The 115,343-nt window shown below is 44.9% G+C and carries 97 protein-coding genes (2 of these 97 running past the window's edge); 54 read left to right on the top strand and 43 right to left on the bottom strand.

The window, feature by feature from the left end:
* From tssB to ABMY42_RS18850, 14 genes are all read left to right on the top strand, one after another.
* Positions 1-159, top strand: the 3' portion of a protein-coding gene (gene tssB, locus ABMY42_RS18915; protein ID WP_005443648.1) for a type VI secretion system contractile sheath small subunit. It extends 345 nt beyond the left edge of the window; the window shows 159 of its 504 coding nt (coding positions 346-504); its start codon lies beyond the left edge, outside the window; it ends in the stop codon at positions 157-159.
* A complete protein-coding gene (gene tssC / locus ABMY42_RS18910) occupies positions 159-1,637 on the top strand; it encodes a type VI secretion system contractile sheath large subunit (RefSeq protein ID WP_038899054.1) in 1,479 nt (492 codons plus the stop codon). Before tssB ends, tssC begins: the two co-directional genes overlap by 1 nt.
* A gap of 231 nt (positions 1,638-1,868) precedes the next feature.
* A complete protein-coding gene (locus ABMY42_RS18905) occupies positions 1,869-3,263 on the top strand; it encodes a type VI secretion system contractile sheath large subunit (protein ID WP_349266639.1) in 1,395 nt (464 codons plus the stop codon).
* Complete coding sequence (gene tssE / locus ABMY42_RS18900) at positions 3,263-3,685, top strand: type VI secretion system baseplate subunit TssE (protein ID WP_005451929.1); 423 nt, start codon at positions 3,263-3,265, stop codon at positions 3,683-3,685. Before ABMY42_RS18905 ends, tssE begins: the two co-directional genes overlap by 1 nt.
* Positions 3,678-5,429: a type VI secretion system baseplate subunit TssF gene (gene tssF / locus ABMY42_RS18895; protein WP_349266638.1), complete on the top strand. Its 1,752-nt coding sequence runs from the start codon at positions 3,678-3,680 to the stop codon at positions 5,427-5,429. Before tssE ends, tssF begins: the two co-directional genes overlap by 8 nt.
* A gap of 12 nt (positions 5,430-5,441) precedes the next feature.
* Complete coding sequence (locus ABMY42_RS18890; RefSeq protein ID WP_173652497.1) at positions 5,442-6,380, top strand: type VI secretion system baseplate subunit TssG; 939 nt, start codon at positions 5,442-5,444, stop codon at positions 6,378-6,380.
* Between the two features lie 57 nt (positions 6,381-6,437).
* Positions 6,438-9,044, top strand: a complete 2,607-nt coding sequence (gene tssH, locus ABMY42_RS18885) for a type VI secretion system ATPase TssH (protein WP_349266637.1) — start codon at positions 6,438-6,440, stop codon at positions 9,042-9,044.
* Between the two features lie 12 nt (positions 9,045-9,056).
* Complete coding sequence (locus ABMY42_RS18880; protein WP_041060152.1) at positions 9,057-9,860, top strand: ABC transporter substrate-binding protein; 804 nt, start codon at positions 9,057-9,059, stop codon at positions 9,858-9,860.
* Positions 9,861-9,863: 3 nt separating this feature from the next.
* Complete coding sequence (locus tag ABMY42_RS18875) at positions 9,864-10,802, top strand: type VI secretion system-associated FHA domain protein (RefSeq protein WP_349266636.1); 939 nt, start codon at positions 9,864-9,866, stop codon at positions 10,800-10,802.
* Positions 10,802-11,284: a type VI secretion system lipoprotein TssJ gene (gene tssJ / locus ABMY42_RS18870; RefSeq protein WP_349266635.1), complete on the top strand. Its 483-nt coding sequence runs from the start codon at positions 10,802-10,804 to the stop codon at positions 11,282-11,284. The genes ABMY42_RS18875 and tssJ overlap by 1 nt, the downstream gene beginning before the upstream one ends.
* Before the next feature lie 26 nt (positions 11,285-11,310).
* Entirely contained in the window at positions 11,311-12,642 is a 1,332-nt protein-coding gene (tssK, locus tag ABMY42_RS18865; RefSeq protein WP_349266634.1) for a type VI secretion system baseplate subunit TssK, read from the top strand.
* 6 nt (positions 12,643-12,648) lie between these two features.
* Complete coding sequence (icmH, locus tag ABMY42_RS18860; RefSeq protein ID WP_281187666.1) at positions 12,649-13,902, top strand: type IVB secretion system protein IcmH/DotU; 1,254 nt, start codon at positions 12,649-12,651, stop codon at positions 13,900-13,902.
* Positions 13,899-17,288, top strand: a complete 3,390-nt coding sequence (gene tssM, locus ABMY42_RS18855) for a type VI secretion system membrane subunit TssM (RefSeq protein ID WP_069687093.1) — start codon at positions 13,899-13,901, stop codon at positions 17,286-17,288. Before icmH ends, tssM begins: the two co-directional genes overlap by 4 nt.
* Before the next feature lie 2 nt (positions 17,289-17,290).
* Positions 17,291-18,007 carry a protein kinase gene (locus tag ABMY42_RS18850; RefSeq protein ID WP_069687092.1) on the top strand — a complete coding sequence of 239 codons (717 nt, stop codon included), beginning with the start codon at positions 17,291-17,293 and terminating at the stop codon, positions 18,005-18,007.
* Positions 18,008-18,033: 26 nt separating this feature from the next.
* On the opposite strand, the gene ABMY42_RS18845 is transcribed toward ABMY42_RS18850, so the two are convergent.
* Entirely contained in the window at positions 18,034-21,180 is a 3,147-nt protein-coding gene (locus ABMY42_RS18845) for an HD domain-containing phosphohydrolase (RefSeq protein WP_069687091.1), read from the bottom strand.
* Between the two features lie 281 nt (positions 21,181-21,461).
* On the opposite strand from ABMY42_RS18845, the gene ABMY42_RS18840 reads away from it, so the two are divergent.
* Positions 21,462-21,947 carry a prepilin-type N-terminal cleavage/methylation domain-containing protein gene (locus ABMY42_RS18840; protein WP_009696964.1) on the top strand — a complete coding sequence of 162 codons (486 nt, stop codon included), beginning with the start codon at positions 21,462-21,464 and terminating at the stop codon, positions 21,945-21,947.
* 92 nt (positions 21,948-22,039) lie between these two features.
* Complete coding sequence (locus ABMY42_RS18835; protein WP_005451904.1) at positions 22,040-22,489, top strand: GNAT family N-acetyltransferase; 450 nt, start codon at positions 22,040-22,042, stop codon at positions 22,487-22,489.
* Between the two features lie 158 nt (positions 22,490-22,647).
* Here the strand turns inward: ABMY42_RS18835 and ABMY42_RS18830 are convergent, their stop codons facing one another.
* Positions 22,648-23,046 (bottom strand): GFA family protein, encoded by a 399-nt coding sequence (locus ABMY42_RS18830; RefSeq protein ID WP_005451902.1) that lies wholly within the window; start codon positions 23,044-23,046, stop codon positions 22,648-22,650.
* A gap of 284 nt (positions 23,047-23,330) precedes the next feature.
* On the opposite strand from ABMY42_RS18830, the gene ABMY42_RS18825 reads away from it, so the two are divergent.
* From ABMY42_RS18825 to ABMY42_RS18810, 4 genes are all read left to right on the top strand, one after another.
* A complete protein-coding gene (locus ABMY42_RS18825; protein ID WP_079325604.1) occupies positions 23,331-24,305 on the top strand; it encodes a tripartite tricarboxylate transporter substrate binding protein in 975 nt (324 codons plus the stop codon).
* A 230-nt stretch (positions 24,306-24,535) separates the two neighbouring features.
* Positions 24,536-25,030, top strand: coding sequence for a tripartite tricarboxylate transporter TctB family protein (locus tag ABMY42_RS18820; protein ID WP_005451900.1), 495 nt, complete (start codon positions 24,536-24,538; stop codon positions 25,028-25,030).
* Positions 25,031-25,050: 20 nt separating this feature from the next.
* Entirely contained in the window at positions 25,051-26,577 is a 1,527-nt protein-coding gene (locus ABMY42_RS18815; RefSeq protein ID WP_005451899.1) for a tripartite tricarboxylate transporter permease, read from the top strand.
* Between the two features lie 153 nt (positions 26,578-26,730).
* Positions 26,731-27,501, top strand: a complete 771-nt coding sequence (locus ABMY42_RS18810) for a sulfite exporter TauE/SafE family protein (RefSeq protein ID WP_349266633.1) — start codon at positions 26,731-26,733, stop codon at positions 27,499-27,501.
* 98 nt (positions 27,502-27,599) lie between these two features.
* On the opposite strand, the gene ABMY42_RS18805 is transcribed toward ABMY42_RS18810, so the two are convergent.
* The 5 genes from ABMY42_RS18805 to ABMY42_RS18785 all read right to left on the bottom strand — a co-directional run bounded on the left by ABMY42_RS18805 (position 27,600) and on the right by ABMY42_RS18785 (position 34,224).
* Complete coding sequence (locus tag ABMY42_RS18805) at positions 27,600-28,571, bottom strand: TAXI family TRAP transporter solute-binding subunit (protein WP_005451897.1); 972 nt, start codon at positions 28,569-28,571, stop codon at positions 27,600-27,602.
* A gap of 211 nt (positions 28,572-28,782) precedes the next feature.
* Entirely contained in the window at positions 28,783-31,830 is a 3,048-nt protein-coding gene (locus tag ABMY42_RS18800) for an efflux RND transporter permease subunit (RefSeq protein ID WP_349266632.1), read from the bottom strand.
* Positions 31,827-32,597: an efflux RND transporter periplasmic adaptor subunit gene (locus ABMY42_RS18795; protein WP_049536135.1), complete on the bottom strand. Its 771-nt coding sequence runs from the start codon at positions 32,595-32,597 to the stop codon at positions 31,827-31,829. Before ABMY42_RS18795 ends, ABMY42_RS18800 begins: the two co-directional genes overlap by 4 nt.
* Positions 32,598-33,022: 425 nt before the next feature.
* Positions 33,023-33,589, bottom strand: coding sequence for a hypothetical protein (locus tag ABMY42_RS18790; protein ID WP_005451891.1), 567 nt, complete (start codon positions 33,587-33,589; stop codon positions 33,023-33,025).
* Positions 33,589-34,224: a LysE family translocator gene (locus ABMY42_RS18785; RefSeq protein WP_349266631.1), complete on the bottom strand. Its 636-nt coding sequence runs from the start codon at positions 34,222-34,224 to the stop codon at positions 33,589-33,591. Before ABMY42_RS18785 ends, ABMY42_RS18790 begins: the two co-directional genes overlap by 1 nt.
* 403 nt (positions 34,225-34,627) lie before the next feature.
* Here ABMY42_RS18785 and ABMY42_RS18780 point away from each other — a divergent pair, with 403 nt between their 5' ends.
* The 8 genes from ABMY42_RS18780 to ABMY42_RS18745 all read left to right on the top strand — a co-directional run bounded on the left by ABMY42_RS18780 (position 34,628) and on the right by ABMY42_RS18745 (position 43,003).
* Positions 34,628-35,131: a hypothetical protein gene (locus ABMY42_RS18780; protein ID WP_349266630.1), complete on the top strand. Its 504-nt coding sequence runs from the start codon at positions 34,628-34,630 to the stop codon at positions 35,129-35,131.
* Between the two features lie 88 nt (positions 35,132-35,219).
* Positions 35,220-35,714, top strand: coding sequence for a hypothetical protein (locus ABMY42_RS18775; protein ID WP_005451888.1), 495 nt, complete (start codon positions 35,220-35,222; stop codon positions 35,712-35,714).
* A 76-nt stretch (positions 35,715-35,790) separates the two neighbouring features.
* Positions 35,791-36,495 carry a molecular chaperone gene (locus tag ABMY42_RS18770; protein ID WP_349266629.1) on the top strand — a complete coding sequence of 235 codons (705 nt, stop codon included), beginning with the start codon at positions 35,791-35,793 and terminating at the stop codon, positions 36,493-36,495.
* 1 nt (position 36,496) lies between these two features.
* Complete coding sequence (locus tag ABMY42_RS18765; RefSeq protein WP_009696975.1) at positions 36,497-37,183, top strand: fimbria/pilus periplasmic chaperone; 687 nt, start codon at positions 36,497-36,499, stop codon at positions 37,181-37,183.
* Entirely contained in the window at positions 37,167-39,650 is a 2,484-nt protein-coding gene (locus tag ABMY42_RS18760) for a fimbria/pilus outer membrane usher protein (RefSeq protein ID WP_349266628.1), read from the top strand. Before ABMY42_RS18765 ends, ABMY42_RS18760 begins: the two co-directional genes overlap by 17 nt.
* Positions 39,640-40,512: a hypothetical protein gene (locus tag ABMY42_RS18755; protein WP_272759422.1), complete on the top strand. Its 873-nt coding sequence runs from the start codon at positions 39,640-39,642 to the stop codon at positions 40,510-40,512. The genes ABMY42_RS18760 and ABMY42_RS18755 overlap by 11 nt, the downstream gene beginning before the upstream one ends.
* Positions 40,513-40,619: 107 nt before the next feature.
* Positions 40,620-41,288, top strand: a complete 669-nt coding sequence (locus ABMY42_RS18750; protein ID WP_017188108.1) for a response regulator transcription factor — start codon at positions 40,620-40,622, stop codon at positions 41,286-41,288.
* 236 nt (positions 41,289-41,524) lie between these two features.
* Positions 41,525-43,003 (top strand): carboxypeptidase M32, encoded by a 1,479-nt coding sequence (locus ABMY42_RS18745; RefSeq protein WP_349266627.1) that lies wholly within the window; start codon positions 41,525-41,527, stop codon positions 43,001-43,003.
* A gap of 130 nt (positions 43,004-43,133) precedes the next feature.
* Here the strand turns inward: ABMY42_RS18745 and ABMY42_RS18740 are convergent, their stop codons facing one another.
* Complete coding sequence (locus ABMY42_RS18740; RefSeq protein ID WP_005451880.1) at positions 43,134-43,436, bottom strand: DUF3861 domain-containing protein; 303 nt, start codon at positions 43,434-43,436, stop codon at positions 43,134-43,136.
* A gap of 203 nt (positions 43,437-43,639) precedes the next feature.
* Here ABMY42_RS18740 and ABMY42_RS18735 point away from each other — a divergent pair, with 203 nt between their 5' ends.
* A complete protein-coding gene (locus ABMY42_RS18735) occupies positions 43,640-44,077 on the top strand; it encodes a MarR family transcriptional regulator (protein ID WP_017188109.1) in 438 nt (145 codons plus the stop codon).
* A gap of 91 nt (positions 44,078-44,168) precedes the next feature.
* On the opposite strand, the gene ABMY42_RS18730 is transcribed toward ABMY42_RS18735, so the two are convergent.
* The 4 genes from ABMY42_RS18730 to ABMY42_RS18715 form a co-directional block, all read right to left on the bottom strand.
* A complete protein-coding gene (locus ABMY42_RS18730) occupies positions 44,169-44,741 on the bottom strand; it encodes a hypothetical protein (RefSeq protein WP_349266626.1) in 573 nt (190 codons plus the stop codon).
* Between the two features lie 49 nt (positions 44,742-44,790).
* Positions 44,791-45,321: an RNA 2',3'-cyclic phosphodiesterase gene (gene thpR, locus ABMY42_RS18725; protein WP_349266645.1), complete on the bottom strand. Its 531-nt coding sequence runs from the start codon at positions 45,319-45,321 to the stop codon at positions 44,791-44,793.
* A 104-nt stretch (positions 45,322-45,425) separates the two neighbouring features.
* Positions 45,426-46,373 carry an LpxL/LpxP family Kdo(2)-lipid IV(A) lauroyl/palmitoleoyl acyltransferase gene (locus ABMY42_RS18720; RefSeq protein WP_009696982.1) on the bottom strand — a complete coding sequence of 316 codons (948 nt, stop codon included), beginning with the start codon at positions 46,371-46,373 and terminating at the stop codon, positions 45,426-45,428.
* Positions 46,374-46,615: 242 nt separating this feature from the next.
* Positions 46,616-47,554 (bottom strand): LysR substrate-binding domain-containing protein, encoded by a 939-nt coding sequence (locus ABMY42_RS18715; RefSeq protein WP_349266625.1) that lies wholly within the window; start codon positions 47,552-47,554, stop codon positions 46,616-46,618.
* Positions 47,555-48,020: 466 nt separating this feature from the next.
* On the opposite strand from ABMY42_RS18715, the gene ABMY42_RS18710 reads away from it, so the two are divergent.
* Positions 48,021-48,650: a LysE family translocator gene (locus ABMY42_RS18710; protein ID WP_349266624.1), complete on the top strand. Its 630-nt coding sequence runs from the start codon at positions 48,021-48,023 to the stop codon at positions 48,648-48,650.
* Positions 48,651-48,797: 147 nt separating this feature from the next.
* Here the strand turns inward: ABMY42_RS18710 and ABMY42_RS18705 are convergent, their stop codons facing one another.
* Positions 48,798-48,950, bottom strand: a complete 153-nt coding sequence (locus ABMY42_RS18705; RefSeq protein WP_171904784.1) for a hypothetical protein — start codon at positions 48,948-48,950, stop codon at positions 48,798-48,800.
* Positions 48,951-49,264: 314 nt separating this feature from the next.
* Here ABMY42_RS18705 and ABMY42_RS18700 point away from each other — a divergent pair, with 314 nt between their 5' ends.
* Positions 49,265-50,692, top strand: a complete 1,428-nt coding sequence (locus tag ABMY42_RS18700) for an APC family permease (protein WP_349266623.1) — start codon at positions 49,265-49,267, stop codon at positions 50,690-50,692.
* 94 nt (positions 50,693-50,786) lie between these two features.
* On the opposite strand, the gene ABMY42_RS18695 is transcribed toward ABMY42_RS18700, so the two are convergent.
* The 3 genes from ABMY42_RS18695 to ABMY42_RS18685 all read right to left on the bottom strand — a co-directional run bounded on the left by ABMY42_RS18695 (position 50,787) and on the right by ABMY42_RS18685 (position 52,661).
* The gene (locus ABMY42_RS18695; protein WP_009701012.1) at positions 50,787-51,140 is read right to left on the bottom strand and encodes an SMR family transporter; all 354 of its coding nucleotides are present in this window, start codon (positions 51,138-51,140) and stop codon (positions 50,787-50,789) included.
* Between the two features lie 132 nt (positions 51,141-51,272).
* Positions 51,273-51,953: a hypothetical protein gene (locus ABMY42_RS18690; protein WP_281187660.1), complete on the bottom strand. Its 681-nt coding sequence runs from the start codon at positions 51,951-51,953 to the stop codon at positions 51,273-51,275.
* 306 nt (positions 51,954-52,259) lie between these two features.
* Positions 52,260-52,661 carry a hypothetical protein gene (locus tag ABMY42_RS18685; protein WP_009698050.1) on the bottom strand — a complete coding sequence of 134 codons (402 nt, stop codon included), beginning with the start codon at positions 52,659-52,661 and terminating at the stop codon, positions 52,260-52,262.
* Positions 52,662-53,238: 577 nt separating this feature from the next.
* On the opposite strand from ABMY42_RS18685, the gene metA reads away from it, so the two are divergent.
* From metA to ABMY42_RS18665, 4 genes are all read left to right on the top strand, one after another.
* Positions 53,239-54,180, top strand: coding sequence for a homoserine O-succinyltransferase (gene metA / locus ABMY42_RS18680; protein ID WP_005451864.1), 942 nt, complete (start codon positions 53,239-53,241; stop codon positions 54,178-54,180).
* Between the two features lie 148 nt (positions 54,181-54,328).
* Positions 54,329-55,057 carry a type IV pilus biogenesis/stability protein PilW gene (pilW, locus tag ABMY42_RS18675; RefSeq protein ID WP_009698053.1) on the top strand — a complete coding sequence of 243 codons (729 nt, stop codon included), beginning with the start codon at positions 54,329-54,331 and terminating at the stop codon, positions 55,055-55,057.
* 305 nt (positions 55,058-55,362) lie between these two features.
* On the top strand, positions 55,363-56,940 hold the full coding sequence (locus ABMY42_RS18670; RefSeq protein WP_349266622.1) for a S41 family peptidase: 1,578 nt from the start codon (positions 55,363-55,365) through the stop codon (positions 56,938-56,940).
* The gene (locus ABMY42_RS18665) at positions 56,924-57,331 is read left to right on the top strand and encodes a hypothetical protein (protein WP_009698055.1); all 408 of its coding nucleotides are present in this window, start codon (positions 56,924-56,926) and stop codon (positions 57,329-57,331) included. The genes ABMY42_RS18670 and ABMY42_RS18665 overlap by 17 nt, the downstream gene beginning before the upstream one ends.
* A 90-nt stretch (positions 57,332-57,421) precedes the next feature.
* Here the strand turns inward: ABMY42_RS18665 and ABMY42_RS18660 are convergent, their stop codons facing one another.
* The 3 genes from ABMY42_RS18660 to hrpA all read right to left on the bottom strand — a co-directional run bounded on the left by ABMY42_RS18660 (position 57,422) and on the right by hrpA (position 62,858).
* A complete protein-coding gene (locus tag ABMY42_RS18660; RefSeq protein ID WP_349266621.1) occupies positions 57,422-57,937 on the bottom strand; it encodes an outer membrane beta-barrel protein in 516 nt (171 codons plus the stop codon).
* A 211-nt stretch (positions 57,938-58,148) separates the two neighbouring features.
* Positions 58,149-58,628 (bottom strand): outer membrane beta-barrel protein, encoded by a 480-nt coding sequence (locus tag ABMY42_RS18655; protein WP_005451857.1) that lies wholly within the window; start codon positions 58,626-58,628, stop codon positions 58,149-58,151.
* A gap of 213 nt (positions 58,629-58,841) precedes the next feature.
* A complete protein-coding gene (gene hrpA / locus ABMY42_RS18650) occupies positions 58,842-62,858 on the bottom strand; it encodes an ATP-dependent RNA helicase HrpA (protein ID WP_349266620.1) in 4,017 nt (1,338 codons plus the stop codon).
* Positions 62,859-63,054: 196 nt separating this feature from the next.
* On the opposite strand from hrpA, the gene ABMY42_RS18645 reads away from it, so the two are divergent.
* Positions 63,055-63,639, top strand: a complete 585-nt coding sequence (locus ABMY42_RS18645; RefSeq protein ID WP_038872312.1) for an FMN-dependent NADH-azoreductase — start codon at positions 63,055-63,057, stop codon at positions 63,637-63,639.
* Positions 63,640-63,694: 55 nt separating this feature from the next.
* Here ABMY42_RS18645 and ABMY42_RS18640 read toward each other — a convergent pair whose 3' ends face one another.
* From ABMY42_RS18640 to ABMY42_RS18615, 6 genes are all read right to left on the bottom strand, one after another.
* Positions 63,695-64,192, bottom strand: coding sequence for a 4Fe-4S binding protein (locus ABMY42_RS18640; RefSeq protein ID WP_038889418.1), 498 nt, complete (start codon positions 64,190-64,192; stop codon positions 63,695-63,697).
* Complete coding sequence (locus ABMY42_RS18635) at positions 64,179-64,790, bottom strand: molecular chaperone TorD family protein (RefSeq protein ID WP_349266619.1); 612 nt, start codon at positions 64,788-64,790, stop codon at positions 64,179-64,181. The genes ABMY42_RS18640 and ABMY42_RS18635 overlap by 14 nt, the downstream gene beginning before the upstream one ends.
* 130 nt (positions 64,791-64,920) lie before the next feature.
* Positions 64,921-65,772, bottom strand: coding sequence for a DmsC/YnfH family molybdoenzyme membrane anchor subunit (locus tag ABMY42_RS18630; RefSeq protein ID WP_009703242.1), 852 nt, complete (start codon positions 65,770-65,772; stop codon positions 64,921-64,923).
* On the bottom strand, positions 65,772-66,401 hold the full coding sequence (locus ABMY42_RS18625) for a DMSO/selenate family reductase complex B subunit (protein ID WP_005433785.1): 630 nt from the start codon (positions 66,399-66,401) through the stop codon (positions 65,772-65,774). Before ABMY42_RS18625 ends, ABMY42_RS18630 begins: the two co-directional genes overlap by 1 nt.
* A complete protein-coding gene (locus tag ABMY42_RS18620; protein WP_349266618.1) occupies positions 66,401-68,848 on the bottom strand; it encodes a DmsA/YnfE/YnfF family dimethyl sulfoxide reductase in 2,448 nt (815 codons plus the stop codon). The genes ABMY42_RS18625 and ABMY42_RS18620 overlap by 1 nt, the downstream gene beginning before the upstream one ends.
* Positions 68,849-69,370: 522 nt before the next feature.
* The gene (locus ABMY42_RS18615; protein WP_005451842.1) at positions 69,371-70,684 is read right to left on the bottom strand and encodes a MipA/OmpV family protein; all 1,314 of its coding nucleotides are present in this window, start codon (positions 70,682-70,684) and stop codon (positions 69,371-69,373) included.
* 290 nt (positions 70,685-70,974) lie between these two features.
* Here ABMY42_RS18615 and ABMY42_RS18610 point away from each other — a divergent pair, with 290 nt between their 5' ends.
* From ABMY42_RS18610 to ABMY42_RS18600, 3 genes are all read left to right on the top strand, one after another.
* Entirely contained in the window at positions 70,975-71,325 is a 351-nt protein-coding gene (locus ABMY42_RS18610) for a hypothetical protein (RefSeq protein ID WP_005451841.1), read from the top strand.
* A 22-nt stretch (positions 71,326-71,347) separates the two neighbouring features.
* Positions 71,348-73,288, top strand: coding sequence for an alkaline phosphatase D family protein (locus ABMY42_RS18605; protein ID WP_349266617.1), 1,941 nt, complete (start codon positions 71,348-71,350; stop codon positions 73,286-73,288).
* Positions 73,289-73,431: 143 nt separating this feature from the next.
* A complete protein-coding gene (locus ABMY42_RS18600) occupies positions 73,432-73,872 on the top strand; it encodes a TerB family tellurite resistance protein (RefSeq protein ID WP_005451837.1) in 441 nt (146 codons plus the stop codon).
* 203 nt (positions 73,873-74,075) lie between these two features.
* Here the strand turns inward: ABMY42_RS18600 and ABMY42_RS18595 are convergent, their stop codons facing one another.
* Positions 74,076-74,606, bottom strand: a complete 531-nt coding sequence (locus ABMY42_RS18595; protein ID WP_005451835.1) for a 3'-5' exonuclease — start codon at positions 74,604-74,606, stop codon at positions 74,076-74,078.
* A gap of 82 nt (positions 74,607-74,688) precedes the next feature.
* Positions 74,689-76,230 (bottom strand): sensor domain-containing diguanylate cyclase, encoded by a 1,542-nt coding sequence (locus tag ABMY42_RS18590; RefSeq protein WP_239923779.1) that lies wholly within the window; start codon positions 76,228-76,230, stop codon positions 74,689-74,691.
* Between the two features lie 287 nt (positions 76,231-76,517).
* On the opposite strand from ABMY42_RS18590, the gene ABMY42_RS18585 reads away from it, so the two are divergent.
* Genes ABMY42_RS18585 through ABMY42_RS18575 form a run of 3 tightly spaced genes read left to right on the top strand, consistent with a single transcriptional unit; the run spans position 76,518 to position 81,995 of the window.
* Positions 76,518-77,150, top strand: coding sequence for a DUF2760 domain-containing protein (locus ABMY42_RS18585; protein ID WP_005434042.1), 633 nt, complete (start codon positions 76,518-76,520; stop codon positions 77,148-77,150).
* Positions 77,150-79,114, top strand: a complete 1,965-nt coding sequence (locus ABMY42_RS18580) for an Hsp70 family protein (protein WP_349266616.1) — start codon at positions 77,150-77,152, stop codon at positions 79,112-79,114. Before ABMY42_RS18585 ends, ABMY42_RS18580 begins: the two co-directional genes overlap by 1 nt.
* Before the next feature lie 55 nt (positions 79,115-79,169).
* Positions 79,170-81,995 (top strand): Hsp70 family protein, encoded by a 2,826-nt coding sequence (locus ABMY42_RS18575; protein WP_349266615.1) that lies wholly within the window; start codon positions 79,170-79,172, stop codon positions 81,993-81,995.
* 85 nt (positions 81,996-82,080) lie between these two features.
* Here the strand turns inward: ABMY42_RS18575 and ABMY42_RS18570 are convergent, their stop codons facing one another.
* Positions 82,081-82,275, bottom strand: coding sequence for a hypothetical protein (locus tag ABMY42_RS18570; protein ID WP_005377692.1), 195 nt, complete (start codon positions 82,273-82,275; stop codon positions 82,081-82,083).
* Positions 82,276-82,361: 86 nt separating this feature from the next.
* Here ABMY42_RS18570 and ABMY42_RS18565 point away from each other — a divergent pair, with 86 nt between their 5' ends.
* Entirely contained in the window at positions 82,362-83,048 is a 687-nt protein-coding gene (locus ABMY42_RS18565; protein WP_069687052.1) for a DNA-3-methyladenine glycosylase I, read from the top strand.
* Positions 83,049-83,132: 84 nt separating this feature from the next.
* Here the strand turns inward: ABMY42_RS18565 and ABMY42_RS18560 are convergent, their stop codons facing one another.
* Positions 83,133-84,110, bottom strand: coding sequence for a Gfo/Idh/MocA family oxidoreductase (locus ABMY42_RS18560; RefSeq protein WP_349266614.1), 978 nt, complete (start codon positions 84,108-84,110; stop codon positions 83,133-83,135).
* A gap of 11 nt (positions 84,111-84,121) precedes the next feature.
* A complete protein-coding gene (locus ABMY42_RS18555; protein ID WP_009698079.1) occupies positions 84,122-84,409 on the bottom strand; it encodes an antibiotic biosynthesis monooxygenase in 288 nt (95 codons plus the stop codon).
* A gap of 103 nt (positions 84,410-84,512) precedes the next feature.
* Here ABMY42_RS18555 and ABMY42_RS18550 point away from each other — a divergent pair, with 103 nt between their 5' ends.
* The 7 genes from ABMY42_RS18550 (at position 84,513) to ABMY42_RS18520 (ending at position 95,024) form a co-directional block, all read left to right on the top strand.
* Positions 84,513-85,391: a LysR family transcriptional regulator gene (locus ABMY42_RS18550; RefSeq protein ID WP_029789841.1), complete on the top strand. Its 879-nt coding sequence runs from the start codon at positions 84,513-84,515 to the stop codon at positions 85,389-85,391.
* Positions 85,392-85,817: 426 nt separating this feature from the next.
* Positions 85,818-87,161, top strand: a complete 1,344-nt coding sequence (locus ABMY42_RS18545) for a sodium/glutamate symporter (protein WP_069687051.1) — start codon at positions 85,818-85,820, stop codon at positions 87,159-87,161.
* Positions 87,162-87,390: 229 nt separating this feature from the next.
* Positions 87,391-87,882, top strand: coding sequence for a prepilin-type N-terminal cleavage/methylation domain-containing protein (locus ABMY42_RS18540; RefSeq protein ID WP_050938297.1), 492 nt, complete (start codon positions 87,391-87,393; stop codon positions 87,880-87,882).
* A 271-nt stretch (positions 87,883-88,153) separates the two neighbouring features.
* Entirely contained in the window at positions 88,154-89,896 is a 1,743-nt protein-coding gene (locus ABMY42_RS18535) for an ABC transporter transmembrane domain-containing protein (RefSeq protein WP_053049170.1), read from the top strand.
* Positions 89,896-91,674: an ABC transporter transmembrane domain-containing protein gene (locus ABMY42_RS18530; protein WP_349266613.1), complete on the top strand. Its 1,779-nt coding sequence runs from the start codon at positions 89,896-89,898 to the stop codon at positions 91,672-91,674. Before ABMY42_RS18535 ends, ABMY42_RS18530 begins: the two co-directional genes overlap by 1 nt.
* A gap of 577 nt (positions 91,675-92,251) precedes the next feature.
* Positions 92,252-93,979, top strand: coding sequence for a DUF3466 family protein (locus ABMY42_RS18525; RefSeq protein ID WP_349266612.1), 1,728 nt, complete (start codon positions 92,252-92,254; stop codon positions 93,977-93,979).
* Between the two features lie 496 nt (positions 93,980-94,475).
* Positions 94,476-95,024 (top strand): hypothetical protein, encoded by a 549-nt coding sequence (locus ABMY42_RS18520; protein WP_005442115.1) that lies wholly within the window; start codon positions 94,476-94,478, stop codon positions 95,022-95,024.
* 44 nt (positions 95,025-95,068) lie between these two features.
* Here the strand turns inward: ABMY42_RS18520 and ABMY42_RS18515 are convergent, their stop codons facing one another.
* The 8 genes from ABMY42_RS18515 to ABMY42_RS18480 all read right to left on the bottom strand — a co-directional run bounded on the left by ABMY42_RS18515 (position 95,069) and on the right by ABMY42_RS18480 (position 105,792).
* The gene (locus ABMY42_RS18515; protein WP_050925845.1) at positions 95,069-97,291 is read right to left on the bottom strand and encodes a TonB-dependent siderophore receptor; all 2,223 of its coding nucleotides are present in this window, start codon (positions 97,289-97,291) and stop codon (positions 95,069-95,071) included.
* Positions 97,292-97,507: 216 nt separating this feature from the next.
* Positions 97,508-99,484, bottom strand: a complete 1,977-nt coding sequence (gene fhuB / locus ABMY42_RS18510; RefSeq protein WP_349266611.1) for a Fe(3+)-hydroxamate ABC transporter permease FhuB — start codon at positions 99,482-99,484, stop codon at positions 97,508-97,510.
* Entirely contained in the window at positions 99,484-100,368 is an 885-nt protein-coding gene (locus ABMY42_RS18505; protein ID WP_017819471.1) for an ABC transporter substrate-binding protein, read from the bottom strand. Before ABMY42_RS18505 ends, fhuB begins: the two co-directional genes overlap by 1 nt.
* A 12-nt stretch (positions 100,369-100,380) precedes the next feature.
* On the bottom strand, positions 100,381-101,145 hold the full coding sequence (locus ABMY42_RS18500) for an ABC transporter ATP-binding protein (RefSeq protein ID WP_005444434.1): 765 nt from the start codon (positions 101,143-101,145) through the stop codon (positions 100,381-100,383).
* Between the two features lie 374 nt (positions 101,146-101,519).
* Positions 101,520-101,735: a hypothetical protein gene (locus ABMY42_RS18495; protein WP_005433984.1), complete on the bottom strand. Its 216-nt coding sequence runs from the start codon at positions 101,733-101,735 to the stop codon at positions 101,520-101,522.
* A 100-nt stretch (positions 101,736-101,835) separates the two neighbouring features.
* On the bottom strand, positions 101,836-102,960 hold the full coding sequence (locus ABMY42_RS18490; RefSeq protein ID WP_017819472.1) for an HD domain-containing phosphohydrolase: 1,125 nt from the start codon (positions 102,958-102,960) through the stop codon (positions 101,836-101,838).
* Positions 102,961-103,218: 258 nt separating this feature from the next.
* A complete protein-coding gene (locus ABMY42_RS18485; protein ID WP_050907613.1) occupies positions 103,219-104,424 on the bottom strand; it encodes an aromatic amino acid transport family protein in 1,206 nt (401 codons plus the stop codon).
* A 174-nt stretch (positions 104,425-104,598) separates the two neighbouring features.
* Entirely contained in the window at positions 104,599-105,792 is a 1,194-nt protein-coding gene (locus tag ABMY42_RS18480; RefSeq protein ID WP_274882709.1) for an iron-containing alcohol dehydrogenase, read from the bottom strand.
* 162 nt (positions 105,793-105,954) lie between these two features.
* Here ABMY42_RS18480 and ABMY42_RS18475 point away from each other — a divergent pair, with 162 nt between their 5' ends.
* Positions 105,955-106,452 (top strand): hypothetical protein, encoded by a 498-nt coding sequence (locus ABMY42_RS18475; RefSeq protein WP_050933851.1) that lies wholly within the window; start codon positions 105,955-105,957, stop codon positions 106,450-106,452.
* A 65-nt stretch (positions 106,453-106,517) separates the two neighbouring features.
* Entirely contained in the window at positions 106,518-107,888 is a 1,371-nt protein-coding gene (locus ABMY42_RS18470; RefSeq protein ID WP_059678610.1) for a GGDEF domain-containing protein, read from the top strand.
* Positions 107,889-107,925: 37 nt separating this feature from the next.
* On the opposite strand, the gene ABMY42_RS18465 is transcribed toward ABMY42_RS18470, so the two are convergent.
* Positions 107,926-108,558 carry an SDR family NAD(P)-dependent oxidoreductase gene (locus ABMY42_RS18465; RefSeq protein ID WP_005444445.1) on the bottom strand — a complete coding sequence of 211 codons (633 nt, stop codon included), beginning with the start codon at positions 108,556-108,558 and terminating at the stop codon, positions 107,926-107,928.
* 292 nt (positions 108,559-108,850) lie between these two features.
* Here ABMY42_RS18465 and ABMY42_RS18460 point away from each other — a divergent pair, with 292 nt between their 5' ends.
* Positions 108,851-110,110: an HD domain-containing phosphohydrolase gene (locus ABMY42_RS18460; RefSeq protein WP_349266610.1), complete on the top strand. Its 1,260-nt coding sequence runs from the start codon at positions 108,851-108,853 to the stop codon at positions 110,108-110,110.
* A gap of 93 nt (positions 110,111-110,203) precedes the next feature.
* On the opposite strand, the gene ABMY42_RS18455 is transcribed toward ABMY42_RS18460, so the two are convergent.
* Both ABMY42_RS18455 and ABMY42_RS18450 read right to left on the bottom strand, forming a co-directional pair.
* Positions 110,204-110,806, bottom strand: a complete 603-nt coding sequence (locus ABMY42_RS18455; protein WP_009698095.1) for a 2OG-Fe(II) oxygenase — start codon at positions 110,804-110,806, stop codon at positions 110,204-110,206.
* Positions 110,807-110,974: 168 nt separating this feature from the next.
* Positions 110,975-111,742 (bottom strand): TerC family protein, encoded by a 768-nt coding sequence (locus tag ABMY42_RS18450; RefSeq protein ID WP_349266609.1) that lies wholly within the window; start codon positions 111,740-111,742, stop codon positions 110,975-110,977.
* 604 nt (positions 111,743-112,346) lie between these two features.
* On the opposite strand from ABMY42_RS18450, the gene ABMY42_RS18445 reads away from it, so the two are divergent.
* Entirely contained in the window at positions 112,347-113,303 is a 957-nt protein-coding gene (locus ABMY42_RS18445) for a LysR family transcriptional regulator (protein ID WP_045488354.1), read from the top strand.
* A gap of 16 nt (positions 113,304-113,319) precedes the next feature.
* On the opposite strand, the gene ABMY42_RS18440 is transcribed toward ABMY42_RS18445, so the two are convergent.
* Positions 113,320-114,201 (bottom strand): YjjW family glycine radical enzyme activase, encoded by an 882-nt coding sequence (locus ABMY42_RS18440; protein ID WP_281187646.1) that lies wholly within the window; start codon positions 114,199-114,201, stop codon positions 113,320-113,322.
* Between the two features lie 21 nt (positions 114,202-114,222).
* A protein-coding gene (locus ABMY42_RS18435) for a YjjI family glycine radical enzyme (RefSeq protein ID WP_069687039.1) crosses the window boundary here: on the bottom strand, positions 114,223-115,343 show its 3' portion. The gene runs 424 nt beyond the window's last position; only the last 1,121 of its 1,545 coding nucleotides appear in the window; the start codon falls outside the window, past its right edge; the stop codon is at positions 114,223-114,225.

The raw sequence follows: 115,343 nt of genomic DNA, 5'->3' as shown, positions 1-115,343 counted from the left end.
AAGAAGCTTGTTGAGACTCGTAACCAACTCAAAGTACTGCTTTCAAAAGCGGACCGTTCTCGTGATCTAGAGAAACTACTCAAGGAAGTGCTGCAAAGCGCAGACACTATCAACGCCCTTTCCGATGAGCTAGGCATCCAGAAAGAAGGAGCAGAATAATGACGACGGAAGTTGAAAACCAACCACAAGCAGAAGCGGCTGAAGCTTCGCTGAGCTTTCTGGATCGTGCAATCGAAGCGACCACACAAACGCCAGCGGACACAACAAAAGAACTGTTCTCAGTATTAGCAGAGCAAGCGCTAAGCGGTACAGTTACATGGGACAAGAACGTCACCAAAACGATTGAAAACGCCATCGTAGAGATCGACAAAAAGCTTTCTAAACAGCTATCGAAAGTCATGCAAGAAAATGACTTCCAAAAGCTAGAAGGTTCATGGCGTGGTCTGCAAAAACTGGTTAAAGAGAGCGACTTAGGACGCTCACTAAAAATCAAAATGGTCGACTACACCAAAGAAGAGCTGCTTGATCAGTTTGAAGATGCACCAGCCATCGACCGTAGCCCACTGTTTAACGCGGTATACCAAGGCGAATACGGCACAGCAGGAGGTGAACCGTATGGCACCTTCATCGGTGACTACGAGTTCAGCGCAAAAGATGAAGACGTCGCTCTACTCCGCTACATGGGCGAAGTAGCCGCTGCATGTCACGCTCCGTTCGTTGCCGCAGCAAACGCGGAAATGTTTGAGTTCAATGACTTCACTACCTTCGAAGAAGGCAAACCTGTCGCGGCTGGTTTTGATTCTCCGGCTTATGCTGCATGGAACTCGTTCCGTGAGAGTGACGACGCGCGCTACGTAACGCTAACACTACCTCGCACACTGGCTCGCCTTCCTTACGGAGAGAAAGGTCTTGGCACCAAACTGTTTAGCTACGAAGAGTTAAACACTGACCAAGATGGCAACCCGAATCCGTCAAGCAATGATGAGCTGGTTTGGTCAAATGCGGCTTACGAGTTGGGTCTGAAAATGACGCAAGCGTTCACCGCGTACGGTTGGTGTACAGCAATTCGCGGTCTGGATAACGGTGGTAAAGTGGAAAACTTACCAAACCTAACTTACAAGACCGAAGCTGGCGACTTGGTTCAGCAATGTCCAACAGAAGTGAACCTAACCGACGAACGCGAGAAAGAGTTAAGTGACCTAGGCTTCTTGCCACTGGTTCACTACAAGAACTCAAACTATGGCGTGTTCATCGGTGGTCAAACGACACAGCAACCGAAGACGTACACAGACCCAGATGCAACAGCAAACGCAGCGATTTCAGCGCGTCTTCCTTACATCATGGCAAGTGGTCGCATCGCTCACTACTTGAAAGTCATGGGTCGCGACAAGCTAGGTTCGAACCTAGAAGCGCCAGACATTCAACGTGAACTTCAACTTTGGATCGATCAATACACCAACGCAGGTGCAATTGGTAACGATCAACGAGCGAAAACGCCATTGGCAGAGTCTCGCATTGAAGTGGTTGAACAACCGGGTAAACCGGGCGCGTATTCAGCCGTTGCTCACCTAAGACCTTGGCTACAACTTGAAGAACTGACTACGTCGGTTCGCATGGTAGCGAAGATCCCAGGTTAATACCGATCACAGTAAGTAAGTGGTCAGAGTTAGCGCAGGAATAACGCTTGAGAACAAGGCTAAAATTTTCGGTAAGTAGTTATTCTACAGCCAAAATTTTAAACGAAGTTATCGAGCGTTATAACCAGCTAGAATGACCAGTTATTTACTACGATTGGTATACGCACGATAAAGCTTGGTCGAAGTAGGATGCTTCGACCAAGCCAATTCGATTTAGGTCACAAGGATAGTATGAGTAAGATTTATCACTCAGGTTGGCAGACCCAATTTACACAGCTAGACGATAAAGACAGCGACTTTTTACAAGAGGCGCTCTCTTTACTGTCTCAAGTGTCTCGCTCCGCGCTAGACCATCCCGATGCGCTTATTACTCATATTTCGCGCCTAATTGCAGAGATTGACAATAAGCTCTCGAAACAGATGGATACATTACTGCATCATCCAGAATTTGAGGCACTGCAAACCAATTGGCTAGGGCTTCAAGGCTTAGCCACCCTACCCGTAAACTACCAACGCACTCAACTCAAGCTACTCAATATGAGTTGGGAAGAAGTGTCTTCCGACGTCAATCAAGCCTACAGCACCAAAACGTCCGAGTTATACAACAAGATCGGCAACCAAGAGTTAAACACCTTGGGCGGACATCCATTCGGTTGCTTGTTATTCACACAGCCAGTAGCAGCAGATATGAATTTCGAATCTGACTACGATGATCTGTTCACCGTCGAACTGTTAAGCCGCTTGGGAGAAGCCACGTTATGCCCAATGCTATTTGCTCCTAATCGCGATTTCTTTGTCGAATCTGGTGCTGATTGGCTGTCTGATATCAACCGAATCGAAAAGATCCTTGCCAGCCCTGATTACCAATCGTGGCAGTCTTTACGCAGTAAGTCCTCTGCGCGTTTTGTCGGTTTAGTGATGCCAGAAATGTGTATGCGTACACGTTATCAAAACGCCAAAGTGGGATTCATCTACAATGAGAAACAAAACGGACTTTGGGGCAATGCGGGCTTTGCGTTTGTGTCCACCATTATGCGAGAACATCAACGTGTGAGTTGGTTTGGCTTCTTGAAATCTCGCTGGAACGACAACAACCAAGGTGCCGTGGTCAATCAAAGCCAAAGCGATAGCCATTTTCTGATTCAACCACAAACCAAAGTGACCTTGTTTGGGCAACTGTCGACCTTCTACAGTCGCAGCGGTTTTATCCCTCTTACTAAGAGTCCTTTGAGCGACAAGTTCTACTTCAATGGTAACAATTCGATTTGGCACAACAGCGAGTCTGATAACGAGAAAGTCCTCACTCAAATCCAAACCTCTTTGATGTCTTGCCGCATTGCGCATTATCTCAAAGTACAAGTACGCGAAATGATTGGCAGCTTCAAAACAGCGGCTGAGTGTGAGTTGTTCCTCTCTCAGTGGATTGAAAAATTCTCTAGTAACGTCGCGTACGCCAACGAAGAAACCCTATCAAAATACCCATTGAGTTTTGCAAAGATCAGCGTGTGCGACTCTGATCATCATCCGGGCAATTTCGTCTGTACTTTGCGCATCGTACCGCAGTATCAATACGACCATTTCAGCGGCGAAGTGGTGCTGACAACAGAATTGGATGAGGTGGCGTAATGAGTTTTTGGCGTACCTTTGTGCAAACTGCCCCTACGACTCGTCGAGATGATATCGAGGACATCAAATATCACCTGACTCGTCTGTTCGATTCGGAAGCGTCACTGATGAGCATTGATGATCGGTTAACCGAAGTGCAGCGCTCTAACTACCGTTTTGGCATCGAGGATGTGCACCTGTTGAGTGCCAGTCTCGACCACCAGCAATTAGCCCTCAAACTAGAAAACTACATTCGACATTTCGAGCCTCGTCTTAGCCAAGTCATGGTTGAACTTGTTGAACGTAAAGCGGGAGAAAACACCATCGCGTTCAATATTGTCGCCAAAGCCAAAACGGCACAGGGCGAAAAAGAGCTGATTTTTGATTCCAAGATTTCATTGAGCGACATGACTACTGATATGAAGGAGGATTTGTATGAGTGATCCTCTACTGCGTTATTACGAGCAGGAGCTGACTTTTGTTCGCCGTGCTCTCGGTCAATTTGGTTCTGAACATCCAGAACACGCACAACGCCTAAACATCCATCAGGGACAAATCGAAGACCCAAGTTTGGCTCGCTTATTGGATGGCGTGGCACTATTGAATGCCAACGTCGAAAAACGTCTATCTGAGCAAATCCCTGAAGTTGTCGAAGGACTGCTTGGCGTACTCTACCCAAGTTACATTCAAACGGTACCGAGTGTGGCATATCTAGAAATGAGCACAGACGCGCCTTCCACCGACAGCACGACGCTTCCCAAAGGCACACGCTTTTCTTCCGAATCGCAAGGCAAAACATGTTTGTTCACCACTACGGATGAACTCAAAACGACACCATTTGCACTGATTGACACCAAGGCAAGCAGCGCGCCCTTTGACTTCAATCGCCCACAAGGCAGTGAACAAACTACCGCCGTTATTCAGCTCACTCTGTCTACTGGCGATGATGATGTGCACTTCAGTCAATTAGCGTTAGAAGATCTCGACTTCTTCGTTCAAGGTTTCGAGAACAATGCGGATTCATTGGTCGAACTGTTGCTTAGTGAAGCGCGTGCAATATCGATTTCCGACATCAATGGTGAGAATCACGCTGTCTTGGCTGCCAATCAGCTCAAGAGCCGAATTAGCGATAAGCAGTTTCAGTTTCTGCCACAAAAAGGCAATCAATTTTCTGGCTACCATTTGATGAATGAGTTTTTCTTCTTCAAAGAGAAACGTCAGTTCTTCCGTCTTAAAGGCTTTGGTGAAGCCTGTCAGCAACATGATTGTTCAACGGTGGTGTTAAACCTGTTTATGCACTCTTTGCCGATGGAGTTTATCCGTCTATTCGACAACCAAGTGTTTAAGCTCAATGTCGTGCCTGCGGTGAACCTCTTCGAGCAAACGGGCGAACCAACCAGCTATGACCAACGCAGCCTCACCATTCCCGTTAATGCCGATGCGCATACCGATAATAAAATTCAAGTAGTCGACATTTTGGATGTGTTTGAGATTACGTCGAGCGGTCAAAAACTGCTGACGCCACTGTTTAAAGACAGTTACCAAAGCGACCCACATTGTGATTACTGGCAAAGCCGAAAAGATTCCACAGGTGAACTGCGATTGGCGATCAGCCTAAACGCCAACCAAGAGCTCGAATTCAACAAACTCTATGGCACTCGCCTTCTTTGTACTAATGGCAAACAAGCATGCACCATCAACGGTGAGATGACATGTTTACAGCCGATCGATTTGCCCGGTGATTTTCATTCGCTCTACCCACCTTCAGCTCCGATAGAACGTGAATCTGACGCCAATATGCACTGGCAGTTTATCGGACTACTGAACAGTAATTTCTCGTCTTTGCTGCACTCTGAAGATCCGACTCAGCAGCTTAAGCAAATGCTGCAATTGTGTAGCCGCAATCAGTTAGTAAGCGATGAAATTCAGATGATTCAGTCAGTAAAAGTGCGCTCACAAGTTTCATCGATGCGTATTCTTGGCAAGAACGTCTTCTCTCCGGGCACAGAGATTGAAATCACTCTCGATACGTCTGGCAACTATCTGACTTTCACCGATGTGTTGAATCGCTTCTTCCAACAGTTCTGTAGTTTTGATCGCTACATTCAGCTCACAATTCGTCTTTATGGCAAAGATGGCATTGCGAGGCGTTATCCAAAAATCCACGGGAGCCAACGCTCGATGTAGCGTGGAAGATAGATGATGTCGATGTCACTGATTAACGATTTAAAGGCGAATCCACATGAGTATGACTTTGCTCAAGCAATGCGATTGCTGATGCAAATGGCAAATCAGTCTGGGCACAAGCTGAAGTTAGAGCTCAAAGCGGAAGCCATGCCTCATGGTGATGCCGACGATATTCAATACTTTTCATTCAGTGACCACAGCGCCAAAGTTCGCATTGCGCAGCAAGCACTATCTGGCGCACAAGGGGTTATCCCCAACTACATCTATGAAGAATTGTTGTTTGCATTGCATAACGATGATCACGCACTCAAGGACTTTTTAGACGTATTCAATCAGCGCCATTTTGAACTTGCCGCGCAGCTAGAACTCGCACCTCACCTCTTGGTGCAGAAAGAGTTGGCAAAAGACAAAACCGATTTACTCAAACAACTGGCGAACCTGAAACACGAACACGGCGCGCTGTTCCAGTATTCGCTGTTGTTCGCTCAAGGGCATCGTAACTTAGAAACGTTAGAGCAAATCCTTAACGACTACTTCCCTTACCAAATCGATGTGTCGACTAAGAGCCATGAACGTCGCCAGTTACCAGCGAGTTCTCTTACCCGTTTGGGACAGAAAGACGACTATAACAGCGGGATCGGGCAAGGTTTCCTCATTGGCAAAACGTGCATGACTTACAACCAACATCTGGTAGTGAGTATCCAACCAGCCAATCGCAAAGAACTACATCAAATTCATAGAGATACTCAGTTGGCGAACCACATGCGTCAGCTCATTCAACATTATTTACGAGACGCCACGCCGATTTCTATTTATCTCAACGTTAAGCGTGCGTATCTCGAAAAACCAAGGCTGTCTGCTCAACCAGATCAAGCCGCGAAATTGGGTGAAGTGGACTGCCTCGCCCCAGAACGTAAACCTACAGAGCGGATTCGGATTCTTCTGAAATAGCTAGGTAGACACCGCGACGACAAAGAAGGTTATCGCGCTAAAGACAAGGATAAGGTTATGACACAAGTAACGCTGACAAATTTAGTCGCCAAGTTATCGCCAGAATTAAAACGCGCATTGGAAGCTTCTGCGGGTGCAGCTATGAACCAAGGCGTTGCTGCCATTGAGCCAGAACATTGGTTGCTCACGCTATTAAATCAGCAAGACACGCATTTAAAAACGCTGATTGAAAGTCAGAAGATCAACCAAGATCAACTTGCTAGTGAACTGGCAAATCGCATCGAGCGCTTACCAAAAGTACAAGACAGCCAGCCAACGCTCAGCCATGCACTGACTGAACTTCTCAAAGACGCTTGGATGATTGCCTCCGTTAACTATGGGCATGGTGAAATCATCAGCCTGCATCTCGTTCAAGCACTGTTGCAGCAGAACGTCATGGGCGTATCGAGCAACAATCTCGAATCATTACAGAACGTGTCGACCGAGTCCCTGCAAGGTTTAATCAACAAAACGCCGGTGAAGCGAGCAACGCAACAAAGCACAGGTGAAGCAAGTTCAGCCGCAAACACAGCAAGCGCGAACGACGCATTAAGCAAGTACACCATCAACCTGACTCAACAAGCGATCGAAGGCAATATCGATCCGATTTCTGGACGTAATTCTGAAGTAAGAAAAGCCATCGACATTCTTTGTCGTAAACGCCAGAACAACCCTATTTTCGTTGGTGAGCCGGGCGTGGGTAAAACCGCTGTCGTTGAAGGCTTAGCGCTGAGAATCGCAGCAGATGAAGTACCAAGTGCGTTGCAAGGCGTTCAACTCCATTCACTTGATTTAGGTTTGTTACAAGCAGGTGCCAGCGTAAAAGGCGAATTTGAAAATCGCCTGAAAGACGTCATCAATGAAGTAAAAAACAGCGATGTGCCAATCATTGTATTTATTGACGAAGCACATACGCTGATCGGCGCTGGTGGCGCAGCAGGACAAAATGATGCTGCCAACTTATTGAAACCCGCTCTTGCACGTGGCGAGTTCAAAACTATTGCCGCAACAACATGGGCAGAGTACAAAAAGTACTTCGAGAAAGATCCTGCCCTGACTCGCCGTTTCCAAGTCGTCACGGTAGAAGAGCCAAATGCAGAAGATGCCAAACAGATGCTGCGAGGCATTGCGGCTTCATTGCAAAAGCACCACGGCGCGTTTATTACAGAATCCGCGATCGATGCCGCGGTTAACCTATCTATTCGCTACTTACCCTCTCGCCAATTGCCAGATAAAGCGATCAGCCTACTCGACACAGCTAGTGCGCGTATTGCTTTAACCCAAGGTGCAAAACCAGAAGTGATTGAAGCGTTGGAGCAAACCATTCGTTATCAACAAAACGAACAGTCTGCTTTAGAGAAAGAATTTGATTTGTTCGGCACAGGCGCAGAAGAGATCGCCGAATTGAAGCAAGAAATAACCACCAATCAATCTCAATTAGCTGACTACCAAACGCGTTGGGAGCAAGAGATTACATTGGTTGATGAGATTAAAGCGCTTCAACAAAGCATCACAGAAAGCGAAACACCAGACGAAGCTCAGCAAGCCCAATTGAATGCCCTTCTCGACCAATTACATGAGCTTCAAGGTGAAGAGCCATTAGTTAATGCGATGGTGGATGATGCGACCATTACTCAAGTCATTTCCGGTTGGACAGGCATTCCCGTCGGCAACATGATGAGTGACGAAATCGCTCGCCTATTGTCACTAGAATCAGAGCTGGACAAACGCGTTATCGGTCAAAACGTGGCGAAGCAAGAACTGGCAAAAGCGATTCGAATCTCGCGTGCTGGCTTAACCGACAATCGCAAGCCAATCGGTGTGTTCTTGATGTGTGGTCCAAGTGGTGTCGGTAAAACGGAAACCGCCATGGCGCTCGCTGAACAGCTTTACGGAGGCAGCAACGATCTCACGGTTATCAACATGACCGAGTTTAAAGAAGAACACAAAATCTCAATGTTACTTGGCTCGCCTGCCGGTTATGTTGGTTTTGGTGAAGGTGGCGTGTTAACCGAGGCGATTCGCCGCAATCCCTACTCTGTCTTGCTTTTGGATGAGATGGAAAAAGCGCATCCGGGCGTTCATGACCTCTTCTATCAAATCTTCGATAAAGGACACATCAAAGACAGCGAAGGTCGCACGGTGGATTTCAAAAACACCTTAATCATCATGACTTCTAACGCCGCAGACCAAGCGATTTGCGATGTGTGTGATGAAAACGCCGAACGCATCAGCAACGATGAACTGCTCGAAGCAATTCGTCCCGATCTACAACGTTACTTTAAGCCTGCGTTCTTAGGGCGTACTACCATCGTGCCTTATTACCCACTCAACGATGATGAGCTCGCGAAGATCACCGAAATCGCGCTAAACCGCATTCGCAAAAAACTGGCAGAACAGTATCAAGCGAGCTTTACGTGGGATGCAGGTTTTGTGGATTTGGTTGTCAGCAAAAACACCGACCCTACGACAGGTGGTCGCGCGGTTGAGCAAATCATTAACCGCTCTTTGATGCCGAAGCTCGCAGAAGAATGCATCGCGCGCCTAAGTACACAACAACCAATTAGCCAAGTGACGGTCACCGCAGCATCGACGCCACAGGGCTTTGAACTGGATATTCAGTAGTAACGAATCATGATGTTTAGAAGCGTACATTCACCCCATCTTGTCACCACCTCGATTCTTGTTCAAGAGGCGGCGGTCAGCTGTGGGGTGAGCTTTTTCCGCAAAATAACCAAGCTGGTTTCATCGCTGTTTATTTTGCTTGGTGCCCTTTTCTCGTTTGAAGCTTGGGCACAAGTTTGGATTGGTCCCGACCGATTGCTGCTTGCGACCCACAAATGGGCACCGTACCAAACTCACCAGAATCAAAACATGGATGGGTTTGCGCTCAATCGCGTCAAATGCGCGCTGGGCGAAATGGGACAACCTTACCAACTGACCATGACGGAATGGTCTGACGCACAACTCCACGTGCACAGTGGTCAACAACACGGCTTTTTCGTCTCGCCGAAAACCAGAGAGCACGACAGCTACGCAACGTTGTCTGCTCCTATTACCGAGCAAAAGTTGCGTTGGTATTTTGGTCCCGGTGTAGAGCCTAAGCTTGATGATTTGTCAAAGTTGAACCTTAAGTTCTCGGCAGAATTTGGCTCAAGCACATGGTTTTGGCTGAAACGTAATGGATACAACGTCGTTAAGCAGCCACGAGATGCTAAGGTTTTACTAAGGCTTTTAAAACAAAGAGAAATTGACGTCGCACTGGAAGATGAACGAGTGTTCCACACGGAAATAAGCCAAGCCTCTCTTCCAAGCGATTACTTCTATTCTCAAGTATTCGAAACCAAGCCAATGGGCGTGTATTTCTCTAACCGCTTTTTGGACAAATATTCTGGTTTCTTAACCGCTTTCAACACAGCGTTGGCTAAATGCGAGGGATAACAAGTGGCGATCAGCATACATTTGATTTCTGTACCCTCTGAAGAGGTGGTGACTTCAAGAGTCATCTATCTGCCCGAGTCTGGCGGGCAGTTTGGGCGTTCTGCTTCTTGTGAAGTGGCATTGCCCGATCAATCAAAACGCATCTCGCGTATCCACGGACAAATTCGTCTCACTGACACAGGTTATTTGGTGAAGAGTACCGGCAAGAACCCGGCTCGCCTCAACGATAAAGCCATGGTGAGAGATAAAGATTACCCACTCAACGATGGCGACATTTTAAAGATCGAAAGCTATTCAATGTTGGTATCAACACTCACGTCGAGCAAAGCGCCTGTCGAAGAGCAATCCGATGACCTCTTTGCGACCAAGTTCGACCTGCAACTGGAAGACAATGTCGATTTTCTCGATGAAGGAGATATCGTCGAACCCGTGAAATCGGAAGTTCATTACTCTCACCAAAATGTAATGAGCGATGACCCCTTCTCCTCCGACCCGTTTGAAGACATCGACGATGACGAACTGGCGGATCACTTTGAAGTGGATGAGGTGTCGAAACAGCAGCAAGCAATGGAGCGTTCTACGGAGATTGAGTATCTTCCGGGAGACCACCTTCCAACGTCAGAGCTGGAAGCCTCCATCGAAAAGCTGATTACGAATACCGAGAAGAATCAGCAATACCTTCGCAACCCACCGCTTGCACATGATGCTTTGTTTGATGCGTTGGACAAAACACTCGAACAGTTCCTCAATGAATTCGCGCCAAACCAACTAGAGAATCAATTTAGCGAATTTGTGTCTGGCGGACTGTTCAGTAGCAAAGACAAGAAGTATTGGAAAATCTACCGCAAACACTTCCAACATCGACAAGACAACGGTGATTTTCGTCGTCAATTTAAAGCGATGTTTATGGAAAACATGCAAAAGCAAAGCGAGGAAAGCTGATGAAGATTTGGCTAAGTTTACTCGCTTTCGCTTTGGTGGGATGTTCATCCGACCCAACACCGGTTGTCACGCAATATCAATTGGCGGTAAGCGCCGAGAAAACGATTAACCCCAGTGTTAACAACAGTACCAATCCCGTGGTAGTGCGCTTGTATCAACTGACTGATGCCCAGCAGTTTAAACAATTGCCATTTATCGATTTGTACAACGATGATGTGAGCCTATTAGGCGCCAACTTGGTGTCGAAGCAAGTGCTGCCTGTGGTAATGCCAGACAGCAACAGCAAACAAACCTTAGACATCAACAAGACCACTCAATACATCGGCGTATTGGTGGAATTTGCCGAATATGATGCAAGCACGGCGATGGTAGTGACAACCACGCCTCAGGAAGAAGAACAATATATCCAGTTAAAGATCAGCGGTAACAAAGCAGCATTGCAAACCGTGACACCAGATTCGCCTTGGTGGGATGTCTTTTAACTCGATTCAGTAGATAGGGAAATCTCGTGGACGCATATAAAAAAGTCGTTTGGCAAGAAGGCATGTTCATTGCCCCGCAACACTTTCAACAACAAGACAGATACACACAAAACTACGTCAGACAAAACGTCGAAACGCTTGCTGGTTATGCCCCTTACTATGGTGTGACCGACTTGATGATCAACCATGATCTTCTCAAAATTGGCAAGCTTTCCGTCTCTTCTAGCGCAGGGTTGTTCCCAGATGGCACGCATTTCGAACTGAAACGCGAAGTTGCCAGAGATGTGCCGCACGGTACGATTGAGAAAATGGCTTACTTAGCGCTGCCTGTCTCTCTGCAAGGCAATAATGATTATGCGAATGATGAATCGGAGCAAAGCCGCTATCTCACACGCACTATCAATGTATTTGATACTTCAACCTCTGAAAATGCCAGCGTTGAGGTGGACGTCGCGCAACTCAATATAGCGATAAAACTCGAAGGCGAAGACACTTCGGGCTTTACCCTGATTCCTTTCGCCAAAGTGTTGGAATGCAGCGAAACGGGCGAAGTGATGCTAGACCGTTCTTTTATTCCTGCGTGTTTGCACTACGGTGCATCACAGTTATTGGTTGAACGTTTGAAAGAGATTCATGCCCTCACCTCCAATCGCGCCACCAGCTTGCTCAAACGTATTCAAGCTGGACAAGGACAAAAGAGCCCACAGTCGATGATGCAGGATTACCTATGGCTGCAAACACTCAACACTTGGCTTCCGTGGTTTGATTTATCTTTGTCGAACCCAAAGTTTCAAACCCATCAGCTTTATTTGGAGCTACGCAAGTTTGAAGCGCAAGTCATGGCATCTACACCCGCAATTCCAGAGCCGTGTCAGCCGTTAGATTTCCATCGTCTGTATGATTGCTTTAATCCGCTTTTTTCGAATCTGCGCAATATGCTCACGCTGGTTCAACAAGACTCGGTGATTGAGTTTGTCTTCGATACTTCATTGTTTGAACGACGACGCTTGCTGCGCACGTTGGTGAAAGATGGTCACAACCTGTCCGATCGCCGATTCGTTCTAAGTGTCCGTTCCAATATCAGCAGCACCGAGCTTAACGAATTGTTCCCTGCAGCAGCGAAACTCAGCAGCAATAACAAGATTGTCGAGATCGTGCGTAATGCCCTTTCTGGCGTGCAACTGACGCCGCTTCCTGTTGCACCAAGCGAACTAAAGCCGATGCAAGGCACAGCGTATTTTGAAGTGGATACATCAGACCGCAATTGGTTAGAAATGATTGAAAACCGCGATGCACTTGCGCTGCACGTCGATACACGTGTTGGCGACCTAGAAGTGATGCTGTACGCACTGAGGTAGTAAGTTATGAACTATTTGGATGAAGACACCTTAGTTTGGGACAGCAGCGAAAACGACTTCGTAAGTAAAGACACCGACATGCCAGACGTAAAGTGGCATTCGGTCAACGCTGCGCAAGCCAACATAGGGTTCTTACATCATTTCGATAAAGCCGAGAATCAGCTGATCAACATCAGTTCTGAGTTACTGGCTGTCACGCTCAAGATCAACACCTTGCCGGAGCCCGAAGACATCACCACGCTCAGGCATCAACTGGTGGCTTCTATTAATGAGATCAAAACCAAAGGCGCAGAGCTGACCTACCCAGTCGCCGTGATCGACAAGCTCTGTTTCCTGTATGCCGTGGTTTTGGATGAGTTGATTGTCTACACCGATTGGGGTGAAAAACGCGGATGGGAGAACAAAACCTTACTCAGTGAACTGTTTGGTATGCGCAACGGTGGTGAGCTTTTCTTTACTGTGGCAGAGAAAGCAGCGCGCCAACCGCACAAGCTGATCGACTTATTAGAAGTGGTTTATCTGTTTCTCAATATCGGGTTTAAAGGTCAGTACCGCGAAACGGGCAGCGAACAGCTAAAGAGTTTTACCTACCGCTTAGAGCAGATTTTAAGTCAGTACCGACAAGCCGGTGGAATCTATTGTCATACTAAGGTTTCGGTGCCTAAAACACGTAAACCAACGCGCAAGAAACGTTACCTTGTCACCACGTTATTTTTCCTAACTATCATTGGGTTGAGCGTTGCTCTGACCTATTTCTGGTACAACAAAACCAAACCACAGCGGGCACGAGATTTTGTCCAGCTTGGTGAGTACAGCCAACGCTATATTGAATCTGGTCGTGCAGAAGACATCGTTTATGTCAGCACTGACGACGATTTAAAAGGCAATAAAGTCGCGGTAAATACCACTCAACCACCTCGTCCAGTGCCGAGCCAACCAAAAGCCGTGACGCCACAAGCGATAACTTCGGCGCCAGAAACGACGAGCAATCCAACGACGCCCCCTGCAGCGGACACTCATTGGTTGGTGCAACTTGCGACCTTCTCTAACCTTAAAAACGCCGAGAAGTTTATCGCCCAACTGCCGACATCCAACTATCAACCTGTCGCGGATAATATCAATTCATACGTTCGCGTCATTGTTCGATGTGACAACTCAGAACAAGCGAAAACCATCAATAACTGGTATCGAGAGAATGCCAACGTCAACGGCTTAGTGGTGCATAACAAAAACAAACAAAGCGAGGTTGAGTCACGATGACGCAAGACAACCCAAACACACCAACAAGAAAAAAGGCAATCATTTGGAGCCTTGTTACCCTTCTGCTTCTGGCAATCTTAGGCGGCTTACTGACTTGGTTTGTTGCGTATCCTGATTTCTTATGGGCAGGCGTCATCACGACGACCATTGTGGCGCTGCTCTCTGCTGGGCTGTGCTTTTGGTTAATCAACCGCAAGGTGAAAAAGAGTCTTGAGCAAGACCAAGAACGTGCACTAATCATCAAACGTTCCAAGTTACTCGCCTTCCACTTCAAGAAAATGCTCGGCGTACAAAAACGTAAAAAGCGCTTAACCAGCCGTTACGATCAGCCGATTTACCTGTTACTCAGTGATAACCCAGGCAAAGACAAAAGCATCATCACGCAGATGGGTTACGAAGCTTATAAGGTGGATGATTTTGGCAACGACATTGAGTTTCCAATTCTATTTTGGCTTAGTGAACACTCAATTCTCATTTCCGTCAGCATGGGCGACGATCAACAACCGCTTTACTTAAAAACACTGTGCCAGTGCCTCAATAAATTGCGTCCGAGACAAGCGATTAACGGCTTGTTGCTCACCACAGAAATTGAACAGTTAGTAGGTAATAGTGAAACCCTTTCACAAAAAGCCGACCAATTGAAATCGCAAATCAAAGCATTCAATCGTTCATTTGGTTTGAACTTACCTGTCTACAATGTCCTAACCAACATGGGTCAAGTGAGCGATTTCTGTCAGTTCTTTTCTGCGTTTGATGAAGCGAGACGCAATGAAGTGTTCGGCGCCACCAGCCCAGTGCAAAAACATGGTGGCATTGATGCCGATTGGTTCAATGACGAATACGACCATCTCATCGGTCAGTTGATTTCGAACATGAGTAACGCGTTGGGAGCACAGCTTAACCAAGATTTCCGCAATGCCATTTGTGGTGCTCCTTACCAATTTGGTCTGCTCAAACAGAATTTGTGGCACTTCTTACAGCGTTTACATCGAGGTGACCAATACACAGATGGGCTCAACTTCCGCGGCTTCTACTTTACCCACAGTGGCAGTGATTTCGCACAGCATGATTTACTGGCGAACGTGGTCAATCAATCCCTCGGCAATGAGCAATATCAGCAACACCAACAAATGCCCGTTCAACAAACCTTGTTTGCTCAGCATTTGATGTCTCATGTTGTGTTAAATGAAAACACTTTAGTTGGGGTTAACCGCCACAAAGAGAATTGGTTGTGGTTCAGCCAAACCGCCTACACCCTAGTTTGGCTCGGTTTATTGATTGGTACACTGACGATTCTCAAGCTCGACTTCGATTATCAAACCAATCGTGAAGCCAAAGCCGATGGCATGTTAGAACGTTACAAAGAAGCGATCGCAGCACAGCCATACAGCAAAGAAGATTTGGTGGGCAACATTCCAAACTTGTACACCATGCATCGCATTTACGCGCTGTATCAAGACCCTGAACCTTGGTATACATTGCCATTCCTACCGAATGCGACCATCAAACCAGAAGTTGAAGCGGCTTATACCAAAGAGCTACAACAAGTTTTGCTCCCTTCTATGGCACACACCATTGAGAATGACCTTTATGTGTATGTGAACTTGGAAGATCAAGCCAGAACGCTCGAATTGTTGAATGACTATCGACTGTTGTTTGATAAAAATCGTACCAACATTGAAGAGCTCAAAAGCTACTTCCTAGCAAACTTGGAGCACCAAGGCGAAGCGGACAAAACCAACGTTGCTCAGCTTAAAGTGCTGCTCGACGATGTGTTTAACCAGCACTTAGTGGCGACAACTGCCAATCAAGAGCTTGAGGGGTTGGCGAAGCAAGTCATCAATCAATCCAATATCGAGACGCTACTCTACCAACACATTTTGAACGATCATGCGTACGAGAAACGCATCGACGTGCGTAAAGAACTTGGCTCCAACTTCAGCCAAATATACCAATTCAAACCTGGTTACGTGGGTTACTTCGTGCCTTACTTGTACACACCGACTGGCTTTAACGAGCTGGATCTTTCGGTGGAATCTCCTCTTCTTATCGAAGCGTTATCCGCTTATGAAGGCATCGCAGGACAAGCCCCAAGTGCACTAGAAATGCACCGAATCAGCCACGACTTGAAGCGCATGTATCAGAACGATTACATCAATTACTGGCGAGATTTTATTAACAGCATCGAGGTGAAAACTATTTCCGGTTCTGAGCAATTGAATGCCAGCTTGAACGTGCTCAACAATGCCTCAAACAATCCAATGTCTAAGCTGTTTACCACCATCAGCAACTACACTTCGGTTCTTCTACCTGAGCCAAAAGATGCGAAGAAGAAAACCGATGAGGAGATTGCCGATGCTGCGCAAGACAACGAGAAGAAAGAGTCCGCTCGACAAATCACGCTGACGTTTAATGATTTCCACAAACAAGTGACGCCAGACGATCAGGGTAAGAAACCAATAGATTCCGTTCTGGAAGGTTTTGCGAACACGGCCAAATGGCTCGATCAGTTTTACAAATCCAACACGCCAGACAAAGTGGCTTACGAAACGTTATCTGCAGGTTTAAAAGCGCAAAATCCGGTCGCACAGTTGGCGTCATTGACCGATTCCCAGCCACCACTATCCGGTGAAGTGATTGACTACGTGACAGTGCAAACCAATGAGTTGGTGATGAACTTAGCTCACCAATATCTTAATAGTATGTGGAACAGCGAAGTCTACCAGCCTTATGAAAACACCATCGCGGCTTTCTACCCATTTAAGAAAAGTGCCAACAGCGATGCTAGCACCGCGGATGTTGCTGCCTTCTTTAAAACTGATGGCACATTGGACACCTTCTATCAAACGATGTTGAAAGGCTTCTCGACAGAGCAACGTGCGCCGTTTATGTCCGGCTTACTGCCAAATACCGGCTTTGCGTTAGATCCTGCGATTTGGCTGATGTTTGATAAAGCCAAAGACATTCGCTCTGCCCTGTTTTTAGCTGACCCGAAAAACGTCGCGATTCAATTCCAGATGAAACCAACAGAGATGAGCTCGGCACTGACTGAGTTTTCCATTCGGGCTGAAAAACCGATTTTCACCTATCAACACGGTCCGATGCTGTGGACACAACAAAGCTGGAAAGGTGATTCTGTCGCGCAAGATGCACTTACAGTGCGTCTACAAAAACAAGCAACGCCGATTGCCAATGAGCAATTTAAAGGCAGTTGGGCATGGTTCCGCTTGATTGAGCCGCGCGTCACTTCAACTTCTTCGCAAAGTACTCAACTTGAGTTTGATTACAATGGCGACAAGGTTCGCTTAACGATTAAAACTCAAGGTCAGAACAATCCGTTCGTGCCAAATTTCTTTGCGGGCTTTGTGTTACCTGCGAGCATTTAGTGATGAATACGTTCGCCAATCAAACCCTGTTTAGAGCCTGTGGCGTTACTTATGTAGCGCCTTTGAGCGAAAACGTGTTTCAGTGCGAGCACAAGCTTTATGGCACTGTGGTCATCAAAGTAGCGCGCAGCTTGGCTGAGAAACGGGCTTTGATGGCGGAAGCGGACTTTCTATCCAAATACGCGTCGGATTACTGGGCGAACTTTCATGGTTACGGCTCGCAAAACCACGCCGACTGGTTAATGAGCCAATACCTGGAAGGTAAAACACTTAACGCAATAGAACCTGATTTATTACCTCAAGATTTAATATCCAAGCTTGAGTTCGCTTTGCTAAACCTGCACAAAACGGGTTATCTGCATGGCGATATCAAGCCACATAACGTCATCGTGACGCCAAAGAACCAAGTTCGGCTTATCGACTTTGGCAGTGTGATTCGAGTTGATGCTAAATACCGAGAGCATTCACATACAACCGTTAGCCGAGCCTATAGTTCGACACGCCCTTCTCTTCGTATCGGCCAGGCAAGCAAGAACGATGATTTCTATGCCTTGGCAATGACCATACTCAGCTGTCGAGATCAACATCCCTTTGCAGGTCTCTCGTTACAAGAAGCGGCAGAACTGCTACCTCCTCCTAATAACGTTGAGCTACCAACGCGCTACCAAGTTCTGATACAAAAAGAGTGGCAACGAATGCGCCACTCTCTGAAGTTGTAGGGTTTAAACGCTCTAAGCTCTCTGGCTTACGCGTCTGATGATTTCGACTTCAGATACTTCTCAATATCCACCTCATCAACCTGTTCGGCTGGCATAAACTTGTTGGCATAGTCACGGTAAACCCCGCTTTCTAAGAACAATAAGAACAAGTCCATATCCAAATGCTCATCAAGTGCCATCTTGTACATGATGTCGACCGCAACACTCACTGGCTTGGCTTTCTTGTAAGGTCGATCACCTGCGGTTAGCGCCTCAAAGATATCCGCAATCACCAAGATGCGTTCTGGGGTTGATAAATCTTCTGCACTCAACCGACGCGGATAGCCTGTGCCTTTCAAGGTCTCATGGTGAGTCGAAGCGTAACGCGGCACGTTACTTAACTCCGGAGGGAATGGCAGTGCCCCCAGCATTTTGATGCCACTGATCATGTGCTCGTTAATTTTGAAGCGGTCTTCTGGTGTTAACGTCCCGCGGGAAATGGTCAGGTTGTACACTTCACCCAAGTTGTATTGATGCTCTGGTACTTGCACTTTAATGCCATATTCAGGATCAAATTCTAACGGGCGAACACGTTCAATAATATGGTCAGGCTTATCCGCTAAAAGGTTTTCAACCACGGGTAGCGTCACGTCGGATTTTGGCTTAATCATTTCTTCAAACGGAGAAAGACCAAGATGATCATCATAGTGACGCAACCAAGTTTGTTTGGCGATTTGTTTAATGCGCTCAATCTTATCGTCGCTCATAAACTCGCCACCCACGTTGGCGTTGGCAACAAACCGGAAGTCTTCGTCCAACTGAGCAACTCGTTGGTCGAACTTGGCTTGCGCCTCTTCTTTTGAAAGCTCACCAGTAGATATCGACTTCCACATTTCCACTTCAGCGTCTCGCCTTAGTACTTCGAAACGAGTGCGAATTTCATTGATGCGGTTATAGTTGGCTTCTAACTTAGTGCCTTTATCAACGATATGTTCTGGCGTGGTGATCTTGCCACAGTCATGTAACCAAGCCGCGATACGGAATTCACGTCGTTCATCGTCATTGTTGAACTTAAAGTCTTTGAACTTACCGGTGTCGCACTTCTCTACAGCCTCTGCCAACATCAAGCCAATTTCCGGAACACGATTACAGTGCCCCGCAGTATAAGGAGACTTATCATCGATCGCTTGCGCGATAAGGCGAATAAAGGCTTCAACAAACTCTTCTTGCTGTTGCTCGTGATGCTGAATCTCTTGCGTCATTTCGGTAACTGAGTCAGACAAGTCAGAAACTTCTTTGATACGCGTTTCTACCGGAGCTAATTGGTCAAATTCACGATTTTTGATTTTGATGGTTTCTTTTCGAAGCGCCAGAATCGGATGCACAATAGGTGATCCAACCTTCCATGCTAATGGAAACAAGATAACCATCACGATAGAGGTAAACGCAATAGCCTTGGATAATCGACTGGTGACAGCATCAGTAACGACTTGCTCGGAAACTAACACCGCAAAGTAGTCACTTGTTCCACGAGTAGATTGCAACTTAGTGATATAGAGAAATCGATGCTCTCCCTCAATGGTCACTTTGTTCATCGTGTCGTGTTTGTCTTTTTGGGTTGCTAGCTCATAGACTTCTGGATAAGGCGCAAAACTGCCTCGCCATTGATGGGGTTTAAACCACTTCTCTTCCAACGCGGATTGTTGTTCTGGTGTAATACTGTCGATTGCCTGATTGACAACTTGCATCAATCCACTGTTTTCATCTTGCATGAACACAGAAAATTCCAGAGGTGATTCCGTCAATTTTGTCACATGGATATTGGTAATTTTCACTAGTCGCTTCATCTCGACCATGGTTAGGTAACTGTCTACAAGGTATTCAATATCCCCCATGTGCAGCGCTCGTTTTGCTAAATCGAGATTAGGTTGTTCAACAATATTGAGTGTCGGATAACGTTCGAGTAACCACTCCTTCATTCCAAAGCCAGCGACGACGCCCACTTTTTGGTTCGTGAGTTCAGTTAGAGAAACGGGCATCGGAATATCGATTTTGGCTGCGATAGCCAGTTGTCCGTAAAATATCGGATGGCTCTTGAGACCAAATTCAGAGGGAGCACCAAGCACTGGCTGAAGTATATCTATTTCGGCATTGCGATACTTCTTCACCAATTCTGCAGAACTGAAGCCATTTACGAACTCCACTGCCATGCCCGTTTTCTCAGCGATGAGTTTTAAAACATCGATAGCATAGCCACCAGGCTCACCACTCTCGGTATAATCGTATGGTCCCCAATCATTCTGGTTGGACACAACAAACTCTTTATCATTCAATAATGCTTGCTGTTCTTTTGTTAAAGTTAACGGTGGCGATGTCGGAATTTCAACCTCTTGAAATACGTTGATGCTTGAAGCGATCACTTCACCTCGATTGTTAAAAATGAACGACTCTACGCCATCATCTTTTTTCATTCCGAGTTCAGTCGCTGTGATTTTCTCACTCAGAGACGAGAGCACGGTATCGACACCGATCACTGCGCCTTTATTACTGCGAACAGAATAGGATTGACCGGTGATTTTTAAATGCTGAAATAAGTAGGGATCGGTCTTGTAGACACTGTTTTTTGAGGCATTGTCGAACCAAGGTCTCCGAGATGGATAGAAGTTACTACTTTGTTTTGTAGTACGAACCAGCTCAAGCGACTCTGAATAAAATAAGGAATATCTTGTTCGCTCTTCGCCTTCTCCTACAATTTTGATAACCGCCCAACGTTCATCAGGTGCCGCTCCTATTTTTCCTCTAACAATTGAAGAAGATTCCAAGTTAACTACTTGAAAGAAGAACTCTTCCTGATTCGCAAAGTAAATACTGTAAAAGACAGGGTTATCAATCAAGGTTTGGGTAAATACGTGCTGAATTTCATCTTCACTAAATTGTGTATCACTGTAATCAGCTACACTCCGCAGTATCCCCGCACTACTTGTTGCACTCGCATCAATTTGATGGATATGGTTACTGACGTCTTTAGCCGTCATGGTTAAGCGCGTCAAAATATGTTCCTCTGACATCTGCTTACCAAAGTAGTATTGCATACCAACCCCGAGTAACGCAGTCACTGCAGTAGCAAATATGAAGAGACTTCCGACGGTGAACTTAATCGAAAACTTACGAGGAGAACCTGATTTAGTTTTCATGCGATAACGCCCTCCAATGGCATTGACGACAAGAAAATTCGCTACCTATGTTGGCAACTTGAGGCATATTAATATCAAGTCTAGTACATATTTTTCATAGACTTGCACAAGGAGCGACCAAAAGGTTATTAATCGGCAAGTACCACTATCGCAACCACAGTCTCAGTTCTTTCATAGGTTTCGACTGTTGAAATAATCGGTCATCTCAAATTTATCCTAAGCACCTAGCTCGCTAACATTACGCTTCTTTTGTATGCCCCCTCTATCTGTAAGAAATATCTATGAAGCAAAAAGGATTCTCCTTAACCGAAGTGACTGTAGCGCTTATTCTCTTAGCCATAATAAGTTTGTTTTCAGCACCACAAATCATGCAGAAGCAACGTCAAGATCGACTCAACAGCTTGGAATCTTTTATCGACAAATTTCATGACATCAACCAGGAGATGATGACACACGCTAAGAGTCAAGGTGTCGCAGAAATGCCGTTAGCAAAACTGTCAGAACTGAACATTTATGTCAGATTGGGAACGCTAGCGTTGGATGATTTCAATGTAGAGAAAGCGATGGGCGTGCAAGGGTTGAACCTTGCCAATATCGGACCGACCGAGAAACCGTCATTACTTATTTACTTAGGCAAGGAAAAGTCACCTGAACAGATAAAAGAGTCAGGTTGTTTCCTCAGTATCAGCCGCCCATCTCACGGCGCTACGAGTCTAACTGCAACTACGAATAAGTTAACCATCACAAAGTTTTACGACTATTGCTAGAGCTCCATTTTAGAGAGATTAGATTACTACGAAATCTTATTCTTCAATCGGCGTATGCTAGCTAATGTCTTATATACCCTTAAGGTTTTATTATGATCGTCGTGAAAAAAGCAGGTGTCTCTGATGTCAAAAAGGTCTCTCCTCTTTACCTAAAATATCTTGAGTTTTATCAAGTCGATGTTTCAGGTAAAGACCCAGAGTCTTTTATCAAAGCTCGTATTGAGAATGAAGAATCAGTCGTGTACTACGCAACGGATGAAAGTGGGCGGACGCTCGGTTTTGCGCAGCTTTATCCACTCTTCTGTTCGCTAGAAATGCGTAAGATTTGGCTTCTGTACGATTTGTATGTGGATTCATCACAGAGAAAACGAGGGATTGGTGAACGCTTATTGGAACAAGCGGACCAACTGGCAAAAGAGACCGACTCTGCCTTTGTTATGTTAAGCACTGGTATTGATAATAAAACCGCACAATCCGTGTATGAGAAACACGGTTACGTACGAGATGTCGAGTTTTATAACTATGTTCACATGCTTAAGTAATCAAACGAGCACATGAGCAAAGAGCGAAAAGCCGAGTTAATACTCGGCTTTTAATGATCAACTTACACCACTTTGTACTTGCTGATAGACAATCAAAAATAAACCTGCAAATACCGCTACTGTCAGTAAAACCTTTAACCAGAGAAACTTCATTTTATCTACTCTTCTGGCGCGTATTGGTCAAAAACTTCTTGAGCTGTCATTTTCTTGCTGTGTGGTTGCAGATCATAGTATGCGGGCTTCTCATCAGTGAAGATCTCTAAGCTTAATTTGAAATCTGGCTCATTAAATAATCCCGCAGAAAGAATATATTCATCTGTTGCCAACAAGTGGTAATAGATATTCGTGCCGCATTCACCACAAAAACCTCGTACTGCCCATTGGGATGATTGATAGCGTTTAGGCTCAGCACCGTTAAATGTCACACCGGGACCACAATGCACCGCATGCAGAGGCCCACTTGACCACTTTCGACACATATCGCAATGACAAAAGCTCACTTCATTGTGTTGAGGTGCGGTCACTTCAATAGCGCCACATAAACATGTTCCTTTCATCTCTATTCCTCCCTATTCAACCTCCATCATTATGGCGGTTTTAGACACTCCATTGATGTGACCAACCTAGTCTTTCACCACATTCTTTGATGAGTATATTTGCGTGAACTTTATGAACAAAACGTCGTTTATGCTCAATATTCTCTTTATCTACGCATTAGAGACATCACGTTAACACCTTATTAACCTTTAACTCATCACTAGCGAGTCACCCTACCTTGCTAGGAGAACAAATAATAAGACTCTTCAAAACAAGAGAGTCACCAACATAAGGAACGTGAAACATGTTAAAGGTACTCAAACCAACGCTCGCCGCATCCATCATTGCAGCCTCATTTTCTTTCCACACTTTTGCTGCTGATGTTGAAAAAATCCACTTTCTAATCCCTGGTGGTGCTGGTGGTGGCTGGGATATGACGGCTCGTGGTACAGGTGATGTACTGGTTAAATCCGACATCGTTGAAAATGTCTCTTTCCAAAACCTCTCTGGTGGCGGTGGTGGTAAAGCCATTGCACACCTTATCGAAACCGCTGAGCGCCAACCTGATACGTTGATGGTGAACTCAACCCCAATCGTTGTTCGTTCACTGACGGGTATCTTCCCGCAATCTTTCCGAGATCTCACACCAGTAGCCGCAACGATTGCTGATTACGGCGCTATCGTGACCTCCGCGGATTCGAAGTACAACACATGGGAAGATGTGGTCAAAGATTTCGAATCTAACCCACGTAAAGTAAAAATCGCCGGCGGTTCTGCTCGTGGCTCGATGGATCACCTTGTCGTCGCAGCTGCATTTAAAGGCGAAGGTTTTGACGCGCGTAAAGTTCGCTACATCGCGTATGACGCTGGCGGCAAAGCAATGGCAGCGCTTCTGTCTGGCGAAACACAATTGCTTTCAACCGGTCTTGGCGAAGTATTAGAGATGTCGAAATCTGGTCAGGTAAAAGTACTGGCGATTACGGCACCAAAACGTCTAGACGCTGCACCAAACATCCCTACCCTGAAAGAATACGGCAATGAGACTGTGTTCGCGAACTGGCGTGGTTTCTTTGCCGCTCCTGGCACGAGCCAAGCCAAACTCGATGAATGGAACGCGGCTCTGACCAAGATGTACAAAACGGACGAATGGCAAGTTGTTCGTGACCGCAATGGTTGGATTGACAACTACAAAGCGGATAAAGAGTTCTTCGCGTTCCTAGAAGAGCAAGAGCAGCAAATGGGCGATCTAATGCGCGAATTAGGTTTCCTTAAAAAGTAATAACTCCCATCCGAGTTTGTGGGGTTAGCTATCCCTAGCCCCGCTGTATTTGCACTCTAATTTCACCGTATATGGGCATTGTCGATATTCGACAAGTAAAAACTCCTTTGTTTATTGATTGGTAAACACTAAGTAACTCGACTAGCAGCGATGCGCTTAATTGTTAATGACTTGGTCCTTCTTCATTAACGCCCATATACGGTCTTTTCCTGTTGTTCTAGGAGTTGGATATGTCTCATTCAACCAATATTTTTACCAAAGAGAACTTGCTGTGCCGCGATCGTGTTGGCGCGATGATCTTTTTGTTGTTTTGCCTATGCTATGGCTACCAAACTACGCAAATCCCTCTCTTTCCCGGGGATGAATACGAACCCTTCACGGCTCGCACTTTACCGACCATTCTGACCTACGTCGGGATTGGTTTAGCGCTAATGCTATTGGTCACTGGTCAGCCCGATAAACAAAGCGGCGCTGTGATGTCATTCAACTGGAAATTGCTTATCGCCTTTTTAGTTTTGATGGCGCTTTATGGTCTGGGTTTGACTTACATCGGCTTTGTATTAGCGACAGGATTCTTCCTGCTTGCGGGCTTTTACCTTCTTGGCGAACGACGTAAATCGGTGTTGTTTGGAGCCTCATTCCCGTTCGTTATCGCGTTTTACTTGTTGCTCACTCAAGGTCTGGATATCTACCTTGAGCCTGGTCTGATTTTCACCATCTGGTAGTCAAAAGAAAGGACTGAATTATGTTAGATGGAATTCTACAAGGTTTATCCACCGCCGTGATGCCAATGAACATCATGATGGTGATTGTTGGCTGTTTTGTTGGTACGTTTATCGGCATGCTACCGGGGCTTGGTCCTATTTCTGCCATCGCTCTGATGATTCCTATCACCTATGGTTTGGATCCATCTTCGGGTCTGATTCTGATGGCAGGTGTTTACTATGGTGCGGTATTTGGTGGTTCAACTTCCTCTATTCTTATCAACGCACCGGGTTGTTCTTCAACCGTAGTTACCGCGTTTGATGGCTACCCAATGGCGCAGAAAGGACAAGCAGGTAAAGCACTTGCACTGGCGGCTTACTCTTCTTTCACTGGTGGCACGCTTTCAGCAATAATGCTGCTTGTGGCGGCACCAGCATTGGCTAACGTCTCATTAAGCTTCCAATCTTCTGACTACTTTGCGCTAATGCTTCTTGGCTTATCCGCAGTGGCTGCGTTCGCTGGCAAAGGACAAGTAATAAAAGCATGGATGATGACCATTCTAGGCTTGATGTTGTCTACAGTCGGCATTGATAAAGGCGTCGGTGTCGAACGCTTCACCTTTGGTCTAACGGATTTGATGGATGGCTTTAGCTTCCTATTGTTGGCGATGGCGACCTTTGCGCTTGGTGAAACTTTGATGGGTATTTTGAAGCCTTCTGAAGATACGCGTGATGAGGAACAAGATAAGCTGAGCAACATTGGCTCGATGAAAGTCACCAAGGAAGAAATCAAAGAAGTAGCGCCTGTTTCTATTCGCTCTTCAATCCTTGGCTTCTTTACAGGTGTTCTTCCGGGCGCAGGTGCAACCATCGCCGCCTTCTTAAGTTACGGCATGGAACGTAACCTTGCTCCAAAGGATAAAAAAGAGCAGTTTGGTAAAGGCAGCATCCGAGGTTTGGTCGCTCCGGAGTCAGCGAACAACGCGGCATCAAGTGGTTCTTTCGTTCCTCTTTTGACTCTTGGTATTCCGGGCTCTGGTACAACCGCAATCATGCTAGGAGCATTAATCGCTTACGGTATTCAACCAGGTCCTCGTCTGTTTGTTGAGCATCCAGATGTGTTCTGGTCGGTAATTATCTCTATGTACTTCGGCAACATTGTGTTGGTTATTCTTAACCTACCGCTGATCCCATACATCTCAAAGCTGTTGGCAGTCCCAAGAACCGTGTTGTTGCCAATGATTCTGTTCTTCTCTATCACCGGTGTGTATCTGGTTTCCTTCAACACCATGGACGTGTTTGTGATGTTACTTGTGGCAATGGCTGCCATTGCACTAAGGCTGGCAAACTTCCCTCTCGCACCGCTGTTGCTTGGCTTTATCCTTGGTGGATTAATGGAAGAGAACCTACGCCGTGCATTGATGATTTCCGACGGTGAACTGAGCTTCTTATGGGAACGCCCAATCACACTGACATTTACAGTACTCGCGGTATTGGTACTTGGCAGTCCACTGTTTGTAAAACTCTTTCAAAAGCTTAAAGCACAGCCAGTGAAAGTTGAGCAATAAGCATTCTATCTCTCCCTCAGATAGACCTTTGAAACCAAGCCACCCTCTGCGGTGGCTTTTTTCTTGGACTAATCGCTACTTTATTTCTTTGGGTGAGTTGCGTAGTGTTAACCGTTCAGAAACAAAAATTATAAGAACAAAAAAGGACTTTTTATGCTGCTGGAATTTGCTCTCTTGTTTGCTGCGGGCGTCGTTGGTGGGATCATGAACTCCGTCGCCGGTGGTGGTAGCTTCATTACCTTCCCTGCATTAATGGCGGTTGGCGTGCCTCCCATCATGGCGAACGCGACGAATACTTATGCTTCTTGCGCAGGTTACATCAGTGGTGTAATCGGTTTTCGCGAAGAAATCATGAAGAACAAGCAAGAACTCGCTTTCACTATCTCTTTCAGTTTGATTGGTGGCGCAGTCGGTGCTTACCTTCTGCTAAATACGCCAGAATCTGTTTTTCTTGAAGCGATTCCATGGCTACTTTTATTCGCAACCGTGCTCTTTTTAACTGGCTCACGCATGACCGCATTGATTAAATCTCTGACCAAAGAGACCAAACACGCTGGCATTTTAGGCGTAATAGCTTTGAGCCTGCTTTTAGTTGGAGTTTCTGCTTACGGTGGTTTCTTTAACGCGGGACTAGGCGTGATCGTGTTGAGTTATTTAGTGGTTGCAGGACACCAAGACATCAACTTAATGAACGGGCTTAAGCTGCTGGTTTCAACCTGTGTTTCCCTGATTGCCATCGTGATTTTTGTTGCTAACGGTTCAATCGATTGGACCAAGGGCAGCGTTGTGATGGTTGGTACGTTAGTGGGCGGCTACTTGGCAGCACGTGTATCTCGCCAGTTGAATCCCAGTCACGTAAAAGGCTTCGTTGCCCTCTCTTCTATCGCGATTACCATTTACTTCTTCTTAGATGTCTATGCCTAACTCAATACCACGATATAACCAAAGCCAAGCGCTCATTGCTCACAAACAAAAACGCCATCGCAAACTACGATGGCGTTTTTATTAGTTCTAAGTGGAAATTACTTAATCAAACCCACTTCTTTGTAGTACTTCTCAGCACCTGGATGAAGCGGCGCAGATAGACCATCTTTCACCATTTCTTCTTTCTTCAAGTTGGCGAATGCTGGGTGTAGACGGCGGAAATCATCAAAGTTTTCGAATACCGCTTTCACTACGTTGTAAACTACTTCGTCTGGCACGGCCGTTGAAGAAACAAACGTCGCACCTACACCAAAGGTTTGTACATCACTTTCTGAACCGCGGTACATGCCACCCGGTACGTTTGCGATACGGTAGAAGCTGTTATCAGAAACCAACTTCTCAACTTGTGGACCGGCTACCGTTACGATATTGCTGTCACACGAGGTAGTTGCTTCTTTAATCGCACCACTTGGGTGACCGACTGTGTAAACCATCGCGTCGATCTTGTTATCACACAGTGCTTTTGACTGTTCTGATGCTTTTAGCTCAGATACCAGCTTGAAATCATCATTCGTCCAACCGTACTCTTTCATTAGCACTTCCATGGTACCGCGCTGACCAGAACCTGGGTTACCAATGTTCACTCGTTTGCCTTTTAGGTCATCAAACGTGTTGATGTTAGCGTCTTTACGAGCCACAACGGTGAACGGTTCTGGGTGTACAGAGAACACCGCACGAAGCTCTTTGAATGGTCCTTTATCTTCAAACTTGCTCGTACCGTTATAAGCATGGTATTGCCAGTCCGACTGCGCGATACCTAAATCCAACTCACCTGCGCGAATGGTATTGATGTTGTAGATAGAACCACCGGTACTTTCTACTGAACAACGGATGCCATGATCAGCACGTGATTTGTTGACCAAACGACAAATTGCACCACCCGTCGGGTAGTACACGCCAGTTACACCGCCCGTACCAATGGTTACGAACGTATCTTTAGCAGAAACTGAAAAACTTGTACTTAGTGCAGCCAGAGAAGCCGCGACAGCAATTTGCTTGAGCTTTAACATTGAACGTCCTTATTTTTCCTTTGTTTATGGCTTGGTAAGTATAGCAATCGTTAACAAATTGATAACGTTTAAGATCACATCCTGAGAATTATCACCACGCAGCAAAAGGCATTGATCGGTAAGCAATTATGAACCGTGTTCGACTTTAGTTTTAGCCCAACCAAAAAGCCCGCAGAATTTAACTGCGGGCTGTCCGGTATTTCAATAGTACTTAGTCAGTCGCTAGGGTTCTCTCCTCGCTGTTGTCATTGACTGCGGATGCACTTTCATTCCCTTTCCTGTGTGTCCATAGGTAAATGGATGGGATCACGGTAAGCGTGACGATCATTGAGATCACGCAGCCCCAACCAACCACCAGCGCCATCGGCGACATGTAGTTATCGTAGCCACCCAAGCCGTACGCAAGCGGGATAAGACCTGCAACGGTTGTGATTGTGGTTAAGGTGATTGGTCTTACTCGGCTTTGCGTTCCACGAATTACAAACTCCAGCAAGTTGGTATCGTTACATTCCGCTTCGTGTTCTTTGAAGTGCCAAATCAGCACCAAGCTGTTGTTCACCATAATACCAATCAAGGCAATCATCCCGATGATGGAGAAAAAGCTCAGCACCTGATTATGTAAGAACAGAATAAACAGCGCACCAGCGATGCCAAAAGGAATCACCGTCAACACAATTAAGGTTTCGCGCATTCGGTCAAAAAGAAGAATCAGAAGCAACGCAATGCCAATAAACGCCACACTAATCGCGATGACAAAGCCTTGCTGCGCTTCTTGTGTTTCTAAGATCTGCCCTGTCGCAATAATAGAGGCACCGCCGTATTCTTTATTGGCAAAGGCTTCTTGAACCGCAGCAAAAACGGCAACCGGATCAGTCACGGTCGAATCGACACCTGACGAGACACGAATCACTCGCTCTCCATTAAAGTGTTTGATTTGTGCTTCTGCATCGGCATTTCTCCATCGAACCAGCTCACTTAATGGCACCAGCTTGTTATTGCTGGCGCGAACCAAAATGTTATCCAGTTCTTTTAAGGATTTGTCGTCTTCTTCTAAAGCGACTCGGAAGTACACTTCTTCTTCACCATTAAAGATCCGCGTCACGCGTTGACCGTCAATCGCAAACTTAATGATATCCCCGACTTTGGTGGCACTGATGCCGTAGTACTTGAGCCAGTGATGTTGCAGCTCAGCTTGAATCTGTGGTGCTGGTGCATTTAAATCACGTCGTACTCGGCTCGTCCCTTCCAATGATTCAATGTACGCCGTCAAATCATTAGCAAGCTTTTCTCGCCCTTCATCCGTACCACCAACGACACGCAAGTCCACTGGACGTCCTACCGGAGGACCGCCGCCATCAATATCGAACTCAATTTGAGCCAACCCTGTAATTTGCGTTGCTTTCTCTTCCCACTCTTCGACGATTTGCTCTGCGGTTCTTGTTCGGCTGTTTGGTGGTGTTAATGAAATCACCCAATAGCTATTTGGTGAGCTCACTTCGCCGTACCAATAATTCACCTCTTCAGTGCTTTTGATCAGCGCTTCGAGTTGTTGTGTTTCTTTCCAGACGTCATCCAAATCTAACTCTGGATTCGATTCAGCACTGATTTCTATCAAATACGCGCCGTCTGTTGGGAAGAACAAGAAGCTCAAACTCTTATATGAAATCGCTCCTAAAGTCAGAATCACTACGGTAATACATGGCAGCGCTACTTTGCTGTTTCGAATGACAAGTTCAATTAAACGATTCAGTGCGCTTAAATCTAAAAATGGCTTTTTCTTTACCTGACTCTTCTTACTCAAAATGCCTTTTAAATGGGCAGGAATAAAAAACAGCGCGTCGATAAACGAAAAGCACAACGCAATAATGACCGTAAGCGGAATTACATAAACCAATTTACCGCTGTTTCCCGGTAAGAAGAGCAAAGGTATGAAGGCAATCATGGTCGATAAAATGCTTGCTAGGACCGCTGGGAATACACTCTTCACACCTTGCGAGACCGCCTTATCAATTGGATAACCTTCTTCAACTAGTGCCACGATTTTATCGCTCACCACCACGGCATCATCGACAATAATTCCGACAATCAAAATTAAGGCGGACATAGTGAACACATCCAGAATCTGCCCGAAAGGAGGCAGCAAAGCCAGCGTGCCGAAGATACACACGGGAATAGAAACCGCGACCCAAAATGCAATGCGTCTATCAAGAAAAAGCGCCAACGTAATCAGCACCAAGCCAAGTCCAACCAAGCCGTTGTCTTGCACGATGCGCGCTTTCTCTTGGATGTCTTCGGACAAGTCTGAGCCGATAGCGATAGTGTATTTGTCACCGAGCAGTTTTTGCTGATTTGCAATCAGAGCTTTCACCGCGTTAGAAGTGCTAATAACGTCCGCGCTTTCATTAGTTCTTAAGTCAAAAAGAATACTCTTATTACCGTTGATTGAGCCATAAACCTCGCCTTTTTCAAACCCATCCTCAATGAGACCTGCAACGTCTTTAAGTTGAATATTCGGGCTGAATGAGATGAACATTTCACGCAGCTCTTCAATGCTATCCAGCTCGGCAGAGGTCATCAGTTCTGGGTTGTTCTTTAACGTTTCCAGACGACCACCACTGATCAGCGTATTACGCTCTGCAATCAATGCCGCCACTTGATCCAACGTTAAGCCATAACGTCTCAAAGAAATCGGTTCGAGTTGGATTAAGAACTCTGGCGCACGCAAATCGACGGTGTAAACTTCACCAATCCCCTCAACACGCCGCAAAGCCAACTCTAGGTCTTTGGCTTTATCTCGCAGTGTTTTATAATCAACATCACCAGAGATGCCGACCACCATGAAATCCAAGCTGTACGATTTTTTGATCGACAGCGTTGGCGCTTCGGTCACACCAGCGGGTAAATCCGTTACCCTTGCCAGTGCATCTCGAATGTCTTGGTAAACGGCATTCGGATCAGAGACATTGCTATCCAACACCACACTGATGTTTGACACGCCCGTTTCCGACGTAGAGGTGAACTCTTTCAATCCAGAAATAGACAGCAATTCTTTCTCAATTTTACTGGTGATGTTACTTTCAATATCTTTCGCACTGGCACCAGGATAAACCGTGACGATATCGCCTTTTCCTAAGTCAAATCGAGGCTTCTCAGCAAGGGGAAGATTGTAGGCAGTAAGGGCACCAATGCTGATGATCAAAATGGTCAGGATTTTAGACGCAAACTTTCGGTGAGAGAGCAAATCTAAGAAGAAATTCACATAGCCTCCTGATCATTGAAATACACGTACGATTCCATGCCCGGATTAAGCTTGCCGTTAGCGTTTTCTACCGTCACTTCAACAAGGAAGCCCGGCTCACTGTTTTGGAAAGCAGGAGAAAGTAAAGTGATGGTGCCGTCCAACGTCTGCTCAACAGAAGGCACTTCGACCTTAACCTTCTCGCCTTTGCTGAACTTATTGAAATCAATCTCTAACAGGTGAAAACGTACTTTCAATCGTTCCATATCTGCAATGGTAAAGAGCGCATCACCCACCGAAACAAACTGCCCTAACTCAACAGAGCGATTAGTAATCACCCCATCAAAAGGTGCATCCGGAGAGGCCTTATCCAGCGTTCGAGCAGCGATTTTGTAGTGTGTATTACTTACGTTGAATTGAGCTCGACCAATGTTGGTTACACGAATTTGGTTGTCCACGTCACTTGCCGATACGCCGTTGCTGGTCAGCAGGGATTGATAACGCTTTAATTGCTTTTCTTGAATATCTAACTCGGCACGACTCACCTCTAACTCGTTACGGGCTAAGTCCAAACTCAATGCATAGTCTTCTGAGGACAGAGACAATAGCTCCTGCCCTTGAGTTACAGAGTCACCGTTATCATAACGATAAGAATCCACCACGCCGACGACTTCACTTTTTACCACAACACTTTTTTCAGGAATCAGTTGACCAACAACGTAATCGCTCGCTGCATGAGCAGCGCTTGATAAAAGAAATAAAGGAATTAGTACGGATCTTTTTTTCATTTAGTTATCTCATTTCCGATGAACCAAATGACTTGTGTAACCGTTCCTCCGACAAGTCACCACTGACAGGAACACACAAGCCTTTAGTGTTTACTAAGGCATTAACCAGAAGTACAGCAAACGATTAACGCTCTTATTTATTGATGCTTGATATATAAATTATCAGTGGAGGTGTGGAAAAAAAGTGAGTCCTGAATGAAGCGTTTAACTACTTAAATCGAGGGAGTCCTTTCTGATTTGTTAGTACTTCGCTCAATCAAAACCGTTGCAGGTCTATCGAGAGAAACTAGCCATGATTTGATATACCCCTATAACCTCGCGATGCTTGGCTATAAAAAAGAGACAAGCCGATCGACTTGTCTCTTTCTCATTTCATCATATTGTATTTATACCCAGGTCACTCCTAGATACTTAGGTATAGCGCATCAATCTCTGAGCCATTGATGATCTTCACCACCATCTTTCTTATTGAAAAATGCAGAGTGCTGCTGTTTGAACTGATCTGCTTTTATCTCTGAAATCGGCCACAATGTAAAATCTTCACGAATAAAGCTATCGTCAATACCAAACTCAAGCGTTCTTAGCTTATTGCCGATAAATCGATAGATGTACGTTTCACCGGTCTTCTCGCACACCATTGGTACATGCGACATCGGCTGACCATTGACTGAAACTGACACCCATTTACTACTCTTTGGCTCACAAGACGCTTGATTTACTACATCAATTTCGAACTTGTTGTCTAAGGTCGTACCGACAAAGACGACGGTGGAATCTTGCAAATAGACGCGCCTTAATAAAAGCTGTTTAGTATCTTGAGTACGTGTGGTTTGAATACCATTAGAAAATGGTTCGAAGTAAGACCAATGCCAGTTCCATTGCATGCCTTTTTCAACAAAGTGAAGTTGAGGTATGGTTTTCCAAGCCACAATACCAGCAAGCGCCGCAATAAAAGCGATCAGGATAATTAGAATTCGAACAAGTGAGTGCATTAGACTGGTTTTTCTACAAGTAATTTAACACCAAGTGCAACCAGTATCGCTCCAGTTGCCCCTTCCATCCATTTCATAAAACTTGCATTTTTTAACAAGCTTTTCGCGGAATTTAATGCACCAGCCAGACCACATTGCCAAACCATCGCAATCATAAAGTGAATAGACGCCATGAGCATAGATTGCATTAATGGAGAACCTTCTGGGTTAACAAACTGAGGTAAAAACGCCAAATAGAACACTGCCGTTTTTGGATTAAGCACATTAGATAAGAAGCCTTCACGGAAAGAGCGTTTACCGCTATACGCTTGGTGGGTCTGTTCAGAGACAGCAATGCCGCCATTCGATTTCATTAACGCTCTCAAACTACTTAATCCAAGCCAGATCAAATAAGCAGCACCCACCATTTTCACCATTTGAAATAGTTCAGCGGATTGAGCTAAAACAGCAGAGATGCCTACAGCAGAGAAAAATGCATGAACAAACAGACCGAAACAAATACCTAAACTTGTCGTACAACCATCTTTAAGACCTGCACGACTGGTGTTACGAATCACCAAAGCTGTGTCCAATCCCGGTGTAAGCGTCAAAATAGTGATGGCAATGAGGAATGCCTCAAAATTCAAAATATCCATATTCTTGTAGTGAGTGATTGTGCATTACCCATCAATACCGTCAATCCACGCAATTCGCAAGCAACTTTTGTGATCAACATCGTTGAAAATCACATAACGTACAAAGCCATACGCATAAAAGCACTTAATAAGCATACACACAAATGATTTTAAGATGCAGGGCTCAAAACGTTGTCATTGATTCGAGGTCAAGGAAAACAACGTAGCGTCTACAAACCAAGTCATTCTCGCTAAACAAAGCATCTCGAGGTTACTTGAGCATAAGGTCTTTCTTATATAAAGAGAGTTACTACTATTTCTACAACTTTTATAAAAACGATCAACCTCCTTTACTACTCTTCTATTTCCATCAGGAATTATAGTTTATTTCAACAACACAAAATAAACGAAAGTTGGTGTGCAAATGGGATATATGCTTCTTTTTCATTGCTGCCTGATGATCGCAATTTGGTTATTTATATTTGCGCCACTATTTATTAACGCAAATACCTTAACGATGAACCTTGTTGGCAAATTAGAAGACCGATGTGAGATAAATTTCACGTCAGGTCAGAAAATCGACTTGTCAGACAGCAATATAAAAACACTACCATTGGACATATATTGCAACCAACCACTCGGCGTAAGCGTATATTCAAAAAATGGCGGACTAAAATTGGATAAAAGAGATGATATTCCACCATTCGAGTATTTATTTGAAATCAACATTAACAAAGCAAATATTCATGAAGAAGTAAAAAGCATTGATTTGCTCTCTGAAAAACGCTTTGACAGTTCAGGTGTTATTCCTTTCTCGGCACTAGGAGAAATTAGAATAACACTAGAAGACCGCTTGCTATACGCAGGCTATTACGAAGACGTGATTGAAATTGATGTATTCCCCTCAATTAACAGCGTCATCAACTAGGAGTTCTGTATTCGATACAGAGAAAGGCTAGCTCGGTGGGATTTGGGCTAAACATGTATGTTATCTCTCAAGTTAAAGGAATCTTTTTATGAAAAAACTTACGATTTGTGCAGCGGCTGTTACAGCAATTTTCGGTTCGCAAGTTCACGCAGGTCCGGGTGATGTTCAATTAGTGGGTTATGTTTCTCCAGTATGTGAAGTATCAGGGCTTGCTACTCAATTGCTCGACTTTGGTGATGTAACACAAGAACAAACTGTTTCTATCGATCTGGATATGAAATGTAACGATGTCGATGGTGCAACCGTTTCTTTGACCAGTTCTGAAGGTGGTCTTGAATCGGATGATGACGAAGATTTCGCGCTAACTTATACCGCAACTTTTGCGCCTACAGGTCTTCCATCATTTGATCTAAATGCACCTGGTGGTCCGGGTTTAAACGATGTCTCTAGTGAGCTGTCATACCCAGGTTCTTCGGGTCTAGCATCTGGTGTTGATGCGACATTGACTGTACAAACAACAGAAGTGGCAACATGGGCGGGTGGCTACTCAGATACGCTAACCGTTAACGTGACTTCTAACTAAGTTCCCCTCCGGGAGGCTAAGCGTATAGCCTCCCTTTCTACACAGCCATACCAAGCTGACATTGATGGAGCTCAACATGACTCGATGGATTATCCTAGTCGCAACATTTTTATTTTGTTCTTACGCTAACGCATACAAGGTTGAACCTATGGTTGCTGAGATTGAACCCATAGGCAATCGAGCCCAAATGTCGATGCGTATCGACAATACATCCCGAGTACCCCTAACTGTTGAGCTCTATCCTTTTTCAATGACCATGGATGAGCAAGGTGTAGAAACAACAAAACCCGCAGACGATGAATTGCTCGTTATTCCAGTAACCGCAATCATAGAGCCAGGTCGCTCTCAATCGGTCATGATTCGTTATTTGGGTGATCCTTCAATCTCTGAATCAAAAGCATACCGTGTCTCCATTAAGCAGGTTGAAGTAGCCCGTGGCGAAGAACAAAGCGCTAAGATGGGGTTATTACTTCAATTCAATACACTAATTAATGTTAAGCCCAAAAATACATCGGCAAACTTAGATATAAAAAGTGTCAAACAAAAAGGAAGCAAATGGATTGTTGAAGTAGAGAATAATGGTAATAGTTATGGCAGGCTAACGAATACTAATTGGCATTTAACGGATGGCAGTAATTCTAAATACCTGAAAGGATTAGATATCAGTAAGTTAATCGCAGGCACACTTATACTTCCTCATTCAACACGATTTTTTGAAATGAAACCACTGAAAGGGTTTGACGTGTCAGATTTGTCGATAGAAATAGAACAGGATAAATAACATGTTCTATCAATCTATAACATGTCTAATCTTGTTATTATTTAGTGGTTTTTGTAATGCAATCATTATTTCACCGACTGTATTTGAATTGAACACAGATAGAAATACAACATCACAGATCATAGTGACAAATAATTCAACAGAAAAAATGCCGCTAGAAGTAAGTATTCATCAGCTAGTATTTAAGAAAAATGGTCAATATGAAACCAAAGCATTAAATAGCGACGCACTTTTGGTTTTTCCACCAGCAGCAATGTTAGCACCGAACTCAAAGCAAGTATTTCGTATTCAATGGCTTGATCCTTCTGTACAAAAAACATCCTCTAGCTACTTTATACGCTTTACGCAAGCTCATTTAACGGGTGCTAATGGACAAAGTAGAGCTTTGCCTGTGCAGCAGAGCGGAGTCAAAATTAAAGTGCATTATAACGCACTGCTTCATGTGTACTCCAACAACCAACAACCTGACGTCACCTTGGAAGTGTCTGATGCCGGACAATTGGTTATTCGTAATACTGGCGAACGCTTTACCTACTCTCGACTATTGTATTTTGAGCCGTTAACAGCGACAGAAAATTACTCACTCCAACAACAAGTCGGTGACCAATTTTTGCCACCATTTTCTACCTTCACCCTGCGTTCACGGAAAGCAATCCCAGTAGGAAAATATCATGGAAGAGAGCAATGAGCGTCGGAGCAGTGCTGTTTGGCTCCTATTCATTTTATTAACGATTTTATGTATCGCTCAAATCAACATCAGTTGGGCACGCGAGGTTGTGCTTAATCCAACAGGTCGAGATATCGAGCTATCCTCTCTTTTAAAAATCAGTGACAGCGTCTTGGGTCAGGCACAAGTCACCATTACCGCTGATGACGAGATTCGCTTACCGAAAGACAGTACCATCGCCCTACTTTCGTCATCTGTCGCCGAGTCAGCCTTAGAAAAATTACGAGACGCCCATTCAGAGACCTTATCTCAAGAAGACTTTCGACGTGCCGGGCTTGGGCTTACCTTTGATTTATCCACCCTAGAATGCATCATTTCAGTTCCTAACGAATTGAGCGTCACGCGACAAATATCGTTAGCTGAAGACAATGAACATTTTAATTATTCTGAACCCAGCTTTTTCAGTGGTTATGTTAATGTCACCGCATCGGCGAATGAAACTCAGACCATAGCAGAGCAAAATGACCGACAAAGTATTTACAGTACAAGATTTGAATCGGGCTTAAACGCAGGTTCTGCAAACCTTGAATACGAAGCCACCTTTGAAAAAGGATCGTCTCAAGACTCAGATTATTACCGCCAAGGCACGCGCTTAAACTATGATTTTCCTTCACAAGGAACGCGCCTTGTATTGGGTGATATGTTTAACTCTGGCAAGAGCTTTCAAGATGGTACCGACATCCTCGGAATCGGCATCACACGTGACTTTACTTTAATTCCTACTCGAAACGTGCGCCCTAAAGCCAATCAGTCTTTTACATTGCAACGCACCTCGAATGTCGACGTTGTTATCGATGGCATTGTCGTTCAGAGGCTGACACTGGGCGCAGGCAGCTATAACTTGAGTGATATCCCTCTCGCACAAGGTACTAACGATGTCGAATTGGTGATCACCGACTCTTCTGGGCAAACCGAAAGAATTCAATTTTCTGTCGCAACGGGGTATGACCTTCTTAACAGCGGAGAGTTTGAGTACAGTTTAATGGCGGGCGTGCCGTCAGAGGTCAATAACAACGAGCTCGATTATCAAACCGATCAAAAATTGATACATGGTTATCTTGATGTTGGCGTATTGCCATGGCTTACGCTAGGCGTAAACGGTCAAAAACGTGAAGACCTGTACCAATATGGTGGGACGGCTTTAATTGCAAGCTCACTAGGTGTCACCGAATTGTCCGCCTCTCAAAGCCATCACCCCACTCTCGATTCTGGGCAAGCATTCCGCGTCGCTTTCGATGCAGAATTTGATGATGACAACCCTTGGCAACCACAATTAAGTGTTTTCTATGAATACCAATCGGAAAACTTCGCGGGCGTAGAAAGCTACGACACTATCGACTCTCCTCTCAACCAAACCACTCACTATGCCTCGGCGTTTGGTGCGTTTTATATTAATGACGATTTACGTGCAGCCATGACGGTCAATTACCGCTCTGGCACTGAAGATACTGCGAATTATTGGTCAGTTAGCCCTAGCCTGTCCGGTTCGTTCTTCTCGACACCTGCGACATGGAGCGCAAGGGTCAACTATCAGAACAACGACGTCGGTTCAGATGAATGGAATACGTCTCTCACGTTAAGCTGGCCATTAAGCGATTCCACACGATTAGTCAGCCGCTACAACAGTGAGGTCGATCAAGCAGCACTAGACCTCACTTATCAAAATAATGTAGGTAATACTGGGGGCATGTCAGGCTATGCTTCTGTTGTTACCAGCCGAGACAGCGACGCTGACATTGACCTTGGCGTTAACTATTCTGCCAACCGCTTTCAAGTTATCGCTGACCACGCTACGCGTATGGAGAGTTTGAACGAAGATATAAGAAACCACAGTACGCGTGTAGAAGTCAGTAGTGCGATTGCCTTTGCTGGTTCCTCAATCACAGTTGGACGCCCAGTCCGTGAAGCGTTTGCAGTGGTGTCTAAGCACCCAAGCTTGGAAGAAAACAATGTTGATATCGATCCAACTCTAGATGGTGAAAACGCCCGCGTATATAGCCATAGCGCATCCAATGTATTGATACCGGACTTGGTTGCATACAACCCTCAATTGATCAGTTATGACGTAGAGAACCTACCGCCCGGTTACGATTTAGGTGACGGGGCATTTTGGCTGAATCCTGGCTACAAACGCGGTTACCAACTCAAGATTGGCTCAGATTCTGTGTTAACTGTAATGGGAACATTACTCGATCGAGATACTGGCAGCCCTATCCCTCTCATTGCTGGCGTGGCGACTTATTTGGGTAGCGAAACCCAACAGCCCATCGAATTCTTTACTAATCGAAATGGCTTGTTTGCAATCTCCGGCTTACGCCCCGGTCAATACCAACTCACACTCGACACAAAAGAAAAACAGACTGTGGTGATCACTTTAGATGAACGCAGCAATGTTTTAATCAGATTAGGAGAGCTTTATGTGGATTAAACCTTTTATCACTCTAATATTGCTTGCTCCCCCAGCATTAGCGGGTTCTCTTTGCTCAATGAGTAACTTAAGTGTCGAACCTGCTTCTACGCAGGCACGCTATGATGTGTTTGCCTCTGGTGCATACACACTCATTTCGACATATCGACTGCGCGCCAATATTGAAGGCGAACAATGCCAAATTCCGGTCAAGTTAGAGATTGATGATGGTGACTCTTTTTTAAAAGGAGAAGCCAATGCCCAGTTAATTTTCGAATGGCAAGGCGGGAACGGTTACCAAAAAGGTAATCAATGGCATGTCGTCTTAACAGAGAATAACGCTGATATCACCTTTCAAATACGTTATCCGGCTCAACAATGGCTCGCCTCAGGTATTTATCAAGGCAAGCTCGAAGCGACAGTATTAACCGAACAACTGCTCAATAACGAATATGTTTTACCGGCTGTGACAAATATCGCAGTCACTGTTTTGCCAATGGCCAAAATACAGTTTTATGGTTTGACTCAACAGCATTACGAATTGGATATGGGGATACTCCAATCCAATAAAGTAGTTACATCCGCGCCCAAACTTTGGATTCAAAGTAACGCCGGATATAACTTGGTTTTTGAATCAACAAACCGAGGTGCGCTCCGACACAAATCTGCGGACACCCAATGGGACATTAGCTACGATATGTATCTGGATTCTAAGCAAATTAACCTAGATCAGGCGAATGCTAGAGTCAGCGAAAATACGCCATCTAAGGGACACGCCAAAAACATGAAATTTATCATCGGCGATACGCTAAATAAACCGGGAGGTACCTACAACGATGTGCTCCAGATCTCAATTGAACCTAAGCTTTCGCAACAACCTTAGGCAGTCGCAAAGTTGAAACAGAGAAAAGTGGCGAGCACTATACCCCTAGACTAAGGTGATTACATTATCAATATTATTAGTACAAAACTATTATATAGGGGCTAGTTATGAATATGGGGACGCGTAGGAATGAATTAGAATCTAACATCCTTCTTATTGGTGAAAACTGTATTCAAAACCAGTTTATTCGCCGAGAGTTGGAAAAGAACCCCCAAAACAAACTTACCCGTAAAAGCATCCATTGCTTAGACGACGAAATTAACTTGTCCAGCTACAACGTTGTTCTGATTTCTAACTATTTATTGGAAGAAAGACCACTGTCTGACTACATCTCACTCAAAACAAAAAACACCGACTTAGTGGTTTATGACGTACCGAAAACGGGCTCTGATCTTCGGCTTTTTTCTTGTCTCAATCTCAAAGGCGTACTTTATGAAGATTCGCCAATAGAGCATTTAACTCGCTGTATCGATGCCGTCTTAAGTGGCGAATTATGGTTACCTCGAAAACTGATGGCAAAAATGCTGATTCATTTCAGACCTTATGCCATCAGCTCTCAAGAAATCAGCAACACATTAACGAAAAGAGAAAAACAAATCCTCGATCGTATTGTTCAGGGACAATCAAATTTAGAAATTGCTGACGCCCTGTTTGTTGCGGAGAGCACGGTAAAAACCCATGTTTACAAGCTTTACAAAAAACTCAACGTTAGCTGTCGTAAGGAAGCCATTCAAAAATTCAGCCGCCCTCTTAGGCAAGAAACTCAAGAACATTAGCCATCGCTGACTCTAGCTTTGTTTCTCAACGCTCCTTTTGGTTAGGTGTACAAGTGTCTGAATTTGTGCACAATAGACCTGCATTGTTTGTTAATAAATAGTAAATTAGCAACACTTCTCTATCGGCATTCTCTTGATGCGGCACTTTTTCTGCATCGGTGCTGAGGGACTCGAACAGTACGTTCAAGGACCCCGCTTGGGGCGTTTAAGGAAAGAACATAACAAAGAGTAGTCACATGAGCGCATTTCAAAAACTCGTCGAACATTCAAAAAAAGTCTCTAACTTTGGTCACTTAGCCTCCATCGTAGGGTGGGACCAAGCTGCCGTTATGCCATCAGGCGGTGCGGAAGCCCGTTCTAATGCAATGGCAGAACTTAATGTCCACATTCACTCTCTTATGACTCAACCTCATTTAGGTGATCTATTTGCACAAGCAGAAGAAGAGTCATTATCAACGCAAAATCAAGCCGTACTGCGTGAAATGAAACGCGATTGGCAGCAAGCGAATCTACTGCCTGAATCTTTAGTACAAGCGCAATCTCTCGCAGGTTCTAAGTGTGAACATGCGTGGCGTAGCCAACGTGGGAATGATGACTGGACTGGTTTCGAAAAAAACTGGGCAGAAGTCGTTAAACTGTCTCAAGAAGAAGCTCAAATTCGTGCAGAAGCTGCTGGCACATCACCTTACGATGCCATGCTGGAACTGTACGAACCAGGCACAACATCCGCGTCTCTAGACGTGTTGTTTGCGGACGTAAAAACATGGTTACCATCAATGATTGATGAAGCCATCGAGAAGCAAAAAGCCAACAACATCCTGCTTCCGAACGGTCATTACCCGGCTGAAAAACAAAAAGCATTGGGGCTGGAAGTCATGAAGCTGCTTCAATTTGACTTCGAACATGGTCGTCTTGATGAAAGTGTTCACCCATTCTGTGGTGGCGTTCCTACTGACGTTCGTATTACCACTCGCTACGACGAAAAAGAGTTCGTGCAATCATTGATGGGTATCGTACATGAAACAGGTCACGCGCGTTACGAGCAAGGTCTGCCAAAATCATTAGCAGGCACTACGGCTGGTGAAGCTCGTTCAATGGGCATCCACGAATCTCAATCTCTGTTCTTCGAGATGCAAGTGGGTCGCAGCCAAGCCTTTGTTGAGCACCTTGCTCGTCTGGCTTCTAACCATTTCGAAGGTCCTGAGTTTGCTCAAGACAACTTGTCGAAAATCTACACTCACGTGGAGAAAGGTTTCATCCGTGTCGATGCTGATGAACTGACTTATCCTGCTCACGTTATCTTGCGTTACGAAATTGAACGCGATCTCATGAATGGAGTTATTAAGCACACTGACGTTCCAGAACTGTGGAATGAGAAGATGAAGGCTTACTTAGGTCTGTCAACAGAAGGTAACTTCAAGAATGGCTGTATGCAAGACATTCACTGGACGGACGGTGCCTTTGGTTACTTCCCTTCCTACACGCTCGGTGCAATGTATGCAGCTCAATTCATGGCTGCAATGAAGCAAACGGTTGATGTAGATGGAGCGATTCACTCTGGAGATCTATCCCCAATCTTCACTTGGCTATCTGATAACATCTGGAGTAAAGGCAGCTTGTTGTCTACTGACGACTTGGTAAGCCAAGCCACGGGCGATGTATTAAACGCGAAACACTTTAAAGCACACTTAGAAAGCCGTTATCTTGGTAAGTAAGATTTGCTTTTGAAAAACCAAAAAGGCTGGTGAAATACCAGCCTTTTTATTAGTTTTAAATTTATCCCAAATAACCTCGAGATGCTTGGTTCAACGAGAATGACTTGGGTATAAAACACAGTTAAATCGATCATTGAGCTTGTTGACGCTTCACTGTGCTTTTCAAGTTTTGCATGAAATTTCTAAAGTGCGGCATAAAGTCAATAAACAACGGATGTTTACGATCTTTCATCATCACGGGTCCCAGCAGGCGAAGCGCTACACCAACACGAGTCGCATCAGTTGGCTCTAATCCACTGCCCTGATTAAGCTTCTCAACAATGTTTAGCATGTCTTCACGATCTTGAACTTCAAAACTCAAGCTTCTTGCTTCACACCCTTCTTCAACATTTACTTCTTCAATGGTGATGCGGTAGCAGTTGTCTTTTCTCATCTCATTTCTCCAATCAAAATTCATCAGCTTGTTAAAAAGCGTTCAATCTTTGGTTTGATGGTCACGGATGTTATGGTCATCAACACCATTGCTAAGGATTCTGTTATTCAATTCTAGCTCTTGAAGTTGCTTTCAATTAAGTTGATAATGTCAACTATAGTTATTTAGTTGATAATGTCAACCACTTTCACTTGGAGTGTTACATGTCGAATCCAAAATCGCTGGATAATCTATTCCAACTCGTACACGCTTTGAAGCGTCAACTGCACGAGCAAATAGAGCAACTAGAACTCCCTATCGCACCTATGCATGTGCGCGTTATAAAAATCATCAGCAAGCAGTCACCTTGCACAGCAATGGATGTAGTGAACTTCTTAAATAGAGATAAAGCGCAGGTTACACGCTTAATTAAGACATTGATTGAAGAAGGCTTTATTGAGAAAACACCAAACCCAGACGATAAGCGCAGCCAATGTTTATTGACCACCGAGAAAGGCAATGATGTGTTAGCGAAGATCAAAACGGTCGACGCCAAGATCTTTCAAAAGATGACGCTAGATGTGTCGGACGACGACCTTGCCGCATTTCAGATTACTGCAGGTAAGTTAGCTGATAATTTAGCGAAAAAAGACAGCAAGTAAACTCACGTAGCCTCCAAACTTTTATGAGTAATAGCGGTTATTTTCCATGATCGTGATTGAATAAGAGAGCAACGCGTGCTGCTCTCTCCAATTAAGCTCTTATCCGGCTACGAATTTCTAATGTTTCTTGGTAAACATCTTCAAGGTGATACGGCTCAATTGCTTCATTAGAAATAAGCCACTCACCCAAGATCGAATCATCTTCCGTTTTTACGGCAATACAAGTGCCATCAACAAACATAATGTTGAGCCCATAGTCGTAGATAACAACTTCTGAAGAAGGGACAAACGCTTTATCAGCCAAATTTTCTTTTACTGCTTTACGGCTGCGTAATCGAATGACGTCGATACACTCGATCACTTTAGCTTCTTCACAAAACCTCACGCCTTCAAGCTGTGTCAGCTTTACCTCTTGTGGATTCAGCTCATCGACAAACCTTGCTACTGGCAAATGAAAGTCATGACCTTGGGGGCTTGTGTACCATTCGTTTGTCAGCTCAACAAAACCAGTAGGCATCTGAAAAAACAATGGAGATAAGCTTGTCACCAGATCTGATTCAAGGCACGTATTATCAAAACTTGTCATTAACTTGCATTCTAATCCTACAATGCGCTTTAGTGCGTGTATCGAAGCATCATCCATTTGATAGTCGAGTATTTCCATTACTTACCTCCTTACTTCATTGCTGACAGTTTTAATAACATAAACATCATCAAGAAGATGAACAAGCGACTTCTTCGATAACTTGATAGCTCAATTGCCCCTCTATCGTTTTACTTTCCATCAATGCGATGGAGTAAATTGGTATTGTTAGCGGTGAAATAAGAACCTCATCCAAAGGGGCTTGTTTTTCGACATGTCGAGCTAATGTAATGTGGGGGACGTACGTGCGTGACTCTGTCACAAACCCATGGTGCTCTAGAGTTTCTATTAATGCATTTTGTCGTTCTGCTATGGCGGGATTGTTCTTGATGCCTAGCCAAGCTAACTGTCTACCACTTTGATGGAACGTGCCGAGATGATCGACGACAATCTGATCGCAAGAAGGCGTGACTGTGTGGAGAATCTTTGTGAGTTGCTGAGTTTCCTTGTTGGTCGATTCACCAATAAACGCCAAAGTAATATGGAAGTTGTCTTTTCGGGTATAACGCCCTTCTATTCCCTTTTGCTTCAGCTTATCTTGAATCAGTTTGAGCTTTGACTTACTTGCATCGTCAAACGTCATTGCAAAAAACAATCTCATCATAAACGTCCTTAAAGCCAGAATATCCATATTGTGGCAAACAAGCCTATGGAAATGAATCAACAGATAAAAGAAAGCCCAGAACAAACGTCTGGGCTTGGTGTTCACATTGCGGGTGCAAGTTGAGGTTTATACAAACAGCATTCACCATCAGGGCGTGTCTTAAAACGACGGTGCAACCACATATATTGACTCGGGCATGCCATGATCGATTGTTCTACGATCTTATTTACAAACACTGCCGCTTGGTCTGGGGCATTTTTCGGAAAACCTTCAACAGGAGCACGAAGGGTCAATGTATAGTGACCATCGCTACCACGAACCATGGTAAATGGTACTATTGCACAGTCTGTTGAATCGACGAGCAAGCTTGTTCCTGTCGTAGTGCATGCACGCTTTACTGCAAACAAAGGTGCAAACGTCGAGCGACGCGTACCATAGTCATGATCCGGTGCGTACCAAACGCGATGGCCAGTATTAAGTGCTTCGAGCATGCCCTTAACATTTTTACGATCGATCAATGTACGATTCGAACGAGAGCGTCCCTTGTATTGAAAGTAGTCAAAACAGGGGTTGTTGTTTGGTCGGTAAACACCAGAACCAGATTTTTTGATGCCAAACGCACGAGCACCTAATTCTAGGTTCATTGAGTGAACCGCTAGCATTAATACGCCCTTCCCTTGTTTCTCAAGCGCTTCGATGTGCTCCATACCTTCAATTGTCACGTGTTTGTTCACGCGTTTATCCGACCAGAACCATGCCATCGCGGTTTCGAATAAGGCAATACCTGCGTTGTCGATGTTATCTTTTAAAATCGCATTACGCTCTTGTTCACTCATCGCTGGAAAACATAGTTCTAAATTACGTTTGATCGTGACTTGTCGCTTTTTCATTAATCGCATAGCAAGACGACCAATTCCGCTTCCTAGCGCGAGTTGAACACGAAATGGGAGGAGACTAAAAAGGTACATGATGCCGATAATGATCAATGTGCCCCAGTAGCGAGGAGCCAGAAATTCTGCCTTGAATTTTGGTGCAGTATGCTTATTCATGAATGTGTCATCAGACGAGTTCGCCTATAAAGTTCTAAAAACAATGATAGAGATTAAAATCATTGGCTGTGCTTATTACAAAAACTAAAGCGCGCGGATTCTAGGGCTCTTTAACACAACACACAATAAGAACTTTCCGATATTGCGGTCAGACCTATCAACTTGAACATAAAGGTCGTGATTTTCGTCGAATGGACACAAAAAAGCCGCCTTTCGTGGTTACAAAAGGCGACGAGTTAAGACTAGAGTTTTAAAACTTCGCTATCTAATACATTCTCTTTTACTAATTCAGACAGAATAGCGTTTGTTTTCTCTCTAAACAGATCTCTAAGTAGCCTTACCGTTGGCGTTATAGACTGTCGGCTTGGGCAAATTAACCATAGTTCCGTTGGCGTCGGTTTATATTCACTCATGACATTCATTACCTTGCCATCCAGTAAGTCCTGCGACATGTCTAAACAAGATTTAATGGCTAATCCTTTGCCTGACACACACCAACGTCGAACTAAGTCTCCGTCATTCGAAGCTCGGTTTCCTTTAAGTTTCACTTTGTATTCAGCACTGCCATCAGAGAACCCCCAGACATCTTGCAACGTATCGTGCAACTGATAAAGCAACCCATTGTGCTCAGCTAAATCTTGCGGATGCTTCGGTGTTCCTGCGAGATTGAGATACTCGGTTGTAGCGCACAATAATCGAGGTACGTTACAGATTTTAAAACCATACATACTGGAATCCGTGGGCGCACCATAACGCAACGCCATATCAACCGAATCACGGTAAAAATCTATGTTGCTGTCACTGATGTTGCTTCGCAATGTGACTTTTGGGTAGCTATCCATGAATTCATCCAACCATGGCGTAACCAAATTGCGCCCTAAATCGGAAGAGAGAGCAATGCGCACCTCTCCATCAATGATATCGAGATCCTCACGCATGTTCTGCTTTGCATGTTCTAACATCTCTAGCGCTTTTTCACATTGAGGAAGGTAACGTTCGCCGGCGCTGGACAAACGTAAATGGCGTGTAGTACGAACGAATAGCTCCGCACCTAAAGAAGCTTCAACCCTTTTCACTGCTGCACTGGCCGTTGCTGTTCTCATATCGAGGGCTGTAGCAGCCCCAGTGATACTCCGAAACTCAGCGACTTTGAGCACGACTTGCAGATCTTCAAGCAACATATTATCTAATCCTATTTGATAATTTTCTGTTGATTATAATGCTTTAGAAAAGATAAGCATGTTTGAAAAGTCACTTTTACTTAAGTCAGTTAACCTACTTGATCTACATTGCCCCTTCTGCCAAATAGAATTCTAATATACCCAAGTAACCTCGATATGCTAGGTTCAGCGAGAATGACTTGGTTTGTAGACGCGGCGGCGATTTAAAGATCTAGTCATTCTAAATCAAGAATCGGCAACAAAGTATACAAGCCAAGGCAGGTCGCCCTTTGGGAGCGTGTCATTGACCCGATTGCTGCGTCAAACAACTTGGAAAGAGCTGGCTATTACACTGCGTTGTTTTCCTTACTCTAGAATCAATGACAACGCTCTGAATCCTGCATCTTGAAGTTACTTGGGTATAGTCGTTTGTTTTTAAACACAAGCAGGTGTATAAACAGCGTGTAACCTTTCTATTGGAATAACCATGAACCTCGATACCTTGTTGGCTTTCGGCGGAATTGTTTTCTTTCTAGCGATAATTCCAGGTCCCAATGCCTTGTTGATACTGTTTACTGCACTGACGCAGAGCCGCCGCTTTGCCATTGCTAACATCCTTGGTGTGGCACTTGGCTTTATGATTCATGCGTTTGTATCCGCAAAAGGGTTGAGCTTGCTGCTTTCTCAATCGGCATTGGCGTTCAACATTCTTAAATGGATGGGCGTTGCGTATTTGGTTTGGTTGGGGATCAACAACCTAAAAAGCGGTCTTAAACTGGCTGACCAGAAGTTAAAGCTCGATCGTAAAGTTGAAGAACAAACTCTTAAACAAGCCTTTGTGAAAGGATTACTCACTAACCTTCTTAACCCGAAGATCGTGCTATTTTATCTGTCGATTTTCCCACAGTTTGTACAACCAGAACATATTCTTGAGCAGAGTATGATTCTAGGAACACTGCAAGCAGGTATTGTGGCAAGTTGGTATTTATTCGTAATTTTCTTCGCAACGAAATTGAAAGTGCTGCTTACTTCTTCGAAAACCAGCAAGTGGTTGAACTACGTTAGCGGTGCATTATTTATCTCTTTCGGCGTAGGGTTAGCAAATACTCGGTTTTAGACACAACGAGTTTTTCTGAACGAACAAAAACACGCTCTTTGGCGTGTTTTTTATTTTATACCGTTTTAACTTACACCTAAGCCCCTCGAAGTGCTTATTTAAAGAGCACGACTTGGTTCAACAACGTACGTTCGGTGTCTTTTTATGTTAGCCAAATACCGCAGCCAACAATAAGATCACAACAAACAGTGCTGCGACTAAACCTAATAAATACGATAGTTTTCCGGTGCCACCTTTTGGTGCTTGATTGCAACATCCCATCATTTTCTCCATCTTGTACAACTTGTTGGTCGTATCCAATCTAGACCTTCCCCCAAGGTGAGAGTCAAACATTGGCAAAAATCCGCTAAATTTCCATATTTTCGGTAATAAATAATTCGCTATAAACACATTTATTAATATGCATTTTTTAACTCAATTTTGTGTTTTTTGACCAGAGCAAACGATTAAATTGATTACGATTAAGCCACTGAGATTTCGGTTCATTTTTGGGTAAATACATACCATTTTTGGCTATATACCCACAGATTCTTGCAGCCCTACAATACGCCGGTCTTACTTGTAGCACGCGGGTTCGCATCCAGAACTCGTGGCTCAATCATTAAAGGTATCGAATGAGCAATATCGCCAAATCCGCCGTCAAACTCAGTGTCTTTTCTGTCATCATGATTACGGTTACGTCCGTCGACAGTATAAGGAACATTCCGGGTGCCGCCTTATTTGGTAGTCACGCCATCTCTTTCTTTCTATTGGCTGGTCTTTGCTTCTTCGTTCCAACCGCATTAGTTTGTGCAGAATTGAGTACCACTTATCCGCAACAAGGCGGTGTGTATTTATGGGGTAAAGAGACGTTAGGTCCAAACTTTGGTTTTGCGACCGTGTGGTATCAGTATGCCGAGAACATTGTGTACTACCCACCGCTCATTTCATTCATCGTCGCGACTGGCGCGTATCCTTTCTTCCCTAAACTGGCACAAAACAACATCTTTATGTTGATCATGATTAACGTGATTTTCTGGGCTCTGACCTTGGTCAACATCTTTGGTTTGCGTTTGTCTTCGCTCATCACCAATGTGTTTGGCACTTTGGGGCTTATCTTCCCTATCCTACTGATCATCGGCTTGGGCGGCTACTGGGCTTATACCAACCCTAGTGAATCGCATATCTCCCTTCGTCATGCGTCTGACTGGCTACCGGATTTCTCGCAAGATGGTATTGGTGCAGGCTTTACAGCAGTTGTGCTTTCTCTAACAGGACTTGAGATAACTACGTCTTACGCAAGTGAAGTCGACAATCCGCAAAAGACTTACCCTAAGGCGCTGATTGCTTCAACTGTGTTGATTTTAGTCTCTTTGACTGCATGCTCACTTTCCATCTCTTCCGTAGTATCGAGCGATCATTCCAGCTTGAGCGAGGGCGTAATTCTGGCATTCAAAGCGTTCTTTGATGATTTGAACATGTCATTCATGCTGCCAGTTATCGCACTTGCCATTGTGTTTGGCAGCTTAGCGAGCCTAAACAACTGGATCATTGCACCAACCAAGAGCCTACACGTCGCCGCAAAAGACCACTTCATGCCACTGACGCTATCAAAAGAAAATAAGAACCAAGCGCCGGTTCCACTTCTTTTGCTACAAGGTGCGATTGTGAGTGTGCTTTCTTTGGTGTTTATCTTGGTACCAAACGTGAACCAAGGCATGTGGCTATTGAATATTCTAATGACTCAGCTCTACATGGTGATGTACATCTGTATCTTCGTAAGCTTCTTGGTATCACGCCGTAAACATGCAGATATTGAACGTCCATTCCGCGTGCCTGGCGGCAAGTTCGGTATGATGTTAGTCGCAACACTTGGCTTGGTCAGTTGCTTAGTAACTATCTTCGTTTCATTCGATGTACCAGCAGGCATTAGTGCTCAAACTGGTGCTTACGCTTTGATTCTTGGCTTTATCGCCTTCAGCTTGCCAGCAATTGCAGCGGTGATGTACCGCAACCGTAAGCGTCGCCAACAAGGTCAATTGATTGAAGCGATGGCGAATTAATCTGATCAATGTTTCTTTAGATAGCAAAAAAGTGTTTCTTCAGATAACAAAAAGCCGCGAATGATTCGCGGCTTTTTATTGATAAACTTTTGGATTAGTGACCGACCGTCTTAGACAGCAAGTTCACAATCATTACGCCAGTAAGAATGAAACCAATACCGACGATAGCTGCAAGATCGAGCTTTTGTCCGTATAGGAAGTAGCCAACCGCAGCAACAAGAACAATCCCTGCCCCACTCCAAATTGCGTACACAAGACCAACAGGCATACTTTTCACAGTGACAGACAATAGAAAGAAAGCGATGCCATAACCGATAATAACCACGGTACTTGGCATCAACTTGGTAAATTGTTCAGTTTTAGGGATAGAAGAAGTTGCAATCACCTCACACACGATAGCAATAGACAACGCAACCAATGGAGGCATAGAAACAAGCATTTTGAACATAAGGCAATCAACGCTCAATTAACCTGAACTCGATGACATATCGAATCTCTGAGCGGCGCATTATAATCAAAATCCGTCAGCGCGCTATAAAAAGTGATGCAACTCACATTTACGCAGGTGTAATAATCACACTCAAAAGTCAGAATCTTCCAAATTGATGACGCAACCAGGTGTATCTTTCCGTGCTGTGATCAAAGCGTCTGGGTCTGCATAAACGATATTATTCAGTCCAAGCTTTTGCATATCATCAATATGGTACATCCACGCCGCATCGTCGATATCACACCCTGCTTTGTGTAATTTCTCGCGTTTATTCATATGACCAAACATGGTGATCTTAGGGTTAACATCAACCAAGGCAAAAAACGCGTCCTCATGTTGACGCCATAAGCTGAGCGACTGTTGCCATTGCTCAAGCTCTTTCTGATCAAAGCCATCGACATCCCATTCATCTTGCATGGCACCGCCAAACCAAAGTACATCAGAGCCTTTCATCACTAAGGTGCTCGGTGCTGCGGTTAATACATAATTCGCACAGGCAGACGCACATGTACCATTGACGATCAAATGGACTTGGTTGGTATAAACCCAGCGTCCAAGTTCCATAGCAGGACGATATTCACCAGAGTCACTGTCAATCATCATGGCAACCACACCATTTGGTTGAACATTTGCTAACTCAATTGCCTCTGCTACTTTCTCTGCTGTAATCTCACCGTTAAAGTAAAGAGTTCGTCCTTCCATATAAATCTCATTAGACAAACTGCATCCCGCTAATCCCGCGAGTGTGAGTGCGCTAAGCCACCTTTGCATATCCCTCTCCATGATCTTTGTTCCAAAACTGAAAGCCAACTTCAGATTAGTATTGGACAAGATGAATATAAGCGAGGGAGAAACTGGCACATTTTTGACCAACGTCAAAATATGCACACAGACACGCATGAAAAACTAAAAATACGCTAGCTAAAAAAGGAGATTACGGACTTTTGACGGTACCTTCTAACGAACTTGAGTGAGCGTAACACTCGGAACTTTGTGCCCGCTCATCGAAATACCGCTATTAGCTCTGCTCTGAATGGTGTGGAAAGCCTGCAAGGAAATGAATTTGAAATGATCGCACTAATAACCGCCATCAACACTATCGACGACATTGGCTTCATTACCAACATTGGCTTGACCGCCACTTAAGTGATGTTGTTGAGCAAGCTCAAAGTAAATATGCATATCGATAGGTTCTGGTGTATTCAACAACATTTTACCGACTTCGCGTTGGAAGTGCCCATAATTACCGAGCTCTTGCGTTAAGCCCAACTGCTCGTAACTCGCGAGACTAGTAAACATCCCATACGCATATTGATAGCGCGTCATATCTCGATGTTTCTCATGACCTAGCTCTAATAGCGCCTTATCAACTTCATCTGGTGAGTAGCTGTTCTTATCGCCAAACTCTCTAAGTAAAACATTAGGAACTTGATGTGCGATGCTCTGAATGGTCTCTTTTCTCTTAAAAATACCGAACATGATATCCTCCGCTGACGATGATTATCCAAACTGTGTACATAAGCACGAGTTGGTGAACCCTTTCGTGTTTTTAGTATTAGGGTTCAAAAATTATACTAACTCGATCTCATAATTGCCTTCAAACTCTACGCTCTGTGTTTCACAAAAATGTATTCAGAAATCTTGCAGCAATCACAGTTGGTAGTTTGTGTTTTCTTATCGACATGACCTGACAGCACTAAGCTAAATTTCATCGGCAGTCATGGAACATAGCGTGTCTTATTATTCGCCATTAGATGTATCAAGATGAGTTATCGATTTCTTGTCGTCGCTCAGATGTATACCCAAGTAATCTCTAAATGCTAGGTTTCGCGAGAATGACTTGGTTTGTAGATGCGGCGGCGATTTAAAGGTCTAGTGGGTCTAAATCAAGAATCGGCAACGAGTCACTTGGGTTTACAACGCAAGCTTCTGCTGAGATTGAGCCATATGAAAAGAAATCCCGTTCAAAGTCACATTTCATGTCGACATCCGCAAGCAATTACGTTAGCTTTAGAAGTATAGACGTCTAAAAAGTTAAGCTTAGGGAGAGAAAGCCGTGCCAATTAGAATTCCAGATCAATTACCCGCTAGTGATGTATTAAGGACAGAAAACATCTTTGTGATGAGCGAGAGTCGAGCGGCGAGTCAGGAAATCCGTCCATTGCGAGTGCTTATTCTCAATTTGATGCCAAAAAAGATTGAGACCGAAACGCAGTTTCTTCGCCTACTTTCCAATAGCCCTTTGCAAGTTAATGTTGAGCTACTTCGAATCGACAATCGTCCAAGCAAGAATACACCGACTGAACACCTTGATACCTTCTACCGCCAGTTTGAGATGGTAAAAGGTAAAAACTTCGATGGTCTTATCATCACGGGAGCGCCGCTAGGCTTGGTTCAGTTCGAGGACGTCATCTATTGGGACCACTTGAAAACCATTATGGAGTGGGCAAAAGACCACGTCACTTCGACTCTTTACGTGTGTTGGGCAGCGCAAGCTGGTTTGAAGCTTCTCTACAACTTGCCAAAGAAAACACGTAAAGAAAAACTGTCCGGTGTATATCACCATAACATTCACCACCAGTACCATCCTCTTTTACGAGGCTTCGATGATACATTTTTAGCGCCGCACTCTCGCTATGCAGATTTTTCACCGGAGTTTTTAGAAGAGCACACTGATCTTGATATTCTCGCGACATCTGATGTTGCTGGCGTTTATCTGGCAACAACCAAAGACAAACGTAATGTCTTTGTGACCGGTCATCCTGAATACGATTCCCATACTCTTCATAACGAGTACATTCGCGATCTGGGTGAAGGCATGGAACCTGCAATTCCAATCAATTACTACCCAAATAACAATCCAGATAATCCGCCATGCGCGAGTTGGCGTAGTCATGGTCACTTACTATTCTCTAACTGGCTTAACTACTGCGTTTACCAACAAACGCCTTATGATCTGGACCACTTCAGTGAAGATGCATTTACGAAAGACGATTAAGTCGCTGAATTAGAATGTGAACTAAGCCGCCAACTGGCGGCTTTTTTGTATCAGTTTGCTAACCTGATCGCATAGTAATTTTTCCTCATTAGGCTTTTGCACTGTAATTCATATCATGCTCTGTGGAACAGGGACGCAGGAAAAATAAATGAAAATCGTAAAGCTTGGTGCAGCAGTTCTCGTCATACAGATGGGATTGATGGGATGTGTGACCGTAAATGAAGACGGTAAAAGCCCTGTCGTTAAAGCGGATCCTGTTGCTATGGCTGAATCACGTATCGCTTTAGGTCTAGGTTACCTTGAAAGCGGAAGTATGATTCGTGCTCACGATAACCTTCAACAAGCCTTAACCCATGCACCTAGCTATTACCGTGCACAACTCTCTATGGCGCATTATTACGAAACTGTCGGAGAAGATGTCAAAGCGGAACAAATGTACAAACGCTCATTACGCCAAAACGCGAAGAACGGAAACGTACTCAATAACTACGGCACATTCCTTTGTAAACAAGGGGAGTACAAACAAGCTGACAAAATGTTTAATCGTGCAATTGAGCAGCCTTATTACTACCTTATCCCTGCAAGTTATGAGAACGCCGGTTTTTGTGCGCTTAAGTCAGACGATGTAGAAAAGGCGAAATACTATTTCACTCGCGCAATCGATCATGACCCTCACCGTCCTAAGTCTATTCTTCAACTGGCTAAACTTGAAATCGATAGTGGCAACTACACCGATGCGCGAATTCGCTTAATGCGCTTTAACCAAATGTACGGTGTTAAAAAGCCTTCCCTTCGCCTCATGGTAGAACTCGAACGTGCAGCAGGAAACGAAGCGTTAGAAAAGAAATATCAGTACCAATTGGACAGAATGTCTTGATGGGTAGTGAACTCTATACTTCGCCCTGAGTCATTCATCCACCCGCCTCTCAGAATAACGATCTCCCTTTCATTCAGCAGCTTCTGTATCACACAGAAGCTCGTTGATTTTCCAACATAAACGAGTGTGATCGTCCCCACATTGCGATGATTCCCATTTGCGGTATGCAACCAGTTATTTATACATTCAAGCCTCAGTAAAAGGAATTTATATACAAGGTCAATGTTTATATCCAAGCGACCTCAAGATCCTTGGCTCAACGCGAATGACTTATGTATACAATTAACACAGATGTAAGGGAAACCATGTTTAAGTATAAAAACACAGCAGTATTGGCAGCTCTCCCTATTTTACTGTTACAGGGTTGTGGCGGTGGTGGAGACGGCACGACAACTGCCAGCAGCGCGGCTTGGACAGCAGGCGATTTTTCTCAATCAGCAAGTAGCTATGCCAATCAATGTAATAACGTAAGGACGGGGATTGATCCATACACAGGCAAAGCGTACCCGGACCAAGCTGGCTCAAGCATGTACGAAAAAATGTTCTTACGCGCTTTCAGCCACGAGACCTATCTATGGTATGACGAAATTCCAGATAATAATCCAAGCAACTATGCGTCTGTTTCCGATTACTTTAAGTCGCTAGTAACGCCAGCAAGAACCGCAACGGGTCAAAAGAAAGACCGTTTTCACTACATTCGTTCTTATGATGCTTTCATGAAATCTCAACAATCTGGTTTAGTGTCTGGGTTTGGCTTTAATTGGAAGTTTATTCAAGGGACAGAGCCACGAGATATTCAAATTGCCTACACCGAAGACAACTCTCCTGCCGCTCTTAAAGGTGTCGAGCGCGGCGACAAACTGATTAAGATTGATCACGTCGACGTGGTTAATTCACCACTTCAAACCGACGTTGATTACATCAACAACACCCTATTCTCTCCAAATAACAATCAAGACTACACCTTTACGTTTCTTGATAAGAACGGTGCTGTGAAAGTTGTCACCATCAAAGCGCAAGATGTAGCAACGTCTCCGGTTAAAAACGTTAAAGTATTCAACTACGGAGATAAGACGGTTGGCTATATGCAGTTCAACGCATTCGAAGCAACAGCTCAACAACCATTAATAAATGCGTTTAATCGCCTGTCTTCGTCGAATGTCGACGAAGTCGTGATGGATTTACGTTACAACGGCGGCGGTTTGATTTGGCAGTCGGCACAAGTCGGTTACATGCTATCGGGGGCGAATCAGAATCAAGTCTTTGGGCAATTGGTTTACAACGACAAAATCACAAAGTCAGGTCAAGGCGGTAAAGTTTACAATTTCGTTGATAAAGAAATTAACTGGGCGACAGGCAGATTAACAAGCAAATCTTTGCCGACATTAAGCGCCAAACGTGTTTATGTCCTAACCACCGACAACACAGCGTCTTCCAGTGAGCTTCTGATCAACGCACTTCGTGGTATCGATGTCGACGTAATTCAAATCGGAACAACGACCACTGGTAAACCTTACGGGTTTTCTCCTGAAGCAAACTGTGGCAGCGTTTACTACACTATTCAGTTTAAATCGATCAACGCAAAAGGCTTTGGTGATTTTGCAGATGGCTTCATCCCTACGGCAAAAAATCTTGTATCGTCTAATATTGGTATAGATGACAAAGTGGAAGGCTGTGTTGTGGCAGATGACATGAATGCACCGTTAGGCGATATCTCTGAAGGTATGCTTTCTGCCGCTCTCAACTATATGGCGACAGGTAACTGCCCTGCTGCGCCTTCAGTGGCTCCTGCTCCTAGAGCAATGCCAATGCTAGGTGGTACTCCACTTAATCAAGGGATTGATCCACTTCGACAAGAGGCTATTCATGTCAACATTAACTAAAACAATGACCTTGCTTACCGGAGCGGGTATGAGTGTGATGCTATTGGGTTGCTCATCATCAAGTAACAACGATGATATGGTGAACGCATTGAGCATCAAGACTTCTGGTGACACAGTATCGGAGATTCAGCGCGCAATAACTACGATTCAAGGCAATCAAGTTCCACCCAAGATCGCGTCAAATACGTTTGAAACCAACTCTCATCTTTTGATCGTATCTGGACAATTAATGGATGAGCAAGGTGTGTCATTGAACGGAGCTGAAACCGAGTTGCCTGATCAATATACGTTGCAACTACGAGGTGAAGATTGCGGAGTGTATTACGAGAAGAGCGATAAGTTTATTCCTCTGACCAACATACAGTGTCGACCAAATCCGATTCAGGACTAAGTAAAAAGCACGCCGTTACTCATGTACGTAACAGCGTGCTTTTTTCGTTCTAAGCCTTCAAATACGTTGAAGCACTTCCCACTGTTTCGCTTATAAGAAATGGAAAGTCACGTTACCCGTGATACTACTTACGGTGTCACTGTCACCATTGATATCAACACCAAAAGCTTGATAGCTCGCCCCAACAGAGATGTTATCTAACAAGAAGTACTCTGCGCCGACACCATACATGTAAGACACACCGTCGTCTTTGTCTAGGTTGCTTAAGTTGCCATTGTATTCAACGTTAAAGGCGTTGATACCGCCTTTCGCGTAAACGTGCAGAGGACCAAAGTCGATACTTGGCTTTGCGGCTAAGTAGAAAGAAGAGAAATCTACATCACCTCGGTTACCAGCAAGATTTAAATCCACTTGGCCATGGTTGAAATAGCCCACTTCAATACCAATCAGCGGCAAGATCCCCGTACCAACATGAATGCCATAAGTGGTGTCGTTTTCGCTATCGATGTCTGATTGACCAATTTGACCACCAGCATAAAGCCAAGAGTCAGCAAGTGCAGATGTTGAGCATAGCGCCAAAGCCAATAACGAGAGTTTTGTTTTCATAGTTATACCTTTCCTGTTCGATTCCTGAACGGAACATCACGCGAACTGCATCGCGTTCCTTATGTATCTAGGTAAATACTATATTCAAAAAGTGGCAGGTTTTAAGAACAAGAAACGAATAATTTTTGTTCAATGTCTATTTGTGTGATTTACAGACAAAAAAACACCGGCATATTGCCGGTGTTTATCAAACCTTCGAAAGACTCGTCGATTATAGGAAGTGCAGTGTCGCGTTTAGAGAGAACGTACCGATGTCGTCTTTGCCCGCTGTGTAGTTCATGTAGCTTGCACCAACAGACATAGGACCGAAAATGAAGTATTCCGCACCTACACCGTACATTAGATCTAGATCATCGTCATCTTTGCCGCCAGATACTTTCTTATCCCACTGGTGAATACCGCCTTTCGCGTAAACGTGCAGAGGACCGAAGTCGATGCTTGGTTTAAGCGCTGCATAGTATGAAGTCAGCTTAGTTTCTTGACCTGCAATCTTGAATTCACCGTGCTGAGTAATACCCGCTTCGATACCGATAATTGGCAGGATACCTGTACCTACGTGCACAGAGTAAGACGTGTCTGTTTCACCTTTGAAGTCAGACTGACCTACAGAAGCACCACCATAAATCCATGAATCTGCCATTGCTGCAGAAGAAGCACTTAGTAGTGCTACTGCCAATAGAGTTTTCTTCATCATCAACCTTTACTCTTTATTATTACCCACTTCTGCGTCACGCAGAGGTTGGTACTGCAAACATAAAGGAGGCGAACCATTGCCTCCCTTATGACTTAAAAACACTTGTGGGAAAATATCTGCAATTACTGTACCAATCGCGTCTGTCACTGGACAACCCATTGATTAGTCAGTAAACCCCACAAGAAAAACTGCCGCTATTGTACTGATCGATCAGCAAGCATCAATCGCATTTTTGACTCGTTTATCAGAAACCGGATACGGCGTGCCCAATTGTTGAGCAAAGAAGCTCACTCGAAGCTCTTCGATCATCCAACGGATCTCTTTCACGTTCTCTGGAATCACCATACCTTTCGGAATTTTGTTGAGCAGCTCTTTGTAGTCGCTCGTAACGGATTCCACTTTCAGCATGTGCAAACGGTCTTTGTTTGGATCGATCGGCAGCTTCTCCATACGACGCTCAATCGCACGCATGTAACGCAGAATATCTGGCAGGCGTTTCCAGCCACACTCTGTCGCGAAGCCTTTGAAGATCAATCCTTCGATTTGTGCTTTGATGTCCGATAATGCGAACGCCATGGTGAAATCGATCTTGCCTTTCAACTTCTTATTGATATTGAAAGCGGTCGTCAGGATGGTTTCCACTTGCTGTGCAATGTCCACCACCGTATCACCAAGCTCAGCACGAACGTGTTCTTTCAGTGCGTCAAACTTCTCTGGCTCCCAAACCAAACCGCCCTGCTCTTCGATAAGCTTATCGACACCACACGCGATACAGTCATCAATCAGATCCAATACTTTACCGTAAGGGTTAAAGTACAGACCCAGCTTCGACTTATTCGGTAAGTTAGAGTGCAGGTATTTAATTGGCGACGGCACGTTCAACAAGATCAGACGACGCTGACCCGCTTGCATTGCCGTGACCTGTTCGTATTCGGTCTCGTACAGTTTGATTTCAACACTGTCTTTGGCATCCACAATCGCTGGGTACGCCTTAACGTCGTAACCACCGCGTTTTTGTTGGTATACCTTAGGTAGTTCGCCAAAGCTCCACGTATGCAGACCTTCTTGCTCGATGTCGTCATCCGCTACTTTTGAAAGGGTTTCTTGAACTTTGTCTTTCAAGCTCTCTTTCAATTCGTGAAGGTCTTTATTTTCCTTCAGCTTGCGATTTCTATGGTCAACCGCGCGGAAAGTCACCTTCAAGTGCTCCGGAATTTGATCCATATTCCAATCTTCGCGCAGAACTTCCACACCCGTCATTCGGCGCAACTCTTTCTCTAATGAGTCAAGCAGTGGCGCTTCCATTGGTGTTGCACGCGCTAAGAAAGCATCGGCGTAGTTTGGCGCAGGAACAAAGTTCTTACGCACTGTCTTCGGCAGCGATTTAATCAAGCTCACTACAAGCTCATGGCGCAGACCTGGGATCTGCCAGTCAAAACCTGCAGGCTCGACTTGGTTCAAGATCGGTAGCGGCAAGTGTACCGTCACACCGTCACTATCATCGCCCGGCTCAAACTGGTAGCTTAGCTTAAGTTTCAGGTTGTTTTGATGCCAGAAGTTCGGGTAATCCAAGTCGGTAACGTGGCTTGCATCGCCCTTGAACAGCATCTCTTTCTCGAAGTTCAGCAGCTCTTTGTTGTCTCTCGATGCTTTCTTCCACCACGTATCGAAGTGTTTACCAGAGACTACTTCAGTGCCAACGCGTTGGTCGTAGAAATCAAACAGTTCATCGTCATCCACCAAGATGTCACGACGACGAGATTTGTGTTCAAGTTCTTCCACTTCTTGAAGAAGCTTACGGTTTTGCTTGAAGAACGCGTGTTTGGTTTCCCACTCACCTTCCACCAGCGCACTACGAATGAAAAGCTCACGACTGACGGTTGGATCGATACTGCCGTAGTTCACCAAACGCTTCGGTACAATTGGCACGCCGTAAAGCATCACTTTCTCGTGTGCCATGACTGCTGCACGTTTCTTCGACCAATGCGGCTCGCTGTAACTGCGCTTAATCAAGTGCTTCGCTAATGGTTCAATCCACTCAGGCTGAATCTTAGCAATGATGCGACCCCAAAGTTTTGAGGTTTCCACCAACTCAGCAGACATGATCCACTTAGGCTGTTTCTTGAATAGACCTGATGCAGGGAAGATATGGAAACGAGCGTTACGCGCGCCTTGGTATTCATTCTTCTCTTGGTCTTTCATACCGATGTGTGACAACAAACCGACCAAGATTGAGCTGTGTACGCCATGGTAAGACGCAGGCTCATCGTTCAGTTTGAATTCCATTTCACGCATCGATTGGTGAATTTGGAAGTACACATCTTGCCACTCACGCACGCGCAAGTAGTTCAAGTAATCTTGTTTACATTGCTTGCGGAACTGGTTGCCCGTTAGCGCTTTTTGCTGCTTCTGGATGTAATCCCACAGGTTCACAAACGTCAGAAAATCTGAGTCTTCATGGAAGAAACGTTTGTGCTTGTCATCTGATGATTGCTGCTTGTCACTTGGACGCTCGCGCGGATCTTGAATCGACAATGCCGCCGCAATGATCATCACTTCTTTCAATGCGCCTTGCTTTGGTGATTCCAATACCATACGTGCTAGACGTGGGTCGATAGGAAGACGCGCAAGTTGACGACCAATGCTGGTTAGGCGTTTCTTCGATTCTTTCGCATCAGAATTGATTGCCCCTAACTCTTCTAGAAGGCGAACACCGTCTTGAATGTTACGTTTGTCAGGCGCTTCTACAAATGGGAAAGCTTGAATATCACCCAGACCAAGTGCGGTCATCTGCAAGATAACCGACGCTAGGTTGGTGCGCAGGATCTCAGGATCGGTAAACTCCGGACGTGACTCAAAATCTTCCTCTGAGTACAGACGGATACAGATACCCTCTTCCACACGACCACAACGACCTTTACGCTGGTTCGCACTCGCCTGAGAAACTGGCTCGATTGGAAGACGCTGAACCTTAGTACGGTAACTGTATCGGCTGATACGTGCCGTACCTGGGTCAATAACGTACTTGATGCCCGGAACCGTCAACGAGGTTTCTGCTACGTTGGTTGCCAGTACAATGCGACGACCAGCATGAGGTTGGAAAATCTTGTTCTGCTCACCCGCCGACAAACGCGCGTAAAGCGGCACAATTTCCGTGCTCTTCAGGTTACGTTTAGACAGTGCATCAGCGGTATCACGGATTTCACGCTCACCGTTCATGAAGATCAGGATGTCACCTAAGCCCTCATCGCACAGTTCGTCTACCGCTTCGAAGATACCTTCAAGTTGGTCACGATCATTATCGTCATCACCACTTAGTGGGCGGTAACGCGTTTCTACTGGGTAAGTACGACCTGACACTTCAATGATTGGGGCATTGTTGAAGTGTTTTGAAAAACGCTCAGGGTCGATGGTTGCCGACGTGATGATCACTTTCAGATCAGGACGACGTGGCAGCAACTCTTTCAAGTAACCCAAGATGAAATCGATGTTAAGGCTGCGCTCGTGCGCTTCATCGATAATGATGGTGTCATATTGATTCAAGAAACGGTCATGCTGAATTTCAGCCAGCAAGATACCGTCCGTCATCAATTTGATTTGGGTATTTTCAGAAATCTGATCGTTGAATCGAACCTTGTAACCAACAAACTCACCAAGCTTGGTTTCCATCTCTTCAGCAATACGGTTCGCAACCGAACGCGCCGCAAGACGACGAGGCTGAGTATGACCAATCAGACCGAATTTACCACGACCAAGCTCAGCACAGATTTTTGGTAGCTGAGTGGTTTTACCTGAACCGGTCTCACCTGCAACGATAACCACTTGGTTTTCTTCGATCGCTTTCGCAATGTCGTCGCGTTTTTGGCTGACTGGCAGGATTTCAGGGTATTCAATCGTTGGTTTGTAGCTACTACGTTGCTCCACAATCATCATGGATTTGGCGATGTCTAATGCGATTTCATCAAACACAGCGTTACGTGCTGCGTCTTTTTTGATTTTGCTTGCACCAGAGATTCGTTTACTCAAGCGGAAGCGGTCACGCATCATGCACTGGTTAAGTGCCTTGCGCAGTGACGCCGCGTTATTTACTTGAGCCTGAGGCGCAGCATTCTGAGAAGCTTGTGCTTGAGATGCATTAGCCTGCTTCGCTTTGGCATTTTGCGCACCATTTGACGGTGTCGCTTGCTCTTCAGCGGGATTCTTTTTTGGGGGCTGTGACGAAGTCAAAGCGTTTCCTATTCTTTTCATTACATAAAACTGCGCGGATTGTAGCACATATGGGCTAGAACAAGATAACGGAAAGCAGCATCCGGCAATCATTCAATTTTTTCGAACAACTTAAGCGAATCCATCGGGTTTTGAGTCGCTGAGCATTGCCTATAATGCATCACATAGCCGAAAGCACTTATTAAAGGAAATCCATATGTCTCGTGTACTAGCTCTTAAATCAAGCATCCTTGGCGATTACTCTCAATCAAACAAACTGGTTGAAGACTTCATCAAAAATGTAGACCAAGATAAGCTAACTGTTCGTGACTTAGCTGCAAATCCACTGCCAGTTTTAGACTTTTCAGTTGCAACAGCACTTCGCGCAACAGAAGATCTTTCACAAGAACAACAAGTGGTGGTTGACCTATCTGATACCTTAATTGAAGAAATCAAAGCAGCAGATACTTTGGTTATCGCAGCACCAATGTACAACTTTACGATTCCAACTCAGCTTAAAAACTGGATTGATTTGATTGCTCGTGCAGGCGTGACATTCAAATACACAGAAAATGGCGTTCAAGGTTTGATTGAAGGTAAGAAAGCAATCGTAGTCACCACCCGTGGCGGTCTTCATAAAGACTCACCAACCGACAGCATGACACCGTACCTACGCACAGTATTGGGCTTTGTTGGTATCACGGATGTGGAGTTTGTTTACGCAGAAGCGCTAAACATGGGCGAAGACGCAGCAGCGAAAGGCATTTCAGACGCGCAAAGCCAATTGGCAACCTTGGCGTAAGATTGAATAGAATTGAATACAAACAAAAAGGGATTGGTTTGCGCCAATCCCTTTTTTATCGTTTTAAGTCAAAGCTGATCATGCTGTTGTAGCAGCTTTGCGCGCATTGTCCGCAACCTTTGCACTTGGCGGCGTCAATTTTAGGTTTGGCGTCGTCTTGCCATTGCAAAGCACCATATGAGCAACTGTCCTCGCAACTGCCGCAATAACCGTATAAGTTTTCGCAGCTGTTCGAGATAGTGGCTATCAAGCCTGTAGACTCTGTTTGGTTAGAAAGCGCCAATGTAGGGCACGCCGACTTACACGCACCGCATAGATCACATGCCGAGTAGCTGATGTCTAACGCAGCAACGCCATCAACCATTTCTATGATTTGGCTAGGACATGCAGAAGCACACTTTCCGCATCCATCACAAAGCCGAGTGAACATCGACTCTTCCACCGCATACGGCGGTCTCGCTTTTACACGAGGCTCTTGAGCTTGCTCTACTGGCGCACGACGAAACGAAAACAGACGTCGCTTACTTAGATCAACCGATTCAGACTGGCGCATCCGAGTAATCTCTCTTTGCTGGCACAACGACTTGGTATTGCTCACTCAGGGATTGAAGTAATTCTTCAGTAAGATTCGACAGTTTTGAGTAAGGCGCAAGAGTCACCGCTTTTTTGAAGCGCTTGTTGAAAAAGCCAAACCATGTCATCAAGTGCTCGCGCAACATTTCAGCCGCCAGTTTTTGTTGATCAGTTTCAATCAACATGCCTAACACCATCAGCATCAATCCGATCTGGTCTTCTGGTTCACGTTGTTCAGATTCCAAAGCAAAACCACAACGCTGCAAGAAGTAACGATATTCAATGGTTGATTCACCAAACAACACGGCTTCTTTATCCAGATAAGCCGAACCCCAAGGTGGCGCTGGCATCTCACCAATACCGGCAAACATGCGATCGTGCTCCATTTGCAGTGCCTCTTCGCTCTCGTTTTGAAAGCTGCGTAGCATGTCATTAAGCGCTTCAATTGATGTATCAGTATTGCTTAGCAACGTATCGAGATTCGCCGCTGGGTAATCTTTTGGTTGGTAGTAAAACAGTGCACCAAACAGCTTAAGAACGATGCTGGTATCTTGTGGTTCAAGTTGAGAAATTTGCATGAAGTACCTTTGATGACTGGTGTTTTTATTCTTCGATTAAGTAAAACGGAAAAGAGGTGGGACGAACACTCGCCCCACTCTGCTAATTGTTATCAGTACAAATAATGGTTATCAGCACAAATAACGGCTATCAGTACAAACCAGATGTAAAGTGCATGCCGTAGAACACGTTACGACCTAGAATCTCTGCAACGAACAATGCAACGAATGCCACGATAACCAGCAAGTTCTTCTGACGACCTTCTGCGGTAAACAACTCAGCGAATACCCAAAGAGCAGCAGCAACCACAAGCAACAAAACATGACCAGCAACATAGCCAGATAGCATGGTGATTTGATCCAAGCCACTGTGAATCGCCGTTGAGATACCTGCAAAGTAAATGGTCTGCATTACTGAGAACGCTAGGTTCAGCGCAATCAAGCTCACACCAGCCCACATTAGGCGACGATTGGTTTTCTCAGCCGTCACGTCCAATACGTTGATCAGCGTGTAACCAAACATCAGACCCGAAGTCACGACCGTGAACCAAAACGCAACCGTGGTCATTGGTGAGTACCATGCTGGTACCGTTTCGATTTGGTAAACATTCGCCATCGCGAACATGAAAATCACGCCAACCGCGATAGACAACCAGTTCACGATTTTACGCACGCCTTCGCTACCGATTTTTAGAATCGTTAGCAACCAGTACAAACCCGCTAGAGACAGAAAGCTTGCACCCGTTAAGATCTCGTTAGATAGCGCCGCACTACCAACACGGTTTAATGCATTGAAGGCACGAAGTGGGCTACCCAAGTGAGTGGTTGAGAACAAGAAACCCAATCCCATTACAACCAAAATTGCGAAACGAGCGATGTTCATACGAGGTTCTGTCACACGTGGTGGCTTACCGAATTTCTCGAACGCATTAACCGTTAGGTGCGCGCCAACCGCTGTTTGAGCAAGAACCGTAAAGGCAACTAATGGTGCTTCGTATAACATTATTTCACCTCTCTTGGATTCTGTAGGAAACCAGTGCGGTCATTGGTTGGACGACCATTTGGATTTAGCTTCACGATCAGGTTCGGGCTCGTAATGCGAGAATCTGGCAATGGTGCCACATCCGCGTTTGAACCGTATTTCGCGCGTAGCTCATCAATTGGACCAAACTCAATCGCACGCAATGGACAGCTATCAACACACACTGGCATTAGACCTTCTGCAACACGTTCGTAACAGCCATCACACTTAGTCATGTGACCTTTTTCTTCGCTGTATTGAGGTGCGCCGTATGGGCATGCCATGTGACAAGATTTACAGCCGATACACACGCTTTCATCGACAACAACAAAGCCATCTTCTTCACGCTTGTGCATTGCACCTGATGGACAAACCTTGGTACACGCTGGGTTAGTACAATGGTTACAAGAGATCGATAGGTAGTACGCAAACACGTTTTGACGGAACGCGCCGTTTTCTTCCGTCCAGTTGCCGCCTACGTATTCGTAAACACGACGGAAGTTGCGGTCGATACCCAGATCTTTGTTGTCTTTACAAGAGAGCTGACATGTTTTGCAGCCAGTACATTTGCTTGAATCAATGTAAAAGCCATACTGCTTCGCTGTGCTCATTATTTAGCCCCCATTTTCTTAATTAGCGTCACTTCAACGAGGTTGGTATGGCTCGGGTTCGATTTTGCCAACGGGCTTGGACGTTGTGTTGTCAGCACGTTGATTGAACCCGCTTGGTCAACACCTTTTGCGTTTGGTGCGTACCATGCGCCCTCACCTAAGCCAACCACATGCGGCATGATGCGTGGGGTTACTTTTACACGAACGTTCATTTCACCGAACTTGCTGCGCACGCTAACCAAGTCACCGTTATCGATGTTGCGTGACGCTGCATCAATCGGGTTAATCCAAAGTTCCTGTGGTGCCGCTGCTTTTAGGATGTCCACGTTACCGTACGTAGAGTGCGCACGAGCTTTGTAGTGGAAACCCGTTAGCTGGAGTGGGAACTCTTTACGATCTGGTGAATCCCAGCCGTTGAACGTCGATACGTATTCAGGCAATGGCTTGATGGATTCATCTTCGTCCAGTTCCCATTCTTCGTTGATCTTCGCGAGGGTCTCTGAGTAGATCTCAATCTTACCTGACGGTGAAGGCAACGGATTTGCTTCTGGGTCACGACGGAAGTCTTCAAACGCCACATGTGGACGATCGAACTGTTTCTTGTAGATACCCTGCTTTCTCATCTCATCGTAAGACGGCAGGTTTGGATCGTTGTTTTGTTTAACGGTCTGAGCGTACATCCACTTAAGCCACTCTTCTTGAGTGCGACCTTCAGTAAATTCATCAAACACGCCCATGCGCTTCGCCACACCAGACATGATGTCGTAGATAGGTTTGCATTCGAAACGAGGTTGAATCGCTTGGCTTGCAAAGATGAAGTAAGGCATTGAAGCTGCCGCACCATCCATACAGAAATCCGATTGCTCTGACGTTGTACAGTCTGGCAGTACGATATCAGCATACTTCGCAGAAGACGTCATGTGGTTGTCGATCACGACAATCATTTCACACGCTTTTTCATCTTGAAGAATGTCGTGTGTGCGGTTGATGTCTGAGTGTTGGTTAATCAGACAGTTACCTGCATAGTTCCAGATGAACTTGATGTTATTTTGTAGCTGTTGAACGCCTTTAATGCCGTCAGTAAGATCGGTCATCTCAGTACCACGGAAAATCGCGTCTGTCCAAAGGAACATTGGGATAGAAGCGCTGATCGGGTTTGGCACTTTCGGGAAGCGTTGGAATGGGTAAGAATGGTTACCCTCACGAGCACCAGTACCACCACCTTGTAGACCAACCTGACCACGAAGCAGAGACAGCATCATGATCGCTTTACACGCTTGCTCACCATTTGCTGAGCGTTGTAGACCCCAGCCTTGGGTGATGTAAATGCGTTTTGCATCGCCGATTTCACGCGCAAGTTTCAAAATCACATCAGCAGGAATACCTGTGATTGGCTGTGCCCACTCTGGTGTTTTCTCGATACCATCTGGACCTGTGCCCATGATGTAATCTTTGTAGCTGCCGTTTTCTGGCGCTGACGCTGGCAGTGTTTTGCGGTCGTAACCCACACAGTAACGGTCAAGGAAGTCTTGGTCGACTTTATCTTCGCTGATCAATACATGTGCGATAGCCGCGATCAGTGCAGCGTCAGTGCCATGCTTGATTGGTACCCATTGGTCTTCACGACCCGCGGCAGTGTCGGTGTAACGAGGGTCGATACAGATCGTACGTGTGTGACTGATGTTTTTTGCGTCCACGTAGTTATGAACCTGACCACCGCCCGACATACGAGTTTCTGCAGGGTTGTTACCAAACATCAGACAAAGATCTGCGTTTTGTACGTCGTCAATCGAGTTGTTGTCTACCCAAGTGCCGTAGAAATACTCAGACATACATTCAATGTTCGCTGCTGAGTAGTCACCATAGTGGTTCAGGTAGCCACCACAGAGGTTCATCATACGTGCAACCAATGTCGCGCTTGGATCCCAACTCTTAGTTACCGTACCACCCAAGGTACCCGTACCGTAGTTTAGGTAAACCGCGTCATTACCGTAGTCTTTAATGATACGTTTTAGATTGTCACCAATGAGGTCAAAGGCTTCGTCCCAAGTGATACGTTTGAACTTACCTTCACCACGTTTACCAACGCGAAGAAGTGGGTATTTCAAACGGTCTGGCGAGTAAACACGGCGACGCATAGAGCGACCACGCAAACAAGCACGAACTTGATGGTTGTGGTTATACACATCATCACCCGTGTTATCGGTTTCTACCCATTTGATTTCACCGTCGACCACGTGCATACGAAGCGGACAACGCGAACCACAGTTAACGGTACATGCCGACCAGACAATTTTTTCATTTGGTTTCGCTGGCGTTTCTTTGGCAACTGCTTTAGTTGCAAACGGGAGAGAAAGTGCGTTTCCTGCTAGCGCTAAAGCGCCAAGTGCAGAACCACCCTTTAAAGCATCACGCCGAGTAATATTAAACTTACCATTTTGACTCATGGTTTTTTCCTAAATTACGTTTTTGAATTTGGTAGTGGTGCTTAATTAATGGCTATAAGTGGAGAAAGAACACTCATTAGAAATAAATGACATAGAGATTGTATTTTCAAAATAGGCATTCATTGAAAATATCTAATTTCATTTTGATTAATACACAAAGCAAATCAAAATAACATTTCTACAAAACCATTAATTAAGCCAGAACGCATAAGCCTTGAGCAACTAAGGCATGACGAGCTACCACTATCGATATCCTTGTAGATTTAATGGTTAATAAGTTTGACCCCCATCAATTTATAAAAACGATTAAACGTAATCTTATATTTCATTTCGAGCTTTTTTATTAATGGAATATTAATAGGTCAGAAGGATGTCAATTCGATTAAATATAGAAATGATTTTTGAATTAAATAAATAAAAAATACAAATATAGAAGAATGGGAATAAGAATAATTACCAATTAATAAAATTAAAAAAGCCTCATGTCAATATGAGGCTTTTGGTATTTATTTTGAGCTGAGATTAAAAATCGTACTGGAAGTAGATCGTATTGTAGTTACTCCCGCCTTTAATGCGACCAAACTGGGAAGCGTTCTCGAAAATCGCACTGCGATGATGCAATGAGTAACCCACCCACATGTTTTCCCAATCTTTTTGGTTGAACAGGTCGCCAACGTTCACATCAACTGAAAAATCTAAATAGTTAAGTAAGTTACTTGGCGTATAACCCTTCTCTTCCATTTCTGTTGCTTCTATGTAAGTAATATTATCGATGTAAGACATACCTTCTGCCACACCAAATCGCCACTTCGTCGGCCAATTGAAGGTGTAGTAAGCCTTAATCGCCACAACATATTCGGTACTGGAGGATTGCACATCAGAAGACCAGTGATGAACAAGACCCGGCGTTAGGTAAATATCCAAAGGTAAGCCAAACAACTCATCCGTCAATGGGTGCCCGTAGAAGAAAGAGGTCATTTGGTTATTGTACTCATCTTTCTCGGCATTAAGTTTGAAGATGTCACCCATATTAGAAGGCGTAGCCCAACCGTGTGCGACTCTTAGATATGGGCGATTTCGTAAATCAGACTTACGTTCTTTGCCTTTATCGTTGAAGAAACCAAAGCCAACAAAGACTTCACCTTGGTAACGGTCTTCTACGATTTGGCTATGGTATGCTTCACTGTCTAGGCGAGTAACGCTAGTTTCCCCCAAGAGATACAAGTTAGAAATCACGTGGTAACGTGCTTTGATACCTAAGTTAGCATCAATACCCGCACCAATTTTCTCTCCCGTCGCATCTTTGAATGAGTAGTACGAGCTGTTGAAGTCGGCGTCTTTATAACGAATTGTAAAAGAGGGCTCTAATTCCCAATCGCCAAACTCATAGTTAGCAGCGATTCGGTAGTTAGAATGAAACTGGAATTCGTCATCCGCCATCACTTCAAATTCAGCACGCCAGTTTTCGTCAAAGTTGTAACGAATCTGACCACCAAAATCGACGCGATCCCCTTCGAAGGCATTTTGAATGGACTTCGGGATATCTACAAAGCGCAGGCGCATAATCGCACTTGCACGCCAATCGGAGTCACTCTCATCATACAAGAACACCCCACCTTCAATACCGTCAATGTAGAGATGCTCGTTTTCAAAGAACATCATCGGCACAAACGTGCTCACTGTTGAGTCGTCATTGGCAGTATAAAATGGAATTGAAGCAGTACGGTACATCGCTGCAATCCCCCACTCTTGCTCTGCGTTTTTTGACTCCGCTAAAGCAGCACCACTAAGCAATAAACCAGAACATGCCAGCGATACTGTTAATACGTGTTTCATAGTTCCTCTATGTCACTGTTATTTGAGAAGGTCTCGAATGAGAAAGAGTATATCTGACTTTACCCGCCTATCTGTGAAAATTTTGCTTTATACACCAAAGAGCAAGCCCTACCAGTTAACACTGGCAATAAGTTAACCTCCTACACACTGCACTTTTGGCTAAGTTGATTACTCTGCACACAATCAAACGGGAAACGGTCAAATTTCTCTCTTCTCTCGTCAATGAGATTTAGATTTTTGCCAGATTCACCGATACAATAGAAAACCAATGATCAAAGCCGCAGTTAATCGTGAAAGCATCTGAACTCATCTCCATTATCAACAACTTGCCGGAAGGTAGCGACCCCGATATCGTGATGGGTGAAGAATGGCTACCAGAACGCTTGGAAAACACCACTCTCGATGGTGATATGCTGTTTTTACACTTCGATAATGCACCGGAAGATGGTCAGGGTGAAGAAGAAGGTCGCGGCTTCGTTGAGCACGAAATTGACTTGATTCGAACTCGCCTACAACAAATTCTCGATGAAGACAGCGACAATGCTTCAAAAGCCGACGCAATGTTAGGTTTATTTCTGATGGGACATGAACTTAGCAGCTCACAAGTTATCGAAATACTCGAAGAAGACTCAGAACACTGATCCAGAATAGTAAGGTACCACTTTGCCAACATCGCTCAATACCAACGCATTTTCATCCCTTCCTCTGGTTGTTGCCGGTCCAATTTTAAGAAAAGTTACCGCGACGGAAGTGAATATTTGGTTGGTGACCACGCAACCTCTCGAAGGCTTGGTTGAAATCAGCGATGCGAACACTGGTGAACAATACTATTCCAAGCCCGTATCAGCAGAACATCTATTGCAAGTAGGCAAACGTGCTTGGGTTTGCATGCTGACGTTACAAGGCGAATTTCCTACCCATAAAGCATTGCGTTATCAACTCCATACTCAATCCGGTTTATTGACCGAATTGATGCCCCACTTGGTCTACGGTGAAGACACAGATTCAGCGCAAGGTGTCGAGTTCCTAATCAGTGAAAAAGCCGATTATGTCCTGCATGGCTCATGTCGTAACCCACATCATTTTAGTAAAGACACTTTGGTCCAAGCTGACGCAAAAGTTGCTAGCCAACCGATAGAAGACCGCCCTGATATGCTCATCATGAGCGGCGACCAAATCTATGCCGATCATGTCGCAGGTCCGATGCTTGATGCTATTGAACAATTGGTCAAATTATTAGGCTTGCCTGAAGAAGAGTTCGACCAAGCGCCAATTAAAAACACGCAAGAGCTTTATCAAAGCCCAGATTGTTTTTATGGCAGGGATAACATTCTTCCCCACTATGTTGACGATGGAAGCATACTCACCAAGCTCTTCCCGCATCGTGGCACACCCATTTTTAGCTCGCGCGAATGTGAAAACCACCTCATCAGCTTTGCCGAGCTTTTTGCGATGTACCTACTCGTTTGGTCTCCAGTACCTTGGACATTAGTCAATCGTGAACGTTTATTGGATAGAAAATTCACGACCGGCGGAAAAGCTTTAGAGCCGAAATGGCAACAACATTGGCGCGATGAGAAGGTTCACATCGATGCATTTGTCGCAGGGTTAGATAAAGTTCAGCGTTTGCTAGCTCACGTACCGACCTACATGATTTTTGATGACCATGACGTCACCGACGATTGGAACCTAACGGTTGGCTGGGAAAAAGCAGCGACTGAAAATCTCTTCTCGCGCCGAATCATCGGCAACAGTCTGATCGCTTATTGGTTGTGCCAAGGTTGGGGTAACGCGCCAGAAAGATTTAACGCCCCTTTTATGGAGCACGCTCGTCGTTACTTTGAAGAACTGACTTCAGAGTACCAAGATGACTTCATCCAATACCTATATCGATTCGAAGATTGGCATTACACCATCCACACGTCACCGAAAGTAGTTGTTTTGGATACACGTACTCGCCGCTGGCGTTCAGAATCACGCATGAATAAACCATCGGGTTTGATGGATTGGGAAGCCTTGATTGAGTTCCAACAAGAGCTGATGCATCAAGACAAAGTGATCATCGTCTCTGCCGCACCCATGTTTGGTGTGAAGTTTATTGAAACATTGCAACGCATCATGACCAGTTTTGGTCAGCCGTTGCTGATTGACGCAGAAAACTGGATGGCGCATCCAGGCAGTGCGAATACCTTGATCAGTATTTTCACTCACACCAAAACCCCGACTAACTTTGTCATTCTGTCTGGTGATGTGCACTACTCTTTCGCTTATGACATCAAGTTGCGTTTCCGTCGCAATAGTCCAAATATCTATCAAATCACGTGTAGTGGGATTAAGAACCAGTTCCCAGCGCAACTGCTGACAGCGTGTGATGCCATGGACCGTTTGCTTTATAGCCCCCGTTCACCGCTAAACTTCTTCACCAAACGTAAGCGTTTGAAGATTTTTAAGCGTGCGCCAAGTAACCACAATTTTTACCGATTAGTGAACCAAAGTGCAATTGGCGAGCTGAGATTGGATGAGGACGGAAAGCCATGCAATATCAGTATTTTAACTGGTGAAGGTGATTCAATACATTTCCCGCCTACAAAGGTTGAGGAATAAATCCGCTTTTTGGCGGTCAAATACTGTATTGAGCAAAAATGTCATCTCAATCGTATGAGATCTTGATCAAATTCAATCAAGACCTTGAGATTTGCTCAAACCATTACCATCTTAAATAAATAGATAACAGCTTGGTGCTCAACATGTTTAATTCGCTTACTTCATTATTTAAACAACTTATAGAAGGCTCGGACCTTAGCCAATCCAACACACTGTCACCCAATATGGCGATAGCATGTTTGCTTTGTGAAGTAGCTGGTGCGGACCATCAAATCGATGAAAGAGAGCAAGCAACCAAACGCTCTTTGATCATGAAATTGCTTTCCCTAACAGAAGAAGAGACCGACACCCTACTGAATCAGGCTCAAAACAGATCGAGTGAGTCGACTTCCCTTTATGACTTTACGTCCCAACTGCGTGAGCTTTCACAAGAAACCCGCTATGAACTGATCAAGAGTATGTGGGAAGTGGCGTACGCTGACGGTGAAATTGACCCATTGGAAGATGCCGTAATTCGCAAAACAGCGGAGCTGCTCTATGTAGACCACAGCGATTTTATTCGAGCGAAATTGCAATCTCAGTGAAGCCCAGTCTCCATAAACAGTAAGAACCAATAAAAAACGCGCTACATGAGCGCGTTTTTTGTGTCTCTAGTCTGGATTAGGCCGAATCAAACATCGTCATCTCCGCAAGAGACTAGCCAACATTGTTGTTATTTAAAACTAACTTAGTACTGGCTTATGACGAGCAGACTGAAATCCAATGAAAGATTTATGAAAACAGAAACTTATAGCATGGTCAGTGCTAGTTTCGCCAAGTTGTAAGCGTCAACATAGCCCGAGTGCTGGCGACCTTCCCACTCAATGCCTTTTGCTTCTTGCGCCGCTTTATGACCAATGCGCTTATCTTTAAGACGGTTTTGGATTCGGTACAACGTCGCTAAGTTGATGAACTCGGTAAATGGCGCGTCAATGCCCTTTTGTTGGCATTCTTCAAGCAAGATAAGGTCATCGCGCCCCCATGAAGCATAGATCTTATTACGACCACCAAAGTTCTTTAGCATCGACTTAAGCACTTCTTCTAATGGTCGACCTTGCTTTTCAATCTTACGTGGTGTGATGCCAGTTAACTCTGCACAAAACAGGGACACTTCATCATGCTCAGGTTTCACGTAGTATTGCGCGCGCTTAACGATTTCACCTTTCGACAAATCTATTTCCGCCAAACCAACTTCAATGATCTCGCCTGTACGACCCACGCCGTTTTCATTCCAGCAGCACATTTCTAAATCGAAGCAGACGATACGGTTATGGTTCATAGTTTGTCTTGATTCCTAACGTAAATTTGAAAGCGTGAGATTCTACCGTAACGAATCTCAAAACTCGAATTTGCTCGCTGAATTAATCGCCGATCGATACAGAGTTTCGACCATTTTTCTTACTTTGGTAAAGCTGCACGTCCATTTTATGGAATAAGCTCTCAGGATCTTCGTTGTTATGTACCGCAGCGCCAATGCTCAAAGAACAAATGATTGGTGTACTTTCATATTCAAATGGCGAGCTTGCGACAATACCTCGTAACTTCTCCAGATAGGCGGCTAGTTCTTCCTTGTCCGTCACTCTAGATAAAATGCAGAACTCATCGCCACCTGCTCGGTAGAAACGATCACCATCGAGCAAGTTAGCATTCACAAGCTTGGTTACGTGCAATAACGCTTCATCTCCGGCTAAATGACCGTACTTATCGTTAATCACTTTAAAGCGGTCAATATCGAAACCCACTAAAGAAAACTCAACGCCACTATTGATGTAGTGCAGTAAGTTATCGTTAAATACGCGTCGGTTAAGCAATTGGGTCAATGGATCCAACTCCGCCATGCGTTTTAGCTCAACCGTTTTGTTATCAAGCATCACCGCAAGACGTTCTTTTTCACGTGATTGAAGATTGACGATATAGCTGATCAAGATAGCAATGACTAAACCCGCAATACCGGTTCCATAAAGGACAGAACGCTCCCACGCCGAAACGGATTCAGACAGCTTAAACTCAACACGCCATTCGCGATTTGGCAGTTGAATCGTGCGACTAATGACTTTGCCATGCAGCTCATCCCAGTTTGAGCTTTTGAACAATAGAGGGTCGTCGTAAGCATCAAAGCCCTTGTCTTCAACTTTTACAGACATATCCAATTCCGTCGCGGTTTTGGTAATCAATTGATCAAAATAGACAGTACTGCGCACTACCCCAACAACGACACCAAGTAGCTCGTGTTTGTCATAGCTAAATACCGGGTGGTAAACCAACAGACCACTTTTCTCTAATGACTTGTCGTATCCGTCTTGAAGCAATCGGACTTTGTCTGAAATATTGGCTCGATCATGGGTAATAATGTCATCTAGGATCAGTTCGAAACGCAAACGTGAAGAATAAAAGCCAAGCAAAGACAAGTTAGTTTCAGTTCTTGGATAAATATCAGTCGCTATGTATGCAGGAGCTTGGTCTTTCAAGATGTAACCAAACGTCTTCTCACCATCTTTCGGTACTGTAAAGATGTCAAAATCAGGGAAAATTTGACGAGTTTTCGCCAAATAGACCTCGAGCTCACTTGGTTCAACACGTTGCATCCATTGCAAGCCAACCAAGCTCTGTGAACTTTCGACGACTTGTTTTGCGTAGTAAGGAAATTGTGTCCAGTATGACTTATCAACGGAATGGAAAAAGTTTGCACCAGCGCCGATGAACTCAAGATCGTTTTCTACTGCCAGTTTAAGAGATTCCGCTTGGCGATCTGCCAGGGTATCGAAAATGGTCATGGTGTAACGCTGTTGTATTTTATAAGCGACACCAACCATGCCCGCAGTGACAATAACGACTGCAATAAAAGCTACAATAGAAGCAGAGTACCGTTTGAAAATGCTCTGTTGAGCCGTGCTATATGTCATTTACTGTTCCACGTTTTTTGCGTGTCATGCTTCGATAATGATGGAAATACTGCGCCACATGTGGGTAAACATCAAGCAACAACGTTTGCGTCCCCATCTAATCGTTGATTTTTCATGCTAATCATGCGGTATATTCACGAATTATTACAGTCTTAAGCCTTGAATATGCTACCATCCACCATCATTTTAATGTCTAAACTTGGTGCAGGTCGCAAAGCCGATCTCTTTAGTAAACATGTGTGAGCCAATACTAAGCGCCAATAAATCAATAGAAAGAGAAAAATGTCATGAACATTGATTTGAACCTAATTCCTCAAACGTTCGATATGCTTCACGCAGGTCTAGCGGCTTCGAGCGTTTTGCTTCTTCTGATCGCAGTATCTCGTAAATCTAAAGTGATTGAGAAAGTGGTAGAAAAACCAGTCGAGAAAATCGTCGAGGTTGAGAAGCCAGTTGAGAAGATCGTTGAAGTAGAAAAAGTAGTGGAAGTAGAGAAAGTCGTAGAGCGCGTTGTAGAAGTTGAATCAAAACTTGCAACAGCATCAACGGACTCTGCAATGCAGCTGCTTTCTATCATGCAACAAGAAGCTCGCCTAATTGACTTCTTAAAAGAAGACCTAACGTCATTCTCTGATGAAGAAGTCGGCGCAGCCGCTCGCGTAATCCACACTGGCGGTCAGAAAGTACTGAACGACTACGTGACGCTAGCGCACGTTCGTAACGAAGACGAAGAAACTCGCATTACGGTTGAAGAAGGCTTCAACCCACAAGAAATCCGCCTAACCGGCAACGTAACAGGCAGCGCGCCATTCAACGGCACGCTAGTTCACAAAGGTTGGAAAGCAACATCAATGACGTTGCCTAAACTGGCTGAGAACTACGATGCATCTGTGATCGCTCCAGCTGAGGTTGAGCTGTAATGGAACACATGAACCAAGAAAACCATTCTCAAGAAGCGTCTGTTGAAACTCAACAGACGCCAAAATTCAGTGTTGGTATCGACTTAGGTACAACACACTGTGTCATGTCTTTTGTTGATACACACAACGAAGACGCTCGCGTTGAAGTAATGCCTATCCCGCAGTTGACTGCGCCGGGCACGGTAGAGACTCGTAGCCAATTAGGCTCTTTCCTTTACCAGCCGCACGAGCACGAAATGAGCCCGCAATCACGCGTACTTCCATGGTCGAGCGAGCCAAAAGCTCTGGTTGGTGCGATTGCACGTAACCTAGGTTCAAAAACACCAATTCGTCTTGTTGCAAGTGCGAAATCTTGGCTTTGCCACGCTGGTGTGAATCGTCGTGATGCCTTCTTACCAGCAGGTAGCCCAGAAGAAGTGGAAAAAGTATCCCCTCTTCGTGCGACAGAGCTTTACCTAGAGCACCTAAAAGACGCTTGGAATCACACCAATCCAAATCACAACCTTGCTGATCAAGACGTGACTATTACGGTCCCTGCTTCTTTCGATCCTGCTGCTCGCGATCTAACTGCAGAAGCAGCACGCAACGTTGGTTTCGTGCACCTAACACTTCTAGAAGAGCCACAAGCTGCGCTTTACAACTGGATTGATAACAGCGACGACAAATGGCGCGATGAAGTTGAAGTTGGCGACATCGTGCTTGTGGTCGATATCGGTGGTGGTACGACTGACCTTTCTTTGGTTGAAGTAACTGAAGATGAGGGCAACCTAACTCTTAACCGTATCGCGGTAGGTGAACACATCCTACTTGGCGGTGACAACATGGATCTTGCACTTGCTTACCGCTTGAAGATGAAGCTAGCGCAAGAAGGCAAAGAGCTACAGCCATGGCAAGTTCAGGCAATGACACACGCATGTCGTGACGCGAAAGAAGCGTTATTGAACGACAGTGAGCTTCAGTCAGTGCCAATCGTAGTACCAAGCCGTGGTTCTAAACTGCTTGGCGCAACGCTGAAAACAGAACTGACTCAAGAAGAAGTACAACAAACACTGGTTGACGGCTTCTTCCCTCAAGTTGCGATTACTGATCACCCTGTTCAACGTAACCGTGGTGCACTAACGCAAATGGGTCTGCCTTACGCACAAGATGCAGGCATTACTCGTCACATTGCAGCGTTCTTGTCTAAGCAAGCCAATGCTCTTTCTGCGTCAGGAAATGGCGGCGAAGCAGCGGCTCAAGATTTCAACCCATTCGCTAACATGCCTGGTATGCCAGGTGCGGATGCAGCGCAATCGGCTGACTTCATCAAGCCAACCGCAATCCTATTCAACGGTGGTGTTCTGAAATCGAAACTTCTAGCAACTCGTCTAGAAGACACGATCAACGAATGGCTAATTGAAGCAGATGCAGAAATGGCGAAGCGCCTAACAGGTGTGGATCTAGACCTTGCGGTTGCTAGCGGTGCGGCTTACTACGGCTCTGTGCGTCGTGGTCAGGGCGTTCGTATCCGTGGTGGTATTGCTTCGGCGTACTACGTGGGTATCGAAAGTGCGATGCCAGCGATTCCGGGCATGGCGCCTCCAATGGAAGCACTTTGTGTTGCACCATTTGGTATGGAAGAAGGTTCAAGCGTTGACGTACCAAGCCAAGAGTTTGGTTTGATCATTGGTCAACCGGTTAACTTCCAATTCTTCGGCTCAACCGTTCGTCGTGATGACCTAGCAGGTACTCACCTAGACTACTGGGCACCAGAAGAGCTTGAAGAGCTTCCAGAAATCCAAGTAACGCTGCCTGTATCTGAAGGTCGTCGTGAAGGTGAAGTGGTTCCAGTAACCCTAGCCTCTCGCGTCACAGAGCTTGGTACGCTTTACTTAGAAGCCATTGCCGCTGATAACGGTCAAAAATGGCATGTTGAGTTCGATGTGCGCGAAGACGCGAAAAGCAACTCAAACGAAGAAGAATAAATAGAAATCAAACGGCATCCAATCGGGTGCCGTTTTTAAATACACGAAGGTTTGTATGGCATCTCCTCGTTTTCTTGTTGGTATTGACCTTGGCACCACAAACACTGTGGTGGCGTACTGTGAAATCACCGACAACCTTGAACAATCCGAAGTATCCCTATTCGACATCGACCAATTGATTGGTCCGGGTGAAGTGGTTCGTAAACCATTACTGCCCTCTTTCCGCTATCACCCTGCGGTTGGTCAAATATCCCCTTCTGACCTGACACTTCCTTGGGAAAACGAACCTGTATCTGGCGACATTAGTAATGTGATCGTGGGTGAATGGGCTCGTGAATTAGGCGCTAAGGTGGAAGGACGTCAGGTATCCAGTGCTAAAAGCTGGCTATCACACCAAGCAGTGGATCGCAGTTCAGACATTCTTCCTTGGGCTGGCGCGCAAGACGTGGACAAAGTCTCTCCCGTCATTGCCAGCGCAAGCTACCTCAACCACATTCGCCAAGCATGGAACTACCGTCACCCTAGCAATAAGCTAGAAGACCAAGATGTGGTTGTGACCGTTCCTGCATCGTTCGATGAAACCGCTCGTAAGCTCACGCTTGAAGCCGCTGGGTTGGCAGGTTTAAAGAAAATCGTCCTGCTCGAAGAACCACAAGCCGTATGTTACGACTGGTACGCACGCCACCAGCAAACCGCAGCTGATGAACTCAAAGAGTTACCGCTGATTCTGGTGTGTGATGTGGGCGGTGGTACTACCGACTTGAGCTTGATTGAAGCCAGTTTCTCTTCTCAAGATGAACTAGCCCTTGATCGTATTGGTGTTGGCGAGCACTTAATGCTAGGTGGTGATAACCTCGACTTAGCATTAGCACACCTTGCAGAGAGCCGCCTTTCTCAAAATAAAGGGGAACAAAGCAAGAAGCTCACTGCTGCAAGTCTGACTAAGCTGATTCAGCAAACTCGCAAGGCGAAAGAAAACCTACTTTCAGCGAGTGCACCTGAAGAAGTAAAAATCACCATGCTGGGCAGCGGCTCGAAACTTCTTGGCGGAACAAAGAGTATTGGACTGAGCAAACAAGAAGTGCACCAAATCGCTTTGGATGGCTTCTTCCCGCTTTCTGATTTCAGTGAAGTACCAGACAAACGTCGCAGCGCGGTTGTCGAGTTTGGTCTTCCATACGTTGCTGACCCAGCGGTGAGCAAACACGTAGCCGAGTTCTTAACTCAGCACCAACAAGTTGCTCGTGCCGCTCTTGGCATTGAAGACGACAAACAAAATGCCATTCCAGTCGGTTTGCTACTTAACGGTGGTGTGTTCAATAGTGAACTTGTGACTGAGCGAGTCACTACCCTACTGTCCGATTGGCGAGGCGCTCCGGTTACGGTATTAGATAACCCACATCCAGATTGGTCTGTTGCACTAGGTGCTGTTGCGTTTGGTAAAGCACGTCGTGGTGCACAGCTAAAAATAGGTGGTGGTGCAGCGCGTTCTTACTTCTTGCACCTTCAAGAGAAGAACAAGATGGGCAAAGCGCTCTGTTTGCTTGCAAAAGGTACAGAAGAAGGACACGAGATCCGCTTAAGTGGTCGTCGTTTCTCGCTTACCCTAGGTGAACCTGTTCGCTTTAACCTGCTGACTTCTACCCACGACACCTTAACCAATAACACTGCCATTCAAAACGGTGTGATGGTTGACGTTGATCCCGACTTATTTGCTCCTCTGCCGCCTTATATCACTACTCTTGAGGGTGAAGGTGCCGAACTGCAAGCCAACCAGAAAGAGCGCGTAGAAGTGCAACTGGCGTGTCAGTTGACCGAAGTCGGCACGCTTAAGATGGAATGTGTCAGCGCAGAAGATGACAGCAAACGTTGGGAGCTGGAGTTCGAAGTCCGTAACAAGCAAACCGACGACAGCGAGCAAGTTAAGCTTCACCCTAAACTAAACGAATGTAAGGAGCTGATCGCTCGCCTTTACAGCGGTAACAAGAAAAGCGCAGAAAGCAAAGAGATCAAAACCTTAGCCAAAGATCTTGAGAAGAAACTGGGCAAACGTGATGAATGGGATTTCACGACCCTACGTCAACTGTTCGATACCTTTGCACAAGGTCGTAAGCGTCGTCGCCGTTCTGAACAACACGAGAAAAACTGGCTTCGTTTGGCAGGCTTTGCGTTGCGTCCGGGCTTTGGCGATCCAACCGATTCATGGCGCATTGAGCAAGTTTGGGGTCTATACCAACAAAACATTCAGTTCAAAAACCATCAAGGTTGGACTGACTGGTGGGTATTCTGGCGTCGCATCGCAGGTGGTTTAAGCCAAGAGCAGCAAGAGACCATCTTGGCGGACATCGCGAAATACCTACACCCTGGCGCGATGAAAAACCCACAATCCGCCAAAGCAGCGCAAGACATGGGTTATGAATCCATGGTTCGATTAGCGGCATCGCTTGAACACCTAGAAGTCGAAGACAAAGTTCTATTGGCTACGTGGTTCTTGAGCAAAGCCACCAACCATAACCAATTCGAACAAGCGCACTGGTGGGCAATGGGTCGTTTGGCATCGCGTACGCCTTTGTATGGCAGCCAGCATAACGTAATTCCTCGTGAACAAGCGGAACAATGGTTGCCTAAGCTATTAGAGCAGAACTGGCAGAAAGAGCCAATGATCGCTTTCGCAGCCGTGATGATTTGTCGTAAGACGGGCGACCGCCTATTCGATATCTCAGACGATTACCGTGAGCAGGTACTGGCTAAGTTGAAGCAAAGTAAGGTGCCTGAATCTTGGGTATCACTGGTTGAAGAAGTCAAAGAGCTATCTGAGAGCGAATCGAAGCGTATCTTTGGTGATGCACTCCCAAGCGGTCTGACGCTGGTAAACAACTAAGCTCTCACGCTTATAAGCGCAACAAAGCCCTTCATGAGAAGGGCTTTGTTTTATCTGATTCCAATTGCTGACGAAAAGCGGTTCGTTAGTTCATTTCCGTATTGATTACCACATCACGCGTTTCATTATCCATATCACTGATGCCGACCACTGAGATTTCACGGTCAGATAAATTCTCAATCATGCTGTCTTCCAACCCACCGTCCGTCATCCACGCATAGAATTTTTCCGCAATACGATCCGAACCTTCTCCGACAAACGTTAATGTGACCTTCTTCATTTGTGACACTCCATCAATTTACGATTCAGCCACTTAAGCGTAGTATGTTTCGCAAATATCGACATAAACTAGGACTAACTTCTTTTATGAGTATCGAAAAATTTGACGCGATTTATCAGCGCGCTACTGAGCGTAAAGGTGGTGAAGATCAACTTGAAGCGCTTTTGTCTCATCCACTAAGCAAAGAAGAATTGGCAGCGATTCCCGATGACCGTTGGCTGGCCGCTTTTTCGATGAAGGTATTCCAAAGTGGGATTTCGTGGAGCGTGGTTCGCAACAAGTGGCCGAACTTCGAAGAAGTATTCTTCGGATTTAAGATTGAGCCCTTGTTAATGCTGTCAGACGAGCAATGGGAAACCAAAGCAACCGACAAACGCATCATTCGCCATCTCACTAAAGTCATGTCGATCCCTGCTAATGCTCGTATGATCCACGAAGCAAAAGTCGAATACGGCTCGTTTGGCAAAATGGTTGCCGATTGGCCGCAAGAGAAAATCACCGACCTATGGGCATATTTGAAGAAACACGGTAATCGCCTAGGTGGAAATACCGGTCCTTACACACTTCGCCAAATGGGCGTTGATACCTTTATCTTGTCTAGCGACGTCGAGGCTTACCTGCGTAATTGCAAGATCATTGAAGGTGGCAAAGACACTAAAAAGTCGCTCGACGCCACCAACAAAGCGTTTGTGCAATGGCAACAAGAAAGTGGTAGAAGCCTGTCTGAAATCAGCCAAGTTATTGCGTTCAGCACCGGCGATAATCGCATTTAACCGAGATTAAACCCAAAATACAAACGGCGCACTGATCATTGGATTTAGTGCGCCGTTTTTATGTTCATTGGTTCAAGTACAGACTTACTTTGAAGCCAGTGATTCCCACTCAGTCAGTAGCTGCATAATGCGGTGAGAGTCTTCCCATGTTGCACAAGGATTTTCTAACGAGGTACGCCCCTCCTCAACCGCTTGGCGAATAGTGCGCACTTGATAGAAGAAAGCGTCCCCAGTTGCCGGTACAAACACTTCACGCTTCGACGTCTCGTAAATTTCCACACTAAACTGGTTATCTTGCGTTGGTAGCCATGGGTTCGAGTCTAACGTAATACAGCCTTTGCTACCCAGAATGGTGAATTGGTGTTTCAATCCGTGATCTTCGGCGGTATGCACGCTCGCCGTTTGTAGCTCACCGAATTGCATCATCAAGCTCGATTCACAGATATTCCCATCGTTACCTCGTCGACCAATCGCCGTCATAGAGCGGTTTCCAAAGGCTTGTTCACCCAACATGGTTTTCACCACCAAGTGCACCAATGATATTGGGTAGCAACCTAAATTATACAAAGCACCTTTGCTGTCTGGATTAACAAACTGCGCAATCGACGCAATATAAGAAGTATGGATGGAGCGAAGTTCACCGATCTCTCCCGATTTAAGCACCGAAAGTAACTCGCTGATCAACGGGTGATGCAAGTACATCAAGCCTTCAGCAAAGAATACCTTGTGCGATTCGACTGCCTTTAGAGCCAGCTCAGTTTTTTCCATATCTACCGAAAGTGACTTCTCACAAAGAATCGCTTTACCCTGCTCTGCCGCTTTGACGATAAAGTCATGATGAAGGTGATTTGGCAGTGCGATGTAAATAATGTCGACTTGTTCATCGGCAATCAACGCATCGTAATCGGTGAAGGTATTCTCGATGCCATATTGCTCAGCAAATGCATTCAAGTTCCGTTCCGAACGTCCAGCAACTGCGTAGAGCTTACTCTTGTCATCGCCTTGGATTGCCTCTGCCATGACACCTGAGATAAAGCTTGTGCCTAAAATGCCCCATTTCATGTTCACGTCTCCTATTGCGCTTGAGTTTCGAATGCTTGGACTAACTCTGCCATTTCAGCTGCAATGAACGCTTGTGTATGCGGCATAGCAAAATGCGCTTCAATCGCGGCGCGGTTTTCATATCGCTCCCAAAGAATCACACGCAGTGGGTCTTTCGAATCGTAGGTCGCATTCGCTTGCAAACACCCAGCTTCGCTCTGCATATCAAGGCAAAATTGTTCAATGGTCTCAACCACTTGTTGTCTTGGCTTATCGGCATTCATTTTCAGTTCGGCGGTAACAAAAATCGTCTTGCTCATGATGGATCTCTTTCTCCACTCTTAATCATACGTCCACTGTAATTAACCTCATATGATTGATAAACTCTGCTTTAGTTATTTCTTTATCAACTCTGGGTGTGTAATGGATAAATTAACAAGCATGAAGGTTTTCGCTTACGTGGTCGAACATGGCAGCTTTCGTAACGCCGCACACCACTTTGATATTTCACCGACCATGGTTGGCAAACACATGAGCTTTCTTGAGCAAAGCTTAGGTACGCAGCTGATTCATCGCACCACGCGCAAACAGTCCTTGACCGAAGCTGGCAGACTCTACTATCAAGAGTGCCACCGCATTATTGAAGACATCACCAACGCAGAGAACCTAATCCAGACGCTGATCAACCGCCCAACTGGAACAGTAAAAGTTAACTGCCCAGTTACCTATGGTAAAAAGGTGATTGCGCCCATCGTGGCTGACTTCTTAGCTGAATTTCCCGAACTGAACGTTGAGTTAATGTTGGATAACAGTTTGATTGACCCATATCGAAGCGAAGCAGACGTGATTATTCGTATTGGTGAGTTGGTCGATTCATCGTTAGTTGCAAGAAAACTCGGGGAATACGACATGACTTACTGCGCCTCACCCTCTTATCTTAAGCTGCATGCCCCTATCCAATCGCTTGATGACCTTGAACATCATCATTGTTTGGGATTTCAGTACCACCAAGGGGAAAGCCAACAGGTGGTGAACATGCCATCTAATACCTTTGGAAACAGCAACACCCGATTAACGTCTAATAATGGTGATGTGCTTAAGTTTGCCGCGTTAAAAGGCTCTGGTGTTCTTCTACAACCAAAGATTTTAGTTGAACAAGAAATCCAGTCTGGCGCGTTGGTAGAAATTCTCCATTCACACATTCCCAAGCCAAAGCCGATCCACCTGCTTTACCGTTCAAAACAGCTTTCCCTTAAAAATCGCACCTTCGTCGATTTTGTTCTTTCTCATGTGAGCCAATAATACAAACAGACAAAACGGCTGTAATTTAACCAAGCAATTAGTTTTTATTGTCGATATGACAAATATTATTTCTCATTAATTATCTTTATTTTTCATACTGTTAGCACAGAACGCTCATTTGATGAACATAATTTATTGATTCCCATCAATTGCATTGCCCTGACAAAGTGACTAGGATTGCCGCCTTTCCTGAGTGAACTATCAAAATAACATCGAGAATTTAATCTAATTTCTCTCCAAGTTCGTGCGTAATCACGACATTTGCACTCATTTCAAACTGCATAAGCACATTCCTTTGCTTATGAAAACGACATTGATTTCTCAACACTTTTGGTCACGTATGTGACTTTTTTCGTTGGGAGCGATTTTTCAATCAAGGTTGGTCACAAGGACGCTACCCCTTGACTGCATTTACTGGAGGATAAAATGCCTAAAGGTCTAATGCTGACTGACTTAGCCATTGCTGGCTTACTATTGATTTTGGCAAAAGTCATTCGCGTTCACACGCCACTACTACAACGTATGTACATTCCATCGGCGGTTCTCGCGGGATTATTCGGTCTGATTTTTGGACCAGCCCTGCTAAACATACTGCCGTGGACCGATACATTTACCGCTAACGCAAGCCTATTAACTGCTGCACTTTTTTCTGCGTTAGGTCTGGCAACTGATGTCCCATCACCTAAGACCGTCGCACAGCGCGCTGGCTCATTGTGGGCATTCAACCAAATCGCTTCTGTTTCACAGTGGTTATTTGCAGCAATGTTTGGTCTCGCGATCACTACCTTCTTCTGGCCAGAGATTAATCCAGCCTTTGGCGTGACAATGTCTGCAGGCTTTATGGGCGGTCACGGTTCAGCTTCTGTTGTTGGCGAAATATTCACGGGGCTTGGTTGGGAAGATGGCTTCACACTAGGTTTAACCTTCGCAACCGTGGGTATCTTCATCTCAATTTCAGTAGGCATGCTCATGCTGCAATTCGCATTGAAGCTGGGTTGGATTCGTAGCTTTACCACATTCGACAGCATGGACGAGCACGAGCGAAAAGGTCTTGTTAAGCCTGATGATCAAGAACCGGTAATGAAAGACACTATGTCTTCCCTGTCGGTTGATTCTTTTGCGATTCACGCCGCATTGGTGGTTGTAGTAACGACGTTCTCCTATGTTGCTGCTAACTATTTATCTTCCTTCCACGATAAGGTGCAGATCCCAACGTTTGTAACCGGGTTCCTTGGCGGTATGTTGGTTCGAATTGTCGCAAAGCAGACCAAAGCGTCACGTTACCTTTGTGATGGCGCGTTCAAACATGCAGCGGGCATCAGCACCGATTATTTGATTATCTTCGGTATCTCTGCAATCAAGATTACCGTCTTGGCCCAATACTTAATGCCTATGGTAGTACTAGCTCTTGGCGGCGTATGTTTCACACTTTGGTTAATCTTTTGGGTGGCTCCACGCATCATGGGAGACGATTGGTTTGAAAAAGGCATCTTCTCTTGGGGTTGGCTGACGGGTACGGTTGCAATGGGTATTGCCCTACTGCGTATTGTCGATCCAAAGATGCGTAGCAAGGTACTTGATGATTACGCCATCGCTTATGTCCCAGGCTCAATCACTGACATCTTCATCATATCTTTGATGCCAATCGCGATGTATAACGGCATGCACTGGCAAGCGCTTGGCGTTGGTCTAGCTTACATAGCCATGGTTCTTTTCATTTGGCGTTTTGTTTTCAAACAAGGCTCACAGACCGCAACGAATCCATCATAACGACCTGATTTACCGAGCCTCATTTTAGCTGAAATGGGGCTTTTTCTTACTGATATCTCAATAACTTTTTATGTAAAAACAAACACACTTCAAGTTAAAAAAATGAGCAATTTGTTTTATATATAAGAACATGACAACTCATCGCATAACTTCATTCTTTTTCAATACCTTTCCAGCCATAATTTTGTTCCAGAATAGCAGTCTATAAAAGCAAATTCGGAGGTTGGCTGTGCGTAATTCCAAAGGTTTTACTCTGATAGAATTGGTGATTTGTATCGTCATTCTGGGAATAGTAAGTGTTGTGGCGTTTCCAAAATTTTTAGACATCCAAAAAGACGCCCGTATTGCGGTCTTGCATGGCGCAAGAGAAGCTTTGATGACCGCAAACAATCAAGTTTATGCGAAAGCAGTCATGCAATCTCAAGAACAAGTCGATGGTGGAGAGGTCAAGAATATTGACTTGGATAGCGATGGTGTTAAGGATTTAATTGGCTATTACGGATACATAAAGAACGTAATACCTGCACAAGAACTCGCTGGTTTTGACCCTCAATTAACTATCAATCGATGGTATGGCGTGGATGATGAAAACGAACCTTACTTCTTGATTGGCTTTGCTAATAAGCCCGTAGATATCTCTCATCTTTGTTATGTTGAGGTTTACTACCCGAAAACATCAGGTGATCAAATAAAATACGGAATTCAAACTAGAGACTGCTAAAACCACTCGGAATGAGCTTCAAAAGCATCACTTTTGAAGCTTTTATCCCCTAACAACCCAAAACCCTTCAAAACGTCAAATTAACAATAAATTCACATTATCTCGTTACATCCACACCTTTCAGCGATACATAAGGCAGCAAACCACACTGTTCCTGCCAAATCGACACATTGTATTGTTTTTCATTTCGCTCAAAAATTCCGCTTGTAAACTCATTAATTCGCTCAATAATAGTTCTATAACAAATTCAATAATTTAAGCAGGAGGCGAAATGAGAATATTCTGGCAGCTGCGTTGGTACTTCCAACTCAAATGGAAACAATATGTGGGGTCAATCCTATTGTTTGCCGTCATTTCAGCCCTTCAGCTTGTTCCCCCTAAAGCAGTCGGCATTATTGTCGATGGTGTGGTTGATAACACGCTAGAAACCAGCACCTTACTGATGTGGTTAACCGGTCTTATTGCGTTATTTTTTGCGATATATGGCTGTCGAATTCTATGGCGTATCTGGTTATTTGGCGCGAGTTGGGAATTAGGCACTATTTTACGTAACCGACTCTACCGCCATATATCCACGCAACCTCCTCGATTCTTCGAAAGATACAAAACTGGCGACCTGATGGCTCGTGGCACCAATGACGTACGCAACGTCGTGATGACAGCCGGTGAAGGCGTATTAACCGCGGCAGATTCGGTGATTACTGGTATTGCTGTTTTCATTATTATGGTGACACAAATCAGTTGGAAGCTGACGTTAATGGCTCTTTTACCGATGCCATTCCTCGCGATCATCATCTTTTTCATTGTTCGCATTCTGCATAAACGTTTTAAGATCGCACAAGAAGCTTTCTCTACAATGTCAGACATGACTCAAGAATCATTGAATGGCGTACGTATGCTGCGAGCTTTTGGGTTAGAAAACCAAGAGCAAAAGCGTTTTGAAGATGTCGTCGATGATACTGGCGAGAAGAATATCGCGGTAGCTCGCGTTGACGCACGTTTTGACCCAGCAATCCAATTGACCATTGGCATGTCTTTCTTCCTAAGCGTGGCATCAGGTGCGTATTTAGTTGACCAAGGTGATATTACACTTGGGGATTTGACCGCGTTTACCATGTACTTAGGTCTTATGATCTGGCCGATGTTGGCATTCGCGTTCTTGTTCAATATTCTGGAACGAGGCTCTGCTGCGTGGAATCGCCTACAAGAAATATTTGATGAGAAGCCAGAAATCATCAGTGGCGATACACCATTAGGCACGGATCCATTACCTTTGCAGATCAAGATTAATGAGTTCCACTGGTCAAAAGATCTGCCCGCTGCGCTCACCGATGTTCACATCACTTTGGAGCCTGGAAAAATGCTCGGCATTGCAGGTCCTGTCGGTAGTGGCAAATCAACCTTGCTAACCCTACTGCTTCGTCAACATGACATGGACAACGGTACGATTCAATTTGGTGATATCAAAATCAAAAACGCACTCTTACCAGAATGGCGAAACCGCTTTGCCGTGGTCAATCAAAGCCCGTTCTTGTTCTCTAAATCTATCTTCGACAACATCGCTCTAGGTAACCCTGACGCATCAAAAGAAGACGTTTATCGTGCGGCGAAACTGGCTTGTATCCACGACGATATTGAGAAGTTTCCTGAAGGCTATCAAACAGAAGTGGGCGAAAAAGGCATTACCCTCTCTGGAGGTCAGAAACAACGTATCGCTATTGCTCGCGCCATGTTGCTCAATGCACAAGTGCTGGTCTTGGATGACGCACTATCTGCCGTTGATGGGCGTACAGAGCATCAAATACTAAAGAACCTAGAGACGTATTACCGTGAACAGGCGTTAATCGTCATCGCTCATCGCCTCACTGCACTAGAGGCAGCCGAAGAGATTGTCGTACTCAACCACGGTCACATCGCAGAACGTGGTCAACATCGCGCGCTCCTTGAGCGGCAAGGTTGGTACGCAGAGATGTACCAATATCAAAAATTAGAACAAGCAATGGAGGACGAATAATGAAGCAATCAACAACGTTTAAACGGTTATTGTCTTACCCATTGTCGCAACCAAAGCCTATGTTAAAAGGCTTAGCACTGCTGTTTATAGCCGCGTTAGCCAGCGCGGGTGGGCCTTGGCTCGTTCAATACTTTATTGATGAACACATCGCGAAAGGTGATTATTCACGAGATATTTTGATTTCATTGGCAGCGGGCTACATCGCATTACAGCTTATTTCAGCGACATTTCAATACTTCCAATCGCTGCAGTTCAGCATTGTGGCGACCAACACAATAAAAACGATTCGCAAACAAGTTTTCGCTGGCGTCATCAAGCAACCCTTGTCCGAGTTTGATTACACTCCTGCTGGTAAGTTGGTTTCAAGAATCACCAACGACACGGAATCGCTGCAACAGTTTTACGAACTGCTAATCGCGACGGTAGTGAAGAACGCGGTGATGATCTTGGTAATGCTTGGGGTTATGTTTTACATGAGCTGGAAGCTGACTATCGTGGTGTTAGTACTCCTACCTATCGTTATCAGCTTCATGTACCTGTTCAAAAAACTAAGTACCGAAAGCTACCGCAACATGCGTGATTTACTGACAGACATTAACGCCAACTTGAGTGAGTCTATTCAAGGCATGAGTGTAGTGCAGTTGATGCAGCAAGAAGAACGATTCAACAAGCAATTCAACGGGCTCACCGCAGGTCATTTAGTCGCATCAAAGAAAGTTATTCGTTTGAACGGCTTCCTACTGCGTCCGCTCATGGATTTACTCGCGGGTCTTGCACTGCTCTCACTCGTTGCTATCTTTGGTTTTAATGGCGTAGAAATGATTGGTGTCGGCGTTCTTTATGCCTTCATAAGCTACTTAGCGCGCGTAACTGAACCTTTGATTGAAATGACTCAGCAGTTGGCATTACTTCAGCAAGCATTAGTATCGAGTGAGCGAGTGTTCGAGTTAATGGATGCGAAAGAACAAACCTATGGTGACGATCACCGCCCACTCCAAACGGGTGCAATCGAATTGAGCAATCTCACTTTCAGCTACGATGGCAAACAAGACGTGTTGAAAGACATTTCTCTCAAAGCTGCTCACCAAGACTTTATCGCTCTTGTTGGTCATACCGGCAGTGGTAAAAGTACTCTCGCATCACTACTGATGGGCTTTTATCCAACGAACATCGGTGAGTTACGCATCGATGGTCGTCCATTAAAGTCCCTAGGAAAAGACGTACTTCGTAAAGACGTTGCCATGGTTCAACAAGACCCGCATATCTTACCTGCTAGCGTAAGAGAAAATATTTCTTTAGGTAGAGCGGTCGAAGATACTCAAGTTTGGGATGCACTAGAAAAGGTAGGATTGGCAGAACAAATTCGTCGTTATCCGAATGGTCTAGACACACAACTTGGACAAGGCGAAACGAATCTTTCTGCAGGTCAAAAGCAGTTGCTTGCGCTGGCGCGTGTTTTGGTGGCTAAACCAAAAATCCTTATCTTGGATGAGGCAACCGCGAACATCGATTCGGGTACTGAAGCTCTGATTCAAAAAAGCTTAGAAGTTCTGCGCCAAGATATGACGCTTGTCGTCATTGCGCACCGATTATCGACTATTTTAGATGCCGATCAGATTATCGTTTTGCATCATGGCGATTTGGTTGAAAGTGGCACGCACAAAGCGCTGTTAAAACACAATGGACGATACGCGCAGATGTACCAGCTTCAGCAAGCAAATCGACATATTCAGCAACTTGAAGAGGAAGATGACAAACAGTTTGAGGAAGCTGTTTAAACAGTCTACAGACCCAGACATTAAGCCCGTTGGTCATACTGCGAGCTTTTGTTTATCCCCAATACGGGCGAACCGATTTGGTGTCTCATTCTTCGGTTTCCACCGCCTACATTTCTAGTTTTCTTAGACTATACCCAAGTAACCTCGAGATGCTAGGTTCAGCGAGAATGACTTGGTTTGTAGACGCGGCGACGATTTAAAGATCTAGTCACTCTAAATCAAGAGTCGGCAACAAAGTATACAAGCCAAGACAGCTCGCCCTTCGGGAGCGTGGCATTGCCCCGCTTTTTTAATTAAACCAATGGCTGCGTCAAACAACTTGGAAAGAGCTGGCTATTTCGCTGCGTTGTTTTCCTTGACCTCGAATCAATGACAACGCTCTGAATCCTACATCTTGAAGTCACTTGGGTATATAACCCGTTATCCATTCTTATTTTAAAACTATTTACTTTGTATTTTTATGTATTTATTTGTACGTGAACACATACAAAAAAACACCGTTCAATAATGAATTATCTATAAATTCCTTGGTCACATATTACCGATAACATTATTTAGAATGATAGGAATTGGATGGATGAGTTTAAAAGCGAATATTAAGTTTATAGCGCTTGCTACTGCTGGTTTTTCAATAAGTTCACAAGCTGCACTATATCAAGTAGTGCAAGTCGTTCCCGATAACACTAATTTATCTTCATTTGGTTCCGCGATTCAAAGTGGAGACATTAATGATCCAATTACTGGACAACCTTACTCACTCGGTTGCTTTGAAAAAGAAGCGAATTGTGATGCCAGTAAATTCAAAATAGCACTCGATGTTCGCTCAACGGCTATGCTAGAGGGGAAACCTATTGATGTATCTGAACTGAGAGAAGAAGTACCTTTTGCAATGGATTCTAGCTTTGCATATCGAGGTAGTGAATCTGGTTTTAAACGATACTGTGACAACGAAAAAAAATACAAGATTTGTTCAGCGTGGGCGAGCACACTCTGGCAAGCATGGTCATTGGGTCACAATGAAGCATCTGAGCCAACAGTAACCGCATACGTAGAAGGTGACCACAACACAGCCTTCCCTCTCTTTAACCCAAATACCAAAAACAGCGTGGTTAATGCTTTAACAAAAGACGCAAAGCCAATTGGGACGGTGGCGACTGGATTAGACTCTAAAGACACCATTTCACCAGTTAAACCAAACTTTACTACTGCAGGCGATCAAGCAGCCATAGTCGCAACCCGTGCATGGGCGACAGATGACGCTATCACTGTTGGCAGCGTGGCGAGAAAATCAGGGTCAAACCACAGTTCTAAAGCTGCAATATGGGATGACAAAGGAAATGCGCTAGAACTCGAATGGCAAAGCAAACGACTCAAAGGCGGCAAAAGACTTGCTCAAGGTAGCATGCGAGACTTTGTTACTGATGGTAGTACTGTCTATGGCGTCGGCTACAACTCGTATCAGAAAGACAACTACATGGACGCCACCGTCTTTGTTGGCGACCTAAATAAAAAAGAAGATTGGGTCAACAAACCCGTGGACGGGGCACAGCAACGAATTAAAAACAAAACACTGCATAGCAATTCAAGGTTAACCGGCGTTAACTCTAACTTCGTTGCGATTGGTGAAGCGAAACGTTCAGGGCAGTATTTAATGCCAACAGGTTCTGCGCCCAACCGTTTATTCGTCGTCAATGATGTAAGAGCAAAAACATTGCGAGCCAACTATTTGCAATCCGGGATTTTCTTTGACGGTGCGAGTGGAAAAATGGGGGCAATCAATACATACAATGAAATTGTCGGCAGAGTGGATGCAGAAAAGGTACGCGCATCGAAAGGCAAACCACGTAGACAACGAGCGTTTATCTTGCCTTATGCAAAAAATAGTAAAGTCAGTGAAAGAGCAAAAACGCTGTTTGATGGAAAAGCGTGGTATTTGGATGATTTAACAAACGGTTCAGATTCAAGCGATACTTCGTCCACCTCTTACTCCCAAGAAAATAACCGATTCAGAATTATCGATGCGAGCGACATTAATGATGCGGGCATTATTTCTGCAACAGCGCTGAAGTGTCATTCTGGATATAAAACCACCGCCAATAATGCGACTTGTTCAGATAAGGAAGAAGTCGTTGCGGTTAAATTAATTCCAATTAAAGGAAAAACAGCGAAGAATATTGTACCTAGGGATGTTGAAAAAACACCAACGAAACGTAATGGCGCGGGTTTGGGGCTATTTACCGCATTCGGGTTGATTATTCTTTCAATTACGAGAAACGTTAAGACAAGAAAAATAAACATTAAATAGGAAAATATTGGAGCAAGTTAAAAACGTGAAAGCACGTTTTTTATCTCCTCGTTAAAAACACATCGTAGATGACAATGGTGACTCCCCTGTTTCTGAACAACCAATTAAAACAGAAATGGGGGCGTTCATGAGCTTAAAGCTCTATTTTAAGTTCAGAACAGGCAGGGCTAATGAGATTTACGCCCTAGCTTTGAGCTTTTGATGAAGACTCGAAACTGACGTCCCTTTCCTTTTACAAAGTCGGAAGTACACTAAGGTTACTTTGGAGGTGTTCAAGTTAAAATCCCCATAAAACCACCTGATTCTATTCATAATCTAAACAATTTTTTTATTTCTTACCTATTATTGACATAACCCCTCGCTATTTTGAGCGATGTCGTTGTAAAATCGCGCTAATTACCGACACGTTTTCCCTCAGCAAAGTGGATTCATTCTGCTTGCCGGGACTCGCGTCTATCAATTTTCCTATTGCATGTTAATTTCATGACTGAAGTCCATGGACCAAGATAAGTTTACTAACATCTATCGCTTGCCAGGTTCGCTACAAATTCGAATCGCTAAGTGGCAAAAGACCTTCCGCGGCACATCTGATTTGGTTCTTCATCAGGTGCTAATGGAACGTAATAAGCAATTTAAGAAACCAAGCTTTTTACCAAAGAGTTGGTGCATCACGCCTATCGATGAGAATGACATCACCATTACTCATCACGGTAAATACATTCAAACCGTCATGCGTACCATGCTGGACAGAAAGGTTTCTTACAAACGCCTATTCTTATCTCGAATGGATGCGGACAAGGGTGAGAAGGTATTACGCGAGTACAAGCTTGAGTGGGTAAGAAAGCACAATCAGATTGCTAAAAAGTACAACCAAATCAAGAAAAAACAGTACATGAACTTTGCAAGAGAAGAGGAAGAAACGCTCTACCCTTCAATCCCAAAAGGCGAGTTCGATAAAGCGTTATGGAATAAATTGGTGGTTTCTACCTTTGGTCCCGAGAAAAAGTACAAAAACCCTCATTACGTGCGCAAAGCTGATTTCTAAAAAATCCCCCGATAATTCGGGGGATTTTTGTTTCACACTAATATTTACCAATCGTAGGTTAAGCTCGCGATGACATTACGACGGTCGCCGTACCAACAAAAGCCATCACATGTCGCGACATACTCTTTATCTGCTAGGTTCTTAGCTGCAACTTGCAACTTGTAATCACCAATACGGTAGCTCACCGTCGCATCCATCAAGAAGTAGCCCGGCACTTTAATTGTTTCAGTGTTATCGCCGTATGATTCACCGGTGTAACGCGCCCCAAGCCCAACAGCTAAGCCATCAAGTGTCCCTTCTAGGAAACGGTAATGCGCCCAAGCGGATGATACCGTGTTCGCCACTTGAGATGGAGAATTGCCCACCCATGCTGCGTTCACATCTTCTTTGATTTCAGAATCCACATAAGCAATGTTACCAAGTAATGTCAGTGACGGGGTCACATTTGCTACTGCTTCAAATTCAATACCCTTATTTTCTACTTTACCAATTTGAGTTAACTGATTGAGGTGGATTCGAGCAAGGTTCTCTTTCGTTGCTTGGTAAGCTGCAATATTAAAGTAGCCATCGAACGTACGAGGTTGGTATTTCACACCGATTTCAAACTGGTCTCCACTTTCTGGCTTCGCAGGCTTGCCTGCACTGTCTTGCTGAATAATAGGATCAAAATACTGCGAATAACTAAAGTATGGCGTAAAACCAGCCTCTGAAATGTATGCAGTACCTACGCTAAACGTCCACTCTTCATTATCAACTTTAGTTCGAGAGCCTGTCGTTACATTGTGAACCTCATTGCTCGTATCATCATAACGTGCGCCAAGAAGAACCGCCCACTTGTCATTGACCAGAATGTGGTCTTGTAGATAGATACCAAGCTGCTCGTTATCAACCTTTGTTCGCTGCTTGTCGGCGTCAGTCAAAGGCTGAAGCGTTGTTGGGTCTAGCAACCAAACATTGTTCGAATAACTTGGGTTGAAAACATCAAAACGCGGATCTGGCAAGATTCCAATAGGCGTGGTTAAGAGTGAATTTCCATCAGCCACCAATGGGTCGCTTGCAAAGTCTTTACCATCAATACTGACCATCTGATAGTCAATACCAACCATGAGGTTATGTTCAACACTTCCCCATTGCATGTTGTGCATCAAGCGGTTATCAATATTGAAAGCATCAGAAGAGCCCTCTTCTGTACTGGCCGCACGCAGGATGCTTTTGCGCTCATTCAAAGGATCAAGCAGCGGACCTAATCCTGGGACGTCAGCAGCATAGACGTACGAATACATTTGTCGAAGGTTGACGTCCATTTGGCTATAACGAGTCGACTGAACAAACGAAGTCGTGTCATTGAACATATGTGCAAACTCGTAACCAACAGAAAGCTGTTCGCGTTCAAACGTTTCCCAATCCGTGTTCCCGACCGCAAGACTATCGCTTATCTTACCGTTTTTGTTTGGCTTCAATGTTCCCTCTACAGGTAAGAACTGCAGGTATGGGTCAGAATCATCTTTTTGGTAACTGGTCAGCAAAGTAATTTCTGACGTATCAGTGAACTTGTAAGTCAGTGAAGGAGCAATAAGGAAACGCTCGGCCTCAACGCCATCAACACGTGTGCCGTTCTTTCGCGCCAAACCTTGCACACGAACAGCAAGCTTCTCATTCACTTCTGAGTTCACATCCAGAGAAATCTGTTTGCGATCTTCAGAACCATACTCCACCGACACCTGACCAGAGCCACCATCAAACTGAGGGCGTTTGCTCACTAAATTGATAACACCACCTGGAGGGTTTTGACCATAAAGCACAGAGGCTGCGCCACGAAGCACTTCCACTCGCTCTAATGCAAACGGGTCAATCTGCCAACTGTAAAATCCAGATGAATACAGACGAGTTCCATCTTGATATAAGCCACTATTCGCCTGCTTAAAACCACGGATAATAAACCAATCTTGCTTGTTATCTTCACCAAAGTAATTGGTTTGAATGCTTGGCGTATATTGCAGTGCATCTGAGACACTGATTGATGCGCGGTCATCCATTTGCTCACGAGTCACAACGGAAACAGCGCGTGGCGTTTCGTTGATCGCTAAATCCATCTTCGTTGCAGTACGACTCTTCGCACCAAGGTAGCTAAAATCAGGGCCAACGGCACTGTCTTCTTGTAGACCAATTACAACAATGTTTTCATCTTCTTGAGCAAGCACTTGAGGGGTTACTAGCACCATCGCAATAGCCACTGCTGCGGGTGTTAGCATAAACTGCCGATTCATCATTTTTCTCCTTTTTTGTCGGCAACCTTTCCAACCTTTTATGCGTTGAGCGAATAGACAAGCCCACACGGGTTGGTTCCGGCATAACCACTGATTTTCCTTAAATGCAAAAACACAGGACGTGCTTTGCTAGCATCACAAACTGGGTGATGAGAGCGATCACCCAGTTCTAGATTTTTATTGTTTTGATATGTGAGGAATGAAGCCAAATCGTCGTTACAGTCGACGTAGTCCCCACATCAGATACAAACCACCAATAAGAGATGCCACCAATCCTGTAGGGATCTCTTGCGGATAAAGCACCTGTCTGCCCATCCAGTCAGCCAATAGCATCACACCTGCACCAAGCAAGGCGGCACATAGCATGTGTTGCGATGCTTTATTAAAGCCAAACAAACGTGCCAAATGTGGCGCAAGCAAACCGACGAAACTAATAGGACCAACAACCAAAGTCGCGCTGACAGTAAGACAAGCCACAAGCAATAGTAAAATGGCACGAGAACGGTCAACTTTGAGACCGAGAGCTTTAGAAGAAGAAGCCCCGATCGGCAAAATATCTAACCAGCGAACACAAACAAAACTCAAACCAATAAACACAATGGCAGAAAGAGCGAGCGGGAGCAGCGTGTCCATTGACACGTAATACGTCGAGCCTGAAAGCCAAGCCAATGCTTGATAACTGCGTGGATCACCCGTTGCCAAAATAAAACTCTGGATGGCATTCATGAGTGCAGTAATGGCAATACCTGTCAGCAAGATTCGTTCTGGTTGGAAGCCAGATTTTCTATTCAACAAGACAATGATTAGTACCGTCAACAAGGCACCAATCAAGCCACCAATAGACAAAGTCACAACCGATGCACCAACGCCAGTAAACATAGCAATGATCAAGCCCATTGCAGTTCCTGAGCTGATACCAATTACTTCCGGGCTAGCCATCGGGTTGCCACTTAATCGCTGAATCATGGTTCCTGCAATCGCCAACATAGCCCCGGCCATCGCCGCGGCTAAAAGCCTAGGTGTGCGCCATTCCAAAAATAGCCATTCATGGGTAGAGAAAAGCGATGTCCAGCCGTCGTTCTGAACTGAAACGGTGCTGAAGAGCACGATGCCCGCCAAGATGATCAACAAAGTAAATGCGATAGCGTGTTTGTTAAGTTTGTTGACGCGCTCCGAGTGACGAGTGAGCACGGTTTGCGTATGCCCTTGCGTCTTTTGTGATAATCGAGGTAGTAACCAAAGTAACAGTGGTGCGCCTAACGCGGCAGTGGCAGCTCCTGTTGGAATAAAGCTCGCCATCAAACCCGGTAATTGTTGAATGACTAAATCGGTGAGGGTCAAAAGCATTGCACCAATCAACATTGAGATCCAAAGTTTGTGCTGAATCTTATGCACGCCAATCAAGCGTGTAATAGCTGGCGCAGCAAGACCGATAAAACCGATGATACCCACCGTCGCCACAACCCAAGAAGTAATAAGCACCGCTAAGCCAAGGCAAACAAAGCGCAGCTTCGCTAGCGACACACCTAAGCTCTTTGCTCCTTGCTCTGATAGCTCCAAAAGGCTCAAAGGTTTAGCAAACAAAAATGCCACTAGTGCAGCAATGGCGACTCTTGGTGCAAGATAGCTGAAATCATCCCAACCACTTTGAACTAAGGAGCCTGCTCCCCAGATCATGAGTCCATTGAGCTTCTCCGTATTCATCATCAAAATGACCGTACTCAGAGAAGCAAAATACAAGTTGATCACCAAGCCAGAAACAACAACAACGGTCGGAGAAAGAGCCCGTCGCCAAGACAACAACATCACTAGCCCCATTGAAGTGATACCACCAATCAAAGCAACTAAATTGGCAGAAAAGTCCAGCATCCAAGGTGTGAATAACGTGGCAAGCATGAGCGTAAAGTTCGCCCCACTCGCAACGCCTAAAGTCGTAGGAGATGCCAACGGATTACGTAGAACCTGTTGCATCAACACACCAGCAACTGCCAAGCCCGCTCCGGAGATCACCGTCGTAAACACGCGTGGCCACCAGCTAAAATGAAGAAGAACGGAATTTATCGACTGGAAATCAGGCTGCCAAAGGCTTGCTAAACCATTGGAAAAGGCGGTGGTTTGACTCAGATGTAACGCTCCAACCGACACCGTAAACATAGAAAGTAAGATCACTAAGGATAAAGGAAAAGCTCTCATTAGAAGTGCTCCTTCTCTTTTGCCGCAGCGACTAAATGAGCAAAGCGAACCGCAGAGGGCATGGCACCAAAGCTCCAAACAGGATCAACGCGCATAACAGGGTGACCTGATTGTTCTACGATATATTGCCAAAATTGGTCTTGTGCCAACTGTTGCTCTCCACCATGAGGAAGCGGATCCACAATAACGATCTGCGCTTTTATTCCCGCGAGTTTGTCGATACCGACCATACTAAAACCCCAGCTATTGGTTTTTTCCGTCCACGCATTAGAGAGACCAAGCTGGTTTATTGCTTGTGAATACAAACTGTTCTCGCCAAAGACACGCACGTGTTTAGTGTCCATAAACTGGACCATTAATAATGGCGCTGAATTTTGGTCGACTTTTTCTTTGAGTGAGGCAAGCTGTGCCTCTGACTGTTCAATAAACGTTTCTGCTTCTACCTCTCGTCCCAATTCTTTGCCGAAAGTACGAGTGAATTGAGTCAATACCGACCAATCCGTGATTCCCTGCCCGTAAAGATCTATCGTTGTAACAGGCGCAATTTCCGCTAATCGGCTTTCCATCGCAGAAAAATAAGGGGCAATAAAAATACGGTCGGGTTTGAGCTCGTAGATACGCTCAATGTTGGGTTGCGTTCTTAAACCCACATCTTTTGTTTGTTTTGGTAATATTGGGGCTTTCACCCATGCGTCATAATCTTGCCCTTGTGCGACGCCAACCGGAACAACACCGAGTGCAAGCATGGTTTCGGTCTGTGTCCAATCCACCGACATCACTCGTGGTGATGGCGTCTTATCAACTGCATGAGCAAACAGAGGAAAAGCAAGACTTGTCGCCCAAACAAGTCGCTTCAGCAATGAAATAAGCGGCTTACAATCCATTGTTGACCCCACTTAGCTTGGCATCGCTACTGGATACCCAGCAGGATGGTCAGAAATACGCATTTCAATGCCATAGATTTGCTGCAACTTAGGCTCGGTAAATACTTGTTGAACGTCACCTTGCGCTATCAAGTCACCTTGGTGCAATGCGACAATCTCATCACAAAAGCGTGCAGCTAAGTTAATGTCATGCAGTACGATGATGACCCCTAAACCTAGGTCTTTACTAAGTTTAGAGATCAAAGAAAGCATATCGACCTGATGACTAATATCGAGCGCAGACAAGGGCTCATCAAGCAACAGGTATTCGGTTTTCTGTGCGAGTAACATCGCAAGCCACACTCGTTGGCGCTCACCACCAGAAAGCGTGTCGACAAGGCGATCGGCATATTTGGATGTTCCTGTCATTTCCATCGCCTCTTCCACGATGGTTTTATCTTTTGTACTCAACCGTCCTAATAAACCATGCCAAGGGTAACGACCGAAGCTCACTAAATCTCGACCGAGAATGCTGTCGGTCATGGGTAAGTGCTGAGGAAGGTAAGCGATGTGCTGGGCAAATTTCTTTGCCGATAAACGGTTGATGTTGTCACCATGCAGCAAAATATCGCCATCACTGTATGGTTGTTGCTGAGCGAGCAGCTTGAGAAGTGTGGATTTGCCAGAACCATTGTGTCCGACAAGCGCGTACGTTTTTCCAGTTTCAAACGTCAAATCAAATGCTTTCAACAAAGACTTACCGTCAATATCGAATTGGAGTGCTTTGGCTTCTAACATCCCTACTTCACCTAATCCTATTTACGTCTCGGGGCTGGTGAAACTTCGCTTTGCCGTCTACCTTCCCGTTACGTTTTATAATTTTATTCAACAAAACGATTAATAAGCTTGGCTTTATATAACAGCAAAGATACAAATGCAAACCATTGTCATTATCATTAATAAATAATTTTATAAATCTTATTGGGAGCACATTCTCGCTACAAAAAGCACGTCAGAAGCAAGGGGAAAAGCAATTTAAAACGAAATGAAATAGGGATTGGAAATGAGGACTATCGGCGGCGAGCATCGCCATTCGCAATGCTCGCTCAAGGAATAAGTTAAGCTGCGACGATAAGAAAAGTTGGATGAGAGCCGCAGCGTTGTTGAACCAGTTAATGACGAGCGTCAGCGCCAAACTCTACTTCTTTATAGATATCGGCCAGCGACTTCTTACCTTGTTTGTCTTTGGCTGAACGCTTTCTTGGTTGGTAGTGATACTCTTGGTCATGCAAAGCTTCTTCATGTTCCTTTGCCGACTCTACGAATTCAGCATTCGCAAGTGCTTGTTGGCGTAAGCGGTTTACTCTTTCTAGGGTTTCCCACAACATACTTCACCTCCAAACGAGTTACTGTATACATATACAGTATTATTTATTCCGACCTCCTAGTCAATATTTTGATTCCCTTCCATGGTTTGCTCCTCTACTTTCACATTAACCCCATACCAGCATAATGCTCTGGGTACTTATGAATAATTTGTTTTAAGTAGCCTTGATGTTCGCGCAAAGCATTCACGCATTCTCGGGATAACAAGCCTTGGTAAACGCGTTTTTCAAGCTCTAACAAGGCATACGGGATTGACCACGCTTGACGATATGGATGATGGGTGGTCATGACATCAAACACATTAGCAACTGCCGCGATTTGAGCGGCGATAGGAATCCCTGAACGATCTAACCCATGCGGATAGCCAGACCCATCGAGGTTTTCATATTGGTAAGACGTAATTTGCTGAAATAAAGTGACACTCGGATGAACTGGATTACCAATTCTCGCCACAATGTTATCTGCTGATTCAACACATTGTTCAATATGCTCAGATAGCAGCGCTTCTTGCTCTGCATTGACACATCGTCGATTACATACCACATCAGCAGGGAGTTTTATTTCACTCAAAGCATGATAACGAGTGAACATTCCAATTTGCTCGACAACTTCATCACTAAATTGATAAGCATCGGCAAGCTCTGTCGCAATTAATTGGGCGTACATACCAATACGCTTAGTGTGCGAGTAAACTTCCGGCGAATACCCTGGCATCAAGCACTGCATTCTTTCTGCCAAGATTTCAATCGCATTGACAACGTGGTCTTCAGATTCAACGGCAAATTGCACCATCTCAAAATAGGGTCTTAGCCCATTTAAAGCCTCGACGCTAAACGCATTGGGTTGAATCGAATTGAGAAACACAAACCCAGTAAAGGTTTGACGGTCATAACAAGGAATAGCGACAGACGAGTGGTAGCCTTGTTTCAACAAGGTTTGAATACGTGGGCAGTGGTTGATGTCGTAAAGATCGTTAACAAGACGAGGGATGGCATTGTCTGCAGCAATGCTCAGGTTGTGCAGTTTTCGAAGTGGCGCTTCGTGATGAGCCAAACACCAAGTGTCGAACTCACTTTCGGCAAAAGATTTAAGCATGCCTTGTTTAGGGTGATACTTAGCAAAAGACACCCTATCGACACACGGTAAATGTGCCTGCATCCTATTCTTCAAAGTTTGCATTTGCTCATTGAGCGGTTTTGCAAACGGGTAAAAACTCCGGTGCGCCATACTTCACCTCCACACCAAGTAGAGAAACCAGAAGAAAAGGCTCATGAAAGTCAGCGTATTTGATGTGATTAGAGCGGCTTTTCTCCACCTAAATTATCGACATACCACAACTTAAGTGTACGAAATAAAAACAGTTTTTCGCCAACCTTTTCACCGAATATTCTACGGTAATTTAATCCAGATCAAAAAAACCAGTGCTATTTTGAGCACTGGCTGTTTTATGCAAATTGAGTTTTCCGATATCAATCCGTTTGGTGATTAACCCAACGCAGGAAGAACACCCAAAGTAATGAGTAGCTGCGCCATCACAATACCAGTACCAGCGATACCTGTTACTAATAGTGCTCCTTGTCCACCTGCCACACGGTATTCACCCGTAAACTCATCAGAGCGACGCACCTTTACCACCATAACTAGCGGTAGGAAGATAGCAAGAATAGCTAAAGCGATTGCAGCATAACCTAGCGCCATGATGAAACCTTGCGGGTAAAACAATGCAAAGCCTAGTGGTGGTGTAAATGTGATCACTGCTGCAACCAAACGGTTTGGCTTTTCACTGTCACCTTTGATCGTGTCACCCAAGAATTCAAACAGACCCAAACTCACACCTAGGAAAGACGTCAGAAGTGCAAGGTCAGCAAATACGCCTACCACACTACCAAGATTTGACTGGTGAACAGTTTGAGACAGTTGACCAATCAATGCGCTCAAACCACCGTTTTCAATCAAGGTATCTTGGCTTACTACACCAAGCGTTACAATTTGCCAGAAAATGTAGATCACGAGCGGAATTGTAGAGCCAACGATGATCGCTTTACGCAGAGACGACGTGTCACCGTCGAGGTAGTTAACAATAGCCGGGATACTGCCGTGGAAACCAAAAGAGGTAAAGATTACTGGAATAGCGGCAACGACAAGACCTTGCTCTATTGGCATGCTTAGCAAGTAAGATTCGGTCACGTTTGGCGCAAGAAATGACAAGACTGCAATCATGGTCACCATTTTAAGACCAAACAGCACGCGGTTTACTTTGTCTACAGTGCCAGTGCCCACTGTCACAACCATGGTCACGATAAGGGTAAAGATGATGGTTGAAGTTGAGCCAGAAATATCCAGACCAAACCACTCTGTCAAACGGTCACCAAACTGAGCACCACCACCCGCAATGTAAGCAGCACACAACGAGTAGAACAAGAAGAGCATGGCAAAGCTTGCAACCCATTTGCCCTTCTGGCCAAGAATTTGTTTCGCTAGAGTATGAAGAGTTGCACTGCTGTGCGCATATTGGTGAAGCTCCAGCATCAACAACGCAGTAAACGCCATTAACGCCCATAACCCCAGCATAATAATTAAAGAGGTAGAAAAACCAATGCCAGCAGAGGCAAGAGGAAGCGCCAGCATGCCAGCACCAATCGTAGTCCCAGCAATAATCAGGGTGCTACCAAACACTTTAGATCGACTCATTGTATATTTATCTTTACAGCTTTATAAGATTTATCAGCATCAGATCGGGCAACGGCATACCAAACCTAACACCATATTTGGAATGATGACGATTCTGTAGGATCTTTCTAATAAGATCAAGCAAAGTGTAAGGATAAAAATCCACACGCGTAAACTTAAGTGTACATAACTTTTTTAAACTCTAATTTCTGCAAGCAATTGGGCGCACTCCTCTTCATTCATAAATTTAGGAACAGGATAATTCCAGTGCGCTTCTTTAAGGATCAAACTCACTAACTCTCCAGTATCAGAGGATTGCAACAGTGGCGATGTTTGTTCGATACCAATTGCGTTATACAAATCTTCTAGCCTATGAATGAAATCTTGTGCACTCGCCCTATCCTCACCTTGCGTTCCGATCAAGGCTTCACTTAGGGCTGTCAGTTGTGGCTCAATCTCTGAGAAAGAAAATCGAAGGACAGGGAGCAAAGCAAGACCATTCGCCATTCCGTGAGGTATGCCATACTTGGCACCCAAGTTATGCGCAAATGCGTGAACGTAACCAAGACTCGCTTTGGTGAAGGCTAACCCAGCATAGTAAGACGCCATTGCCATTTTGTTTCGAGCCTCAATATGACTCCCGTCTTCTACGGCTTGAGGTAAGTACTTGAAGATAAGCTTAATAGCCGCAATCGAATAGGCTTTGGTATCAACAGTCGCATTACGGGAAATGAAAGCTTCTACCGCGTGTGTCAACGCATCAATACCCGTATCAGCCGTTATCTTTGCTGGTAAACCAACCAGTAAATTCGCGTCCAATGCGGCCATTAAAGGCACCAATTTCGGATCCATTAATGGGGTTTTGTGGTGGGTGTCTGGTTCGGAAACAACAGCGGCAATCGTCACCTCAGATCCAGTACCAGACGTTGTCGGAATCACAAATAAAGGCGCAGGAGTTCTCCACACACGAAACAAACCAGCAAGCTTCTTAATGGATTTCCTGTTTGTCACCCGGGCTGCGATGACTTTGGCACAATCCATGGCAGAACCACCGCCAAGCGCTAAAATCGCGTCACATCCCGAGTCGAAATACATCGTTAATCCAGTCTCTACTTGATCGTATGTGGGATCTGGTTTTACTTTAGAAAACAGCACAACGTCTAAACCTCTGGCTTTCGCGCTTTCTATTACCTGCTCCGCCATACCAATTTTTACTAAGCCGTCATCAGTCACAAGAAGCAATTTTTTAAAACCAAGATCAGCAATCGCCTCCGTCAACTCATGGAGACTGCCAGCACCAGAGAATAATGTCGGTTTAGGGAGTGGGAGTACATAGGCGGCGGCTTTCAAACAATTGGTATAACCGCGATAAAGCAGATGTTTTAACATAACAAGTCCTTTTGTTTTGAGCTTTTATTCTAGTTGCTTTTCTACTCAATTCGAGTGAGGAGTTCACAGAATTTTGTATTGATGTGTCTCAGTTTTTAACCCATCAAAACCAATTTTTATCTACTACTCTATAACTTAAGTACTAATGAATAAGGGCGAGCTATGGAATATAAGCTGTTTGTTTTGCTTGCTTTTTCAAGCTCTGCTTTCGGAAACTCGTTAGCGAGCTTCCCTAACAATTTTGAGCAACTAGTGCTGGTAAAACAAAGTGTTATACCAGGAAGAAATGTCATTTTGCCGCCAAGTACACCAACCTTCATTCAAGAAACAGTGAAAATGTACAACTGGACCAATCAAGGCAAAGGTACCAACTTGAATATTTACGTTCCTAGACACAAAGTCGAAGCCTATAAAAACCATGGTCCTTACTCCGACGGTCTAACCGCTGTCGCAATTTACGAAGAGGAGGACATTATTTTTGTCACCGAGCATCTGGCTGGTGAGGCACTTTATGGGAGTTATGATCGACGAGGCAATGACATATCAGATCGCCATCCATCATTAAGGGTCGAAGCTTGCTATCGATGTCATAACGGATATAAGGACATTTGCATAAACGGAACTTGTGCCGTTCCGATTATTGATGTGTTTAATGAGTAATTCATCACGTGGGAACTTCAATAAGAATAAAGATATTCCTATCGCATTTTGTTCTCGTCATTCTCATGATCGGCGGTTTGGGTTACTACAATTTTCATAACTCAATGGACACGATCGTAAAGACGACGATTACCTCTCGCGAACAAAGCGCAAGTGCACTTGTTCACCATGTGAGTGACGCGGTGCACGGGGGTAACTATGCCAACCTAATGCTGCCTAGCTTTAAAAACCAATTAAAAATGCATACCGATCTCCGTTATTTTTACGTCAATGGTTATTCCTCTGTAACTAATACTCCCATGTCTGTTACCTATAATCGCAACGCAGACGAAATCTGGCGGACTGACTACCCTCCCACGTTTGAGCAAGACTTGGAGCAACGCATTGCTAGATTAACCTCCGTTAAAAATGCTGGCTCAAAGTCCAGTATTAAAGTGAACTATCTGCTCGCGCGCCTTAATGACGCTCAAAACCAATTCCACCTCAGTCAGGAGCTGAAAAAGAACTATACGCTAGACCTAGCACCCTGTCGTATCGTTGGAGAAAGCCATCTCAGTTTCGACAAGAATATTCTCTACATAACTTTGCCATTAACAGGGAATAATCAAGGTAATATCGAACTGCTTTATGACATCGAATTGGTTAGTGACATACGTGATGCATTTTTGATGGACTCTATTCGCGAACTTGTTCTGGGCATGATGATTTCATATCCTCTCTTGCTCTTATTGTCTTACCATATCTCCTCTCCTATTAAGAACTTATCGACATTTATGCGTCAGAACTTTGAGGCTATAAGCCTATTGCAAGTACCTAACATGAAGAGAAAAGACGAAATAGGCGATCTTGCTCGTGCATTTAGCCTTCTTGTAGATAAAGTAGTAAGAAAAAACAGAGAGTTAGATGAAATGGTTAAGCACGATCCTCTTACCGGCTTGTACAATCGGCGTTCACTTGAAGCCTCGTTCCGCTCTCTGTGCTATCAAGCTAATAAAACGTTTATCGCCTGTTTTTTTATCGATATAGACCACTTTAAAGAGTTTAATGACCATAGAGGGCATTTAGAGGGAGACAAAGCGCTTAAGCGCGTCGCCGACGCCTTGGAATCTTTTGCCGCTCAAAACCATGGCTATGCATTGAGGTTAGGTGGTGAAGAGTTCGTTGTATTAGCGCCAGTACATGATGCCAGAGAAGCGATCGCAAAAGGCAATCAGTTACGAGGAAGAATAAAACAGCTCAAGATCATTCATCAAGATGAACCGGAACCTAAATATCTGACAGTCTCTATAGGAATTAGTCTTTCTGAACGAACTCAAGCTGATGCGATCAACCCAAACGGGCTGCTAGATGAATCCGATGAGGCACTGTATGCTGCTAAAGATTTAGGGCGAGACCAAGTCGCATTGTATTCAAATGAAAACAGAGACAGCGCCTAAACACTCTCCCTGTTTTTGATTCATTCGATTAGCACATTTAGTACGTTAATTCTGGATCGACACAATGGAAGATCTCTCCGCTTCCTTTGCCGTCTTCAAGCATATCAAAAATCAAACGAGCAACTTCTTGACGATATACCAATCCATGCACTTCTTTCGGCTCGACCAAAACACCATTGCCTGTCACGTCACCATCTTTAAGACCACCTGGGCGAATAATGGTGTAATCCAAATCACTAGTCTGTAACCATGCTTCTGCCAATGACTTCTCCCGGACGACACCGCCGAAGCCCGCTTTAGAGCGTTCAGAAAGATACTGCCAGCTGTCACCACAACCGAGAGACGTCACCAATACAAAACGCTTCAGTGAAGCGTGGCAAGCAGCGTCGATAAGATGGCGATGACCAAGATAATCCACCGGAACATCCGCACGAAAGCTGCCCATAGTACTGATGATGATGTCATCTTGATTAAGCTGCTCGACAACCGCATTCACCTCAGTCGCAACCGTTGCATCACACGTAAAGGTCGAGTGGCATATCGCCTTCAATTCCGGATTCTTATCTGGATTTCTTGCTACGCCAATCACTTGAGTACCCTTATCAGCAAAATACTGCGCAATTGCCAAACCAAGACCACTGCTCGCGCCCCATATAACGACTCTTTTCATAACTTACCTTTCACAATACACATGATAATGAGAATACTTTACATCACTATTTGTGTGGTTTTCAAAGGAAGTCAATCGAACAAGGAGAAATCTTTCGAAATCAATACGTAGTTCAAAGAAATGACCAAGAGTTCTGGGCTTCGGATGAATTTTACGTGCGACAAGCAGTATTATTCTCGGCATAACTATAACTAAGCCATGTGCACACTTTTTAGGTATCAGTTCGCTGTCGCATTCCCCTAAAAAATCAAAATAAAATAAGCACAGGCGAGTAAAAACGTCGGTAATTACAATGAAGCAATCTTCCCACTCCATCTCGGGGTTTGAAGTCGATCTAAAACAAGCCCTGATCTGGGTAGCGCGTGCGTTAGATTACGTAGGCGTAGACGATACACACCATAGCCATCGAGTCGCCTATATTGCCTATCAATGTGCGATCACCTTAGGTTGGGACATCAAAAAAGCAGAGTTCTGTTACTTTGCTGGCATGATCCACGACTGCGGAGTTTCTGAGACCCGCGAGCACATGATGCTGCTTGAACAGCTTGTTCCTCAAGACGCCAAAGCGCACTGCATCCGTGGCTACCACACGCTTAAGCAATGTCGGTTGCTCACTCAATTCGCAACGCCAATTCTTTATCATCATACGCACTGGAAAGAACTCGAACAGATCGATCTTCCGACATTTGAAAAAGACGTCGCTGCACTGCTTTACCTTTCTGATCGTCTCGATTTTATGCGTGCGTATTACGTATCTAACTGCCATAGCGACCTTGTCACCTTACATGAGGAACTGATTGCCGAGTGTGTAATAGCAAATGCGGGCACGCTGTTTAACCCAAACATGTGCGACGCGATGGTTCAATTGATCATGACAGATGCGTTTTGGTTTGCGATGGAGTCAGAGCATATCGAAACGATTGGACTTCAATTTGAGAATATAGACTGGCTGCAAAAACAACTAACCATAGAAGACATGAACAGCTTGGGTTTGTTCTTAGCTCGTATTGTTGATGCCAAGAGCCCTTTTACTTATCAACATTCACAAAAGGTCGCTGAACTGTCTCGTTACTTGGCGAAGAAAATGGGGTTGGATGAGCACGAACAAGGGATGATTTTTATTGCTGGACTCGTTCACGATATTGGTAAACTCAAAACTCCGGATGAGATCCTTCATAAGGAAGGACCGCTGGACCAACACGAATACACTCGAATTAAACGTCACACCGTGGACACAGAGTTAGCACTGCATAAAGTGTTTCCTAACGCCAAAATTGCTGAATGGGCTTCCAATCATCACGAGCGCTTAGACGGCTCAGGTTATCCCTACCATAAAACAGGTGAAGCCTTGGACGTACCATCGCGCATTATTGCGGTCGCAGATGTCTTTCAAGCACTTTCTCAAGATCGTCCCTACCGTGGACGCATGACGCAACAAGAAATCGCCATCATCATGGATGAGCAGATCAAATCAGGTAAGCTCTGTTCTGATGTATATCGAGTTTTGTCATCACACATGCAAACGTGTTATGAGCTCTCCACTCAAGCTTAACGCCGAGCCATAAACAGAATAAAACAAAGGGACACCAGATTGGCGTCCCTTTGTTATTTCAAACGTATTTCAACGCGACCACAATAATAAGGTCTAGTGAGCGATGTCGAGCTGGTTATCTTTGACACCGTTAATACGGAACCAACCTGCAATACTGAATCGCTCAGCGTTTGTCGGCAACACTTCGTGTGGGAATTGCTCAGATAGGAATACGAACAGACGACCAGAACGCGGTGGAATAGTCGCAATTTTGTTGTCATTCAAATCGTACACCACCAACTCACCTGCATCTTCTTCGCTCCACGACTCATTCATGTAGAACACCGTGGTTAGGCGGCGGTTTTCATTGCCCTTAAAGCAGTCGAGGTGTTTTTGGTAGAAGTCACCTTTCTCGTATTTCGCGAAGTGCGCTTCGTACTCAAACAAGCCTAGAAAGAAATGACGGTTTGCTTCCAAACGGATCTCTTCCATCTTATCTAAGAAAGACGCCACTGGTGCACCCATGTCGCGTTTCAACCATTGGATCTTGTCACTGCGAATGGTTTCAATACGAGTCACGTCGTCGTTACGACCAATACGTGCTTTCTTCCAATCATCAGGAATACAGTCACGCAGCTCAGCCACTTCCTCTTGAGAAATAAAATCATCCCAGATGTAGTATCCGTGCGTCGATAACGCGTCGATCAGTTTGTTCATTCTATTTTGTTCACTCGTATAGGTTTGGGCGGTCTATATAAGAAATCCGTGCTACAACAACAAATTCCATTTTCTATCGACACGACAAATCCACACAATTCGCAGAATACAGACGTAAAAAAGCCGCTCTCAAGAGCGGCTCAATTTGGTTCAGTTGCTACGTTTCAATTATCGAGTTTGAAGCGCAACAGAACGAGGCCGGATTGGACGAATTCGCTGAATCACTGGGCGTTGTTTTTTCTTTAGCTGGATATGACACATTTCCAACACTAGACCAAACGCCATCGCGAAATACACGTAACCTTTGTTGATGTGAATAGCAAAACCTTCTGCCATCAACAGACCACCTAGCAATACTAGAAACAGTAGAGCAAGTGTCTTAAAGCCCGGGTAACGCGTCACTAGATTGTTGATTTTCTCCGCCGTTAATACCATTACAATTGCTGACGAGATGATTGCCGCCACCATAATAGGTACCTCGCTCGTCAAACCAACTGCGGTGATCACCGAGTCCATTGAGAACACAGCGTCAACTGCAACGATCTGCAGTAAAACCACGGCAAGACCAGTACGAACATGAGTCGAGTGACCGTGTTCTGTATGCGTTAACCAACTCCACAACTCTTTCAAGCTTTTCGCCAATAGGAACGCACCACCCGCAATCATAATTAAATCACGGCCAGTAAATGCGTAGTAGCTAAAGCTGATTAACGGCTGAGTAAGCTGCATGATCCAAGAGATCGAGAACACCAAAACAATGCGAGCCATAACGGCAAGACCGATACCTAGGTTTCGGGCAAGTTTACGCTGGTGTTGTGGTAATCGTTCACACAGAACGGAGATGAATACGACGTTATCAACGCCTAAGACAACTTCAAGAGCAAACAAGGTAGCGAAGATAGCCCACACTTCTGGTTGCATAAAAAGTTCTAACATGAGTACGCCTCCGATGATTGGAAGCCATACAGTGAATTGTTCAGTCGACTAAAGGGGTCGTCCATTAAGTTGATTTTAACCTCTGTTACTTAGGAAAGTTGAGTAAATCACCTCTCCTATTTGTTCGCAATCCCCTATTTTGTCAGGCTTATGTCAACCATCTTTCGTCCTCTAAGGGTTATTACCACTACTCACCCCCATAAAGTGCCCAGTTGAGCCAAATCTTTATATAGAACACGAAAAGAAACACCTCTTTTTGCGTGCTTCAACAATCGTAAAAAAATGTTTCACAATAATATTTGATATACTGAGAAAAATCACACGAGTTAGGGTCTGTTGACCTTTCGTGATGATTTTTGCAGCAGTTTGTAGATGTTTTATACAAGACAGAGGCTTTGATATGTAGCTATTCTACCTGATAAGCCGATAACGCAGTAGAAAGCACCTACAAACGCTGCCCATAGGGTTCGGCTAAAAGCGTTTTATTCTTTGTTGAGTCAATTTTACTTAGAGCCACTAGGCTTCAATCGACTCGCCGCGATTAAAACGCTTTTATCTCGAACAAAATTTAACCACGAAAGATAAACAGACCCTAGTCTTACGAATGGATTACATAACACTCTCACGCATTAGCCTTAAACACCTCACCGTATTGCACATGTTGCTCACAACACACAGTGTGACTCAAGCAGCAGAACAGCTTTGCGTGACCCCTTCTAGCGTGAGTAAAACGCTAAGCCAATTGCGCGACATTCTTAAAGATGACCTTTTTTACCGCGATGGTACTCGCTTAGTTCCAACGCCGTTTGCTTTAAACATCGGTCCTTCGGTACACGGCATTCTTTCCAGTATGAACGGTTTGCTTTATCAAGGCTCATTCAATCCTGCGTATTACGAAGGTCGCTTCTCTTTGGCGATGCGTGAAAGTACCTTTGAGATTTTCGCACCAATGCTACAAAACCTATCTCAACAAATGGGCAGTCGAGCACAATTGAACGTCTACGCGAAAGAGCAGATGAGTTTTGATTCTTTAATCCGTGGACAAGTGGACTTTATGATTCTGCCGCACGATATCAGCCAACCACCTACGCATAATAAAGACTTGGTTTGGCAGACGATTTTGGAAGATGAGATGATCTGTTTGATGGGCAGTAACAACCCATTGTCAAAAGAAGATCTCTCGGTAGAAAACTACTTGTGTGCTAGGCACATTGGCATTCACGATAAAGACTTATCTCAACCTTACTTTGAGCAGAACTTAACTCAGCGCTACGCCAAACGCAGTATCGCGATGCACGTGGCGGACTTTGGGTCCGCAGCTGTGATGTGTCACCACTCAGATTATCTGTTCACTTGTTCAAAGCTTTGGGCACAAATGGCACTACAAGCGAAAGGACTAGTAGAAAGACCATTGCCGTTCGAATATGGACAAGTGGCGTATAGCTTGGTGTGGAACAAAGCGAGCCTCAACGATCCCGCTTTAAGATGGCTACAACAACAAGTGCTTAAGGCTTGTGAAACCTTGGGAGGATGCAGCAAACCAAGAGTGAATAAACTCTAAAGTTATCCCCGCTGCGTTACACGTAGACCGATGGCATGATCATTGGTTTGCTAACGAATTGGCTCAATTGAGCGTGGAAGCGCTCCATTTCATCCTGAGAGCATTTCTCCCAGCCAAGGGCTTCGCCTGTTACACCATGATGCTGAAACGCGTTCAAACGAATGTTGACTGATTCAGGTAACGCTTGCAGATAGTGCCCAACTGTTGCGACTTCCGTATCGAGATCGCTCTTACCTGGAATATGCAGTAAACGCACTTCATACAACTTGCTTGCTTCGGCTAAATACTGAATTGCTTGAAATACACGGTGATTATCCCGCCCTACTAACCAGTGATGCGTTTCACTTTGCCACGATTTTAGGTCGATCATCGCCCCATCCATATACGGTAGGACTTTTTCCCAACCTGCGGTAGATAAAGAGCCATTGCTATCAATGAAGCAAGTAAGATGTTGCAATTCAGGGTTCTGTTTAATCCCTCTAAACAGCGCAATAATGAAAGGAAGCTGTAAGGTAGATTCCCCACCGGATACCGTCACACCGCTAATAAAAAAGCGCTGTTTTCGTATCAAATCGAGCATTGCTTCCACAGAGTAGTCAGTAATTTTTGGATTAGATTGGTGCTGACATATCTCTATACAACGGTCGCAGTGGGTGCACTCCTCTTTAAGCCAAACAACGTTGTTGCTTTCGTCGAACTTCAGTGCGTCAGCAGGACACTCGCTCACACAATCACCACAATGGTTGCAGTGATTGATTGTGTGCGGATTGTGGCAGTTGATGCACTGATAGTTACAACCCTGTAGAAAGATGACTAGACGGTTTCCAGGTCCATCAACACAAGAGAACGGAAGGATACGAGTTACCTTAGCCAAGAGGTGTTCCGATCGTCTAGCCATCTTATTCTTATCCGTCACCAATTACTTAACGTAAATCGGTGACATTTCATGACTCACCACACGTGGTGAACGCTCCAAAATACCAGTGTTCTTCGCCGCTTCTGCGCCTAGGAATGTAGTATTAGTACGTGAACCTCCTGCATCGTATTTCGCGATATCAGACAGCTTCACCATGTAACCCGTCACGCGAACCAAGTCGTTCGATGCTACGTTTGCCGTAAACTCGCGGTAACCAGCATTCAATGCGCCTTTACATAGGTTGAACATCGCTTCTGGGTTCGATTTCACGGTTTCGTCGATAGTCAGAATGTCACTGATGCCAGAACGGTAGTATTGGTGATGACCTGCCGTCGCTTGCACGTAAGACACTGGATCTGGTTCGTTGCCGTAAGGAATGCGCACACCCGGCGTCACATCCAAATCTAAGCTGATGCCACCTTGCGCGTGCAGTAGCGCTTTGCCTTCCAAACCAAATTTCACTGATGTGCTTTCTACCAATTCAGCCAATTTCGCAGAGATCTTATGACCTAGCTCATTTGCCGCTGTGTCTTGACCATAACGGCTCGCATTGCCCTCTTTCTCTAGCAATACGTTTACCGCTTCTGCCATGCCATAAATGCCATACATTGGCGCAAAACGAGACTCTTCGATCAGACCTTCTTGCGTTAGAAAGCCTTTAAAGAATTCAGATTTCTCATGCAAATGTGAAGCTCGAGCATTCATCAACTCAACCATCAAACCGTGGTATTCTGGCAGAACGTTGTTGAAGAAATCTTTACAGTTATCTGCACGATTCGCCGCTTCTTTTAGATTCATACGCACTAACGTGTTTGAACCACCAGCCAATGGCAGAGAGTTGTAGCAACTCACGATACCAAAGCGACCACCTTCGTACGCGCTCACATGCATTGGGTAGTTTGCGATGTGCGGCTTGCTGCACTCACAAATGTTTTGTGTTGCTTGTTTTAACAGGTCGTCTGGTGTAACTGCTTCGTCGTACATGAACGTTAAGTTTGGCGCGATCTGTTTTAGCTCTGCGTCAACTTTCAAAATCGTACGACAAATGATGTTGTCCGTAGGACCAATATTCACGTGCATGAACGCGTCTGGCAATGTGCGATCAAGCATGACCCAGAAGTGTT

The organism is Vibrio sp. SSH13-20 (assembly GCF_040104475.1).
In the GTDB taxonomy this organism is placed as follows: Bacteria; Pseudomonadota; Gammaproteobacteria; order Enterobacterales; family Vibrionaceae; genus Vibrio; species Vibrio harveyi.
This window is presented reverse-complemented; position numbering and strand designations above follow the sequence as displayed.

Excerpts from the sequence above, each read along its gene's own strand:
- ABMY42_RS18545 (WP_069687051.1), top strand. The coding sequence starts at position 85,818 with ATGCCTAAAGGTCTAATGCTGACTGACTTAGCCATTGCTGGCTTACTA.
- ABMY42_RS18770 (WP_349266629.1), top strand. The coding sequence starts at position 35,791 with ATGACTCGATGGATTATCCTAGTCGCAACATTTTTATTTTGTTCTTAC.
- ABMY42_RS18640 (WP_038889418.1), bottom strand. The coding sequence starts at position 64,192 with ATGCGCCAGTCTGAATCGGTTGATCTAAGTAAGCGACGTCTGTTTTCG.
- thpR (WP_349266645.1), bottom strand. The coding sequence starts at position 45,321 with ATGAGATTGTTTTTTGCAATGACGTTTGACGATGCAAGTAAGTCAAAG.
- ABMY42_RS18560 (WP_349266614.1), bottom strand. The coding sequence starts at position 84,110 with ATGAAATGGGGCATTTTAGGCACAAGCTTTATCTCAGGTGTCATGGCA.
- ABMY42_RS18450 (WP_349266609.1), bottom strand. The coding sequence starts at position 111,742 with ATGTTAGAACTTTTTATGCAACCAGAAGTGTGGGCTATCTTCGCTACC.
- ABMY42_RS18580 (WP_349266616.1), top strand. The coding sequence starts at position 77,150 with ATGGAACACATGAACCAAGAAAACCATTCTCAAGAAGCGTCTGTTGAA.
- ABMY42_RS18745 (WP_349266627.1), top strand. The coding sequence starts at position 41,525 with ATGAGCGCATTTCAAAAACTCGTCGAACATTCAAAAAAAGTCTCTAAC.
- ABMY42_RS18575 (WP_349266615.1), top strand. The coding sequence starts at position 79,170 with ATGGCATCTCCTCGTTTTCTTGTTGGTATTGACCTTGGCACCACAAAC.
- ABMY42_RS18830 (WP_005451902.1), bottom strand. The coding sequence starts at position 23,046 with ATGAAAGGAACATGTTTATGTGGCGCTATTGAAGTGACCGCACCTCAA.
- ABMY42_RS18475 (WP_050933851.1), top strand. The coding sequence starts at position 105,955 with ATGGAATATAAGCTGTTTGTTTTGCTTGCTTTTTCAAGCTCTGCTTTC.
- ABMY42_RS18480 (WP_274882709.1), bottom strand. The coding sequence starts at position 105,792 with ATGTTAAAACATCTGCTTTATCGCGGTTATACCAATTGTTTGAAAGCC.
- ABMY42_RS18710 (WP_349266624.1), top strand. The coding sequence starts at position 48,021 with ATGAACCTCGATACCTTGTTGGCTTTCGGCGGAATTGTTTTCTTTCTA.
- ABMY42_RS18735 (WP_017188109.1), top strand. The coding sequence starts at position 43,640 with ATGTCGAATCCAAAATCGCTGGATAATCTATTCCAACTCGTACACGCT.
- ABMY42_RS18525 (WP_349266612.1), top strand. The coding sequence starts at position 92,252 with ATGAGTTTAAAAGCGAATATTAAGTTTATAGCGCTTGCTACTGCTGGT.
- ABMY42_RS18765 (WP_009696975.1), top strand. The coding sequence starts at position 36,497 with ATGTTCTATCAATCTATAACATGTCTAATCTTGTTATTATTTAGTGGT.
- ABMY42_RS18570 (WP_005377692.1), bottom strand. The coding sequence starts at position 82,275 with ATGAAGAAGGTCACATTAACGTTTGTCGGAGAAGGTTCGGATCGTATT.
- ABMY42_RS18520 (WP_005442115.1), top strand. The coding sequence starts at position 94,476 with ATGGACCAAGATAAGTTTACTAACATCTATCGCTTGCCAGGTTCGCTA.
- ABMY42_RS18655 (WP_005451857.1), bottom strand. The coding sequence starts at position 58,628 with ATGAAGAAAACTCTATTGGCAGTAGCACTACTAAGTGCTTCTTCTGCA.
- ABMY42_RS18470 (WP_059678610.1), top strand. The coding sequence starts at position 106,518 with ATGATCGGCGGTTTGGGTTACTACAATTTTCATAACTCAATGGACACG.
- ABMY42_RS18455 (WP_009698095.1), bottom strand. The coding sequence starts at position 110,806 with ATGAACAAACTGATCGACGCGTTATCGACGCACGGATACTACATCTGG.
- ABMY42_RS18500 (WP_005444434.1), bottom strand. The coding sequence starts at position 101,145 with ATGTTAGAAGCCAAAGCACTCCAATTCGATATTGACGGTAAGTCTTTG.
- ABMY42_RS18905 (WP_349266639.1), top strand. The coding sequence starts at position 1,869 with ATGAGTAAGATTTATCACTCAGGTTGGCAGACCCAATTTACACAGCTA.
- ABMY42_RS18825 (WP_079325604.1), top strand. The coding sequence starts at position 23,331 with ATGTTAAAGGTACTCAAACCAACGCTCGCCGCATCCATCATTGCAGCC.
- ABMY42_RS18660 (WP_349266621.1), bottom strand. The coding sequence starts at position 57,937 with ATGAAAACAAAACTCTCGTTATTGGCTTTGGCGCTATGCTCAACATCT.
- ABMY42_RS18445 (WP_045488354.1), top strand. The coding sequence starts at position 112,347 with ATGGATTACATAACACTCTCACGCATTAGCCTTAAACACCTCACCGTA.
- ABMY42_RS18730 (WP_349266626.1), bottom strand. The coding sequence starts at position 44,741 with ATGGAAATACTCGACTATCAAATGGATGATGCTTCGATACACGCACTA.
- fhuB (WP_349266611.1), bottom strand. The coding sequence starts at position 99,484 with ATGAGAGCTTTTCCTTTATCCTTAGTGATCTTACTTTCTATGTTTACG.
- ABMY42_RS18595 (WP_005451835.1), bottom strand. The coding sequence starts at position 74,606 with ATGAACCATAACCGTATCGTCTGCTTCGATTTAGAAATGTGCTGCTGG.
- ABMY42_RS18700 (WP_349266623.1), top strand. The coding sequence starts at position 49,265 with ATGAGCAATATCGCCAAATCCGCCGTCAAACTCAGTGTCTTTTCTGTC.
- ABMY42_RS18775 (WP_005451888.1), top strand. The coding sequence starts at position 35,220 with ATGAAAAAACTTACGATTTGTGCAGCGGCTGTTACAGCAATTTTCGGT.
- ABMY42_RS18505 (WP_017819471.1), bottom strand. The coding sequence starts at position 100,368 with ATGGATTGTAAGCCGCTTATTTCATTGCTGAAGCGACTTGTTTGGGCG.
- ABMY42_RS18555 (WP_009698079.1), bottom strand. The coding sequence starts at position 84,409 with ATGAGCAAGACGATTTTTGTTACCGCCGAACTGAAAATGAATGCCGAT.
- ABMY42_RS18755 (WP_272759422.1), top strand. The coding sequence starts at position 39,640 with ATGTGGATTAAACCTTTTATCACTCTAATATTGCTTGCTCCCCCAGCA.
- ABMY42_RS18625 (WP_005433785.1), bottom strand. The coding sequence starts at position 66,401 with ATGAGCACAGCGAAGCAGTATGGCTTTTACATTGATTCAAGCAAATGT.
- ABMY42_RS18615 (WP_005451842.1), bottom strand. The coding sequence starts at position 70,684 with ATGAAACACGTATTAACAGTATCGCTGGCATGTTCTGGTTTATTGCTT.
- ABMY42_RS18720 (WP_009696982.1), bottom strand. The coding sequence starts at position 46,373 with ATGAATAAGCATACTGCACCAAAATTCAAGGCAGAATTTCTGGCTCCT.
- ABMY42_RS18850 (WP_069687092.1), top strand. The coding sequence starts at position 17,291 with ATGAATACGTTCGCCAATCAAACCCTGTTTAGAGCCTGTGGCGTTACT.
- tssJ (WP_349266635.1), top strand. The coding sequence starts at position 10,802 with ATGAAGATTTGGCTAAGTTTACTCGCTTTCGCTTTGGTGGGATGTTCA.
- ABMY42_RS18840 (WP_009696964.1), top strand. The coding sequence starts at position 21,462 with ATGAAGCAAAAAGGATTCTCCTTAACCGAAGTGACTGTAGCGCTTATT.
- ABMY42_RS18785 (WP_349266631.1), bottom strand. The coding sequence starts at position 34,224 with ATGGATATTTTGAATTTTGAGGCATTCCTCATTGCCATCACTATTTTG.
- ABMY42_RS18585 (WP_005434042.1), top strand. The coding sequence starts at position 76,518 with ATGAACATTGATTTGAACCTAATTCCTCAAACGTTCGATATGCTTCAC.
- ABMY42_RS18465 (WP_005444445.1), bottom strand. The coding sequence starts at position 108,558 with ATGAAAAGAGTCGTTATATGGGGCGCGAGCAGTGGTCTTGGTTTGGCA.
- ABMY42_RS18880 (WP_041060152.1), top strand. The coding sequence starts at position 9,057 with ATGTTTAGAAGCGTACATTCACCCCATCTTGTCACCACCTCGATTCTT.
- ABMY42_RS18665 (WP_009698055.1), top strand. The coding sequence starts at position 56,924 with ATGTCAACATTAACTAAAACAATGACCTTGCTTACCGGAGCGGGTATG.
- ABMY42_RS18620 (WP_349266618.1), bottom strand. The coding sequence starts at position 68,848 with ATGAGTCAAAATGGTAAGTTTAATATTACTCGGCGTGATGCTTTAAAG.
- ABMY42_RS18835 (WP_005451904.1), top strand. The coding sequence starts at position 22,040 with ATGATCGTCGTGAAAAAAGCAGGTGTCTCTGATGTCAAAAAGGTCTCT.
- ABMY42_RS18440 (WP_281187646.1), bottom strand. The coding sequence starts at position 114,201 with ATGGCTAGACGATCGGAACACCTCTTGGCTAAGGTAACTCGTATCCTT.
- ABMY42_RS18790 (WP_005451891.1), bottom strand. The coding sequence starts at position 33,589 with ATGCACTCACTTGTTCGAATTCTAATTATCCTGATCGCTTTTATTGCG.
- ABMY42_RS18630 (WP_009703242.1), bottom strand. The coding sequence starts at position 65,772 with ATGTTATACGAAGCACCATTAGTTGCCTTTACGGTTCTTGCTCAAACA.
- ABMY42_RS18495 (WP_005433984.1), bottom strand. The coding sequence starts at position 101,735 with ATGTTGTGGGAAACCCTAGAAAGAGTAAACCGCTTACGCCAACAAGCA.
- ABMY42_RS18590 (WP_239923779.1), bottom strand. The coding sequence starts at position 76,230 with ATGACATATAGCACGGCTCAACAGAGCATTTTCAAACGGTACTCTGCT.
- ABMY42_RS18890 (WP_173652497.1), top strand. The coding sequence starts at position 5,442 with ATGATGTCGATGTCACTGATTAACGATTTAAAGGCGAATCCACATGAG.
- ABMY42_RS18685 (WP_009698050.1), bottom strand. The coding sequence starts at position 52,661 with ATGTTCGGTATTTTTAAGAGAAAAGAGACCATTCAGAGCATCGCACAT.
- ABMY42_RS18695 (WP_009701012.1), bottom strand. The coding sequence starts at position 51,140 with ATGTTCAAAATGCTTGTTTCTATGCCTCCATTGGTTGCGTTGTCTATT.
- ABMY42_RS18810 (WP_349266633.1), top strand. The coding sequence starts at position 26,731 with ATGCTGCTGGAATTTGCTCTCTTGTTTGCTGCGGGCGTCGTTGGTGGG.
- ABMY42_RS18750 (WP_017188108.1), top strand. The coding sequence starts at position 40,620 with ATGAATATGGGGACGCGTAGGAATGAATTAGAATCTAACATCCTTCTT.
- ABMY42_RS18760 (WP_349266628.1), top strand. The coding sequence starts at position 37,167 with ATGGAAGAGAGCAATGAGCGTCGGAGCAGTGCTGTTTGGCTCCTATTC.
- ABMY42_RS18535 (WP_053049170.1), top strand. The coding sequence starts at position 88,154 with ATGAGAATATTCTGGCAGCTGCGTTGGTACTTCCAACTCAAATGGAAA.
- ABMY42_RS18645 (WP_038872312.1), top strand. The coding sequence starts at position 63,055 with ATGTCTCGTGTACTAGCTCTTAAATCAAGCATCCTTGGCGATTACTCT.
- tssH (WP_349266637.1), top strand. The coding sequence starts at position 6,438 with ATGACACAAGTAACGCTGACAAATTTAGTCGCCAAGTTATCGCCAGAA.
- ABMY42_RS18845 (WP_069687091.1), bottom strand. The coding sequence starts at position 21,180 with ATGAAAACTAAATCAGGTTCTCCTCGTAAGTTTTCGATTAAGTTCACC.
- ABMY42_RS18670 (WP_349266622.1), top strand. The coding sequence starts at position 55,363 with ATGTTTAAGTATAAAAACACAGCAGTATTGGCAGCTCTCCCTATTTTA.
- ABMY42_RS18690 (WP_281187660.1), bottom strand. The coding sequence starts at position 51,953 with ATGCAAAGGTGGCTTAGCGCACTCACACTCGCGGGATTAGCGGGATGC.
- tssC (WP_038899054.1), top strand. The coding sequence starts at position 159 with ATGACGACGGAAGTTGAAAACCAACCACAAGCAGAAGCGGCTGAAGCT.
- ABMY42_RS18530 (WP_349266613.1), top strand. The coding sequence starts at position 89,896 with ATGAAGCAATCAACAACGTTTAAACGGTTATTGTCTTACCCATTGTCG.
- tssF (WP_349266638.1), top strand. The coding sequence starts at position 3,678 with ATGAGTGATCCTCTACTGCGTTATTACGAGCAGGAGCTGACTTTTGTT.
- ABMY42_RS18740 (WP_005451880.1), bottom strand. The coding sequence starts at position 43,436 with ATGAGAAAAGACAACTGCTACCGCATCACCATTGAAGAAGTAAATGTT.
- ABMY42_RS18795 (WP_049536135.1), bottom strand. The coding sequence starts at position 32,597 with ATGAAAAAAAGATCCGTACTAATTCCTTTATTTCTTTTATCAAGCGCT.
- tssM (WP_069687093.1), top strand. The coding sequence starts at position 13,899 with ATGACGCAAGACAACCCAAACACACCAACAAGAAAAAAGGCAATCATT.
- ABMY42_RS18460 (WP_349266610.1), top strand. The coding sequence starts at position 108,851 with ATGAAGCAATCTTCCCACTCCATCTCGGGGTTTGAAGTCGATCTAAAA.
- ABMY42_RS18635 (WP_349266619.1), bottom strand. The coding sequence starts at position 64,790 with ATGCAAATTTCTCAACTTGAACCACAAGATACCAGCATCGTTCTTAAG.
- ABMY42_RS18565 (WP_069687052.1), top strand. The coding sequence starts at position 82,362 with ATGAGTATCGAAAAATTTGACGCGATTTATCAGCGCGCTACTGAGCGT.
- ABMY42_RS18820 (WP_005451900.1), top strand. The coding sequence starts at position 24,536 with ATGTCTCATTCAACCAATATTTTTACCAAAGAGAACTTGCTGTGCCGC.
- ABMY42_RS18780 (WP_349266630.1), top strand. The coding sequence starts at position 34,628 with ATGGGATATATGCTTCTTTTTCATTGCTGCCTGATGATCGCAATTTGG.
- ABMY42_RS18805 (WP_005451897.1), bottom strand. The coding sequence starts at position 28,571 with ATGTTAAAGCTCAAGCAAATTGCTGTCGCGGCTTCTCTGGCTGCACTA.
- ABMY42_RS18490 (WP_017819472.1), bottom strand. The coding sequence starts at position 102,960 with ATGGCGCACCGGAGTTTTTACCCGTTTGCAAAACCGCTCAATGAGCAA.
- icmH (WP_281187666.1), top strand. The coding sequence starts at position 12,649 with ATGAACTATTTGGATGAAGACACCTTAGTTTGGGACAGCAGCGAAAAC.
- ABMY42_RS18485 (WP_050907613.1), bottom strand. The coding sequence starts at position 104,424 with ATGAGTCGATCTAAAGTGTTTGGTAGCACCCTGATTATTGCTGGGACT.
- ABMY42_RS18550 (WP_029789841.1), top strand. The coding sequence starts at position 84,513 with ATGGATAAATTAACAAGCATGAAGGTTTTCGCTTACGTGGTCGAACAT.
- tssE (WP_005451929.1), top strand. The coding sequence starts at position 3,263 with ATGAGTTTTTGGCGTACCTTTGTGCAAACTGCCCCTACGACTCGTCGA.
- pilW (WP_009698053.1), top strand. The coding sequence starts at position 54,329 with ATGAAAATCGTAAAGCTTGGTGCAGCAGTTCTCGTCATACAGATGGGA.
- ABMY42_RS18715 (WP_349266625.1), bottom strand. The coding sequence starts at position 47,554 with ATGTTGCTTGAAGATCTGCAAGTCGTGCTCAAAGTCGCTGAGTTTCGG.
- ABMY42_RS18815 (WP_005451899.1), top strand. The coding sequence starts at position 25,051 with ATGTTAGATGGAATTCTACAAGGTTTATCCACCGCCGTGATGCCAATG.
- ABMY42_RS18515 (WP_050925845.1), bottom strand. The coding sequence starts at position 97,291 with ATGAATCGGCAGTTTATGCTAACACCCGCAGCAGTGGCTATTGCGATG.
- ABMY42_RS18600 (WP_005451837.1), top strand. The coding sequence starts at position 73,432 with ATGTTTAATTCGCTTACTTCATTATTTAAACAACTTATAGAAGGCTCG.